The sequence below is a fragment of the Aestuariibaculum suncheonense genome, from assembly GCF_014596935.1.
GTDB classification, from domain to species: Bacteria; Bacteroidota; Bacteroidia; order Flavobacteriales; family Flavobacteriaceae; genus Aestuariibaculum; species Aestuariibaculum suncheonense.
The window spans coordinates 158627-273969 of record NZ_JACVXC010000002.1 but is presented as its reverse complement, the minus strand read 5'-3'; the positions used below and the strand labels follow the sequence as shown (position 1 = coordinate 273969).

Below are 115343 nucleotides of genomic sequence, written 5' to 3'. Positions count from 1 at the left end.
CAAGTCAGGAGATTTGGCTATTATTTTTGGGAAGAATAAAAATAAGGTGATTGGTTTGGGATTGTATGATGCTAATTCGCCTATAAGAATCAAGATGTTGCATCATGGTTTTGAAAAAGAAGAAATTAACCAAGCATTTTTTCATAATAAAATTGAAGGAGCTTTCGCTAAGCGTTATAAGTTACTTCAAACCAATACTAATAGCTACCGTTTGCTATTTGGTGAAAACGATGGTTTCCCCGGTTTAATTGCCGATGTTTATGATACTGTTTTAGTCGTTAAAATCTATTCTGAAATCTGGTTGCCTTATCTCGAGAGTATTGTGCCGAGTTTACAGCAAGTGTCAGAAGCTAAAACTGTAGTGGTACGATTAAGTCGTAGTTTGGAACAGTCCAATATGCATAATCTGATGAATGGCGAAGTGGTTTTTGGAACACTGGAAAATGAAGTTGTGGAGTTTGTGGAGCACCACGTTAAGTTTTCAGCAAACGTTATTAAAGGTCACAAAACCGGTTATTTTTTAGATCATCGTGCCAATAGAAAGCAGGTAGGTGAGTGGAGTAAGGGCAAAACCGTACTGGATGTTTTTAGTTATGCTGGTGGATTTTCGGTGCATGCTTTGTATAATGGCGCGAAGTCTGTGACGAGTTTGGATATTAGTAAACAGGCTTTGGAAATTGCAGTTGAAAACGGGAAATTAAACGACTATTCAGGAGAACACAACATCATTGCCGGTGATGCTTTTGAAGAGTTACAGAGACTTATTGATAATAAAGTCACTTTTGATGTGGTAGTTATCGATCCTCCTAGTTTTGCTAAACAAGCATCAGAAATTGAATTAGCAAAGAAAAAATATGCGCAGTTAGCAGAATTAGGTGAGAAACTAACGGCTAAAAAAGGATTATTGGTATTGGCATCTTGTTCATCACGAGTTACTGCCCAAGCCTTTTTTGATATCAATCAACAGGTATTAAGTTCGGTAAAGCGTTCGTATACTATAAAGCTAAAAACCTATCACGATATCGATCATCCCGTTGCTTTTGAAGAAGGTGCTTATCTAAAATGTGGGTATTATCAATTTTAATATTCAGAATCTTTTAAGTGTTATGCATGCATAATATTTGGTATATTTGTTGAAATTCGTTTTAAGATGTCAACTAAACTTACCGAACTTCTCGATATAAAACACCCCATTATTCAGGCACCTATGTTTCTGGTGTCCAATACAGCAATGGTTAAGGCTGCCATGGCTGAAGGTATAGCAGGGTGTATTCCAGCATTAAATTATAGAACACTGGAGGAATTAAAATTAGCTATTCAGGAGTTGAAAGCAGCCAAACCAAAAGGAGGTTCTTTCGGTTTTAATTTAATCGTTAATAAATCGAATATCAAATTTAAAGAACAATTACGAATTCTTTGTGAAGAGGGATGTGATTTTATTATTACCTCTTTGGGCAGCCCAGAAGAAACCATTAACGAAGCGCACAAAGCAGGAATAAAAGTGTTCTGTGATGTGGTAGATTTAAAATATGCAAAAAAAGTAGAAGCTTTGGGTGCCGATGCTGTTATTGCTGTTAATAATGAAGCGGGAGGACATCGTGGCGATTTATCACCTGAAGAACTTATAAATTTGTTAACAGCCCAATGTAAAATCCCTGTGATTTCAGCTGGAGGGGTAGGATGTAAAGCTGATGTGGATAAGATACTGAATTATGGTGCAGCAGGCGTGTCGGTTGGAAGCCCGTTTATTGCTTCAGTAGAAGCTAATGTCACTTATGAATATAAACAGGCATGTGTAGATTATGGTGCCGATGATATTGTCATGACTGAACGTATTTCCGGAACACCATGTACGGTAATTAATACGCCTTATGTTAAAAAAATAGGAACGAAGACGACCTGGTTAGAATCGGTTTTAAATCGACATAAAAGACTGAAAAAGTGGGTGAAAATGATTCGTTTTTCCATAGGAATGAATGCTACTAAAAATGCAGCTACCAAAGCCACGTATAAAACAGTTTGGGTTGCAGGCCCAAGTATAAAACATACCACCGAAATTTTGCCAGTTTCTTCAATTGTCAAGCGATTAATCGAGTAGCCTTCTTATTTCCTAATGAATTATTTTAACTATGTTTGTTTAAACGATGAAAGAAAATAAAATGAAACATAGAAATTTAGGACGAAACGGTTTTCAGGTTAGTGAAGTCGGACTGGGATGTTGGCAATTGGGAGCCGATTGGGGACAAGATTTGTCAAAAGAAAAGGCATTTGAAATTTTAGAAGAAGCAGTAAACAATGGTATTACCTTTTTCGATACTGCGGATGTATACGGTAACGGAAAGAGCGAAGCTTTAATTGGGGAGTTTTTAAAAACTTGTGAAACTCCTGTTCGAGTTGCTACTAAATTTGGACGTGCCGGGAATGCTTATCCTGACAAATATACCAAAGATATTTTACGTCAAACGGTAGAAGGTTCGTTAGATCGATTAGGTGTTGATAGTTTAGATCTTTTACAATTACACTGTATACCAACTCAGTATTTGAAAGATGGAGAAGTTTTTGGCTGGTTGCGAGATTTACAGCAGGAAGGATTAATTAAACATTTTGGTGCCAGCGTAGAAACGGTTGAAGAAGGCTTAATCTGTTTAGAGCAGGATGGTTTGTTATCGCTTCAGGTGATTTTCAATATTTTCCGTCAGAAATTAGTGAACGAATTATTACCACAAGCTCAGGATAAAGGTGTTGGCATTATTGTTCGATTACCTTTGGCAAGTGGTTTGCTTACGGGTAAATTTAGTACAACTACCAATTTTGCTGAAGATGATCACAGAAATTTTAACCGTGACGGACAAGCATTTAACGTTGGTGAAACCTTTGCTGGCTTGCCTTTTGAGAAAGGACTGGAGTTTATTGACGCTATTAAAAACAATATCCTACCAGATGATTTAACTATGGTGCAATTAGCCTTACGTTGGATTTTAGATCACGAGGCTGTTAGTACCATTATACCTGGGGCAAGTTCTAAACAGCAGGTTTTTGGTAATGCAGCGGTTTCAGATATTAAAGCATTACCTCCAGAAGTGCATCAGGCCTTAACGCAATTGTATAAGGAAAAAGTACATGAACATATTCGTGGTGGGTATTAAAATTTCAGAAGTTATATTTTAAAAATTTCGGTGCATTTGAATAGCTTTTCGGATGCACCGTATTTTTTTGTAAAAAGGCTCCGAGATACGTTAAAGCGTTTGATTTTCAGATTTTAATATATTAACTTCGTAAGGAACGTACTTAAAATAACTTCTCATGAAACACCTTTCACTTTGTTTTGCTTGTCTTTTATTCATGTTTTCTTGCAAAACCACACAGTCAACGTCTGAGGCTTTGTTCAACACCCAATGGGAATTGGAATACGTTACCGGACCTCGAATAGCTTTTGAAGCCCTTTATCCAAATAAAAAACCGCACATAACATTTAACAAAGATGAAGGAAAGGTTTTTGGGAACAATGGTTGTAACGGGTATTCGGCAGGGTATACTTTAGAAGGTCTTAAAATGTCGTTTGGAGAACCAGGGCCAACCACTTTAATGTTTTGTGAGGGTGGAGGTGAAGCTGTATTTTTAAAAACGATGAAAAAAATTGATGCCTATAGTTTCGATGCCGATGGAAAATTGAACTTAATGATGGGTAATCTTTCTATGATGCGTTTTAAAAAAGTAACACCATAAGTTATGCGTGGGCTAATATTTTCCATAGCGTTGATTAGTGTATTTTTTATTGCTTGTAAAAATCAGAATGCTAAAACTTCAGAAGTTGTAGAAGCTGAATCTGGTGAAAATTTGGATATAGAGACTGCAGAAATACCGTCTTCAGAAGTATTGCTAGGAACATATTTTAAAGCCTCAGGAACCGAACCATTTTGGGGAATGGATATCGCAGACAACAAAATAGAATTAAAAACGATGAGCGATACCATCATTACGCCTCATGTGGAGCCGGTTCGTGCCATGGATGCTAATCTAAAGCGTTATCGGGTAGTCACAGAAGCCGTGGTTTTAACAGTTCAGATTTCTAAAAATAACTGTACAAATGCCATGTCTGGAGAGGTATTTCCTTATTCGGTAACAATAGATTATAAGTACACAGGAGAAGAAAATATGCATAAACTTGAGGGCTGTGGTTACTACACGACACATTTAGAAACAGGTTGCTATGCTTATAACAATAATGGTAATGCTTTGTTGTTTCAGGTAACCGATGTGAGTCATGAGGTTTATGGGCGTTTAAAGTATAGTTACCATGAAAAAGATGAAAACATAGGAAACTTTAGAGGACGGTTATATCGCGATAAACTATTGGGAACTTTTTCATTTATTTCTGAAGGCATAGAAAGTGTTCGTGAGGTTGCTTTTTTAGTCAAGCAAGACACTTTAATTGAAGGTTTTGGTGCTTTAGATGAAACAGGAACAGCTTTTAAATTTAGAGATAGTATTGAATTTACTTCTAAAACCCCAATGGTAAAAACAGATTGTAAATAACATTTATTTTTAATCTATTATGAAAACACGGTTGGCTTGCAGTATTGCTATATTAGCCTGGTTTGCAGTAATCATGCAATTTGTTTTGATGCTGATGAACAAGACAATGTCTTCAGCTGAAACTATTGTTCGGTTTTTTAGTTATTTTACTATTTTAACAAACACTATGGTTGCACTTTTTTTTACAGCGAAGACCTTAAAAGTAGAAAAAGTAGATTATCACACGTGGTTAACGCCGATTGCTGTGTATATAACTGTAGTTTGTGTCGTATATCAGGTGTTATTACGACCGGTTTGGTCTCCAGAAGGCTTCCAGATTGTTATTGATGAGTTATTGCATAGTATCATACCTGTTTTAACTGTATTGTATTGGTTATTGTATGATGGCGCCAAGCATGTAATGTGGCTATTAATTCCTAAGTGGTTAATTTATCCTTTGGTGTATTTAGTTTATATTTTAATACGAGGAACTTTTTCAGGATTTTACCCGTATCCATTCATCAATGTTTTGGAAATTGGTTGGCAACAAACCTTAATTAACAGTTTTTTAATGTGTTTGCTGTTTTTAATGTTGTTCTCTATGTTTATTGGTTTAGGGCAGCGTTTAAAGTTGGGCCATTATAGCTGATTTATTTCAGGCCATTCTTCTTTTAAAATACCGTAATAGTAAGAACTGCGTTTAAACCCGTCGAGCATTAAAACATCTTTTCGTAAAATACCTGCTAATGTCGCTCCTAATTTTTCTACAGCTTTTCTGGATTTTATGTTGCGTTCATCAATTGTAAAACAGACCTTATCAAAATTCAAAGTTTCAAAAGCATATTCCAGCATTAAAAATTTCATATGTGTATTGAGTCCGCTTCCTTGAAATTCATTTCCAATCCACGTTCAGCCAATGTGTAACAGTTTATTTTGCCAGTTTATTAGTCCGAAACGGGTACTTCCTGCATAAGAGTTGTCTTGTTTGTCGAAAATAATAAATGGTAATGCGGTTTTATGGTAATAGGCATCTACAGCTGTTTTTACATAGTCTTTTAAATCTTCAGGGGTGTCAATTTTACTAGGAGAATATTTAACAAGGTTAGGTTGCTGCGCAATTTCAATAAGGTGTTTGTAATTACTTAAATCGAGTAAACTAAGCTTTACCCGGTGGTTTTCCAAAGTAGGTGCTTTCATAATTCTTCTTAGCCTTGAATTTTTTAATTAAAGGTTAATTTTTAATAGCTTTCCTTAGGCATTTTGTATTTTTACCTGCGCTAATAAAAATACAATATAAATGCCATTATCTAAAGAAAAAGTGCTGGCTCAAGCCAATGCCATGTGTAAAAATACTTTAATGGAAACTCTGGAAATCGAAGTGATTGATTATGGCGATGATTTTTTAGTAGCACGTATGCCAGTAAACTCCAGAGTACATCAGCCAGATGGCGTGTTGCATGGTGGAGCAACAGCAGCTTTAGCTGAAAGCGTAGGGAGTTTTGCATCGCATATTTTTATAGATACCGAACAGTTTTTTGTTCGAGGTATAGAAATTTCGGCAAATCATGTTAAGAGTATTCGAGAAGGCTTTGTTTATGCAAAAGCAACATTTGTTCATAAAGGAAGAACCACACAGCTTTTAGATATCAAGGTAACCGATGAAGCGAATAACCTGATTTCGGTTTGTAAATTGTCTACCATTTCGTTACCAAAACAACGATAGTTAATGACCTTATTTGATTTTTTTACCTGTATTGAAACCCAATACAAGAATACGTTACCTTTTGTAGTTTACAGGAAACCGGGTGAATCGTCTATTTCTGCACTTTTACAAGAGGATGACTGCTTACATATTACTAAAGAATTTACCGAAAAGGGCTTTGTTTTTGCGCCTTTTGATGATGCTCAGGATGCTGTTTTGTTACCTTCAGAACAAGCTTCAAGAATTGTATGTTCAGATTACGAAGTGATTCCTGTTCAGTTACATGGAAAACCCTTATCGGTTGTAAATAATGAACAAAAAGCGTTTCATATAAATCTGGTTAATAAAGGTGTTAAAGCCATTCAAGCGTCGGAATTTCAAAAAGTGGTATTGTCGAGACAGGAAGAAGTTGAAGTCAAAGGGAGCAATCCGATCGAGATTTTTAAAAACCTTCTGAATCATTATTCGTTAGCTTTTGTGTATTGCTTGTATCATCCTAAAGTCGGATTATGGTTAGGTGCAACTCCGGAAACTTTAATAAAAATTGAAGGTCCGCAGTTTTCTATCATGTCTTTAGCAGGAACGCAGGAATACAATGGAACACTTGATGTAACCTGGCAAGAAAAGGAAAAAGAAGAACAGCAGTTTGTAACCGATTTTATAATAGATAGTATTAAACCTTCGGTCGATTACTTAAGAGTTTCAGAAACCGAAACGGTAAAGGCTGGAAACCTGGTGCATTTACGCACTTTAATATCCGCACGATTGGTAGCTAATTCATCTTTGAAAGAGGTTATTTCCATAATACATCCCACACCAGCGGTATGCGGGTTGCCCAAGCAGGCTTCAAAAGATTTCATTTTAGAACATGAAAACTATAATCGAGAATTTTACACCGGTTTTTTAGGAGAGTTAAATATGGAAACGGTTGCAAAACCGCGATCTGGGGCGAGAAATATAGAAAACAGAGCCTATGCCATGCCTAAAAAAAGTACACAATTGTATGTGAATTTACGTTGCATGCAAATTAAGAATCATACAGCAATCATCTATGTTGGTGGCGGAATAACAGCACATTCTCATTCCGAAAGCGAATGGGAGGAAACCGTATCGAAATCGAAGGTGATGAAAAATGTACTCTAATTAGGGTATTTGCTTCGCTATTATTACTTTTACACATTCATTAAAAAGCTATGATGTACCCAAATATCCCTCTTGCTCAAACTGTTATAGAGCTGTGTAAGGCTAAAGGCATTCAACATATTATAATATCTCCGGGCAGTAGAAATGCACCATTAACACTTGGTTTTTCGAACAATCCGTATTTTACATGTTATAGTATTGTTGATGAGCGTTGTGCGGCATTTTTTGCATTAGGTATTGCGCAACAAGTTAAAGCTCCTACAGCAGTAGTTTGTACTTCGGGGAGTGCTTTGCTGAATTATTATCCGGCTGTAGCGGAAGCGTTTTATAGCGATATTCCTTTAGTGGTTTTATCTGCAGACCGACCAAAGCATTTAATAGGTATTGGGGATGGGCAAACGATTAATCAGAAAAATGTTTTTGATAATCATATTCTGTACTCTGCGAATTTGAAGTTAGATTTAAAGGATGAAAACAACCTTCCGGGAAATGAAGATTTACCGATTTTTAAAAATATTGAAGATCGATTAGAACGTTTTTTAGGGCTTCAAAAGGATATTCAGTCTTATAACGAAGAGGAAATTCAAACCGCAATACATCATTCCATCATAAAACAAGGTCCAGTTCATATTAATATTCCATTTGATGAACCCTTATACCAAACGGTAGATAAATTAAGCATATCACCTAAAGTTACGGAGTTTTCTGTTAAGCAAAAAACAATTGAAACCTATACCTTGCAGGAGTGTTTGGAAGATTGGAATGCAGCCACGAAAAAGATGGTGTTGGTAGGGGTTAATCAGCCGAATGCAATAGAAAGAAAATGGCTTGATGAGTTGGCTGAAGATGATAGCGTTATTGTTTTTACAGAAACGACGTCGAATTTAAACCACGATAGTTTTTTTCCAAGTATCGATCAAATGATTGCACCGTTAACAGAGGAAGAAGAAAAGGATTTGCAACCTGATATTCTGGTAACGTTTGGCGGACTCATTGTCTCTAAAAAAATTAAAGCCTTTTTACGGAAATACCAGCCCAGAGAGCATTGGCACATAGGAAAAAAAGATGCAAACGACACCTTTTTTTGTTTGAGTAATCATCTGGAAGTCACGCCAAATCAATTTTTTGAAACCTTTTTACCTAAACTTACGCATTATGTAAAGAGTCATTATCATTCAGATTGGATGAAGGTGAGAAAGCATCGATTAGAAAAGCATCAGCAGTATATAGAACAGATTCCGTTTAGCGATTTTAAGGTGTTTGACTTTTTATTTCAAGCCATTCCTAACCATACAGTATTGCAAATAGGAAACAGTTCGGCTATCCGCTATGCTCAGTTGTTTACTTTAAATAAAACACTGGAAGTGTATTGCAATCGAGGCACCAGTGGTATAGATGGCAGCACATCTACCGCGATTGGCTGTGCCGTTGCAAACGAAAAGCAAACGACATTTATTACTGGTGATTTAAGTTTCTTCTACGATAGTAACGCACTTTGGAATAACTATATCCCTGCTAATTTTAGAATTATTGTAGTCAATAATACAGGAGGTGGTATTTTTAGAATTCTTCCAGGACATAAGGATACAGAAAACTTCGATACCTATTTTGAAACCAATCATAATTTAACAGCTAAACACTTAAGTGAGATGTATGGCTTCGAATATATAACGGCTAAGGAAGAGACCTCTTTAGAATATGCTTTAGAAGGCTTTTACGAAAAAAGTGAAAGACCAAAATTGTTGGAAGTTTTTACGCCTAAGCAGGTGAACGACAAAATTCTTTTAAACTATTTCGAATTTTTAAAGTAACGGTATTTTATAGATTTCCTCGCGTTTTGTTAATTGACGTATGTGAAATCTGTGTTATATGTGACTATTTCACTTTTACAGTGTCATAAAATTAAGTATATTTAAAACTACTAATTTTATTAATTTATAAAAGACATTATTATGAGTAAAAGAGATGAGCTTATTGCGAAATATGCTGCCGATTTAAAAGAAAAATGTGGTGTTGACGCAGATATGGATTTATTAACTAAAGTAACTATTGGTTGTGGCCCTTCAATATACAATGCCGATTCAGCAACAGTTTCAGGTTCTGATCAATCAGAATTAGACACCGTTAAAAATAATTTTTTAATAAAGAAGTTAGGTTTGGCAGACGGCCCTGCTTTAGATGCTGGTATTGAAGCGGTAATGGAGCAATACGGTAAGTCTAACCGCAATAAATACAGAGCTGTAGTTTATTATTTGTTAACTAAGCACTTCGGTAAAGAGTCCGCTTATTAGAATACACTTAATTATATAGAAAAGCGTTGTTTTTTTGTACAGCAACGCTTTTTTTATGCCTTGTATTTATTGTGATAACAATTAAAAAACTCGTGCTAATATTATTACCTTTGCAGTATGATAAATATAGGGCAAGTTAATACATTAGAAATTCTACGCGAAACCGATCATGGTGTTTATTTAGTAGATGAAGAAAATAACGAGGTTTTACTACCAAATAGATATGTTCCAGAAACCTTTAAAATTTGGGATAAGCTAGATGTTTTTGTGTATTTAGACAACGAAGAACGTGCGGTAGCTACTACCGATATGCCTTATATTAAATTAGGTGAATTCGCATTGTTGCGATGCAGTCAGGTAAACGATTTTGGAGCTTTTTTAGACTGGGGCTTGGTTAAAGAATTGTTTTGTCCGTTTAAAGAACAAGCCTTTAAAATGAAGCCGAAAGGGTGGTATTTGGTACATTGTTATATGGACGAAAAAACAGAGCGCTTAGTAGCTTCAAGTAAAACCAACCGTTTTTTAAGTAATAAAGATCTAACCGTTAAACAGTTTGATGAAGTCGATTTGATTGTATCACATCCTTCTGAAATTGGTATGAATGTCATCGTAAATAAAAAGCATACAGGTTTAATTTATAACGATCAAATTTTTACTGAATTAAGTGTAGGCGATAAGTTAAAGGGTATAGTTAAGAAGATTCGTCCTGGTAATAAATTAGATATCGCATTAGGGCAAATTGGCTATAGAAATATTGAGCCGAATGCCGAACGTATTTTAAAGGAGTTAGAAGATAATGGTGGTTATTTAGACTTAACCGATAAATCGAATCCTGAAGATATTAAAGACCTGCTTCAAATGAGTAAAAAGAACTTTAAAAAAGCAGTAGGTGCTTTATATAAAGACAAGAAAATTGAGATTAAACCAGACGGCATTTATTTAGTTTAAAATATTTTCCAATATCATAAACTCATTGATTAATTAGTTGAAAATAGGTTAGAATAAATAATTTTTAAGCTTTTACGTTCTTTTAATGAACTCATAGTTTTGGAACCCTTTAAACCAATGCTAAGGTAATCGTTGGAATTACTTGGTATTTATAACCCAAGTTCGCATTATAGTTAATAGGGGTTTCAATGCTATCTTTTTTATCCTTTATTAAACGATAAAAAGAGAAAAAATAGTTAGACAGGTATTAAGTAGTTTGGTTTGAACTATTTAATCCAGGTGATACTTTACAAAAATAATGGCATCTGTTAAATTTGTAAAAAAGGTTCTTTTAATATTAAAAAAATGATTTTCTAATTCAGCTATTTTCCTTGTTGTTCCATTATAAGTTACAGTAGCAAACACTTTTAAATTTTTAAAAGTTTCATTAAAAATTCTAGCATCTGTAACTTCAATAGCGTATGAATTAATTCTGTTTGTAATAAAGCCAAATTGACGATTTCCAAAGTATTTTTTAATTAATTCTTGCGCCTCCCAAAAATCAGGGTAACCAATGCATATTCCTTCTTTAAATTCTACTATTACGAAATTTTTAAAAATAAACAATTCACAAATGTCTAATTTTAAATGGTGCCTAACCATTTTATAGTATGGACTTTTACTTGTGGTCATATGGTTTGGTTGTTAGGTTAAAATAGTTGGTAAATATAATATAATGACATGCAAGTGTTTATGGTTTTATGATAAAAAATCAATTATTTGTAATTGTGTGAAAATGAAGATATGATTATTACATTAAGGATTATTAATTTTTGTAATAAAATACGAGGAGTTAATTGGTACTTAAAGCGTAAAATTAATACATATGCTATTTTATTCACAGAGTTTAATTATGGAGACTAAGGTATTTTCATAGTTTAAAATCCTTATTTTTGCAACATGATTAATCAAGATACTATTGTAGCTTTAGCCACTCCTTCGGGAGCAGGAGCAATTGCTGTTATTCGTTTGTCTGGTAATGATGCTATTACGATTGCCGATAGTTGTTTTAAGTCGGTAGTGAATAATAAATCACTTACCAAACAGAAAACGCACACCATTCATTTAGGTCATATTGTTGATGGACCAAAAACCATTGATGAAGTTTTGGTTTCGGTATTTAAAAACCCGAATTCCTACACAGGAGAAGATGTTGTAGAGGTATCTTGTCATGGTTCTAATTATATTCAACAGGAAATTATTCAGTTGTTTCTAAGAAAAGGATGTAGAACTGCAAAGCCGGGTGAATTTACGCTTCGTGCGTTTTTAAATGGAAAATTAGATTTAAGTCAGGCGGAAGCCGTAGCCGATTTAATTGCCAGCGATAATGAAGCATCACATCAAATCGCGATGCAACAAATGCGTGGTGGGTTTTCATCTGAAATAGCTAAACTACGTGAAGAATTATTAAACTTCGCATCCTTAATAGAATTAGAACTAGATTTTGCTGAAGAAGATGTCGAGTTTGCCGATAGATCTCAGTTTAAAGATTTAGTCAATCGCATAAGTGTGGTGTTAAAACGCTTGATCGATTCATTTGCGGTGGGTAACGTGATTAAAAATGGAATTCCTGTAGCTATTGTTGGAGAGCCAAATGTTGGTAAATCGACTTTATTAAATGCGCTTTTAAATGAAGAGCGCGCTATTGTTTCAGATATAGCAGGAACAACTCGCGATACCATTGAAGACGAAATTTCAATAGGAGGAATAGGCTTCAGGTTTATTGATACCGCTGGTATTCGTGAAACGAAAGATGTGGTGGAGAGTATTGGTATAAAAAAAACATTCGAGAAGATTGAGCAAGCTCAGGTTGTGGTGTTCTTGGCAGATAGTACCAATTTGAAAGAGGAGAGCTTTATTAAGTCTTTCAAAATTGAAATTGAAAAAATTAAAAATAAATACCCTCAAAAACCTATTGTCATTATTGCAAATAAGATTGACAAACTATCTGAAATCGAAATAGAAAATATTCAAACTCAGATTTTAGATCTACATTTATTATCGGCAAAAACAGGGTTAGGGGTAGAAGATTTAAAAGATAAATTACTGAGTTTTGTAAATACAGGTGCACTTCGTAATAATGACACTATTGTAACAAATACAAGACATTACGATTCGTTATTAAAAGCCTTGGAAGAGATTGAAAAAGTACGCTACGGTTTAGATTCTGGATTGTCGGGCGATTTATTAGCTATAGATATTCGTCAGGCTTTATATTATTTTGGCGAAATTACAGGTCAAGTTACAAACGATGAATTGCTTGGTAATATCTTTACTAATTTCTGTATCGGTAAGTAATAATATAGATAAGTCTTTGTATTGTAAGTTTTTTTTACTTTTAAATTAAACATGATAAAGAGTTTTATATCAAAGCTACTTTATTTATAAAGGCTTATTACTCAGTTTCAAGTTAGGAGTACAGCCTTTAAATTTCATAACATCACTTTACGAGATATGTCAAAATGTTAACAAAAAGGTTTTCGTAAAGTTAGTTTTTCGAACTGTCAGGTCAAGTTTAGACTAACTCACATAATGTTTTTAAAAGCTAAATTCTATATTTTTATTATATTAAGAAAAGAGGGACTTTAGTCCCTCGTGTAAAAAATATATGGCCTTTTAGTCCATAGAGGTTTAGTAAAAGGTTTCCTGAGTAGATACAACTAACATTTTATCTCTTTTCTCATAAAGAAATAATAGGCCAAGGCAAAACAAGCAATTGTTACAGATATTAAGCCACTAACTTGAGGCCAAACAATTAAAAGACTGTCTCGAATTGGTAATGAATTAGGAATTGCTCCAGCCATTTGCTCCATGCTCATAGGGCCAAGACTTCTAACTTTGGGCATTAAAAGCGTGGTTGTTGCATCGGTATATAATTGATTCGGTGCCATATGAAACAACATTTCAATCCAAGAATATGGACCAGACGAAAATATATTTGATTTTGGAACTATCACTTTAGCAATCACATTAATGATCATATTGTAGAATATCGTAAAAAATAACCAAAGACCTATTGCTGCTATTGCTGCTGTAGCGGCTTGTTTAAATCTAATTGAAAATATAATAGATAGACTAAACCAGAATTCAACATAAAAAACACATATAATAATGTAACTAAGTATTCTTACTACTTCTTCAAATTCTATGGGTACACCTGTTATAAGTAAACCTCCACCAATCATGAGAAGAGATAGGGTTAAAAACATAGTACTTATAAGAATAGTGACACTAATAAACTTGGATAGTAATAGGTTGTCTCTGTATATGGGTTGAGCCATTACTCTAATTAGTGTTCCGTTTTGTTGTTCTGAATTGATAGCATTAAATCCGAGGCTTATGCCTAATAATGGCCCTAAAAAACTAATAAATACATGGAAGGGAGGCAAGCTACCATCGGTTATGGTTAATAGTTTAAGATATATCAATAAATGATCGGGGTCTTTAGTATTAGAAATGGCCGAATTTAAATTGCTTATTGCGACATACATAGACGCAAAGAATGTAAAAACAATAATCATTAGTAAAATAATGAACTGCCAACTTCTAATGTGATCAGAAATCTCCTTTCTAACCATGGCCCAAATTGGAACACTCTTGTTTAAAGATTTACTAAATGAGAAATCAGTATAAGATATTGCCATAATTGTTGTTATACGTTTAAGTGTTGGTTTTCAAAATATTTTTGATAGATATCTTCCAATCCATAGGTTTTTTGATGAACGCCAATAATGTTATAATTCCTCTCAACCAAAAACCTTACAATGCTTGGAGTTAAAGTCTTATTACAGTTAATATAAATTTGACTATTTTCTTTGTAGATATGTTCAACTTTTGCTAGTTCCTGTAATGCCAGTTCTTCCTCCTGGGTTAATTTTACAGGTTCGCTAAGAGTAATGCTAACTTGATTTGAGGTTTGTGAAAATAGTTGTTCAGATAATTGTTCTATGTTTCCTTGTGCTAATAATTTTCCTTTTACAAAAATCCCTACACGATCGCATATTTTTTGAACCTGATTTAAATGGTGAGATGACAGTAAAACAGTAAGTCCATGCTGACGACTTAGTGTTTTAATTAGTTTTAGGAAGTCTTTAACGCCACTAGGGTCTATTCCAAGTGTGGGTTCATCCATAATGATTACTTCAGGTCCTTTAATTAAAACATCTGCCAGACCTAAGCGCTGTTTCATACCTCTTGAATATGCAGCCGTTTTGGTATTAAGAGCATTTTCCAAGCCTACAGTTTTCATAATGCTTATGGCAGATTTCTCGGCTTCTAATCTGGAAAGTCCATTTAATTGTCCTATATAAACTAAATTTTCAAGTCCGGTCATGTGATCATAAAAACCGACGTTGTCCGGCATATAACCTACTTTACTTTTTACATTTATAGGATTGGATATTGAGTTGTGTCCACAAACTTTAGCAATTCCTGATGTAGGTTCAATTAGCCCTAGCATCATAAGAATAGTCGTTGTTTTTCCGGCTCCATTAGGTCCGAGTAAACCAAAAATTTCCCCTTTATGAATATCAAGGTCTAAATGATCTACTACATTAATAGAACCATAGCGTTTTTTGAGCCCTTTGAGTTCTATAATTGATGTTTTCATGACGTATTATCTTCTTCCGTATTTGCGAATCAAAATATAAACAACAAGAATAGCTACTAATATGATTGTAGCTCCAAGTAATCCAGAAGCCAAGGAAGTCACAACTGATATTCTGAATACAGCTTCATCTTTTGTATTAGTATTTTTTGCCGTAAACGTGGTCATGTAATCGCCAGCAATAGTTTTGTCTGGTACGGTTAAGATAGCGGTTACGTTTTCTGTTTCGCCAGGAGAAAGTCTATCAATCTTTGAAGGTTTAAAAACAGCACTCCATTTTGGAGGTGTTTTACTATTCAGTTCAATATCGGTTAAACTTAAAGATCCCGTATTTTTAACGGTTAACTGGATTTCTTTTTTTTCTCCTTCAGTAATTTTATCACTTAATCTACCTGTTGCAGTGCTTATTTTCAATTCATAGGCTCCGCTTATAACAGCTTCTAAATTTAAATTTAAAGATTCCTGTGTTGATTTTGCAATTACAGGAACTTCATATTTCTTAGGTTTCGCCTCATACGATGGGTAGAATTCTAAGTTAATTATTTCCTTTTTACCACGATCGACCTGAATGGAAGTGACTTGTTTCCCTTTGGCTTTAAAAATCGCTTTCCAACCTTCAGGAACCTTAGCCGTTAGTTGGTAAATTTGATCTTCAGTTGCGTTATTTTCGAGTGTTGTGGTATAGCGAAATACCTGATCGACCGAAGTTTCAATATTAATTAAATCCGAAGAGAAAGTAGATTTTAAACCATCATTCTTTAATGGTTGTCTTTGGGCATTTAAGCTTGAAAAGATTCCAGAAACAATAAAAAAAAGAAATGTGATTGATGCGTAGTAACACTTCGAGGTGTTTAGTCTAGATAAATAATTGAATAACATAACAAAACAAAATAATTATTATTAAAAAATGAAATTGATTAATCTATTAATTATAAAATGCTTTATATACAGGCTATTTTTATTTAGTGCATGAAATTAATATTTGCGAAAAAAATATAAAAAACAGAAAATAATTTTGTGAAAATTTTAACAATCCTATTTCTTTTATTTTAATTTTGAAACACCTTTTAAGGCAAGGTTTCTAGCGGTTTGGTCGTATTTTGTACATAATTGTAAATTGAGTTTGTTTTTTCTTCAATGGATAATTTGCTGTAAGCAGTATCTTTTTTAAACTTAGATTTTTAAAAATTTATAGCTACCTTCCTCGATAATTATAAATCTAGGTTTAATGAGAATTTTAGGTATTTCGGCCTACTATCACGATTCAGCTGCTGCTATAATTGAAAATGGAAAAGTTTTATTTGCAGCTCAAGAAGAACGGTTTTCGAGAATAAAAAATGATGCTTCGTTTCCTGAAAAAGCATTACAATTTTGTTTGAATGAATCTGGATTGACTTTCGAAGATATTGATTTAATAGCTTTCTATGACAAACCTTTTTTAAAGTTTGAAAGGCTTTTAGAAACCTATTACGCTTTTGCACCTAAAGGATTTAAATCATTTACCAAGGCTATGCCTGTTTGGTTAAAGGAAAAACTCTTTATCAAGCAATTTATTAGAAAAAAAATAAAGGAGTTAGGAGCTACTAATTATAAAAGGATACCAATTAATTTTCCTGAACATCATTTATCGCATATAGCTAGTAGCTTTTATACATCTCCATTTAAAACTTCTGCTTTTTTAACTGTTGATGGCGTAGGTGAGTGGACAACTATGTCTTACGGAATTGCTTCGGGAGAAAAGGGAATTCAAGTTTTGGGTGAGTTACATTTTCCAGATTCTTTAGGACTTCTTTATTCTGCATTTACCTATTTTATAGGTTTTAAGGTTAATTCTGGAGAATATAAAATGATGGGGTTAGCGCCATATGGAGATTCTAAATCACAAAATGTGATTAATTTTAAAAGTCTTATAAGAGAGCATCTTTTGGATATAAAGGCAGATGGCTCGATTAAACTAAATATGAAGTATTTTGAGTATTCTGTGGGACTGCAGATGGTTAATTCTGTGAAATGGGAAAAGCTTTTTGGAGTAAAAAAGCGCCAACCGGATGACCAATTGCAACAGAATCATGCCGATTTGGCAATGGCGGCTCAAAACATATTAGAAGAAATACTTATCAAGCAAATAGCTTTTATAAAAGAGGAAACAGGAGAAAATAATCTTTGTCTTTCAGGAGGGGTTGCTCTTAATTGCGTAGCCAATTCAGTTTTACACAATCAAAATATATTTGATGATATTTATGTGCAACCGGCAGCAGGCGATGCGGGAGGTGCTTTGGGGGCCGCCTTGGCTTGTGCTCACATGAAAGAAAAATTACATTTTAATGGATTAAAAACACCTTTTAATGTTTATTTAGGACCTCAATTTTCAAATTTACATATTGAGAGGCTTTTGCGTAGAACGAAATGTAAGTATCAATATTTTGAGAGCAAAGAAGATTTAATTAAAACAGTATGTCAATATATAGCAGAAAAGAAGGTTATAGGATGGTTTCACGGTAGAACTGAATTTGGACCAAGAGCTTTAGGAAACCGTAGTATTTTGGCAGATGCTTCAGATCCGGAGATGCAGTATAACTTGAATATGAAAATTAAATTTAGAGAAGGATTTAGGCCATTTGCTCCTGTAGTTTGCGAAGAAGATTACGACGATTATTTCGAAGAAGGTAAACAGTCGTATTATATGTTATTTACAAGCATGGTAAAAAAATCACTTAGAAAAGACTTGCCAGAAGATTTTCAATATTTTAATTTAGAAGAGAAAAGAAAATTTGTAAAATCAGAATTACCGGCAATTACTCATATTGATTTTTCGGCGAGAGTACAGGTCGTGAAAAAAGAACTAAACCCTTTGCTCTGGCATTTAATCCAATCTTATAAAGAACGGACCGGTGTAGGTGTTTTAATTAATACAAGTTTTAATGTTAAAGATGAGCCCATTGTTAATTCTCCAGAAGATGCATATAATTGTTTTATGAATTCTGGTATGGATGTGTTAGTTTTAGAAAATTATGTAATTGTAAAATAAATGGAGTTTGTTCAAGAATTCTTTCAGTTTTTAAAAGAAAGAAAAAAGTGGTGGCTTGTGCCTTTAATAATAATATTTGTCGTTTTTGGCTTGCTAATATTTTTAACGAGTAGTTCTGCATTAGCACCATTTATTTATTCAATTTTTTAAAATATGTCTAAAGAAAAAGGCCTAGAAAGTATTATCGTTTTAATTTTAGTATCACTTGCTGTGTATATTAAATTTAATATTACTTGGTTTCTTTATATCGCTATATGTCTTGGTGTTGTAGCTTTAATTTCTAAGAAATTAACGGTAATTATAGGAGAAGCCTGGTTTTCCTTTTCGCACTATTTCGGCCTTGTAATGAATTACATTATCATGTCTTTTATTTTTTATCTCATTTTAACGCCTTTATCTTTTTTTCAACGTCTATTTGGAGGGAATCAAATATTGAAAAAAAGTAGTGATAGTAGCTATTTTTATAAACGAAATCACAGATTTGTTGAAAAAGACATAGATAAACCCTGGTGATGTGTATTGAATATGTTTTTATTCTAGATTAAGTTCATTTATGGGTTTCTTCACCTTTAAGGCATTTTTATGAGCTTCTAAAAGTGTTTGTTTCGCCAAATCTATCTTATTTAATTTAACGTAGGTTGATGATAATTGTTCTGCAGATATAATACTTTTATCTAAATAGTTGAATATAGAAAAGTAGTAAGCTGCTTTTTCAAAGTCCTGCATTTTAAAACACATTTCTCCGGCCATTTGGTAAACCTTACTTTGTTCAGGATATTCAAAAATTAAAGATTGAGCAATTCGAAGTGCCTTTTCATATTTTTTATCGTTTTCATAACTTCTATAGGCGTACGCCATAATCTGATCCCAGTTTGATATTTTCTTGTGTATATTTTGAGCCATTTGTATCTCAAATGAAGTGCTTTCGATATAGTTTAAAGGAGGGCGTTTTCCCGACATATTTAGGTTGTATGGCCATGAACTTTTTAAATCGGTGATTGTTAGTTCACCTACGATAGAATCAATTTCAGATACAGGTATGTTTGCAATGGCTTCATCATATTTTATTTCATCGTTCCAATTTTTCAAAAGTTTTAACTCTTTAATCTTGTTGTAAAATCCGTCGGCCATTAAAAATTGCCCCATAACGTTAGGATGCACATGTTCAGTTAATAATTCGTTTCCAATACTGTTGAAAGGCGAATGGGATTCAAAGATGCTTTTCATGTCAATTAATGTTGCATGGTATTTTTTTGATAGAGATTTTATAATCGTATTAATTTTTTCTGGAGCTCGAAATCTCAGCAAATCAAGTTCTTTTGCCACATGTAAATACTTTTTTGCAGAATCTTGATTTTTTTCAAGATAATGTTGCCCTAATGTATAAGCCGCCAAAGCATTTTGTTCAGCAATTTTATTTGATTTCATGTTGTCTTTAGATAATGCTTCTAAGAACGCTTGTTTGTTTGGAATGCTGTCACTTATAAAAGGTTTAATGTCTTTTTCGTTACTGACTAGGGTAGAAATGATTACCGGGATGTTATGATTTTGGTAAGTAGATAAAATACTATTTAAATTACTTTCGTATTGTTTTAGTCCCTCTTGATAAATTTTAGAGTTGAATGGAATACGTTGTTCTTTAGCCATTACCTCCATTAATGTGGTTTCTCTTTCGGAAGGTTTAGGATTATGGGATGATGATATTTTGTAATAGGTGTTTTCCAAAAATTGAAAAAAACGAAATTGTTTCAGATAAAGATAGGTTCTAATCAAATTAGGGTGCGATCCGTAAGTTATTGATGATCCCACACCCAAAGCGCCGTAATATTCATTATGACCTGCATAAATTATAACTAAATCGGGTTCTTGTTCGATTATGGCATTTGTGAAATCCCAAAGCGTATAAGAATTAACGGCGGTTATACCGGTATTAATTACCTCAATATTTTTGTTAGGAAAAGTTTGAGAAAGTCTATGTTTAAGCATACGAGGAAAAGAACCACCGCGATAATATGGAAAACCTACAACGGTAGAAGCGCCTTGAACAAAAATTCTAAATGTGCTATCGGTTTTAGTCTTTAAAAACAAATCGGATTGGTTGTCGGCTTGTAGTTCATTATCTTTAAAATATTTTTTAGCAATATGCTTGTTCATTACGAGATAATCAGTTTCGCTTTGTGTTGAAACTTTGTGAAAAAGCTTATAATCTTCACCATATCCACCAATTCTTAGTATAATTTCAAAGAGTAAAATAAAAACAAGAGGAAGTAAAATGGATATTACTTTGAATAAGGTTTGTTTTTTCATGATGAAGAATTGTACTTTTCTATATAACGATTGATTATTAGTGACATATAGTTTTGGTTAATGTAAAACTATTATTTCAAAATAAATATACACAATTTATAACAACCGGTTGTTTTTTAAAAGTGTGTTTGTTACATTTGTTAAAATAAGATATAACAAGGTTAAAATACTACATGTGATTTTAACTGTTAATTATTTGATAATCGAAAGTTTTATGGCTGCTGTTTATAAATTTTGTTAGCAGATTTATTTGTGTTAATTTTAAAAAGTGTTGTTTTAACACTTTTGATTGAGTGTTAAAACTACGTCAAAGCTCGCATGGATCTTAAAAAATGATAAAATATAGAATTCTTTTTGTTTGTGTTTTCTTTTGTGTTCGACTTTTTTCCCAAAATACCGAAGCATTAAAGCTATGGTATAATACACCTTCAGGTAATATTTGGGAAAATGCGTTACCAATAGGAAATGGCTTTCAGGCAGCCATGGTTTATGGAAATGTTGAGAAAGACATTTTTCAATTAAATGAACATAGCGTTTGGAGTGGAAGCCCGAACCGTAATGATAATCCTAATGCCTTACAAGCGCTTTCAAAAGTTAGAGAACATATTTTTAATGGTGAATATAAAGTTGCTGAAGACATCGCAAATGCTGAAATAATTACTAAAAAATCTCACGGTCAAATATTTCAACCTGTTGGTAATCTGGAATTGATATTTAATAATCATGGTAAATATTCTAATTATTACAGGGAGCTAGATCTTCAAAGGGCTGTTGCGAAAACGAGCTATAATGTTGACGGCATAACCTATGTTAGAGAAGCGTTTACGTCCTTTTCAGATAGAGTTATGGTCATTAGGCTTTCGGCAGACCAAGCTGGTAAAATTTCTTTTCTTGCGTCGTTAACGTCACCTCATGAGATAAAAGACATTGAAATTAAAGACAATAACGACATATCACTTTGGGGTACAACAAGTGATCATGAGGGGGTAAAAGGTTTGGTGAAATTTAATGCCTTAGCCAGAATAAAAACAGATGGAGGTTCGGTAAGTAAAGATGGGGATTTCCTTGCGGTAAAGAATGCCAACAGCGTTACCATAATGGTTTCCATCGCAACTAATTTTAATACTTATAATGATATAAGTGGTGATGAGATTGCTCGGGCTAAAGCGTATCTGGATAAAGTCTTCAATAAAAATTATGAAGAAATTAAGGCCAATCACATAAAGTTATATCAGAATTATTTTAATCGAGTAAAGCTGGATTTAGGTATAACAGAATCAAGTAAATACCCTACCGATGAACGCTTAAAAAACTTTAGAAGTGTTGACGATCCATCTTTTGTTACTTTATATTATCAGTACGGAAGATATCTTTTAATTTCTTCATCCCAACCAGGCGGGCAACCTGCCAATCTTCAAGGTATTTGGAATGGGGCTTTAAAACCAGCTTGGGATAGTAAGTATACCATTAATATTAATACTGAAATGAACTATTGGCCGGCTGAAAAAACAAACCTTTCAGAGATGCATGAACCTTTATTAAAAATGATTCAGGAACTTGCAGAAACTGGTAAGCAAACCGCAAAAGACATGTATGGTGCAGATGGTTGGGTTGCTCATCATAATACCGATATTTGGAGGATTACAGGACCTGTAGATGGCTCTTTTTGGGGGATATGGAATGGCGGTGGCGCCTGGTTAACGCAACATTTGTGGGAACATTATTTGTATTCTGGTGATGTGAATTTTTTAGAATCTGTGTATCCAGTTATAAAAGGAGCAGCATCGTTTTATAAAGACTTTTTAGTAGAACATCCCAAATATAAATGGTTAGTTGTCGCTCCAGGGAACTCACCTGAAAATGCACCTAAAGAACATCAAGGGGCTTCTATAACAGCCGGATCTACTATGGATAATCAATTGGTGTTTGATGTATTTAGTGTTGTTATTCAAGCTTCAGAAATATTAAAAAAGGATGAAGAATTTGCATATAAAATTGAGGAGCTTAAAAAGCGATTGCCACCCATGCAAATTGGTAAACACAATCAATTGCAAGAGTGGTTAGATGATGTAGATAGTCCAGATGATAAACATCGTCATATTTCACATTTGTATGGCTTGTATCCTTCAAATCAAATTTCGCCTTATAGAAACCCAATGCTTTTTGCCGCAGCAAGAAATACCCTTTTGCAAAGAGGAGATGTCTCTACAGGCTGGAGTATGGGATGGAAAGTGAATTGGTGGGCTAAAATGCAGGATGGAAACCATGCTTTTAAACTCATTCAAAATCAATTAACTCCAATGGGTACTGTTGATGGAGGAGGAGGTACATATAATAATCTTTTTGATGCGCATCCTCCATTTCAAATTGATGGAAATTTTGGTTGTACTTCTGGGATTACTGAAATGTTAATGCAGAGTTCTGATGGGGCTGTACACTTGTTGCCAGCCTTACCCGATAATTTTAAAAAGGGTTATGTAAGTGGCTTAAAAACAAGAGGAGGCTTTGAGATTTTGGATATGAAATGGGAAAATGGAGAACTGGTTTCAGTCAAAATTAAATCGTATTTAGGCGGTAACCTTCGTTTAAGAGTACCAAATGAATTATCATTAGATAAACATATAAAAAAGGCCTCAGGAGATAATACAAATCATTTTTTCAAGACAAATCCGATTAAAGCGCCCGTAATCTCAGATGGCTCAAAATTAACTCCATTAACATTAAAACCAACGTATTTATATGATGTTTCTACGAAAAAAGGGAATTCATATAGTTTTAAAATGAAATAATTCAGTGAAAAAGCTCTTAACGCATTTTATTCTAAGTCTAATTATTGTCACCTCAGTTATGGGACAAAATAAAGCACATAACCCAATTATTTTTGCAGATGTGCCAGATCCTTCAATAATTCGAGTCGGTGATACATATTATATGAGTAGCACTACCATGCATATGAATCCGGGGGTGCCCATTATGAAGTCTGATGATTTAGTGAACTGGAAACTTATAAGTTATGCTTATGACACCTTGGAAGCTAAAGATGAACTCAATTTAGAGGGAGGAAAAAACATGTATGGAAGAGGATCCTGGGCTAGTAGTATGCGTTACCATAATGATACGTTTTATGTGAGCACATTTTCGAGTACAACAGGTAAAACGTATATTTTTTCAACTAAAAATCCAGAGAAGAATTCTTGGAAGCGAATAGAATTTCAACCTTCATATCATGATCATTCCATATTTTTTGATGATGATGGGAAAATTTATATGATATGGGCCGCAGGTCGACTCAATATAGCAGAATTAAAATCTGATTTTTCAGGAGTGAAAGAAGGTACAGAGCGAGTACTTATTGAAAATGCCAGTGCCCCAGCAGGTGATAATATCATGTTAAATGCAGAAGGCTCACAGCTTTTTAAAGTTAACGGGAAATATTATTTATTTAACATCACCTGGCCTCATGGAGGGATGCGAACTGTAATAATTCACCGAGCTGATAGTATTTATGGACCTTGGGAAGGTCGAATAGGTTTGCAGGATTTAGGAGTAGCTCAGGGCGGCCTAATAAATACTCCAGACGGGAAATGGTTCTCTTATTTATTTAGAGATTATGGAGGTGTTGGTCGTATTCCGTATTTGGTTCCTGTTAAATGGGAAGATGGCTGGCCTGTTTTAGGCGAAAATGGAAAAGTGCCTGAATATTTAGATTTACCAGGGAACAAGAGTTTGATTCCTAATATTGTTGCTTCCGATGATTTTAAAAGAAAAAAGCATGAAGCTGATTTGCCTCTCGTTTGGCAATGGAATCATAATCCTAATAATACTTTATGGTCTGTTCGAGAACGAAAAGGCTATTTACGATTGAAAACGGGTCGAGTAGATACCAGTTTTGTAGAAGCTAGAAATACGTTAACGCAGCGCACATTTGGACCTGAGAGTGCAGGAACAATTCTTTTAGATGTATCTCATATGAAAGAAGGCGATTTTGCAGGCTTATGTTTATTGCAAAAACAATTCGGTTTGGTTGGGGTTAAATACGAGAACAACTCTAAAAAAATTGTAATGGTTAGTGCGGCAAATCATGTTAAAGAATTGCAAAGTGTGCCTTTAAATCAAGGTCAAGTCTATTTAAAAGCTGAATGTAATTATCGAGATAGAATGGATGAGGGAAAATTCTATTATAGTTTAGATGGTAAATCATGGAATCCTATTGGAGAACCAGTAAAGCTTCCATATACGCTGCCCCACTTTATGGGCTACAGGTTTGGGTTATTCAATTACGCAACAAAGAACATTGGAGGATATGTTGATTTTGATTATTTCCATATAACAGATTGAATTTCTAAAAATAAACAGTCCAATTAACCATGATATTTTTACCAACTAAACCATTAGCAAAGCACCTATATGCTTTAATTTTTTGCTTTTTAGAAATATGTGTTCTTAAGGCTCAGAATTACCCTTTTCAGAATCCAGAATTGAGTTCGGAAGCCCGTGCAAAAGATTTAATTTCACGTTTAACACTTGAAGAGAAGGCTGCTTTGATGTGTGATCAATCTGATGCGATCCCAAGATTAGGAATTAAAAAATTTAATTGGTGGAGTGAAGCCCTACATGGTTATGCTAATAATGATAATGTAACGGTTTTCCCGGAACCTATTGGAATGGCAGCCTCTTTCGATCCTGATTTGGTTTATCATGTGTTTAATGCTGTTTCAGACGAAGCCCGTGCAAAATATAATCAATGGATTAAGGATGGAAATGAAAATAAACGTTTTTTAAGTTTGTCAGTTTGGACACCAAATGTCAATATTTTTCGTGATCCCAGATGGGGAAGGGGGCAAGAAACTTATGGTGAAGACCCTTATTTAACATCGTGTATGGGAATTTCGGTTGTAAAAGGTTTGCAAGGGCCTGAAGACGCCAAATACCGTAAGCTTTTGGCGTGTGCAAAACATTATGCCGTTCATTCTGGTCCGGAATGGAGCAGACATGAACTTAACTTGAATAATGTAAATCCTCGCGAATTATACGAAACATATTTACCGGCATTCAAAGCCTTAGTGCAGGAAGCCGATGTAAGACAAGTGATGTGTGCTTATCAAAGACTAGATGACGACCCTTGTTGTGGTAATACCAGATTGCTACAACGTATTTTGCGCGATGAGTGGGGGTATGATTACATGGTGGTTTCCGATTGTGGCGCTGTAACCGATTTTTTCACAACACATAATGTGTCTTCAGATGCCAAACATGCTGCGGCCAAGGCGGTTTTAGCAGGTACCGACGTAGAGTGTGTTTGGGAAAATTACCCTTACAAAACCCTACCTGAAGCTGTAAAGAGTGATTTGATTAAAGAGGAAGATGTTAATAAAAGTTTGGAGCGCGTCTTAATAGGTCGTTTTGATTTAGGTGAAATGGATGACGATGCCATTGTACCTTGGGCACAAATTCCTGAGTCGGTTTTAAATAACGAGCAACACAGACAACTGGCTTTAGAAATGGCTCAAAAGTCCATGGTGCTTTTGCATAACAAGAATGATATTTTACCATTAAAGAAAACAATAAATAAACTGGCTGTTATAGGTCCAAATGCAGACGACGAGCCAATGCTTTGGGGAAATTATAACGGAACACCAGTGCGAACCATTACGATTCTTGACGGGATAACTTCCAAAATATCTAAATCAAAAATTAGCTACGATAAGGCTTGTGATTTGGTTGAAGATAAAGTGACTACCAGTTATATATATCAAACATCCATTAATGGAGAAGAAGGGTTTAAAGCAACTTATTGGAACACACCAGACAGAAGTGGGGAAATTATAGCAACCACCCAAATTAAGAACCCGTTAAAACTAACCACTGCAGGACAGCATGAATTTGCACCAGGAGTAAGGTTGGAAGGATTTTCAGCTAAATATGAAACAAAATTTATTGCCAAAGAAACCGATACCTTAGTTTTTAAAACAGGCGCAACAGGTGCATTCGAATTGCTAGTTAATGGGAAATCTATAAGTAAATATACTAACTGGCGCACCATACCAGGAAGAATTCCTTTTCTTGTAGAAGCGGGTAAAACGTATGATATCGAAATTCATTATGCCCAATCTAACAATTGGCAAGCAAACTTAGAATTTGATTTTGGAAAAGAATATGATATTGATTTTAGTGGATTAATTAAAAAATTGAATGGCATTGATACGGTGGTGTTTGTAGGAGGACTTTCAACCTTACTTGAAGGCGAAGAAATGCCGGTGTCTTATCCTGGATTTAAAGGAGGCGATAGAACGAATATAGAACTCCCATCTGTTCAAAAGAGATGTTTACAAGCCTTGAAGGATGCTGGAAAGAAAGTCATTTTTATTAATTGTTCAGGATCTGCTATGGCGCTATTAGATGAAACTAAAACATGTGATGTTATAATCCAGGCTTGGTATGGCGGAGAGTCTGGAGGGCAGGCAGTGGCGGATGTGTTGTTTGGCGATTATAATCCATCAGGTAAACTACCTATTTCTTTTTACAAAAGTTCTGAAAATCTGGGAGATTTCGAAGACTATTCTATGAAAGGCCGTACTTATCGTTACACAGATGATACCTTGTTCCCATTTGGATTTGGTTTGAGTTATTCTACATTTAAATTTGGTTCTGCAAGTCTAAATAAATCTATCATCAATTCAGATGAGTCACTTCAAATTACAATACCAGTAACTAATTCTGGTAAACAAGAAGGAACTGAAATTGTTCAGGTATATATACATAAAGTAAACGATTTCGACGGGCCTTTAAAAACCTTGCGAGGTTTTAAACGAGCCAATATTAAAGCTGGTGAAACCGAAAACATTACAATAGAGTTACCTCCATCGTCTTTTGAATTTTACGACTGGAATACCATGAGTATGAATATAACTCCAGGAGGGTATGAAGTGTATTACGGAAGCAGTTCAAATATCAAGGATCTAAAGATGACTAAAATTTTAATCAAGTAACTAAAAAAGCCATGACAGCATATAGAATAATTGTGATTCTCTTTATGGGAATTTTGTTAAACTCGTATAAGGTACAATCTCAGGAAAAGCTTTATCCTAACGAATTTCCTTTAGAAGATGTTACATTACTTGATGAACTATTCAAAGATGCTCGGGATCTTAATATCGAAGTTCTTTTAAAATATGATATAGATCGGTTTTTGGCTCCATATAGAAAGGAAGCTGGTTTAAAACCTAAAGCAAACCCTTACCCTAACTGGGAAGGGCTCGACGGTCATGTTGGTGGACATTATTTATCGGCGATGGCTATTAATTATGCAGCTACTGCAGACAAAGATTGTAAAGAGCGCATGGATTATATGATTGTTGAAATTAAAGCATGTCAGGAAGCCAATGCCATTAATAATAAAGAATGGGGAGTTGGGTACGCAGGTGGTTTCCCTAATAGTAATTCATTATGGTCGGCATTTAAAAGAGGAGATTTTAGTGTTTACAATTCTTCTTGGGCTCCATTCTATAATTTGCATAAAATGTATGCAGGATTAAGAGACGCCTGGTTGTATGGTGATAGTGAGGAAGCCAAAACGCTTTTTCTAAAGTTTTGCGATTGGGGCATTGACATTTCTTCCGGTTTAACCGATGAACAAATGGAAACGATGTTGCATATGGAACATGGAGGGATGCCTGAAGTTTTTGCCGATGCATATCAAATTACAGGGGATGAAAAATACCTAATTGCTGCGAAGCGATATGCCCATAAAGCTTTTCTTGAACCCTTGTCAGAAGGTATTGATATTTTAGATAATACACATGCCAATACACAAATACCAAAGTTCGTAGGGTTTGAAAGAATAGCAGAGCTTAGTAACGATGATAAATACCATAGAGCAGGTGGCTTTTTCTGGGAAACCGTAACCAATAATCGTTCGCTGGCGTTTGGGGGGAACAGTAGAAAGGAACATTTTCCAAGTAAAGCGGCAAGTATCGACTATATTAATGAAGATGACGGGCCGGAATCTTGTAACTCTTATAATATGTTAAAGTTAACAGAAGATTTATTTAGAGGACAACCTGATGCTAAATATGCTGATTATTACGAGAGAACATTATACAATCATATTTTATCTACTCAACACCCTGAACATGGAGGGTATGTGTATTTTACTTCAGCTCGTCCTAGACACTATAGAGTGTATTCTGCGCCAAATGAAGCCATGTGGTGCTGTGTTGGTACAGGCATGGAAAATCATGGAAAATACAATCAATTTATTTATACACATGCTAAGAATAGTTTATACCTGAATCTATTTATTGCTTCAGAGCTTAATTGGAAAGAAAAGGGGATAAAACTTAAACAGGAAACAAATTTCCCAGAAGAAGGACAAACAAAATTGATTATAACCGAGGGGAAATCGAATTTTAATTTATTGGTGCGATATCCAAACTGGGTTAAGGATGGTGCATTAAAAATATTGGTTAATGGAGAACATTTTAACCACACCAATAAACCATCATCCTATATAAGTGTCGATAGAACTTGGGAAAAGGGAGATGAGGTGCAAATAATCTTACCCATGCATAACACCATTGAACAAGTGCCTAACGTACCTCAGTACATCGCTTTTTTACACGGGCCTATTTTATTAGGAGCAGAAACGGGAGTAGAAGACTTAAAAGGCATAATAGCAGACGATAGTCGATTCGGGCAATATCCAGGAGGGCAACGATTACCTTTAAATGAAGCCCCTATTTTGGTTGAAGATGACTTGTTAAATATAGCTGATAAATTGGAGCCAATAAAAGACAAACCTCTACACTTTAAGCTTAATGTAGACATGGAAAATCATATAGAGAATCATTTAAAACCCTTTTATAAAATTCATGATTCCAGATATATGATGTACTGGTTATCCTTAACCAAATCAGGATATCAAAGCTACACAGATTCTCTTGGAACTCTTGAAAAACAAAAGTTAGAGCTTGAAAAGCGTACAGTTGATTTCGTAGGTACAGGAGAACAACAACCAGAAAGCGATCATTATATGAAGCATTTTAAATCTACCACAGGTAATTCGCAAGACGATTTTTGGAGAGCTGCTGGAGATGGAGGCTATTTTAGTTATTTGATGTCTACCCAAAACGCTACAAATTTAGAACTTATGGTACGTTATTGGGCGTTTTATTGGGGAACAAAGAAGTTCGATATTTTTATTGATGATGAAAAATTAGTTTCGGTAGATACTTCTAATCACAGTAATATTAGTCAATTCATTGAAACTTCTTATAAAATACCTGAATATATGGTAAAAGGAAAGGAAAAAGTCAGGGTGCGGTTTCAGGCACAGCCAAATGCCAGTACTAGTGAAGTTTATAATATACGATTAATAAAAACAGCAAATTAAGATGTATGAAACTTAAAATCTGGTGTATTTCAGTCCTAATTACAATAATATTTATTTCTTGTAAAAATACATTGCAAAGTTACTCTCTATTAAAAGATAGAATTACAATCCCTGTGAAAGAAGGTGTTTTAAATATTATTCCTTTAACAGATAACGCCATTAGAATTCAAACAAATCATAAGGATATTCGTGAGGAAGAAGAACTAATCTTAGTCAATAAATTAGAGGTGCCTGATTTTCAGGTTTATGAAAATAAAGAAGAAATATTATTAAAAACAAAGAAAATTACTGTTTCTTTCAATAAGCAAACAAGCTCCTTGAATTATGAAGATAATCAGGGTAAATTGTTTTTGTCAGAAAAACCAGAGGGTAAAAAAGTATTATTAGATTCCATTCAAGGTTATCCTTGCCTAAATGTTACTCAAAGTTTTAATAGCTTAGAAAATGAATATCTTTTTGGTTTGGGGCAATTTCAGGATGGGCATTATAATTTGAAGAATATTAGTAGAAAACTAACTCAGGTAAATTCTCAAATAGCAATACCTTTTTTGTATTCAAGTGAAGGTTATGGAATTCTTTGGCATCAGTATGGTTTAACAGAATTTAATCCTAATGATAAATTTATTCCTTTAACCGAAAGTATCAATAATTCAGATACTAATACCGAGGTAGATGTTACAACAACTTCAGGAACTCAAAAAGTTTCACAGAGCGAAGTATTGTTCACCGGGCTATTTACAGTTCAAGAGGAAGGCCAATATTCACTAATGTTAGATTTAGGAGATATGGATAGCAGGTATTTTGTTGTTGTAGATGGTACAACGGTAATTAACCAATCAAATTTATGGTTACCGCCTACAGTGAGTAAATTGGTTTATTTAAATTCTGGCAAGCATACCGTTCAAGTTGTTTGTAGTTCAAAAAACAAACCAAAATTATCATTTAGAAAAACGGATAACACAACAACATTTCGCTCACCAAATGCTAAAGCTTTAGACTATGTTGTTTTTAAAGGAATAAATTCCGATGAGGTAATTGGTACTTATAGAAAGGTTTCTGGTCATGCCCCAATGTTGCCTTTATGGGCATACGGATTTTGGCAATGCAGAGAGCGTTACACATCAAGCGAACATTTAATTAATACGGTTAAAGCATTTCGCGGAAAAGACTTGCCGGTAGATGTAATTGTTCAAGATTGGCAATATTGGGGAAATAATGGTTGGGGAGTACCTCAATTTGACAGTTTACGTTATCCTAATCCTTCAGGATTTATAAAAGAATTACATGATTTAAATGCACATTTTGCTATTTCAATATGGTCTAATCCTGATAAAAATTCTACAATAGGTAAAGCGTATGAGCAAAACAAGATGTATATCCCAAAGACAAAATGGTTAGATTATTTTAATTCTGAAACAGGTAAAAATTATTGGAAGACATTAAATGATAATTTGTTTGTACATGGCGTTGATGCTTGGTGGATGGATGCAACCGAACCAGAGAATGACGCGCTAACTGGTACTCTAACATATCAGGGGCCCGGCGACTTTTATCGTTTAACTTATCCGCTTTATGTAAGTAAATCGGTTTATAATGGCCAACAAGAAATAACGAGAGATAAACGCGTTACTATTTTAACACGTTCTGCATTTGCAGGACAACAACGTTACGGTACAATTAATTGGTCTGGAGATATTGCAGGTACTTGGGATGGATTTAAAAGACAAATCATTTCAGGGATGAATTTTACGCTTACCGGAATGCCTTATTGGACTACAGATATAGGTGGTTTTTTTCGACCAGGTGGCAGCCAGTATATTGATGAAAATTATCATGAATTATTAACCAGGTGGTTTCAGTGGGGAGCATTTAGTACTATATTCAGAATGCATGGGTATCAATCGGAAACCGAACCCTGGAAATATGGGAGTAGAGTAGAACAGAACATGAGAAAGATGTTGAATTTACGTTATTCCTTAATGCCATATATATATTCCCACGCGTGGAAAATGAATCAAGGATCTACAATGATGCGCCCAATGGTAATGGATTTCCAAGATGATGATGAAGCTTTAAAAAATCCATACCAATACATGTTTGGACAATCACTATTGGTAGCACCAGTGGTGGAACCTGGAGTTAAAAAGGGGGAGGTGTACTTACCAAAGGATATTACATGGTATAATTTCTGGACAGGAGATAGTTTTCTTGGTGGTAAAACAACAACTGTAGAAACACCCTTAAATCAAATACCTCTATTTGTAAAAGCTGGAGCCATTATACCTTTTGGCCCGAAAGTTCAGTATGCCAATGAAAAACCATGGGACAGTATTGAAATAGTAGTTTATGAGGGCGCACATGGTGAATTTAATCTTTATGAAGATGAAGGAGATAATTATAATTATGAAACAGGAAAGAAGTCAATTATTAAGTTTAGTTGGGATGATACTAATAAAATGTTAACAATTAATCAAAGGGAAGGAAGTTTTAAAGGGATGCTTGAAAAACGTCATTTTAAGATTTCAAAAGTATCAAAAGAAGAAAAAATTAATCCGTTATCAAGCAAGAAAAACTTTAAGTTGGTTTCTTATGATGGTAAGGAAATTAAGTTAAAATTATAAAAATTCACGATAAAAAAACTGACTGTTTTAAATCAAATCAAAATAATGTAAAAGTGTAAAATATTTTATTTAGAGGGTGATAACGAAAAGGTTAGGTGATTAAAATTTAATAAAGTAAGGTAAATATGATTTTCAAAACAATATTAAGATTAGGGTTGAGTGTATTAGCTTTTAAAAGCTTTGGTCAAAACCCTATTGTACAAACAAATTATACAGCAGATCCCGCACCCATGGTTTATAATGGAAAGGTTTATCTGTATACATCTCACGACGAAGATAATTCGACATGGTTTACCATGAACGATTGGCGCTTATACACCACTGAAGATATGGTCAACTGGACAGATCATGGAGCCGTATTATCTTATAAAGATTTTAGTTGGGCTAAAATGAATGCCTGGGCCGCACAATGTATTGAACGTGATGGGAAATTTTATATGTATGTCCCAATTACAGATCATCAAGGTAAAAATGGTATTGGAGTGGCGGTATCCAATAGTCCTTATGGGCCTTTTATAGATCCGTTGGGCAAACCCCTAATTCAAAATAGTAATGCCGATATCGACCCAACAGTTTTTATTGATGATGACGGACAAGCATATCTTTTATGGGGAAATCCGGAATGCTATTATGTGAAATTAAATGAAGATATGATTTCATTTAATGACGAAATCAAAACCTTTCCAAATACAATTGAATCTTTTGGTAAACGATTAGGAGAGGATAATTCCAAAAGACCAACGACTTACGAAGAAGGACCTTGGCTATATAAAAGAAATGGTTTGTACTATTTGTTTTTTGCTGCTGGACCAATTTCAGAACATTTAGGATATTCAACAAGTAATAGCCCTATTGGACCTTGGAAATACCAAGGTGTGGTTATGCCTACAGAAGGGAAAAGTTTTACAAACCACCCGGGTGTTATCGATTTTAAGGGAAAAACATATTTGTTTTATCATAACGGCGCATTGCCTGGCGGAAATGGTTTTAACAGATCGGTTTGTGTTGATGAGTTAAAATTCAATTCAGATGGCACTGTTATACCAATGAATATGGGACAAGGGGTTGGAGATGCTTTAGTTTCAATAAATCCATATATCAAAAATGAAGCTGAAATGATAGCCTGGTCTCAAGATGTAAAATCAATGAAAAATGATGAGGTAGGTGTTTTCATTACAGCAAAGAAAAATGAAGCTTATACCTTAGTGAAGAATGTTGATTTTAGAAAAGATGGTGCATCAAAATTCACTGCTCGTTTAGGGACAACCCACAACTCTTCAATTACTTTAGAAATCCGAATAGATAGTGTGGACGGAGAATTATTAGGAACAGTAAAAGTACCAATGACTGGAGGAAACGATCGATGGGCATTAGTATCTTCAAATATTGAAAAAGTTACCGGAACTCATGATTTGTATTTTGTTTTTAAAGGCAATGTACCTAACAACATTATGTATTTTGATTATTGGAAATTTTCTAACTGAACATATTTAATTAACTAACATTCTATATATGAATATCAAATGTATTTTATTTTTCATGTTATCTGCATTTCTTGTGGGTAATGCACAATCAATAGTTGAAAGCCCAGACGGTAAATTAAAAGTTTCCGTAACTGTTGATTACGGCAAACCAAAGTATTCTGTCACTTACAACAATGAAATCATGCTTGAAAAATCACCATTAGGTTTAATAACTAACGAAGGTGATTTTAGTAAGAACATGAAGTTTCTAGAAACGACAACAGGTAAAGTCGATCAAAGTTATCATCAGGATAAAATAAAACAATCCGATGTTCTTTATCAGGCTAATACATTAAAATATACCATTGAAAATGAAGATAAAAAGCAATTGTCTATTGTATTTCAGGTAAGCAATAACGATATCGCCTTTCGATATGAAATACCAACTTGGGGTGAAACTTTTGTTTGTGTAATAGAAAAAGAGTTAACCGGGTTTGCATTTCCTACTTCTACCAAAGCATTTCTATCCTATATGATGGAGTCAATGGGAGGTTTTGCTCGTACAGCACCAAGTTACGAAAGTGGTTATGCGTACAATGCACCATTAGAGAACAACACAGCCAAAGGGGGGTATGTATTCCCGGGTCTTTTTAATGTAGAAAATAAAGGCTGGGTATTAGTCTCAGAAACAGGTGTTTCAAGTCAATATTGTGCTTCGCATTTAAGCAAGTATAATAACGGCGTTTTTAATGTGGAATATCCAGATATTAAAAACAATAACGGATTTGGAAGCACTGGAGCACAAATGGGATTACCAGGGGTAACACCTTGGCGTACAATTACAGTTGGTAAAACACTAAAACCTATAGTAGAAACAACGATTCCTTTTAGTGTTGTAGAACCACTTTATGAAGCTTCACAGAATTATGAATATGGACGCGGAAGCTGGAGTTGGATTATTTGGCAGGATAACAGTATGAACTATGAAGATCAAGTAAAGTACATCGACCTAGCTGCCGAAATGAATTTTGAATACATTTTAATCGATGCGTGGTGGGATAAAAACATTGGTTATGAAAAAATGAAAACACTTATTAAATATGCCGAATCAAAAGGTGTGGGCGTTTTTCTTTGGTATAATTCTAACGGAAACGCTAATGATGCATTTATGACACCACTAAATAAAATGCATACCTCTATTGTTAGAAAAAAGGAAATGAAATGGTTAAAAGAAGCAGGTGTTAAAGGCCTAAAAGTTGATTTTTTTGGTGGCGATAAACAAGAAACTATGAAGTTGTATGAAGATATACTTTCCGATGCCAATGAATATGGTTTAATGGTTATTTTTCATGGAGCAACCTTACCACGAGGATGGGAGCGTATGTATCCTAATTTTGTTGGAAGCGAAGCTGTTTTAGCGTCTGAAATGCTCGTCTTTTCTCAGGATGTACGCAATAAAGAAGCTTTTTACGCATCTCTACATCCATTTATGCGAAATACGGTAGGGAGTATGGAGTTTGGCGGTGTGGTGTTAAATAAATTCCTTAACAAAGGAAATGAAGCAGGACAGAAGCGTTTAACCAGTAATGTATTTCAATTGGCAACCAGTGTACTTTTTCAAAATCCGGTACAAATGTTTGCATTAACTCCAAATAACCTCCAGGATACGCCTAAATACCAATTAGATTTTTTGAAAACAGTCCCAACTACCTGGGATGAAACTGTTTTTGTTGATGGTTATCCAGGTAAGTACATCGTTATGGCGCGTCGTCATGAAAACACTTGGTATATCGCTGGAGTAAATGCTCAGGATACAGATCTTAATCTTAAAGTTAAATTACCAATGCTCAATGCAGGAGAGGTTCTTAAAATATACCGAGACGGCGAAAAATCTAAAAATGATGTAGAGTTATTAAAGTTAAAAAAGAATCAGGAGATCGAATTACATATGCCTGTGAATGGAGGTGTTCTAATTGTGAAATAAATAGAGTGATGTATAGAAGTAATAATCCATTTTCAGTTTTTATATGGTCTGTGTTTTTGCTTTCAAGTCATGCATTTGCTCAAAATCCAATAATTAGAAATCAGTTTACGGCAGATCCTTCGGCAAGAGTTTTTGGAGACAGAATTTACATCTTTCCTTCTCATGATATTTTGGCAGAAGAAGGAAAAGGACGCATAGGATGGTTTTGCATGGAGGATTATCATGTGTTTTCTTCAGAGAACCTTACCGATTGGATGGATCATGGTACTATTATACAGCAAACCAAAGTAGATTGGGTAAACCCAGATAGCTACAGTATGTGGGCGCCAGACTGTATTGAGAAAAATGGCAAATATTACTTTTACTTTCCGTCTACACCAAATAAAACGATAACAGAAGATAAAGGTTTTTGTATAGGTGTTGCCATTTCAGATAAACCAGAGGGACCTTATGTTCCTGAATCTAAGCCTATAAAAGGGGTTAGAGGTATTGATCCAAATGTGTTTATTGATCATGACGGGCAGGCTTATTTATATTGGTCTCAAGGGCATATTTATGCAGCAAGATTAAAAGATAATATGCTCGAACTTGATTCCGAAGTTAAAATTTTAGAGGATTTGCCAACTAAAGGATTAAAAGAAGGACCTTTTGTTTTTGAAAGGCATGGTATATATTATTTAACCTATCCGCATGTAGCCGAAAAGACCGAACGTTTGGAGTATGCAATTTCCGATAATCCGTTAGGGCCATTTAAATTTAAAGGTGTTATCATGGATGAGTCTCCAACGGGTTGCTGGACAAATCATCATTCTATTATTCAATTTAAAAATCAATGGTACCTATTTTATCACCATAATGATTATTCACCAGACTTTGATAAAGCTCGATCTGTAAGAGCTGATACATTACATTTTAACGCAGATGGGACAATACAAAAGGTGAAACCTACCTTAAGAGGAATTGGTATTTCAGATGCAACCAAAGAAATTCAAATAGATAGATACAGTAGGTTAGATTCTTTTGGAGCTTCAACCGCCTTTTTAGATTCGTTAAATACTTTTAAAGGTTGGAGATTAAAGTTGAATAAACCTGAGGCCTGGGTACAATACAATACAGTTGATTTTGGTAGTAAACTGTTGAAATCAGTTGTTCTAAAAGTTAAATCTTCAACAGGCGGTACTTTAGAAGTAAGAAGTAAAGGTATAAACGGTATGCTTTTATCGAGGGTAATCGTACCTGAAAGCGATAATTGGAAAGAAATAAAAGCACCTCTGGTGAAGTCTGAATCTAATATTGAAAATCTTTTTATTCAATTAAAAAGTAATAGTGAAATAGAAATCGATTGGGTAAGATTTGAATAAAATTTAAAAAAATAAAAAAGAGATTATGAGTTATTTGTTTAAGGTTGGTTTTTTATCATTGTTTCTCGTGTCATGCAGTACAAAATTGTACAATAAAACAGATTCAGGTTTAAAAATGATTGTTGATTCCATCGAATTAGAAATCCAGTTTCTATCACCTAAAATTGTTAGGGTTTTGAAATACCCGAAAGATTCTATTGTTGAAAAGGAAAGTTTGTCTGTTATTAAAAAGCCAGAGAAAGTAAAACTAGATATTTCAGAAAGTGAATTATTTTTTATTATAAAAAGTTCAAGTTTAGTTGTCAAGGTTAATAAAAATTCCGGAAATGTTGATTTTTTTAATGTTGATGATGAGTCATTGATTAAAGAAGTAAAAGACGGAAATAAATTTACTCCAGCTACCGATGCAGGCGAATTTACATTTCAAGTAAGCCAATCATTCAAATTGGATCCTGATGAGGCAATTTATGGATTAGGTATTCTTCAAAGTGATGAAATATCCCAACGAGGAAAGGAGGTTTATATGGTTCAGAATAATACTCAAGATTTTGTTCCTTTTTTTCAATCGATAAAGGGATATGGTATTTTTTGGGATAATTATTCACCTACTATTTTTAAAGATAATTCAGATGGTACGAAGTTTACCTCTGAAGTGGGCGAGTGTATAGATTACTATTTTATGTTTGGGGGTAATGCAGACGGGGTTATTGCACAAATGCGTGATCTCACAGGACAGGTTCCTAAATTTCCCTTATGGACATTTGGCTATTGGCAAAGTAAGGAGCGTTATAAAAGTCAGGAGGAAACAGTTGATGTTGTAAAGCAATACCGAAAACTAGGTGTGCCTTTAGATGGAATTATTCAAGATTGGCAATATTGGGGAGATAATTATCATTGGAATGCTATGGAGTTTTTAAATTCGAATTTTCCAATGCCTCAAAAATTTGTGGATGAAATACATAATCAAAAAGCAAAAATTATTATTTCTGTTTGGTCTTCTTTTGGACCTGAAACCAAACCTTACAAAGAAATGAAAGAAAGAGATATGCTTATGGATTTTGCAACATGGCCACTTTCCGGAATAGATTCATGGCCTCCAGATATGAAGTACCCTTCCGGAGTTGTTGTTTACGATCCCTACAATCCTGAAGCTAGAGATATTTACTGGAAATATCTTGAAAAAGGATTATTCTCATTAGGTATTGATGGTTGGTGGATGGATTCTACAGAGCCCGACCATTTAAATATTAAACCTGAAGATTTAGATAATAAAACATATTTAGGTTCTTTTAGAAAGGTTAGAAATGCCTTTCCATTAATGACGGTTGGAGGGGTATATAATCATCAACGAGGAAAAACGTCAGATAAGCGTGTTTTCATTTTAACACGTTCTGCATTTGCAGGCCAACAACGATATGCATCAAATACTTGGACGGGAGATGTAGTGGCCTCATGGGAGGCATTAAAGAATCAAGTAACTTCTGGTTTGAATTTTTCAATGACAGGAATTCCTTACTGGAATACAGATATAGGTGGTTTCTTTTTATGGGATTTTCCTAATAATATAAATGATCCAGAATATCAGGAACTTTATACGCGTTGGCTTCAATTTGGAGCTTTTACTCCTATGATGCGATCGCATGGAACAGATGCACCAAGAGAAATTTATCAATTTGGAAAAAAGGGAGAACCTATTTTTGATATAATCGAGAAATATATAAATCTTAGATATCAATTACTGCCATACATTTATAGTATTTCTCATATGGTTACTGCAAATCAATCTAGCATGACTCGTCCTTTGATCATGGATTTTGCATCAGATATAAATACTCATAATATTGGTAATGAGTATATGTTTGGCAGTTCCATTCTGGTCACACCCGTAACAGATGCCATGTATACCAGATTTGTTACTAACAAAGGAGATACTACTAAAATTAGAGATTTTTCTCTAATAAAATCTACAGATGTTTACTTGCCTGCTAATACCTTATGGTATGATTTCTGGACAAATGAAAAGCATATTGGAGGGCAAACAGTAAAAAAAGACACCCCCTTAGATATTTTACCAATTTATATTAAGGCAGGAAGTATTATACCCTTTGGACCAAAGGTACAATATGCAGAGGAAAAATTATGGAATGAATTAGAACTTAAAGTTTACGAAGGAGAAAGCGGCACCTTTACTCTATATGAAGATGAAAATGATAACTATAATTATGAAAAAGGAGCATTTTCAGAGATAAAGATAACATGGAATAACTCTTCTCGGATACTAAGTATAGGAGAGAGGAAAGGTGGGTTCAATGGAATGCTAATTGAAAGGAAATTTTTAATCACTCTTCGTGATGGAACACAGAAAGAGATTAATTATAAAGGAGATAAAATAGATGTTAGGTTTTAAATAATAGCTTATGAATGACTTCAAAACAAAACTGAGTTTAATAATAGTTTTGATATTTTCCTTTTTTGTACAAGGACAAAACAAAGGAGAGGATTTTGAAAATATTAAATACAAAAATCTTTTTTTAGAAGCCGGCTTTACTCAAAAAAGTATAAACCAAAAATTGTCAAAGGCCTATTACGACCTTTTTGAGGGGCCGAATCGGGTCTATTTTGAGGTTGGCGATTCAATGGCTTACGTAAGTGATGTGAAGAATAAAGATGTTAGGACCGAAGGGATGTCGTACGGAATGATGGTTGCTGTTCAATTTGATAAAAAGGAAGTTTTTGATCGTATTTGGAGATTTTCAAAAACATATTTGCAGCATCAAAGTGGCCCTAGACAAGGGTATTTTGCGTGGAGTTTTAACCCGAGTACAATGCAACCAAATGCTTTAGGTTCTGCTTCCGATGGAGAGTTTTATTACATAACCAGTCTATTGTTTGCTTCTAATAAGTGGGGAAATACTACCGGAATAGATTATTATAAGGAAGCTCGAATAATTTTAGATGCGATGTGGGGTAAAGACGGTACAGAAAACATTTATAATATTATTAATACAGAGTACAAACAAATATCTTTTGTGCCCGAGGGAAGTGGATACAATTGGACAGATCCTTCTTACCATGTTCCTGCGTTTTATGAAGTCTGGGCAGCATATGCTGAGGATGGACATAAAGAGTTTTATAAAGCTTGTGCAGATACTTCAAGAGTATTTTTTCATAGAGCAACGCATCCCGTTACATCATTAAATTCTGATTATACCGAGTTTAATGGAGAACCATACCCCACAAGATGGATGCCACCTGGATTTCGTTATGATTCTTGGAGGGTACCTATGAATATTTCCATGGATTATGTGTGGTTTGGAAAAGACAAAGCTTGGCAGGAAGGTTATGCTAAACGTTTTCAGAATTTTTTAAGATCACAGGGAATGGAAACTTACAATGATCAGTTTAATCTTGATGGAACGGTACCGGAATTTATACTGCAAGCAGGTCCGACTAAAAAACTGAGACACTCTATAGGATTGGTCTCTACTGCGGCTACAACAGCGCTTATAACTATAGACAACCGAGGTCAGGACTTTATTCATGCAATATGGAATGCAACGTTAGAACCTTATGAAGATGGTTACTTCGATCCATATTATGATGGATTCATGTACCTTTTTAGTTTAATGCATTTAAGTGGAAATTATAGAATTATTACACCAACAAAATTTAAATAATCATTATGAAAACATCTTTTTTAAGGTTCATTTTTAAAGCAGGAATTATAGTCTTTTTTTTTAATACCACATCCTATGGTCAAAATATATTGAAAGAAGCTCCCAAGGGCTTCGATGAATTTAATTCCAATATAAAGGCCGGGAAAATAGAAACGGTTAGTTATAAATCGAAAACGGTTGGAACAATTCGTAAAGCTAATGTTTATACCCCTCCAGGATATAATAAAAATGTAAAATATCCGGTTTTATATTTATTACATGGTATAGGTGGAGATGAAAATGAATGGATACGGGGTGGTAACCCACAAGTTATTTTAGATAATTTATACGCTGAAGGAAAAATAGAGCCTATGATTGTTGTTTTACCTAACGGCAGAGCCATGAAGGATGATAGGGCTACAGGTGATATTATGGCTAAAGACAAAGTGGAGGCCTTCTCAACATTTGAAATCGATTTATTGAATGATTTAATACCTTTTATAGAAAAACGCTATCCGGTGCTAAAAGATAGAGAGCATAGAGCAATTGCTGGTTTGTCTATGGGTGGCGGACAATCTTTAAATTTCGGATTAGGAAATTTAGATCAGTTTGCATGGGTTGGAGGTTTTTCATCTGCACCAAACACAAAAGAGCCTCAAGAGTTAGTACCCAATCCTGAAGAGGCAAAGAACAAATTGAAATTACTATGGATCTCATGCGGAGATAAAGATTGGTTGTTACCGTTTAGTAAACGTACTCACGATTATTTATTTGAAAACAACGTTCCTCATATTTACTATTTAGAATCAGGTGATCATGATTTTAAAGTATGGAAAAATGGTTTATATATGTTTTCTCAGTTTTTATTTAAACCAGTAGATCCAACTGTTTTAACAGAATACAGTGTATTAGGAACGCCATCAAGAACAAATATTAACAAAGCACAATATCCACAAGTACTACCTAATAACAAAGTCATTTTTAAAGTCAAAGCACCTGAAGCCAATCAGGTAAGTGTGAAGTTTGGGAAAACCTATGGTATGGTTAAAGATGATGAAGGGTTTTGGAGCGTAACAACAGATGCTTTAGATCCTGGATTTCATTATTATGTTCTAAATATTGATGGAGCAGAAGTTGTAGATCCTTCTACAGAAACATATTATGGTATGGAACGCATCGCTAGTGGCGTGGAAGTACCAGCAATAGATCAGGATTTTTATGCGTTGAAAGATGTGCCTCATGGTAATACACAAGAAATTTTATTCCCATCAAAAAGTACAAGAACATCTCGTAGAGCGTTTGTATATACACCACCAGGATACAATAATTCAAATAAGCAATATCCTGTACTGTATCTTCAACATGGTTGGGGAGAAAATGAGACTTCATGGAGTAAGCAGGGGCATGCCAATTTAATTATGGATAATTTAATTGCTGAAGGAAAAATAGAGCCTTTTATTGTTGTAATGACTTACGGGATGACTAATGAAGTTAAATGGGGTAAGTTAAATGAATTTGACATTAGTCGTTTTCAAACAGTTATGGTTGATGAGTTAATACCTTATATAGATTCTAATTTCCGTACGAAATCAAATCAAGCTAATCGTGCTATGGCAGGTTTGTCTATGGGAGGCTTTGAAACCCGATTAATCACATTAAATAAACCTGAGCTTTTTTCTTATTATGGTGTTTTAAGTGGAGGAACTTATAAACCGGAAGATTTAGCCAATCACTCAAACTTAAAATTGGTCTATTTAAGTTGTGGTAGTAAGGAAAATCCAGAAGGCGTAAAAAAAGCAACCGAAGTTCTTAAAAAAGCTGGAATTCATGCAGTTTCTCATATTTCGGAGGGTACAGGCCATGAGTTTTTAACCTGGAGGAGAGGGTTATATAATTTAGCGCCATTACTATTCAAGGAATAAAAGAAAACAAAAAACATCGAGAGTTTAAATTCTCGATGTTTTCCTTATAATTTAATGGAGCAGAGGATAACTGATGCTTATTTGTTTATATTTAATTGGTGTATAGCTTCCGCAAATTTTTTACCTAAATCGATATATCCTTCACTGTCATAATGCCATTTATCTGAATATTTATAATACCTTGTGTTTCTAATTATTTTAGCATTTTTATCGGTTTTAACATACTTTTCTTGAGCGTATTGTACCAACTCGCCGTAATCCCAAACCTTTCCGTCTTGATCATTCCAGGAATCCGAAATTTTTCCAATAACAACGGGTAAATCATCGGCTCGCAAAGAAGCTCTAAATAAGTCCATCATGCGTTTTAAATGATTATAATAGTTGGTAGCAATGGCTTCGGTGTATGCGGCATCACTTTCACCTTGCATCCAAATAACACCACATGGAATAAGAACATCTTCTTTGCCATCAGCATTGATATCTTTTGTATTTAAAGCTTCTTTAAGTGTTGTTAAAAAATGGTCATATTGATTTATCCCATTCAGTCCCTTATAATCCGGCTCCCAAGATCCAAATTCGCCGGCGGCAAGACTATCAATAGAAGTGCCACCTCTTGCGTATTTTATTATTGCAATTTTTTCGTTGGGATAATACTCCTGTAGTTTTTTTGCGAATGATAGCTCGACACCAAATCGATTTGAAAGGTTATTGTTTTGTGAATCAGAAGAGAACCCCACACCATGCCCTGGTTGTAATATTTCCCATTTTCCAAAGCCTCCTTTGGCATCACCATCCGGAACAGAATTGCCATGGAAAATATAGACATTTTTGAACGGTTGCTTAAGAGATTTTGGTAAATCTGAATTATAACCGTAACCCTCCATATTAGATTGTCCGGCTAGATAAAAGACTTTTATAGTATCTTTTTTAATTTGTTGGCAATAGCCTAATACGGGAAATAAAAATGAAATAATAAGCGTAATTAATGTTTGTCTCATCATTTATCGTTTTAGTAAGTAAGAAAAATAAGGAATTTAGATATATACACTGAAAGTTATGAAATATAAAAAGACTGCTTAAAGCTTTTTTAACTTTTAAGCAGTCTTTTAATAATAAAAAACTAAACTAACTCAAAAATATATTAATAACCAGGATTTTGATAAGCCTCTTTTTCAGACTCCGAAGCCTCCATGGCATCAAGTTGCCCCTGTGGAATAGGACGTAAATAATGATAATCTTCTATAGTCCTAGTAAAGGTTTGTGGTGTATGATCACCATAATTAGGCCCAGAAATTCTATAGCTGCTAGCCAGCTCTTGCCACTTTTGGGTTCTTACTAAATCATACCAGCGATAGCCTTCTCCAAAATACTCTCTTGAGCGTTCGGCTAAAATAAAATCAATATCTATTACATCTGGTGTTGCATTTGTCATAGCATCACTATTGTCTTCCATTCTTTCTGTTTGTTCTCCGTTATCAAAACGCCATTTTCCTGCCCGTGCACGAATAACATTTATCAAATCTTTAGCCGTTTTACCGCCTTGAGTAGCAGCGCCTTTTACAGCTGCTTCAGCAGCAATAAAGTAGAATTCAGAGAATTTAGCAATTGGGAACGGGCGTGTTAAACCTGCATTAGGAGAACCAAGGCCTCCATCGTTATCGGTACGATAGGTTCCTAGTTTCCATAAACCTGGATAAACGATTCTACTAATAGCACCAGGTTCAATTACAAAATCTGCTCTACCAGCTAAAACACCAGCACCAATGTTACTAGCTCCCTGGCCACTAGGGTATACAACATCAGAATTATCTTCATCTAAAAAGGATACAATGGCATCTCCGGGAGAAACAGGCAAATTATTAGCATTTGGATACGAAGGAGTCGTATCACCTGCTTTATCCCAATTGCCTCGATAACTAGTTACAAAAGTTCCGTCGTAACGAGAATCCAAATCTTTTTCTTTAAAGGTTTCTTCAAAAACGTTTAGGGTTGGAGCCATTCGAGTCCAGGGTCTACCATAGCTTTGTGCTGCTTCACGTTTTACTGTTTCTACACCATTACTTCTAATAACAGTATAGTTCCAGGTCACCATCCAAACCGATGCATTGTCTTGTTGGCCAGAAATCCCCCAGCCTAAATCTGCTCCATTGTATTTAGCACTTTCTTCAGTATGATCTGCATACAGCATCATTTCAGCATGACGATCGTTAGGGGCCAAATGTACATCATAAAAATAATCGAGTAAAGTGTACGGACCGGGGTTATCAATGGCAGTTGTTGCCACATTATAGGCCTGTTGAAAGTACCATGCGGCATCATGACCATCAGGGTCTGTTCTTGGTGCATCTGGATATGTTGGGATATTATTAGGGTTCTCCAACCACCATCCATATGTTAAATAGGCTTTCGATAAATATAAACGGGCAACATTTTTAGTTAGAGATCCTGTTAATCTAGGGCTGTCAGGTAAATCGTTAACCGCTTTAACTAAGTCAGGAAAGATGGCTTTGGTATAAACTTCAGGAACTGTATTACGCACAGATCCTCTATTGGTTGAGGTATTGAATTTTAATTCACCAGCTCCTAAATCTAAAGGAACACCTCCATATGTTTGAGTCAGTAAGAAGTAATCAAAAGCACGGAAGAAACGTGCTTCAGCAATTAAAGCATCTGATAGACCAACAGTTGTTGCGTTTTCTATGATACCGCTAGCAGTGTTAATAGCACTAAAACAAGTAAACCACGGGCCGGCAGAAGGAGCGCTTGTTGAAATAATCGAACCTACGCCAGATAAATCCATGTCTTTAAAATTTCCATCGGCACTTTGCGCCCAGGTGTATTCATCTGTACCAGTTTCTGTTGAATTGTAATAGTTCCAGGCACCATATAAAAATCTTAAATGTGCGTATAATGCTGTTATACCACCTTCAACCCCTTGCTCAGTAAGAAAGTAATCTGGAGTAAACACACTTCTAGGATTTTCTTCAAGAATGTCATTAGTACATGAGCCAATTGTCAATGCTACTGAAAGCATTGATACTATAGTTATTTTATTTTTTAGTCTTTTCATAATAATCTTTTTAGAAAGTTAAATTCAAGCCAACCATGAAATTACGTGTTGTTGGAACGTTGGTTCCAATGGTAGGAATACCTCTGGAAATGAAACCGGAAGTTCCTGTAGCTGAGTTTTGAGCGTTACCATTATCATCGGCCCCTGAGTTTGTTTCCGGATCCATTCCTGATTCTTTATGAAAAGGAGAAAATAAGACAAATGGATTTTGTACAGTGGCATACAAACGTAAGTTTTGAATACCTATATTTTCAATTAGTTTCTGATTAAAGTTGTATCCTAGTGTAATGGCTCTTACTTTTAGATAAGAACCGTCGAAGTACCCCATAGTGGTTCCGTATTTTGGGCCATCACCAGCTTGAATTCCTCCGGGAGCAGGATATTTTGCATCGGTATTGGTCGGTGTCCAGTAATCAACATTAATGTTATTTCGTCTACCAGTTAGTAAGTTAAGATATCCATTAGAAGAGTAAAGTGTACTAACAGCGACACCACCGCTTTTAAAAACACCAACCATGCTTAAATCAAAATTCTTATAAGCCAAACGTGTATTAAAGCCACCTTGAAAATCTGGTGTTGGGTCAATAATCTGTCTGTCATCAGCATTAATTTGTCTTACAGGAGAACCATCAGCATTGTAATCGCCAGTATATTGTACTTTAATCATACCGGCATTACCTCCAGGCTCAAGAGTCTGTAAATATTGATAATCGGCATCGGTTTCATTCCAAAGGCCTATTTTTTTGTAATCATAAATCACGTTAATAGGCGAGCCTACAAACCACAATTGCCCAACGTTTTGATCTTCACCGCTTGCCAGAGACGTAATTTCGTTTTTATTGGTGTATAGGTTAACCCCTAAATCCCATGTAAAACCGTCTGGGTTATCAATAATGGTTGCATTTAAGGCGACTTCTAATCCTTTGTTGGATGTTGATCCAATATTACCAACGAAAGAACCAACTCCTGAAGTTGCAGGTAATCCTACGCGATAAAGAATGTCGTTTGTTTTAGTGGTATAATATTCTACAGTTCCAGATAAGCGATTATTAAATAAAGCAAAATCTAGACCGTAATTATAAGTTTCTGAAAATTCCCATCCTAAATTTGGATTAGGTAATTCATTAACAAAATATCCTGTTGTAAAGGTATTGCCAAAATTATAATCTCTAGTTCCTAAGTTTCCTAAAGTGGCATATGGATTAACAGCTTGATTAGATGTTTCACCGTAACCTGCACGTATTTTTAAAGAACTTACCCAGTTTACGTTATCCATAAAGTTTTCATTTCCAATATTCCAACCAACAGAAACGGCAGGGTAGGTAACCCATTGCTTCCCTGGTGCTAACCTTGAAGAAGCATCAGAACGTACTGTAGCCGTAATTAAATAACGACTATCATATTGATACATTGCTCGACCCATATAAGATAATAAGCCAGCTTCTCCATAGTATCCGCCATAACCAGTAACATCTTCAAGAAGCGCAGATCCTAAATTGTAGAATAGAAATTGTTCGTTTGGCAGATTTCTTGCACTAAAATTTGTACCATCCCATTTACCATTTTGAGCCGAAAATAGTCCAACAATATTAACTTGATGCTTATCAGCAAAGGTTCTGTCATAAGTTAGTAAATTTTCAATAACATAATCTGTTGTTAAACTACTACTAACACCACCGCCATTTGGAGCTTGTGGGTTTACATTGGCAACCCCTTGACCTGTAAAGTTACCATCTCTGCTCATACGTAAATTTAAACCAAGATTTAAACGGTATTTTAAACCTTCAACTCCAGGAATTTTAACTTCACCAAATAAGTTGTTGTAAGTTCCAAAATCTTTTTGAAGATTAACTCGACCTTCACCAATGGCATTTAACGTACTTTTGGTAGTTACCCAAAATTCATCTAAAGGCATGCTAACTACGCGTTTTAGAGAGCCATCATCGTTATAAGGATTTAAAATTGGAGTAGCACTAAGGCTTCCATAAAGCCCTGTACCCGCAGCATTTGTTAGACTATAATTCATAATGGAGTTTAACCCGAATTTGAATGCACCAATTTCCTGCTCAACTTGAGCCCGTAGTGAGTATCTTTGAAAAGATTCAACCGGTAACACTGATGTTTCTTTAAAGTACCCCATGCCAATACTATAATTACCGTTTTCTCCTCCACCTGTAACTCCTATATCATGACTCGTTTGCAGTCCTGTGCCATAAATTAAATCTTGCCAATCAGTATTTACACTAGTATCTTCATCTGCTCCAGTAGTATACAGGGGATCCCCCTCATTAAAAAGACCAGTAGCTTCACGTAATGCATTAAATTGATCGCGATTCATCATAGGAAACTTAGCAAAGACTTCTTTTGCTGCATAATACGTATTGTAGGTAAATTTAGCGGCTTGGCCCTTTTTACCTGATTTAGTGGTAATCAAAATAACTCCGTTAGCACCTCTTGATCCATAAATGGCTGTTGCAGAGGCATCCTTCAAAATATCTAAGCTTTCAATATCATTTAAATTGATATCATTCAATCCTCCAAAAAAAGGAATGCCATTTAATACAATCAAAGGATCATTACTACCCGAGAGAGACCTTACTCCACGTATTCTAATGGAAGTACTATTAGAGCCAGGTCTGGTGTTAGTTGTAGAAATATCAACTCCAGGGGCACGACCTTGAAGTGCTTCTTGGAAATTTGCAGCTTGTACTTCGGAAAGTTCGCCGCCTTTGATAGATACTACAGATCCCGTAACAGATTCTCTGTTTTGCGTACCGTAACCAATAACAACAACTTCATCAAGAGCTGCTAAATCGGCTTCAAGGGTAACATTAATTTCAGTTTGATTGTTTATTTGGATTTCTTTAGCTTGATATCCTATATAACTGAAAATTAATACGCCATTGCCAGGTACATTGCTGATCGTGAATTCGCCATCAAAATCGGTTGCGGTTCCATTTGAACTGCCTTTTAAAATTACATTTACTCCGGGAATTGGTCCATTGTCATCAGAAACCTTACCAGAGACAGTCATTTGAGCAGACATACTCGAACAAATAAGTAGGAGTATGAATAAAAAACCTGTCTGTTTGGTTTTAAAATTAAAATAGTTTGTCATAAAATTTAAGTTTAGTTGTAGTTAATCGCTATAAATACATAAATAAGCAATCGGTTGTGTTTGGTTTAAAAAAAATATAGTTTAAATCAGTAATTTGTATTTTTCAATATACTCTCTCAAGCTTAATGTTTTGTTTCGCTTTTTATTTTGAAATTATAAATAGCTTTTAAGTTTTTTTAGTGTTAAACAATATTTCATTTTTTAATTCTGGATAGATTCTACTAAAGAATAGCGACTTCTTAAGGTTATTTACTTCTTGTTAGAGTGATTATTTCATAAAATTTAGTGTTAGTTATTGCGAAGATAATAAAAAAGTTATAATTTGCAACCGATTGTGTATAAATTTATACGCTTAATTATGTTAAAATAATAATGCTGTTATATATTAAATCAGTTTCAGTATTTAAAAACAAAGTACTAGATATGAGTAGATTATTAATTAAAGTGTTTGTTGCGGTAATCTTTATGTTCTTGATGTTACGTTGTACAAACCGGTCAGAGAATAAAGTAGGTAATGATGATAAATCAAGCTCAACGAAAACTTATGAATTTCCGTTCCAAGATCCATCCTTGACCTTAGACAAAAGAATAGATGATTTAATTTCTAGATTAACTTTAGAAGAGAAAGTAGATCAGATGATGAATGGAACATCTGCAATTGAACGTTTGAGTATTCCTCCATATGATTATTGGAATGAAGCGCTTCACGGTGTTGGTCGGGCTTCGGCAGCAACTGTTTATCCTCAGGCGATTGGTCTTGGGGCTACTTTTGACAAAGACTTGGTTTACAGAGTATCATCTGCTATTTCAGATGAAGCTCGGGCGTTGTACAATGCTACCAGTGAAAAAGGAAATTATAATCGCTATAACGGTTTGACATTTTGGACACCAAATATTAATATTTTTCGAGATCCGAGATGGGGTAGAGGTCAAGAGACCTATGGAGAAGATCCGTATTTAACGTCTGCTTTAGGAGCTTCATTTGTAAATGGTTTACAGGGAGATCATCCTGATTATTTAAAAACAGCTGCTTGTGCGAAACATTTTGCGGTTCATAGTGGACCTGAACAGGTAAGACATGAATTTAATGCTGAAGTAAGCCAGAAAGATTTATGGGAAACGTATCTACCGGCATTTAAAGTTTTAGTCGATGCAAATGTCGAGGCTGTTATGTGTGCTTACAATAGTACAAATGGAGAGCCTTGTTGTGCCAATAATTATTTAATAACAGAAGTATTGAGAGACTCATGGGGGTTTAAGGGTCATGTGTTGAGTGATTGTTGGGCTATTGTTGATTTTTTTACACCTAAAGGACAAGGCGGTCATGGTGCAAGTTCTACTATGGCGGAAGCTGCGGCTTTGGCAGTAAAGAGTGGTGTGAGTCTTAATTGTGGGGATTCCTATGAGGCTTTACCTGAAGCCATACAGCAAGGGTTAATTACGGAAAAGGAACTTGATGAGCAATTGTCTATTTTATTAAGAACACGTTTTAAATTAGGAATGTTTGACCCTAAAGGAAGTAGTCCTTATGATGATATTTCAATGAATGTGGTGAATAGTGAGGCTCACAGAAATCTGGCCAAAGAAGCGGCACAGAAAAGTATTGTTCTTCTAAAAAATAATGGCATATTACCATTAAAAAATAACTTGTCTAAGTATTTTATAACCGGACCCAATGCTACAAGTATAGAAGCTTTATTAGGTAATTATTATGGGGTTAATTCTAATTTAGTGACTATAATGGAGGGTATTAGTGCAGCAATTCATCCGGCTAGTCAGCTCCAATATCGTTTAGGTGCTATGCTAAATAAAAAATCTTTAAACCCAATAAATTATGCTACAGGAAATGCCGCAAATAGTGATGTAACCATTGCTGTTTTGGGATTAACAAGTACTTTAGAGGGAGAGGAAGGTGATTCGATAGATTCATCTACAGCAGGAGACAGACTAGATTATAATTTACCAGAGAATCAAATAGAATATTTAAAAGATCTAAGAGAAACAGCAGATAAGAATCCAGAGGACAAAAAGCCAATTGTAGCCATTATAACAGGAGGAAGTCCAGTAAACTTAAAAGAGGTTTATGAGTTGGCAGATGCTGTTTTATTTGTATGGTACCCGGGAGAAGAAGGAGGAACCGCTGTTGCAGATGTGATTTTTGGAAACGTATCACCCTCAGGGAGATTGCCAATCACTTTTCCAGAATCCTTAAATCAATTACCTCCATATGAAGATTATTCTATGAAAGGAAGGACCTATAGATACATGAATTCAGAACCTATGTTTCCGTTCGGTTTTGGATTGAGTTATACTCATTTTACTTACAGTGAGATAAAAGCGAGTAAAATGAACATAAGTAGTAATGAGAAGTTGAATGTGGAAGTGACGCTTACTAATTCAGGCGAAGTGAAATCTGATGAAGTGGTTCAAATGTATATTTCAGACCTAGAAGCGTCTGTGGCTGTTCCTTATTTTCAATTAATAAATACTAAAAGAATTACTTTAGAGCCAGGAGCATCTCAAAGTGTTAAATTTGAATTATCTCCTAAAGATTTTGAAATTGTAAAGGAAGATGGCAGTAGAACAATTGAACCTGGTAAATTTAAAATTTATATAGGAGGTTCCAGTCCAATGAAACGAAGTGTTGAGCTTGGAGCTTCAAAAATGTCAGAATTAGAAATTTCGGTACACTAAAAGAAAATAATGAACAATTTAAAATTCACCTTATCTACATTACTTATAGGTTTAATTTCCTCAACGCTATTAGCACAAATTAGGCTCCCTAAACTAATTAGTGATGGCATGGTTTTACAGCGGGATGTAAAAGTACCGGTGTGGGGGTGGTCTAGTCCTAATGAGCGCATTTCTGTTGAGTTTAATGGAAAAAAGTATAAAGCTAAAACTACAGAAGCTGGTAAATGGAGCTTAGAATTACCTAAAATGAAATCAGGAGGACCCTATACCATGGTTATTAAAGGTAATGATACTTTGCAGGTTAAAGATATTTTAGTTGGGGATGTTTGGTTGTGTTCAGGGCAATCGAATATGGTACATCAATTAGACATTCACGATGTTCTTTATGAAAAGGAAATTGAAACTGCCAATGATTCAGAAATACGTCATTATAAAATACCTACAACCACTAGTATTACAGGCCCTAAAGACGATTTTATAGGAGGAAGTTGGCAGAAAGCAGTAGGTGACGAAGTACGTGATTTTTCGGCAGTAGCTTATTTTTTTGCGAAAAAGATTTATGATAAATATCAAATCCCCATAGGTTTAATTAATGCCAGTGTTGGGGGAACCCCAATTGAAGCCTGGATCCCTGAAGAAGGTTATAAAGATTTCCCTGAAATTCTAAATATTATCGCGGAAAATAAAGACACAACATTTGTAAATGCCTCAAAACGTAATCAACCAGATTTTGATAGAGATTTTTCTAGTACTGAAGATAAAGGTTTAACAGGTGAAATTCCTTGGTATGCTGTTAATTTTAAACCGAAAAACTGGAGACGAATAAACATTCCAGGATATTGGGAAGATCAAGGAGTAAAGGATTTAAATGGTGTAGTATGGTACAGAAGGGATGTTGAAATACCAGAATCCATGATTGGAAAAAAAGCGCGTGTATTTCTCGGAAGAATAGTGGATGCTGATGAGCTTTATATTAACGGAGTTAAAGTTGGCGGTAAAACCTATCAATATCCACAAAGGCGATACATGGTGCCTGAAAATGTATTAAAGGCAGGTAAAAATACTTTTGTTGTTCGTGTCACAAATCATTCCGGCAAAGGAGGTTTTGTTCCAGATAAACCATATTACATATTTTCAGAAAAGGATACGGTAGATTTAAAAGGATATTGGGAGTATAAAGTAGGACAGGTTTTTAAATCTTTTGATTATTCTGCTTATTCAATTAATAATTCAGAAGGACCAAAATTGAGGAGAATAAATCCACAAAACGAACCAACTTCACTTTTTAACGGTATGATAGCTCCTTTCAAACAATATCCTGTAAAGGGAATTCTGTGGTATCAAGGAGAAAGCAATACGGGAAATCCAGGAGATTATAAGGATTATATGAAGGCTTTAGTTTCAGGGTTAAGAGAGGTTTTTAATAATGCAAGCATTCCATTTATTTATGCCCAACTGCCAAACTTTATGGATGTCTCTTATGTTCCGACAGAAAGTAATTGGGCGGTTTTAAGAGAGTCACAATTAGAGTCGCTTTCCATCCCTAATACAGCAATGACTGTTAATATTGAATTAGGCGAGTGGAATGATATTCACCCAGACAATAAAAAGGATGTAGGGGAGAGAATGGCTCTTGCAGCACTAAAAGTAGCCTACAATGAAGATATTGTGTACTCAGGGCCTTTATTGGAAAGTTATGAAATTAAAAAGAGCAAGGTGGTCATTTCATTTAGTCATACAGGAAGTGGTTTAACAACAAATGATGGAGAGCCATTAGGTGAATTTGCAATTGCAGGAGAAGACAAAAAGTTTGTTTGGGCGAATGCAAAAATAGATGGCGATAAAGTTATTGTTTGGAGTGATCAAATAGACAATCCCAAATTCGTAAGATATGCTTGGGCGGATAACCCAGATAACCCCAATTTATTTAATAAGGAAGGTTTACCTGCATCACCATTTCGAATTGAATAGAAGAACTGATAAAGCGTTTGAAGTAAATTAGGTTTTAGTTCAATAGAATAAGTAAATTGCTAAGCTTTAGTAAGATTATTCCATAATTACTCAATAATTAAGCAACCGGTTGTTTAATTAGCTCTTTATTTATATATTTGTTAATATATGATATGATTGAGATAAAATAGAACAGGTGTTTAGAGTTAATATTTCAAGACATCAGCATGTTTTAGGAGAAATCAGGACAAACATATTGTTAATTAGTTTAGTTTTTAAAGAAAAGGCTACAGCGTTTGAGGTAGCCTTTTTATTAGTAATAACATATGTATTCAAACGATTTGAACAGATTAAATTGTTAAAATCTAACTAAACGAGACGTAAAAAGCATGTCGTGTCTTAAAGAAATTTGTAGAAAACTAAAATTTAAATATTAAGATAAACTATAATGAAATAATGAAAAAAAGTAAATTCAAACTGTTTAGAAAACGACAAACGGTACTGTTATCTTTAGGTGTACTTACAATGCTATCTTTTACCCATAAACATAATGAGGATCTTCCGGTAAAACCACCAAAAAACTCACCGATATTCTCAAATTTTAAATATCAGGGAAATGATCAGGTTTATAAAGATTATGTATTAAAATCAGATGAGTTTTATACACCTATTCTACAGGGGTGTTATCCAGACCCTGCCATAACCAGAAAAGGAGATGATTACTATATGGTTTGCTCTTCATTTGCTATGTTTCCAGGTGTGCCTATTTTCCATTCAAAAGATCTTGTGAATTGGACGGATTTAGGCGGGGTGTTAAATAACGTTTCTGAATTTAATCCTCATGACACAGGAATTAGTGCAGGAGTTTATGCTCCTGGGATAACTTACAATCCTCATAATGATACATTCTATATGATTGTAACAGCATTTTCTAACGGATTGGGAAATATTATTGTTAAAACTAAAGATCCTAAAAAGGGATGGGGTAGCCCAATAAAATTAGATTTTGGAGGTATTGACCCATCTATTTTCTTTGATGATAATGGAAAAGGATATATTGTTCATAATGATGCGCCAGATCCGGGAAAAGAACTCTACAACGGACATCGCGTGATTAAGATATGGGAATACGATTTAGAGAATGATGCAGTTATTCCGGGTTCTGATAAGATAATAGTAGATGGAGGTACAGATATTAATAAAAAACCTATTTGGATTGAAGCCCCTCATTTATACAAGAAAGACGGTAGTTATTATTTAATGTGTGCAGAAGGCGGTACTGGAGGTTGGCATAGTGAGGTTATTTTTAAAAGTGATAACCCAAAGGGGCCATTTATTCCTGCTCCTAATAATCCAATACTTACCCAGAGATATTTTGGGAGAGACAGAAAAAATAAAGTAGACTGGGCAGGACATGCCGATTTAGTTGAAGGGCCAAATGGAAAATACTATGGTGTGTTTTTAGCGGTTAGACCAAATGAAAAGCATCGCGTAAATACTGGTCGTGAAACATTTATTTTACCTGTAGATTGGTCAGGAGAGTTCCCTGTTTTTGAGAACGGATTGGTGCCATTAGAACCTAAATTGAAAATGCCAGAAGGCGTTGAAAATATGACTGGGAAGAATGGATTTTTTCCTAATGGAAACTTTACATTTTCAGACGATTTCACTTCCGAAAAATTAAATAACCGATGGATCGGATTAAGAGGCCCGAGAGAACATTTTGCATCCATAACTAAAAAAGGATTAGAAATAGAGCCTTTCAATACGAACATTAAAGAAGTTAAACCAACATCAACTTTATTTTTAAGACAGCAGCACAATAGTTTTTCATTTGAAACAGTGATGGAGTATAAACCGAAATCAGAAAAGGATTTGGCGGGTGTTGTTGCTCTACAAAATGAAAATTCTAATTATGTGTTTGGCGTAACAAAAAAAGATAATGATTTCTATATTGTATTACAACGAAATGAAAAAATGGACAGAACAAGTAATGCTTCATCTAAAGTGATAGCAAGTACTAAGATAGATTTAAAATCTTCTGTAAAATTAAAAATTGAAGCAAATGGCGATGACTATCAGTTTAGTTATTCCTTAAAAGAAGAAGATTTTATAAATCTGGGAGGTACAGTGTCAGGAGATATTCTTTCTACAGATGTCGCAGGTGGATTTACAGGTTGTCTACTCGGGTTATATGCAACTTCAACTAATGATGCTTATCCTGAATAATTATTTAGTTTAAAAAAGGTTGTTTATTCGATTAGACAACCTTTTTCAATAAGTTATTATTTCTTTGTGACCAAGTAACATTTTAAAATTCACATTTGAAGATAAAAACGATTACAACCAACTCCAATTAAACAAAGGCTATTATTTAGTCTGACTAAAAACGACATATTCATGAAGACATTTTTTAAACTTACTTATTTATTTGTTCTTTTTTTGGTGGGCCAGGTTATGTCGGCCCAAGACCCTAATTTTCATATTTATTTGAGTTTCGGGCAATCAAACATGGAAGGCGCGGCTAAGATTGAAGTTCAGGATACTCTTAATTTAAGCGACAGATTTATGGTATTAGCAGCTGTAGACTGTCCAGAAATTAAAAGAGAAAAGGGGCAATGGTATATAGCTAAACCTCCTTTATGCCGCTGTAATACAGGATTGACACCAGTAGATTATTTTGGTAGAACGCTTGTAGAAGAATTACCAGATAATGTTAAAATAGGAGTTATTAATGTTGCGGTAGGCGGCTGTAAAATTGAACTATTCGATAAAGATAATTATGAAGCCTATGTTTCTACAGCTCCAGATTGGTTGAAGAATACAGTAAAAGCTTATGAAGGTAATCCTTATGGAAGATTAGTGGAAATGGCTAAAATAGCTCAAGAGAAAGGTGTGATTAAAGGTATTTTAATGCATCAGGGAGAGTCAAACACAGGTGATACACTATGGCCTGAAAAGGTAAAGGTCGTTCACAATAATTTAATGAAAGATCTAAACTTAAATCCTGATGATGTGCCATTACTGGCAGGAGAAACGGTAAATGCCGATACGGATGGCGTATGTGCCAGTATGAATAAAATTATAGCAACATTGCCAGAAACCATTCCTAATGCTTATATAATATCATCTGCTGGATGTACAGATGGGGAAGATAATCTGCATTTTGATGCTGCTGGGTATAGAGAATTAGGTAAGCGCTATGCGTTAAAAATGCTCGAAATTTTAAAGAATTAAGAATTTAGCATTTGGAAGTAATGCCCTTTATTTAATTAGATTCTATTGTTGTAATAGCTTTAATTTTAGGCCTAAAACAATCGATTGTTGGTATGGATGGTTTTAATACACGTTGGAAAGGATGATGCGTCTATGGTATTTTGCACCTTGAACTTAGATTATAGCCTTGAAATTGTTAAAAAAACTTATATTTGACTTTTCTAACAAATTTTAGATGAAAGAAAATAGCGAGGTTACTATCTACGATATAGCCAAGAAGTTAAATTTGGCAACTTCTACAATTTCCCGAGGCTTAAAGGATCATCATACCATTAGTAAAAAGACTATTGAAATGATCAAAAAAACTGCTGCTGAAATGGGCTATAGACCTAATAATTTAGCGGCTAGTTTACGTGGAAATAAAATGAGAACTATAGGTGTTTTACTTCCTACAGTAACCCAGCCTTTCCTTTCTTCGCTTATTAGTGGCATTGAAATAGCAGCCCAGAAGGCTGGTTATACAGTAATTATTATGCAATCTCATGATTCTTATGAGGAGGAAGTTAATTTAACTCAATCCCTTTACGATAATCGGGTAAGTGGGGTTATATGTTCTTTAGCTATGGGAACAAAAGACACCTCTCATTTTAATGTTTTTATTGAAAACAATACACCTTTGGTTTTTGTTGATAGGGTACCACAAAGTTTTGAAACTTTTCATGTAATTATTGATAATTTTAGTGCGGGTTATAAAGCTACAAAACATTTGATAGACCAAGGTTGTAAACGAATTGCGCATATAACGGCTGGATCAGAGTTTAGTATTTATCATGAAAGAAAGAAAGGCTATCTCGCCGCATTGGAGGAGCATAATATTCCATTTGATGAAAATCTATGTGTTAAGATAAACTCCGTTACCTATGATGATGCAGCAAAAGCAAGTGAGAAATTATTAAGCTTAAAGAGTCGACCTGACGGTATATTTGCTCCCGGTGATATTCTAGGGGTAAGTGCAATTCAATGTGCAAAAAGAATGGGAATTAAAGTACCTGAAGAACTGGCTGTAATAGGATTTAATAATGATCCAATATCTTACATAATAGATCCTAATTTATCAACAATAACTCATCCAGCTTCTAAAATGGGGCAAACTTCAGCTGAGATCATTCTTAAGAATTTGAAACAATCAAGAAAGAAAGATCAAATTGTTAAACAAATTACCTTTTTAAATACTGAAGTTCTGGTACGTGAATCTTCAAAAAGAATTTAAGTATTTAAACACTTAAAGTATTGTATTTTTAATATAGTTTAACTGTGCGCCTCAGAGCATAATTTTAGTTTTAATATTTGAGTGTTATTGACTACTAAGGTCTATTTTAGATTAACGTTTTAAGTTTTCTAATAAACAACCATGACTTCTAATCTGTTGTAATTCAATAGGCTTGTGTTGTGTCTTTGTTTTTTTTACGTCGTGTATTTACTGATTTTACAACTCTTTTTACACAACCGGTTGCAAATTATAAATAATTTACTATCTTCGTAATTATTCTTATGAAATTTTACCAATAATACATTTTAGGATGAAAAGATTCATTTTAAATGGAAATGTATTCTAAGTAACGATAAGACCTAACAATGAAATTTATGTTTAGAAAAATTAGCCTGATTTTGTTAATGTTAACTTTTGCTATAAGCGAGGCTGATAACGGATATAATTTATGGTTACAATATGTTCAAATTGAAGATGTTAATGTAAGGCAGGCCTATATTGAAAAATTAAATCAGATTGTTTATTTGAATGATAATGAAACGATTAATGTAGCCCTTGATGAATTGAATATAGGTCTTTCAGGTATGTTAGGTTTGTCTGATGTTTCAGCTTTAGTAAACTCCGAAAAGATTAATAACGAAAGTGGATTAATGCTTGCAACTTACAGTACTTTAAGTGATGGTTTAAAACGGGAGTTCAAATCTGATTTCAACAAAATTAATGAAGAAGGATTTATTATAAAATCTGTTATAATAAATAATGTTTCGCAAATCATTATTACTGGCAAAACAGAGGTTGCTGTATTGTATGGTACTTTTAGATTTTTAAAACTGTTACAAAGCCATCAATCGTTAAACAATTTAAATATTATCGATGCTCCTAAAATTCAAAAAAGAGTTTTAAATCATTGGGATAATTTAGATCGAACCGTAGAAAGAGGCTATTCCGGCTTTTCCATTTGGGATTGGCATCGTTTACCAGATTATTTAGATTTTCGGTATACTGATTATGCAAGAGCTAATGCCTCTGTAGGGATCAATGGTACCGTATTAAACAATGTTAATGCCAATGCTAATATATTAACGCCTCAATATTTAGAAAAGGTGGCTGCTTTAGCAAAAGTATTTAGACCTTATGGGATAAAAGTTTATTTAACGGCGCGTTTTTCGGCCCCCATGGAAATAGGCGGTTTAAAAACATCCGATCCGTTGGATGAAGATGTTATTTCATGGTGGAAGCAAAAAGTGAAAGAGGTTTACCAATTTATACCTGATTTTGGAGGATTTTTAGTTAAAGCAAATTCAGAAGGACAACCTGGTCCTCAAAATTATGGACGTAATCATGTTGATGGCGCTAATATGCTGGCAGAAGCTCTTAATCCTTTTGGTGGTATAGTTATGTGGCGAGCGTTTGTGTATTCAGAACATGATACTACAGATCGGGCTAAACAAGCGTATTCAGAGTTTGTGCCTTTTGATGGCAAGTTCAAAGACAACGTACTTATTCAGGTGAAAAATGGAGCTATAGATTTCCAACCTAGAGAACCATTTCATCCCATGTTTGGTGCCATGCCAAAAACACCTTTAATGATGGAGTTTCAAATCACTCAGGAATATCTCGGGCAGAGTACGCATACTGTTTTTTTACCAAAATTTTATGAAGAAGTTTTAAAAACCGATACTTATAGAGAGGGCAAGGGGTCTACGGTTGCTAAAGTGATAGATGGCTCACTAAATAATCAAAAACTAACAGGTATAGCTGGAGTAAGTAATGTTGGAACAGATATAAACTGGACCGGAAATGTCATGTTGCAGGCTAATTGGTATGGTTACGGTAGATTGGCCTGGAATCCTGATTTAAAAGCAGAAAATATAGCGAATGAATGGATTAGAATGACGTTTTCTAATGATATCGCTGTTGTTAAAACAATCGAAGATATATTGTTAATGTCGCATGAAGCTGTTGTGAATTATATGACACCTTTTGGTTTGCATCATATTATGGCGACCGGACACCATTATGGACCAGGCCCTTGGGTTGCGAATCTTTCACGACCAGAATGGAATCCAGTATATTATCATAAAGCTGATGCCAATGGTATTGGTTTTGATCGAACAGAAAAGGGGAGTGGGGCAACAGATCAATATGCAAAAGAAGTAAGTAAAGAGTTCAGTAATTTGAATTCTTGTCCTGAGGAATATCTTCTATGGTTTCATCATTTGTCTTGGGAGTATAAGTTAAAAAGTGGAGTAACGCTTTGGGATGGATTGGCTCTTAAGTATCAGGAGGGTGTAAATCAGGTAAAACAGATGGTTGATTACTGGAAATCGCTTGAAGGTAAGATTGATCAACAGAGATTTAAAGAAGTTGAAATGTTATTGAACATTCAGCTTAAAGAGGCAAAATGGTGGAGAGATGCTTGTCTGTTATATTTTCAGCAATTTTCAAAAAAACAATTACCTCAAGGGGTTGAAAAATCTACAAAATCTTTAGAAGAATTTAAAAACATGACCTTTCCTTTTGCACCTGGAAACTAAAAAAATAACTATCAGTGAAACTAAATAAAAAAGAAATCCATCAAAGATTAATAAGCTTTGGAGTAGTGTTTAAAAGAAAAATTTTAAATGTTACTGTATTACTTTTTTGTGTCATGAGTTTTAATGCTTTTAGTAATACTAAGTATGTTGTTTCAAAAGCATCAAAGGGTACTTTCCCATTAGCATCCTCAGGAAGGGTAGCTTCTCTAGTTGTCAGTTCAAACGAATTTAAAGGCGTTTTAAAAGTTGTTGGGCATCTTCAAAACGATATATTTAAGGTAACAAGTTTAAAGCCTAATATCTTAAGTACAAATTATGATAATACCGACATTCTTTTAATAATAGGAACTTTAGGGAATAGCACTATTATTGATGAGTTGGTAGAAGCCGGTAAAATTGACAAAGCGCAACTATCAGGCGCCAGAGAAAAGTTTATAACTCAGGTTATAGATAATCCTGTAAAGGGAGTCAAAAAGGCTTTAGTAATCGCAGGCTCTGATAAACGTGGAACCATTTATGGGATTTACGATCTTTCAAAACAAATAGGGGTTTCTCCGTGGTATTATTGGGCAGATGTGCCGGTAAAAAAACAATCGGAACTTCATGTGCTTCCGGGACAACATACTTTAGGAGAGCCTAAAGTAAAGTATCGGGGTATTTTTATTAATGATGAATGGCCTGCCTTAGGCGGCTGGGCTTCTAAAACCTTTGGAGGATTTAATCATCAGTTCTATGATAAAGTTTTCGAATTAATATTAAGACTAAAAGGAAATTACCTGTGGCCAGCCATGTGGGGGAGTTCTTTTTATGCTGATGATCCCTTGAATGGTGTATTAGCAGACGAATATGGTGTTGTTATGGGAACATCACATCATGAGCCTTTAGCCAGGGCTCATAAAGAATGGCAGAGTTTTGGAGGTAAAGCCTGGAATTTTAATACCAACCCAGACCAGTTAAAAGATTTCTGGAAAGGGGGAATGGAACGAGTAAAGAATAGGGAGTCTTTAATAACTATTGGAATGAGAGGTGATGGCGATGAACCCATGACGGAAGGCACAGCCATAGAATTATTGGAGAATATTGTAACTACTCAACGTGATATTATCGAAGAGGTCACAGGTAAGTCTGCCGATAAAACACCGCAAGTATGGGCTTTATACAAGGAGGTGCAGGAATATTACGATCAAGGTATGAAGGTCCCAGATGATGTAACGCTATTATTATGTGATGACAACTGGGGGAACTTAAGGAAATTACCGGAATTAAATGCAAAACCAAGAAAAGGCGGTTATGGTATTTATTATCATTTTGATTATGTTGGAGGTCCAAGAAGTTATAAGTGGATAAATACGAATCAAATAGAACGTGTTTGGGAACAAATGAATCTAGCCTATCAGCATGATGTAAAAGAATTATGGATAGTAAACGTTGGAGATATAAAACCTGTGGAGTTTCCAACAGATTTTTTCTTAGAATATGCTTGGAATCCTGAACAATGGAATCCCGAAAATTTACATGAATTTTATACAGATTGGGCAGAAGCTACGTTTGATGGGCAATTTACTAACGAAATAGCCGGCATTTTGAAGTTATATACGAAATATAATGCCAGAATAAAGCCAGAGCTTATCGATTCATCAACCTACAGTTTAATGTTCTTTAATGAAGCCGATAAAATTGTTGAAGATTACAACAAATTAGTAGCTCATGCGGAAGAGATTAATGAAAAACTAAAACCAGAATATAAAGATGCTTTTTATCAACTAGTACTTTATCCGGTAAAGGCAAGTGCTAATTTGAATGAACTTTATACAAGTGTGGCTAAAAATCGTTTATATGCATCACAAGGCAGGGTAATAGCAAACGATTATGCCAACAAGGTTCAGGAATTATTCGATAAAGATGCAGAACTAACTCATTTTTATCACACAGATATTGCTAATGGTAAATGGGTCGATATGATGTCACAAACACATATAGGCTATACCAGTTGGAGTGACCCAAAGGAAAATATCATGCCTAAAACCGAAAGTGTTATACCTGAAAAAAAATTGTCGATAGGTGTTTCGGTAGAAGGCTCAACAAAATGGTGGCCAAAAGCAAAAGAGGAAGCTGTTTTACCGATTTTTATCTCATACGAGAATACATCACATTTCGTAGACATTTTTAACAGAGGTAAAAAGGTATTTAATTATAAAATTACTTCAGAATCAGAGTGGATTACTCTATCAAAAACAACTGGAACAGTTGATAAACAAGAGCGTATTCAAGTACAAATAAATTGGAGTAAAATTCCCGAGGGCATCAACAGGTCGTCATTTGTTATCAAAGCTGAAAACCTGGAAATTCCTATTTACGTTGAATTTTCAAATCCAAATTTATCACAAGCAAGAGGTTTTGTAGAGAGCGACGGTTATATATCAATTAACGCAGAAAACTATTCAAGTAAATTTGAGCCTAAAGCTTTTACATGGGAAGTTGTCGATAATTTAGGTAGAGAAGCTTCTTCCGTTATTTCTTTGCCGGTAAAATATGGAAGATTACCACTTAGCGAAAGTTCTCCAAAGCTTACCTATGACGTTTATCTAAAAAGCAAAGGAAATGTAAAGGTACATACGTTGTTTTCACCAACTATAAATTATTCAATAAGAGAAGGTATGCTTTTCGCATTAGGTTTTGATAATGATAAGCCAGAGGTTGTAAATTATGATGCCGATGCGACTATATTTAATTACAATGGAAAGGTTCCTGCACATTGGCATGAAAATGTATCCAACAGCATTAAGGTTATTACAACGGAGTTAAATGTAGAGTCTATTGGTAACCATACATTAAATTATTATAGAATAGACGAGGGGTTAGTACTTCAAAAAATTATTATAGAAACACAACACAGTTATTTAAAAGAAACCTACTTAGGTCCTCCGGAAAGTTATAAAGCAAATTAAAAAATATATGAAAATTTTAAAATCAACTTTAATCGCAACGACCCTTTTAATGGGAATTAGTTGTAAAACTTCAAATAACCATAAAGCGCAAGAAACAGGTCTTCGAGATGCATATAAGAACAGTTTTCATGTAGGGACTGCATTGAATAGGGATGATATTTTACAAACAGATTCTTTGCGTAGCGCACTAATAGGAAAGGAATTTAGCAGTATTACAGCAGAAAATATTATGAAATCCATGTTTATGCATCCTGAAAAGGATGTGTATCAGTTTGATATGTCTGATAAATACGTTGAATTTGGGGAAAAAAATAACATGTTTATTCATGGGCATACACTTATTTGGCACAGCCAGCTGGCGCCTTGGATGAGAAGTATTTCAGACAGTACAGAAATGGCTCAAGCCATGGAAAGTCATATAAAAACTATTGTTGAAAAATACAAGGGAAGAATAAATTCTTGGGATGTTGTTAACGAAGCTTTAAATGAAGATGGAACTTTGAGAAACTCGGCTTTTTATAAGACTATAGGTAGTGAATATTTAGCTATGGCTTTTAAATGGGCGGCAGAAACAGATCCAAATACAGATTTATATTACAATGATTATAACCTAACCAATAAAGCTAAAAGAGCTGGAGCAGTAAAATTAGTAAAGGATATTCAAAGCAAAGGAATTAAAATTGATGGCGTAGGAATGCAGGGGCACTGGCATATAGATAGTCCTTCTATTGAAGAAATAGAAGAAAGTATTTTAGATTACGCAAATTTAGGTGTTAAAGTGGCTATTACAGAGTTAGATGTGAGTGTATTGCCAAATCCATGGAATTTGGTTGGAGCAGAAATCAGCCAAAATTTTGAAAATAATAAAAAATTAAACCCATACCCAGAAGCGTTACCTGATTCTATGCAGGTGAAATTGGCTAAACGTTATAGCGATATTTTTAAAGTATTCTTAAAGCATCAAGACAAAATAAGTCGAGTTACTTTTTGGGGAACTAGCGATAAAGAATCATGGCTTAACGATTTTCCTGTGCGAGGCAGAACGAATTATCCATTACTTTTTGATCGAGAATTAAAGCCTAAAGCCGCCTACGATAGTATTCTGGCTTTAAAGAAATAATTTATACAACCAACTAAACAAACATGAATAATACCACACAAACCTTATCTGTTAAAGAGAAGATAGGATATAGTTTAGGAGATTTAGCAGCAAATCTTGTTTTTCAAACCATACTGACATATTTAGCTTATTTCTACACCGATATCTATGGGCTTGAAGCAAACCATGCTTCAGCAATTATGTTAACGGTTGGTTTAATTGCTGCTTTTGGATTTAACCCAATAATAGGAGCAATTGCCGATCGAACAACCTCACGATGGGGGAAATTTAGACCATGGATTTTATGGACAAGTATTCCTTTAGGGGTAGTTGCTTTATTAGCATTTACTACGCCTGATTTTGAATATAAAGGAAAAGTAATTTATGCTGCAGTAACCTATACATTATTATTGTTATTGTATGCCGCAAATAATTTACCATATTCCGCTTTAAGTGGCGTAATAACGGGTGATATGGGAGATAGAAATAGTTTATCTGCCTATAGATTCGTTGCGGTAATGTTTGCTCAGTTTTTTGTTCAGGTATTTATGTTACCCATAATAGAAACAGCCGGAGGAGGAGATAAGGCTTTAGGGATTGAAATTGTAATGACCTGGTTAGCAGTTATAGGAACCGTTATGTTATTAATTACATTTTTAACTACTAGAGAACGCATTATTCCTAAACCAGAACAAAAATCTAGTTTAATTGAAGATTTAGGTGATCTTTTTAAAAATAAGCCATGGGTGATTATTTTAGTTGTAACCACATTGGTGTTTATTACCTTGGCTATGAAAGGTGGTTCTTATGTTTATTATTTTGAGAATTATATAGATAAGGAAGCGCTTACTGAATTTATTCAGCCGTTGCTTGAAAGTTTGTCTGGAATAGGGATAAATTTTTTCGGTGAAAATCCGGTTTCAGCCGGCTTTGGATTATTCAATGCTGGAGGGATTATTTTTATGATTTTGGGAATATCATTATCTAAAAAATTTGCCGATAAATATGGAAAACGCGACGTTTTTAAAATAGCTCTATTCATTTCGACGCTATTCATATTAATTTTCTATTTCTTTTCACCAACCTCTGTCGTTTTAATTTTTACCGCTCAAGTTTGTCACGGGTTCTTTTATGGATTAACCATACCTCTCCTATGGGCTATGATAGCCGACGTAGCTGATTATTCAGAGTGGAAAAATAATCGCAGAGCAACCGCCATTATTTTTTCAGCAATGATGGTAGGTCTAAAAGGGGGCTTAAGTATAGGTAGTGCTTTGGTAACTTATTTTTTAGGTGTCTATGGTTATGTAACTAAAGAAAACACATTGGCAGCAGACTTTATAAGTCAGCCAGAAACAGCTATAGAAGGAACTAAATTACTAGTAAGTATTTATCCTTCCATTCCATTCTTTTTATGTGTAGCGTTATTGATGTTTTATGAAATTAATAAGAAAATGGAAGTTGAGATAGAAACCGAATTAAAGGAAAGAAGAACAGATAATAAATAATAAAATAAAGTATAATGCCAGAAAAGAGTATTGAACAAATTGATTTAAATCAATTGATAGAAAAGGCGATTTCCAAACCTTTGGTATCGCACATTTATACGGCAGATCCATCGGCGCATGTATTTAACGATAAAATTTATATTTATCCATCTCATGATATCGATGCAGGAATTCCATTTAACGATAATGGAGACCATTTTGGAATGGAAGATTATCATGTAATTTCCATGGATTCCATAGAAAGTGAAGCCGTAGATAATGGACTAGCGTTGCATGTCAATGATGTGCCGTGGGCTAAAAAACAAATGTGGGCACCCGATGCAGCGCATAAAGATGGTAAATATTACTTGTTTTTTCCAGCAAAAAATAAGGAAGATATTTTCCAAATAGGTGTTGCTGTAGGGCATTCTCCAATTGGCCCATTTATACCACAACCTAAACCAATAAATGGTAGTTATAGTATCGATCCTGCCATATTTGAAGATGAGGATGGTAGTTACTATTTGTATTTTGGAGGAATTTGGGGAGGTCAACTTCAAAATTATCGGGATAATATTTATAGCTGTAATAATGACTTACCCAAAAAGGAAGAACCTGCTTTAGGACCTATTGTTGCAAAAATGACAGATGATATGTTGGAATTTTGTGAGACACCAAAAGAGATTCTTATTTTAGATGAAAGCGGAAGCCCTTTATTGGAAGGAGACAACGATAGAAGATTTTTTGAAGCTTCATGGGTTCACAAGTATAACAATAAGTATTACTTTTCATATTCAACTGGTGATACGCACTTTATTTGTTATGCCATTGGAGATAGTCCTTATGGGCCTTTTACCTATAAGGGAAGAATATTAGAGCCTGTAATCGGTTGGACCTCCCATCACTCAATTTGTCAAGTAGAAGGGAAGTGGTACCTGTTTTATCATGACTCAAGTTTATCAAACGGGGTGACCCATTTGAGATCTATAAAAGTTAATGAGATTATTCATGACGAGAACGGTTTGATACAAACTCTAAGTCCTTATGGGAAGTAATTTGAAAGAATCCGGGAACATTTTTAGAGTCACAAAACTAATAAGTAATCCCATTTTTTCAATTAAAAAAACAACCGATTGTTTTTTTTGTAAAATAATTTCGCAATCGGTTGTTATTAAGGTTCTTCTTTCATATATTTGTTTGTGTTACACCTTTTTAATTACTCTTAGTATCATCTAATAAATAAAACCAATTAAACCAACTAATTCAATTAAACTTATGAGAACAAAACTTTTTAAAAACACTTTTACTGGTTAGCGCTAAGTTAAACAGGAAACATTACATTGTGTAATTGTTGATTGTAAAACAAGGTCTATTGAGCTAGCTAGTTTTTTTTCTGTATATTTTTATTATAGTCATTCAATATTATCAGAATTAACTCTGATGATAAATCTATTTTACTTTTTATTCACCGTTTGGTCATTTCATTGAGTGTATAGACTTGATTTAATGAGGCTATATTTAGTATTTATTAAGCACTAAAACAGAAGATGTATCTAGATAAAGTTCTAAATCAAAAAAAAATTAATAATGTCAAAATAATAACATGAAAATACAATTATTAAAAATTCCACGACAGTATATATGTGTGGTATTAGGTGTTTTATTTCAGTCTTTATTATCGATGCCATCATACGCCAGTATAGTACCAACTGGTTTTGATGAGATTGATCTTCCTTCACAGGGAATAACCATTAAAGGAACCGTGGTTTCAGCAGAAGACAATATTCCTATACCGGGTGTTAATGTCTTGGTCAAGGGCGCGAAAATTGGGGCTGTTACTGACTTTGACGGGGAATATAGTATTGATGTTCCTTCTGAAGAATCCATTCTCGTTTTCAGTTTTATGGGATATAAAACCATAGAAATGAAAGTAGGAGATAAAAAAGAAATTGATATCAATTTAGTGGCCGACCAAACTGCTTTAGAAGAAGTTGTGGTTGTAGGGTACGGAAAGCAAAAAAAAGTTAGTGTAATTGCCGCTATAGCAGAAGTCTCTGGAGAGACTTTAGAACGTGCGGGTGGAGTTTCCAATATTGGAGCCGCTTTAACCGGTAATACTCCTGGGGTTATAACAACGGCCAGTACAGGTATGCCAGGAGAGGAAGATCCGCAAATATTTATTCGTGGCCGAAGTACATGGAATAATACCTCTCCGCTTATATTAGTAGACGGAGTAGAACGTTCAATGAATAGTGTTGAAATTAGTTCTGTAGAATCAATTTCTGTATTAAAAGATGCATCAGCCACAGCGGTTTACGGGGTTAGAGGAGCTAATGGGGTAATACTGATAACCACCAAGCGAGGACGTGTAGGTAAAGCTTTAATTAGAGCAAGGGTGAATTCAACCATGAAAGTACCATCTCAACTTCCCGGTAAGTACGATGCCTATGATGCTTTGTTAGTAAAAAATGATGCTATCGAGAATGAACTATCATTAAAACCAGAAGCTTGGAATGATTATTTGCCTTTGGGCATCATAGATAAATACCGAAATCCGGCTAATTTAGAAGAAGCTGAGCGTTATCCAAACGTAGATTGGGCAGATATTTTATTTAAAGACTTCACCATGTCTTACAATGCCAGTCTGAATGTAAGCGGAGGAACTGAGAAGGTAGCTTATTTTGCCGGTGCAGATTTTCTTCGGGAAGGAGATTTGTTTAAGGACTACGATAACGGTCGTGGCTATGATCCTGGTTATGGATTTAATCGTTTAAATGTGCGATCTAATTTAGACTTTACGATTACGCCTACAACCAAATTTAGAGTGAATTTATCGGGTTCTCATGGTGTAATGAAAAATCCATGGGGAGCTAGTGGATCAGAATACACTATGTGGGATGCTGCATATTCAACAGCGGCAGATGTATTTTTACCTAGATATTCTGATGGTTCATGGGGGTATTATGCTCCTAACGAAGGAAAAGCTTCAAATTCCGTTAGAAATTTAGCTATAAGCGGAATTCAATATAGAACAACAACAAAGCTAACGACAGATTTTACCTTGGATCAAGATTTAAACATGATCTTAAAAGGGTTAAATTTTAAAGGAACCATAGCTTTAGATAATACGTTTTCAGAAGGTGATCGTGGAGTGAACGATTTGTATAATGATATTCTACAAAAATGGATTGATCCGGTAACAGGTTTAGCGACTTATAAACAGACTTTTGATTCTAACAACAGATTTGATTTTCAAGAAGGGGTTAAATGGTCTGCGACCGGTGGAAATGTGCAGGACTGGGCTTCGTACAGACGACTTTTCTATCAAATGCAATTAAACTATAATGTTAATATAGATAAGCACGCTATAACGGCAATGGGACTTTTTAATAGAAATGAATATGCCACCGGTAGTCAAATACCTAATTATCGTGAAGATTGGGCCTTTCGTGCGACTTATGGTTATGCCAATAAATACTTATTAGAATATAATGGTGCTTATAATGGTTCGGAAAAATTTAGTAAAGAGAACCGTTTTGCCTTCTTCTCCTCAGGAGGAATTGGATGGGTGATATCTAATGAGAAATTCATGGAGTCTTTAAATTTTGTAGACTTATTTAAGTTAAGAGCTAATTATGGAGAAATAGGAGATGATAATATTTGGGGGCGTTTCTTGTATTTAACACAATGGGGCTATGGTGGAAATTCTACGCTTGGTGTTACAGGAGAAACCGCTGAGTCAAGTCCTTATACTTGGTATACCGAAAATGCAGTTGGGAACCCTGACGTGCACTGGGAAGTAGTACAAAAAACAAACTTTGGATTAGATTTTGGATTTTTTGACGGACTTGTAAGTGGAAAGGTAGATTATTTTAAAGACAGAAGAAGTGATATTTTAATTTCGGGAGATCGTAGAGCTATACCAAGCTATTATGGAACGCAAGCTCCAGTAGCCAATCTAGGTAAAGTTGAAAATAAAGGTTACGAAATAGAAATTAATTTAAATCATAGGTTTCAAAATGGATTGACTTTATGGTCTAATATTAATTTCACTCACTCAAAAGACAAGGTGCTCTTTGCAGACGATCCTAGTTTATTACCGGAATATCAGAAGCAAGAAGGAAAACAAATAGGACAGGCTTATTCGTATGTGTCACACGGGTATTATAATACCTGGGATGAAGTTTATGCCAGTACTATTCATAATACTAATGATGATCAAAAACTACCAGGGAATTATAACCTTTTAGATTTTAATGCTGATGGTATTATAGATACTTACGATAATATACCATATGGCTTCTCTGGAAACCCTCAGAACACATTTAATGCCACATTAGGATTCAATTGGAAAGGCTTTAGCGGATTTGTTCAGTTTTACGGTGTTAACAATGTGTCAAGACAAGTGGTATTAAACAGTTTAACCTCTCAAAATCACGTGGTTTATGAGGTGGATAGTTACTGGTCTAAAGATAATTTTAACGGAGCAGTTCCAATACCTAGATGGCTTTCAACTCCGGCAGGGTATAATACAGCCAATCGTTTCTTTTATGACGGATCGTATACGAGACTAAAAAATGCAGAAATAGCCTATACGTTTAATAGCGATACAGGATTAGCAAAGTCAATAGGAGTAAAAGATATCAAGTTCTATTTGAACGGAAATAACCTGTATTTATGGTCAAAAATGCCTGATGATCGCGAATCTAATTTTGCTGGTACAGGTTGGGCATCTCAAGGAGCTTATCCAACAGCAAAGCGTTTCAATTTAGGAATTAATGTAACATTTTAAATGCGAAGTATAATGAAAACTTATATCAATAAAATTTTAAGATACAGTTTAATATTGAGCCTTTCAATGTATGCTGTGTCATGTGAAGATTACCTTGATAAATCAGAAGAAACTAACATTTCAGAGGAAGAAGCGTTTAAAAATTTCATAAACTTTCAAGGTTTTACAGAGGAATTATACCAATGTATTCCTGATTTCACCAACAGATATTGGACCAATTCATGGAATTGGGGAGAAGATGAAATACAATCCACAGCAAGAGATTTTCATTTTGGAGTGAAAATAGATAACGGAGACTTTTGGGGATGGCAGGATGAACATGATGGTTGGGGTGCTGGCTGGATGAATGCGTCAAATGCCAATAGAAGCAATGATCGTTTTGCTAAGGATTTATGGAAGAATGGTTGGTATGGAATAAGAAAGGCCAATATTGGTTTAGCCAATATTGATAAAATGATTGAAGGAACCCAAGAAGAAAAAGATTTGGTAAAAGGACAATTATTGTTTTTCAGAGCGTGGTTTCATTTTCAGTTCATTCAATATTTTGGAGGTTTACCTTATATCGATGAAGTATTACCTAGTGATCAGGTGTTAACTAATCCAAGGTTAAGTTATCATGAATGTGCAGAGAAAATTGGTAAAGATTTAAGAGAAGCGGCCAATTTATTACCAATAGACTGGGACGATACAGCACCTGGAAAAAATACTTTAGGTAAAAATGGTTTACGTATCAATAAGGTTATGGCTTTAGGATATTTGGGAAAAAATTACTTATGGGCAGGAAGTCCTCTGATGAATAAAGAATCTACAGGAAGTACAACCTATAATACAGATTTTTGTAAAAGAGCTGCTGATGCTTTTGGAGAGTTGTTAAGTATTACAGAAGGAGGGCAATCAAAATACGCATTATTACCTTTTGAAAAATACAGTGATAATTTTTATACTACAGGTCAAAACTGGCAAATTCCAGGTGGCACAGAAGCTATTTTTAGAGGGCCTTATTGGGGGGCTCACGGTTCTAGTTGGGGTACAGCTAAACAGTATCAACCTGCTCCGGTAATAGCAGATGGAGATGTTAAGTTTCTCCCGACAGCAAACTATGTTGATAATTACGGAATGGCTAATGGATTGCCAATAGAAGATATAACAATGCCTGATGCGGAGTCTGGTTATAATCCTGAATATCCTTGGAGAGATCGTGATCCCCGTTTTTATAATGACATTGTTTATGATGGTGTAAAGTGTGTGCAAGGATCAATGCCTGCAGAGGTAGTTCAGGATAGATATGCAAACCTGTTTTCGGGAGGAAGTTATAGAAATATTAGTACAGGAAGTAGAACAGGATATTTATTATACAAGTTTATTCCTATTAATGCTAATAAATATGATTTAGGATATGATTGGGGGTATAATTTGAATATCCATGTGCCTTGGATGCGTTTGTCAGATGTTTACTTAATGTACGCCGAAGCTGCGGCAGTCGCTTATGGAGGTGCCAATGGAAGTTCTGCTAATTATGGAAAAACAGCAGTTGATGCTGTTAATGTAGTTCGCGATCGAGCAGGCGTAGGGCATGTAGCTGCCAAGTTCTTAACTTCAGTAGACACATTTATGGAAGAATTAAGACGAGAAAGAGCAGTAGAATTGGCTTTTGAAAGACATAGGTTTAATGATCTTCGTCGATGGTTATTACTAATAGAAAAGCCTTATACTTTGAAAAAATCTATCGAGTTTGACAGAGCAGGAAGTTTTGATACCGAAGATCCAACGAATAATAGAGTCCTTAACATTAGAGAGGAAGTGATTCTTGAACGCAATTTTAGTGAAAAACACTATTGGTTACCTCTTAAAAATGCGGATGTGAATATGTATTTGGAATTCCCTCAGAATCCAGGTTGGTAGTTAATTCCTTAATGTTAAAATTATAATACAAACTAAAAATGAGATATATACAACTAAAAATAGTATTATGTTTTGTACTTATGGCTTTCTGTTCGCCTAGATTGTTTGCTCAAAGCTTACAGAAAACCAATCTGCAAGGAATAGTTACAGGACAAGACGGTCGTCCGCTTTTTGGAGCAAGCTTAATAAGTTTGCAAGATGCTGGTATAGGAACTTCTACCGACATAGAAGGGAATTTTTCAATAGAAGTTGAAGAGAATTCAAACATACTCGTTTCAGCTCTAGGCTACAAAACTCAAACCATAATGACAACTTCTCAAGAAGTTATAAAAATTAATTTGGAGGTTGACCAAAGTGAAGACGAGGTTCAGGTAGCATTTCGTAAGGTAAAAAGTAAAGATTTATTGGGAGGTATTTCCTATGTTAATATGCCTGAATTGGTAGAGCAAAACTATACAACCTATAGTTTAGATGGTCTAAGAGCCTTTGTGGGAGGTTATAACGGAAGTATTTGGGGAAATGGAGGCGCTTTAGTTCTTGTTGATGGTGTTCCTAGGAATGCAGGTACAGTATTACCTATAGAAATCGATCAAGTTACTTTTCTTAAAGGGGCTTCTGCTGTTGCACTTTATGGAAGTCGAGCGGCTAAAGGTGTCATTTACATTACAACCAAAAAAGGACAGGTACAAAAACAGGAAATTAAAGTTCGTGTAGACGGAGGAATGTTTACACCTAAAAGATATCCTAAGTATCTGGGATCTGCCGAATATATGTATTATTACAATCAGGCACGACAAAATGATGGTTTAGATGATTTATATAGTTACGAGACCATGTACAATTATGCATCAGGCAACAGTCCTTACAGGTATGCTGATGTTGATTATTTCTCTTCAGATTATATAAAGGACTATTTTACTAGATATGATGCGAATTTAGAAATTACAGGAGGTAATGAAATAGCAAAATATTACACAGCCGTAAATTTTGAACACACTAATGATTTGTTAGATTTCGGAGAAGGTAAAAAGAATAAAACAGAGCGTTTTAATGTAAGAGGAAATATAGATTTAAGAATTAATGAGATTATTTCTGCTAATGTTGGTGTTAATGCCATTTATTACAACGGAAGAGGAGTTAATACAAATTATTGGGGAAGTGCAGCAACCTTAAGACCTTATAGATTTACTCCTTTATTACCAATTGACTTGATTGAGCAGGGAGATATTGCTTCAGAAACTTATGTAAATAATAGTAACTATGTTATTGATGGGAAGTTTTTATTGGGAGGAACTCAATTAGATCAAACAAATCCTTTTGCAGCTATTTATGCAGGAGGTTATAACACCTATACAAACAGACAGTTTCAGTTTAATACAGGGGTTAATGCAGATTTAAAAAGTATTTTAGAAGGTCTGGAGTTTAAAGCCATTTTTGCAGTAGATTATGAGACTTCTTATAATCAGTCGTATAATAATAATTATGCAGTATATGAGCCAAGTTGGAATACCTATGCCGGCTTCGATCAAATAACTAGTCTTACTAAATATGGTGAAGATTCTAAATCAGGAATTCAAAATATTAGTAATAGTGCCTACAATCAAACGGTAACCTTTTCTGGCCAGTTTGACTATAACAAGACATTCAATAATGAAAGCAAATTGTCAGCAATGCTGATAGCTACTGGATTTCAACAATCTCAATCCGAGGTTTATCATCGAATTAGCAATGCTAACTTAGCATTACAGGTGGGTTATAATTATAAAGATAAGTTATATTTCGATTTTAAAGAAGCTGTTGTACACTCGGCTAGGTTTGCTGAAGGAGAACGTACGGCTACGTCGCCAACATTGTCTATGGCTTGGCGATTAAGTGAAGAAAATTTTATGAAGGATAGTTCAGTATTTGATGATTTAAAACTATCTGTTTCAGGAGGTATTTTGCATACAGATCTTGATGTTAATGGTTACTATTTATATGAGAGTATATATTCTCAAACAGATGGGGCCTGGTTTAGTTGGAGAGATGGTGCTTTAACCAGAACAACAGATTCAAGAAGAGGAGAAAATTTAGATCTTACATTTATTAAAAAGAAAGAATTCAATGTAGGATTAGATGCTTCTTTATTCAAAAAGTCAATTAATTTTAAAGGTTCATTCTTTATAAATAAAATGGAAGGGAATGTTATTCAGGCCTCAGTTTTATATCCAAACTACTTTACTACAGGTTGGCCAAATTCGTCATTTATTCCTTATGTAAATTATAACGATGATAAACGTGTAGGTTTTGATTTCGATTTAAAATTTAATAAAAAGATAGGATCGATGGATTGGACTTTAGGGGTCGCTGGTTTATACTATGATACTAAAGCGACTAAAAGAGCAGAAATGTTTGAAGACGATTATCAATTCAGACAAGATAAACCTTTAGATGCTATTTGGGGACTTCAAAATGATGGATTCTTTCAAGATGCTTCAGATATAGCAAACTCACCGGCTCAAAGTTTTGGACAAGTTCAGCCTGGAGATATAAAATATAAAGATCAAAATGGTGATGGTATTATAAATGCACAGGATGAAGTGTTTTTAGGAAAAGCAGGATGGAGTGGATCACCATTTACCTTCGGAATTAATTTAACAGCCAAATGGAAAAACTTAACATTCTTTGCTTTGGCTACCGGACAAACCGGAGCATATGCTATGAAGAACAACTCTTACTTCTGGGTAGATGCTGAAGATAAATATTCAGAAGTTGTTAGAAATAGCTGGACTGAAGAAACAGCAGCTACTGCCACTTATCCAAGATTAACCACAGGAGTGAGCAATAACAATTTTAGATCGTCTGATTTCTGGATGTATAAAACCGATCGTATCGATTTAGCTAAAGTTCAGGTATCTTATAATTTTCCAAAGAAAATGTTTGAAACCTCTTTTATACGTGAACTAGGCGTGTATGCAAGTGGAGCCAATCTAGTAACGTTCTCACGCCATAGAGATATTATGGAATTAAACGTAGGAAGTGCTCCTCAAACCAGATTTTATAATTTAGGTATTAAGGCATTATTTTAAATTAAAGCATTAAGTGATATGAACAAAAAATTATTAATTCTTTTATCAATAGTAATTATTTTTAGTAGTTGCGACGACCTTATAGAACCAGCTATAGAAAATAATAGAGGATTAGAAGAAATGTATGCCGAAGCTGAATTTGCACAAGGAATTCTGTTAAATGGCTATACCAGGTTACCAAACAGCAATTGGTCCTTTAATGATGTAGCGACCGATGATGCAGTTACAAACGATGATAATAGTGGCTATTTAAGAATAGCTACAGGAGAATGGACATCGATCTTTAATCCAATGGATCAATGGACCAATTGTAAATCAGCAATACAATACCTTAATATTTTTCTAGAAGAAGTAGATAAGGTTACCTGGGCTAGAGATGAAAATGCCAGTGAACTTTTTAGACAACGATTAAAAGGAGAAGCTTATGGATTACGTGCTTTGTTTATGTATTATTTGTTACAGGCACATTCAGGAGTGTCGGTAGACGGACAAATGCTGGGAGTACCATTAGTTTTAGAATCAGAGGGAGCAAGTTCAGATTTTAATATCCCTAGAAATACTTTCGAGCAATGTATGCAACAGCTGTATAACGATGTGGATAATGCGGTACAATTATTACCATTGGATTTTGAAGAAGCAACTTCTTTACCGTCAGGATATGAGGATTATACTTTAGATGATTACAATAGAGTTTTTGGGTTTTACGCCAAACAACGTATGACAGCCAGAATAGCTCAAGTTGTAAAGGCACAGGCGGCTTTGTTAGCGGCAAGTCCAGCCTATAGTAGTGCAAATACAACGACATGGGAAGATGCGGCAATGTATGCAGGAAATGTATTGGTTTTAAATGGAGGGGTGTCTGGTTTAGCCTCTAACGGATTAACATGGTATACCAATGTTGCTGAGATGAATGATTTAGGATCTGGAAATAATCCTGCTGAAATTATTTGGAGAACAGATATAGGCGATAGTAACAATTTAGAGGCCGATAATTTCCCTCCTACTATTTACGGTCGTGGTCGTATAAACCCTACACAAAATTTGGTTGATGCCTTTCCAATGGCAAATGGGTATCCAATATCACATCCAGGAAGTGGATATGATGCGTCGAACCCTTATCAAAATAGAGATCCTCGTTTGAAACTTTATATTTTGGTAAATGGAGATGCCGCGGGAGTAAACAATACACAAATTAACACCGCTGCCGATGGTAATACCAATGATGGGTTAAACAAAGTTGAAACTTCAACACGTACTGGGTATTATTTAAAGAAGTTACTGAGACAAGATGTTAACTTAAATCCAACTTCTCAAACGTCTCAAAGACATTACAAACCAAGAATGAGATATACCGAATTATATCTAAATTATGCCGAAGCAGCTAATGAAGCTTGGGGGCCAACTGGAACAGGTTCTTTCGGTTTCTCTGCCTATGATGTTATAGCAGCAATAAGAAAGAGAGCAGGGATTTCTCATCCAGAGATGGATTCTGATGTCTATCTGGAATCCGTTAAAAATGATAAGGCATTAATGCGAGAATTAATTAGAAACGAACGTCGTTTAGAGTTGTGCTTTGAAGGCTATCGTTTTTGGGACTTACGCAGATGGAAATCTAATTTAAACGAAACCGCAAAAGGGGTTAAAATAGAATCAGGAACATATGAAACTATAAATGTTGAAAATCGAGTTTATAGCGATTATATGAATTATGGCCCTATTCCGTATAGTGAAATTTTAAAGTTTAATGCTTTAAAACAAAACCAGGGTTGGTAGAATGTTGATTGTTAAGTCATTTAAAATTTTAATTTAAACTAAAAAAATATGAAGAATAATATATACATCATGTTCATGATTCTATTTGTTTCTCTAACGTCTTGTGAAAATCAAGAGTGGGAATTCGATAATTTTGAATATCAATCCGTGTATTTTGCTTATCAGTATCCGGTAAGAACATTAACCTTAGGAGAGGATGTTTTTGATACGACTCTTGATAATGAATACAAAAGTAGGATATTGGCTACTTTGGGAGGTGTTTATGATAATAGTAAAGAAGTTTCAATAGATTTTTCGGTAGATAATACTTTAGTTTCAGGACTTTTATTTGAACAAGGGGGTACTTTAATTGAACCAATGCCTGAAAATTATTACACATTGGCTTCAAACAAAATGATTATTCCTAAGGGAGAGATTGTAGGAGGGGTTGAAGTTCAGTTTACTGAAGCTTTTTTTCAAGATCCATTGGCTATTCAAAAGAAGTATGTAATCCCTATTCGTATGAATAGTGTTGTAAATGCAGATTCTATTTTATCAGGAGAAGCTTTGGTTTCTAATCCGAGAAGAGGTGTTAGTGAAGACTGGAGTGTTCAACCTAAAGACTTTGTGTTTTATGCCGTTAACTATGTCAACCCGTGGCACGGATTTTATTTAAGAAGAGGTGAGGATATTATTGTTGGTAAAAATGGAAATACAGCCTTAGACCAAACTATTGTAAGACATGAGCAGTATGTTGAATACGATGAGGTTTTCGGTGTAAATACCAAATCGCTATCGAAGTGTGATTTTCAAGTAGTATTTAAAGATGCCCAAGGGGTTAATGTTTATTGCGATCTAATCTTAACTTTTGATGAGGAAGGTAACTGTTCAGTTTCTACAGAATCAACTGATTTCACGGCTTCTGGAAACGGTAAGTTTATTAAAGATGGAGAAAAGAATAGTTGGGGTAATAAAGATCGTGATGCTCTTTATTTAAACTATGAAATAGATTTAAGTGAAATGCATGTTACAACTTCTGATACGTTGGTGATGAGAAATAGAGGTGTTAATCTTGAAACATTTTCGCCAGTTGCTCAGTAATTCGAGACCAAACTAAATTTAAGATATTATGAAAAACATATTTAAAATAGGGTTATGCACCATAAGCGCATGTATTGCCTTTTCTTGTGCCGATACAGATAGGCTGGAATTTGAAGTTGAAAAACCGGAAAGCATAGCCAATCAAGAACTATTAAATAGTTATTTAGATTTAAAGGATTATGTAAATAGAGAAACTAACCCTAATTTTAAATTAGGTGCAGGTATTTCTTTATCAGATTATATAAATAGAAATGTAATTTACCGATTATCAAATAGAAATTTTGATGAATTAACGGCTGGTTATGCAATGAAGCACGGGGCTGTTGTTCAATCAGATGGAAGTTTAAATTTAGATAATGTAAATGAATTTCTAACCAGTGCTTCAGAATCTGAAGTTTCTGTTTTTGGCCATACATTAGCTTGGCATGCAAACCAAAAAGCAACTTATTTAAATAAATTAATAGCCCCGGATACTTTGTCATCAACAGGTCCAGGTTGGGATACTATAACAGCCGCTGATTTTGAATCAGATAACACATCAAATTATGAGGCTAACGCAGCTGTAACAGTTTCGTTTACGGCAGATGGAGAAGGGGCAAATGGTTCAGGTAGAGCTTTAAAAGTAACAAATGCTGAAGTTCGCGCCAATGATTGGAATGCTCAGTTTTTCTTAAAATTTTCACCAGTAGTACAGGTCGGTGAAAAATACACATTAACCATGGATGTGCGTTCAGATGTTAATGCAACTTATTCTACACAAGCACATGTTACACCTGGAGCTTACAAACATTGGGATTTTTTTGGGCAAATTCCTTCAACCCCAACATGGTCAACTTATACTAGGGAAATTGTTGTTTCTGAATCACAGGCTACTTGCGGTGCTATTGCTTTTAATTTAGGGTTGACTGCAACGACCTATTATTTTGATAATATAAGATTAACAAAATATAATGAGACTGGAAGTGTACAATTAGAAGATAAAACACCTGAGAAAAAACAGGAAATAATTGGAGCAGCTCTTGAAGATTGGATATCTCAAATGGTAACCAACTGTGCACCGTATGTGAAAGCATGGGATGTGGTCAATGAACCCATGGATGATGGTAATCCTTATGAATTAAAAACAGGGGTAGGCAAAACAAATCTGGCATCCGATGAATTTTATTGGCAAGACTATTTAGGTAAAGATTATGCTGTTGAAGCTTTTAAATTAGCCAGACAATATGGGAATCCAGATGATAAACTGTTTATAAATGACTATAATTTAGAATATAGTATTGATAAATGTAAAGGAATCATAGAATACGTTAAGTACATAGAATCTCAGGGACAACAGGTAGATGGAATTGGTACTCAAATGCACATTAGTATTAATTCTAATAAAGAAAATATAGCTACCATGTTTCAACTATTGGCAGAGACTGGTAAGTTGATAAAAGTATCTGAGTTAGATGTAAGAGTGTTTGTAGAAGAACCTACCGAAGAAATACTGCAGCAACAGGCAGATATGTATAAATATGTTGTAGAAATGTATGAGCAGTATATTCCGGTTAATCAACGTTATGGTATTACCGTTTGGGGTTTAATTGATAGCCCTGAAAATGCGAGTTGGTTACCAGGAGAACATCAAGGTTTATGGACTTTAGATTATACTCGTAAGCCGGCATACACCGGATTTGCAGATGGCTTGGAACAATTATAATTTATTAAAGGAATTTGATGAATAAATTATATCTGTTTGCATTTTTTATTATGATGTTTAACTGCTCCAATGATGAAGCAGAGAAAGTTACAATCCAAGAACCAAAACCGGAAGAAGAAATAGTTGATGAGGTTATTGTTAGACCGCTATCAACACCAAAGTTAACCGTTGATGGACGTTATTTAAAAGACCCATGCAATAATAATGTGTTATTGCATGGAGTCGCTATAACTCCAAGTCCATGGTTTAATGGAGGAGCCGTTGGTGAGTGGAGATGGAATAACTATGATGTTGATGCTTGTTTGGCATATAATAAAGGAGTTATAAATAAACTCACCAATACAGATGAAGGTTGGTATCTTAATTATATCCGGCTTCATATAGATCCGTATTGGACCAATAATATTGGGGTTTCTACGGAAGGAGAACACGATATCTCACAGTTTAATTATGAACGTTTTAAAACAGCTATCGATAACGTAATTGTACCTCTCATAAAACATGCCAAATCAAGGGGAATGTATGTGATTTTAAGACCTCCGGGTGTTTGTCCTAGAGATTTAGCGGTTGGAGATGCGTATTATGAATATTTAATCAAAATTTGGGATTATTTATCCTTGCATTCTGATTTGAAAAATGTTGATAATGTCATGTTTGAATTGGCTAATGAGCCAATTACCATAAAGGGAACTAATGGAGAATTCGGAAGCAATACACAAGCTCATTTTGATGCATTAAAGTTGTTCTTTCAACCCATGGTTAATTTAATTCGAGAAAACGGATCAAATAATATCATTTGGGTTCCCGGCTCTGGTTATCAATCACATTATAAAGGATATGTTAATAATCCTATAGAAGGTAACAATATAGGTTACGCTGTTCATATTTATCCAGGGTATTGGGGGCGGGATAACAACAACCCGGAAATTTTTAAAGCAAATTGGAATGAAAACATTAAACCAGTTGCAGACATGGCTCCGATAGCGATTACTGAAATTGACTGGGGACCTGAGCAATATGCTGTTTGGGGTAAAGGAGGAGTCACTGGAGTTGCCGGTGGCTGGGGCTTTGGAGTAAATTTTAAAGCTTTAGCCGATGAGTCAGGAAATGTGAGTTGGAATTTATTAGCACCTGAAAACTTAATAGATAAAGGAGCGCTTAATGGCGGAATAGCATATGATAGCGACCCTGAAGCATGTGCCTTCCCAGTATTTACTTGGTTTAAGGAATATGCAAGAGCATTTAAAATATGCGAAAATTAAAATAACAAATTAATATATCACATATAGAAAATACCTTTCTATATGTGATATATTCTTATTAAATTCCTATCCTTTTTTAATCTTGTTGTAAATTATTTTTTTAGCATTGTATATAGCTTCTGCATACTAAAAAATGATAAAAACGTATTAATTATTAAAATAATTAAATGAAAACAAAAATTATAATTATTGGCCTTTTATTTTCAATGAATGTTTTTGGCCAAAATGTTTTAAAATTAAAGTCAGATACTACCAAAATAAAGATTAGTAAGGAAATTTATGGTCATTTTTCAGAGCATTTGGGCACTTGTATTTATGAGGGGATTTATGTAGGAGAGGATTCAGAAATCCCGAATATTAAAGGCTATAGAAAAGATGTTGTAGAAGCTATTAAAGAATTAAAAGTTCCGGTATTGCGATGGCCGGGAGGGTGTTTTGCAGATACTTATCATTGGAAAGATGGTATTGGCCCAAAGGAGAATAGACCCTCTATTGTAAACGTGTTTTGGGGAGGTGTAACAGAAGATAATAGTTTTGGAACACATGAATTTTTAGATTTTTGCGAATTAGTAGGTATTGAACCTTATTTAAGTATAAATGTGGGTACAGGTACTGTAAAGGAAGCTGTTGAGTGGGTAGAATATGTTACTTCTAGTAATAAAAGCCCAATGACAGATTTGCGAAAAAAGAATGGAAGAGATAAACCTTGGAATGTTAAGTTTTGGGGTATAGGAAATGAAAATTGGGGCTGCGGAGGAGAAATGGCACCAGATTATTATGCTAATCTGTACAGAAACTATTCGGCCTATATAAAAGGAGAAGATTTTCAAAAGGTCATATGTGGACCATCTGGTGATGATACCCAATGGACAGAAACAATACTAAAAGGTTTAGATGGTAAAAATCACCTTGCTCAAGGTATGTCGATGCATTATTATACACTTCCTACCAATGATTGGGAGGGGAGTAAAGGTTCATCAATTGATTTTGGTGAAGAGATGTGGTTTTCAACAATCTTTAATACTATGAAGATTGAGGATATCATCAAAGAACACCTCACCGTTATGGATAAATATGATCCTAGAGGCGATATTAAACTTATAGTTGATGAATGGGGGACATGGTACGATAAATTACCAGGAACCAAGGAAGGGTTTCTGCAACAGCAGAATACTGTTAGAGATGCTTTGGTAGCAGGTATTAATCTTAATATTTTCAATAATTATGCAGATCGTATAAGTATGGCAAACATTGCACAGATTGTTAATGTTTTACAGTCTGTTATTCTAACTAAAGAATCTGAAATGGTTAAAACGCCAACCTATCATGTGTTTAAAATGTATAACGTACATCAAGATGCTAATCTTGTTCCAATTAGCCTTGAAACCGAAGGTTATATTTATAAAGATAAATCCATCCCTGCTTTAACAGCATCAGCGTCAGAAAAAGAGGGAATAACTAGCATAACAATAACAAATGCAAATCCAAATAAGGCACTAGAAATAGATTGTGTCTTTGGAGCAAATTCCAAACTTCTAGGAAGTAAAATAGTTACCGGTGAGGAAATTACCGACTATAATGATTTTGGAAAAAATGAAAAGGTAACGACTTCTGAATTTTCAGTAGGTAATATTAAAAAAGGAATTTTAAAACTAGAAATACCAGCACATTCGGTAGTTTTAATCCAACTACAAGAAAAATAATTAAATATATAGGTGATTAAAGTGGTTTTATCAAATTCGATAAGGATTAATCATTTCCTTTAATTCAAAGGTTAATAGTGTAAGTAGTTTAGTTTGTTTAATTAAATTTCTTATAACAACAAGTGTCTAATTTTAAACTAGGTTTGGAAAACCTCCATTAATCTCTTCTTTAAAAAAATAAACTCCATCATTTAATTTTTTAAAGAAGAGAATTTTAATTTATGAAAGAAGAATGTAAATGAGGATTGTTAAAAGAATAAGCATTGCTCCTGATACTTTTACATATTCCCATGATTCTTCTTCCTTTATTTCTTGCTCCTGAATGTTTTTATTTTCTTCTGAAGAATATAAAATAGAGATTGTAAACATAATTATGAAATTTAATACAAACTCAATACCCCACAGGTGGACAAAATGAATGTCAATTTTTAGTATGAATGTGGTTAAAATGTAAAATATAAATCCAAAGAAAAGACCAACTTTAGCGGCTAATGTATTTATTTTTTTAAAAAATATCCCGGCAATAATTATTGAGGAAATGGGAATAAAAAAGATGCCGTTTAATTGTTGTAATAATTGATATAATCCTTCTGGAGCATAGGCTACAAGTGGAGCTACAGTGATAGCAATAAGAGCTAAAATAACAGACGATAGCTTCCCGTACTGAACTAACTTCTGGTCATTTGCATTTTTATTGATCAACTTTTTGTAAATGTCAAGACAAAAAATTGTACTAGCAGAGTTTAGTACACTATTAAAGGTGCTCAATACCGCTCCTAAAATAACTGCTGCAAAAAAGCCATAAAGATATGAGGGTAAAACCTTTTTTACTAGAAGTGGATAAATTAAATCTGGCTTGTCATAATACTCATCCTGAAAATAGTAGTAGCAGATTAAACCCGGTAATACAATAATAGCTGGTACAAATAATTTTAATACACCTGTGTATATAAGACCTTTTTGAGCCTCCACTAAGTTTTTGGCACCGAAAGCTCTTTGGATAATAGCCTGATTCATTCCCCAAAAATATAACTGATTAATCATTAACCCTGTGAATAATACTGAGAATGGGAGGGTAGAATCAGGTTTTCCAATAATATCAAATTTTTCTGGAGCGAAATGATATACTTTACTAATTCCATTGAAAATATGTCCATCCCCAATTTGATATAGGGCAATTAACGGAATTAACATCCCTCCCAATAACAGTCCTATTCCATTTAAGGAGTCTGAATATGCGACAGCTTTCAATCCACCAAATATGGCATATAAAGACCCTATTATCCCTATAACTAAAACGGTATAGATTAACGAGGTTTCTTTAGGGATTTGAAACATATTTGAAAAATCAAAAACACTTTCAATATTAATGGCACCAGAATATAAAACTATTGGTAACAGGGTTATTACAAAGGAAGACATCAATAAAAATGCGACTATTGATCGAATAGAACCATCAAACCTTTTTTCTAAAAACTCAGGAATAGTTGATAGTCCCATTTTGATAAACTTTGGAATAAAATAAATAGCGGCAATTACCAAAGCTATAGCAGAGGTAACTTCCCAGGCTATGACTATGATGCCGTTTTTATAGGAGTTTCCATTCATGCCTATCAAATGTTCTGTTGATATGTTGGTGAGAATCATGGATCCTGCTATTATAGGACCTGTTAAACTTTTACCTGCTAAAAAATACCCTTTCGCGGTTGTTAATTTTTGTTTTCTTAACTTGTATGTAGTATAAAAAATCACGAATAGGGTGAAGCCAAAAAAGCCCAGGTAAGTGTAAAACATAATAAGGGAGTTTAGTTAGTTTGTTGTAAAGTGTAATTAAAATTTGATTATTTCTGGAAGGTATTTTTTAACTAATTCCTCATAATAAGGTTTTAATTTCTTTACATCTGGTTTAATAGGTGCTTTGGTATATAAATCGTAAGGGTTGAATGTTTTCACCCATTCAAACATTTCAATATCTTTTTTATTCATTAAATGGGCATAAGCATTTTCGCGATGCTGCGCATAAAATGAATGATAGCGGATAATGTAAAGAGCAGGTTCTGGCAAGTAATCCTTCATAATTTGATATAGGTATTCATCGTGTCCCCAACTCATTTTCACATGCTCTAACCCACAGTTAGGTTGATAAATACCATACTTTGTATTGTATTTTTCGTTTGATGAATCCGGATTGGCCTCAAAAAAATCAGGATAAACAATTTTATCGGAAAACTTGCATCCTACAGGAAAAGTGTCTCCCACAACAGCCCATTGTGGCTCATCGAATAGGCATAAAACCTTGCCAACATCATGAAGAAATCCGGTAAGTACGAACCAATCGGGATGACCATCTGCTCGAATGGCCTCCGATGTTTGTAAGAGATGTTGTAATTGGTCTAAGTCAATATCTGGATCACTGTCATCGACCAAGGTATTCAGGAAATCTACGGCATCCCAAAGAGACATTTCTTTTCTGTTAAATTGAAGGAATTCATCTTCTTTTTTACAAACAAAATCATAAGTTTGGAATTGGTGATTTAATCTGTAAAACTCCCTAACGGTGTCTTGTCTTTCTGAATCTACATAGTTTCTAAATTCACTTTTTTCCTTTTTAGGAAGTTCAGGATCAGGATAGCGTTCCATTAAATTATCTTCCCAATCATCTATATTCTGCATTGGGTTTGTCTTGTTTTTGTTAGTTGAATTTTCCATATTAATGTATTAATCTAGGTTTAATGATTTTTTAATCCCAAGCTCTAATTCTCTTAGTTCGGCCAGACCTCTCAATCTTCCAATAGCAGAGTATCCTGGATTTGTTTTTTTGTTTAAATCGTCAAGCATTTGGTGTCCATGGTCTGGACGCATTGGTATAATAGCATCAGAATAATTGCTTTTAAATCGTCTTCTTTCTTCCAAAATAATTTCTTTTATCACAGAAAACATATTTACATCACCCTCTAAATGATTGGCTTCATGAAAATTTCCTTCTTTATCACGTTCGGTGCTTCGTAAGTGTATGAAGTGGATTCTATTAGCGAATCTTTTTACCATTTTTATTAGATGATTTTGTTCAATAACACCTAGTGATCCAGTGCAAAATGTTAAGCCATTGTTTCGGCTGGGAACTTGATTAAAAATAAAGTCCAAATCTTTTTCTGTACTTACAATTCGAGGTAGTCCTAAAATAGAATAAGGTGGATCATCGGGATGAATACACATGAGCACGTTGTTCTTTTCTGCAACGGGAATAATGTCTTTTAAAAAAGAAACCAAATTAGATTTTAGTTTTTTAGAATCTATGTTTTTGTAGCTTTTTAAGGTTTCTTTAAACTGTTCTAATGTATATCCTCCTTCAGCGCCAGGTAAACCAGCTATAATGTTTTTTGTTAGATTTTCTTTTTCGGTATTAGTAAGTGAATTAAAATAAAGTTGAGCTTTATTTACTTGATTTTTACTATAATGTTTGTGAGCCTCAGGTCGCTTTAATAAGAATAGTTCAAAAGCGGCAAAAGCAGTAAACTCAAAGCGAAGTGCTTTAGAACCATCTTTTAAAATGAATCCCAAATCTGTTCTTGTCCAGTCTAAAATTGGCATAAAATTGTAGCATACAATATGAATTCCGCAACTTGCTAAATTTTCGATACTGGTTTTGTAATTGTCTATATACTTCAGGAAATTTCCTGAACGTGTTTTTATGTCTTCATGTACAGGAATACTTTCTACAACACTCCATATTAACGCTGCATTTTCAATGAGTTTTTTTCGATTATTTATTTCATTAATCGTCCAAACTTCGCCATTTGGGATATGATGCAGAGCAGAAACAATTCCTGTTGCTCCAGCTTGTTTTATATCTGATAAAGATACCGGGTCTTGAGGGCCGTACCAACGCCATGTTTGTTCCATATTAATATTTATTATTGGCCATTAAAACTTAAAGCAATACTTTCCCTTTTGTTGATAGAGTATGCAACTTTAATAATAGTTTTTAATAGCTACTTAATGCCTTATTTTACTCATGTCTAAAATTATTTAGTTCAAGCGCAGTCTTTCAAAATTATATATAGATAAATAGGTTTTAATGGACTAATAATTCAAATACATGGATGAAATATTCAATAAGATTTTGTGGTTATTTACTGTCTTTTAGGAGTTTGGCTTGTGATTGGTATGGAAGGGAAATATTTAGTTCTCCATGTTTTTGAATAAAATATCCATTTGTTAAAACTACAACCCTGCTAATTTTACCAAGAATTAGTCAGATAAATTCTGAAATAATAATATTAACCAAACTAATTAATATGAAAAAACTTAGATTATTAGTAATAGCAATTTTGCTATGTTTTTCATCAATTTCATGGGCTCAAGATACCGTTTCGGGTGTTGTTAAGGATCCTAATGAGGTTCCTATACCAGGAGCTAACATTATTATAAAGGGAACACGAAGCGGAGGTTCCACTGATTTTGATGGTAATTATTCCATTAATGCAAATGTTGGAGATGTCCTTGTGTTCTCTTATGTAGGTTACCAAACTTTAGAAGTAGCTTACAAAGGAGGGGGAACATTGGATGTTGTTATGCAAGAAGATTTAGCAAAACTAGACGAGGTAGTGGTTGTTGGTTACGGAACTACTAAAAGGAGTGACCTAACAGGATCGGTAGCTTCTATGGATGCAAAACAATTAGAGCAAACCAATAAAGTAGATGCTGTTTCTGCTTTACAAGGCCAGGCTGCTGGTGTTGTTATACAACGTACAGATAATAAGCCGGGTTCGGGTGGATTTAATATTCGTATTCGTGGCGCTAGTACAATTAACAATAATCAAACTGCAGATCAAGGTGGTTTTACACCAGGGCAAAACCCATTGTTCATAGTTGATGGTATTTTTGTGGACGATATTTCCTTTTTGAACCCAGCAGATATAGAGCGTATGGATGTTCTTAAAGATGCTTCTGCTACAGCTATTTATGGTTCTAGAGGTAGTAATGGTGTTGTAATAGTTGAAACAAAAAGAGGTAAAAAGGGAAAACTTAGAGTAAATTACTCTAATTATGTTGGTTTCAAAGAAGCTTATAATTTACCTTCAATACAAGATGGTTCTGGATATGTTGAGTATTTAAAGGATGTTGTTGTTGGTAATCAATTTGCTTCTGGAAATTTAAATTACAGAAGAGATGATGTGGTGTTATCTGATTATTTAGATGGACAAGAGTTACAAAATGTAGCTGATGGTGTAAGTACCGATTGGGTAGATTTAATGTTGGTAAAGGGATTTCAAACTAATCATTCACTTAATTTAAGTGGAGGTAATGATAATACTAAGTATTCAACTGGTATGGCCTATACCGAAGATAATGGAACTTTAGAGGGTGAAGATTATACGAGATTTAACATAAGAGGTAGTGTTAGTAGCGATCTTACAGATTGGTTAAACTTAAGTGTTAATAATTATGTGACTCACGCTATCCAAAACACAGGAAGTTGGGAAGGTTTTAGAAGTGCCTACAGGCTTAAACCAATAGGAAGACCTTATAATGATGATGGTACTCTAAGGTTCTTTCCTACAGATAAAGAAACTCAAATAACAAATCCACTGTTTGAAGCTGACAATGAGTTTAAAGAAACTAAGTTTCTTCAATATATTGGTGATATAGCATTGCAAATTCAACCAGCAAAAGGTTTGATGTTAACTACTAAGTTTTCTCCTAATTTAAAATATACAAGATATGGTGAATACCGAGGGTTGTATTCTAAGAGTGTAACTGGGAATCCATCAAACAGAAGAGCACAGGTAAATAATTTTAATTATTTCTCATATTCATGGGATAATATCATCAACTATAAATTTACTAAAGATGTCCATAATTTGGAATTTACGGGTGTGATTTCAAGATTTATGGAACGTTCAGAGGGCTACTATAATCAAGTTAGAAACTTTACAACAGATGAGTTTAAATTCTATAACCTAGGAGCAGGTTTAGATATTAGAGAAGTAAACAGTTCTTTTTCTAAACAACAGTTAGAATCTTACACAGCTAGAGTAAATTATGCATTGATGAATAAATACTTGTTTACGTTTACAGGTAGATATGATGGAGCTTCTATTTTGGCTAAAGGAAATAAATGGGCATTTTTTCCATCTGCAGCCTTTGCCTGGAAAGTAATTGATGAAGATTTTATGAAATCCCAAGATTTCATTTCTAACGCTAAGATTCGTTTAAGTTATGGTAAGACGGGTAACAATGGTCAAGGTGGAGGATTAGGCCCATTGCAATCGCAATCGTTTTTAGGAAGTAGTGCTACAAATTGGGGAGACACACCAATGTCAACTTTATACATAACAAACTTAACAAATCCTGATTTAAAGTGGGAAAAAACTAGTGAGGTGAATGTTGGTTTAGATTATGGATTCTTAAACAATAGAATAAATGGTTCTATTGATGTTTACAACAGACAAAACACAGATATTATCTTTTATAAATCATTGCCAAATGTTACAGGTTTCCCTGGAATTTATGATAACATTGGAGCTTCAACGAATAAAGGTGTTGAAGTTGCTTTGAATACTGTGAATGTTGATAATGGCAGTTTTAAATGGACTACCAATTTTAACTTTGCATCAAACAAAAATACCATTGATGAATTAAACGGTAGTGACATCTATTACAATATTTCTGGTACAAATTACATCCATAGAGTAGGAGAGCCTGTTGGAGCTATTTACGATTATGTATTTGATGGTGTATGGCAATTAGATGAAGCTACGGAAGCTGATGGTTATGGACAAACACCAGGTCAAGTAAGAGTTAAGGACTTAAATGGGGATGGACAAATAACACCAGACGCAGATAGAAAAGTTATTGGTCAAGCTGCTCCAAAATGGACAGGAGGTGTCACGAGTACCATGAATTATAAAAATTTCGATTTCACATTCTTCATCAGTACTAGTCAAGGTAATACAGTAAGTAGTAATTTCCATAACAACTTATCGTTCCCTTATGATGGTGATCCATCAAGACTGTTCAATGGTTATAAAATTGGATATTGGACACCTGAAAATGCAACTAATGAATGGTATCAACCAGGCAATGGAGGGCAATACCAACACACCATGAAATATAAAGATGTGTCATTTACAAAAGTAGGTTTTGTAACATTAGGTTACAGTCTGCCTTCTTCATTACTAGATAAGTTAAAAATTGAAGGATTAAGAATTTACACAACGGTTCAAAATCCATTCATATTTACAAAATATGATGGTTGGGATCCAGAGAGTGCGGGTAGAAACTCATGGGGAGCTTCTTATTTATCTCGTACTTATATGGCAGGTATTAGTTTAAACTTTTAATTGTTAGAAAATAAAAAATAGAAAATATGAAATATTTTAATCATAAAATAACAATAGGATTACTTGCAGCAGGCTCATTGTTTACTAGTTGTGATAGCTATTTAGAAGAGGAGAATAACTCTTCGATTTCTATCGAGACTGCGAGTTCAGACCCTCAAACTTTTACTCAGTTAGTTGCTACAGTATATGAAAGGTCTAGGGAAACGACTACACGTTATACTCCTGATATGTATTATCTTCTTGAAGATTTAGGAACAGATATTATTACTCGTGGAGGAGCTGTTCAAGGAACAGATGACCTTAATGACTACGTAAACTTAAACTCATTCAATTGGCCAATTAGTGTTTATTGGAGCAACCAATACAGTATTATATCGGCAGCCAACACAGCGATAGATAATGCAGATGTTATTCTTGGAGTTACAGATGCAGAAAAAGTACTAGGTGTTGGGGAGGCTAAGTTTTTTAGAGCTTGGGCTTATTTTAAATTAGTTGAAAATTACGGAGGTGTACCCCTAGTACTTAATCAGGTTACTACCGCAGAGACGAACTATACTCGTGATACAGAGGAAGCAGTTTACCAACAAATTGTTTCCGATTTACAAGATGCTCTAACGGCCGTTCCACAAAGTCCATCAAAGTATGGCCGAGTGTCTAAGGATGCGGTTAGACATTTGTTATCTAAAGTACTTTTAACAAGAGGTTATAAGTCTTTTGGTGCGCAACAAGATTTTACTGAAGCTGCCTCTTTAGCTGACGCTGTTATTTCGAACCATGCATTAGTATCATCTTTTTCGCAGTTAGTGAGTATTGATAATCAGAGGAACTCTGAAGTAATATTCTCTTATTTGTTTGGAACAAATCCTGTAAGCAGAGGGTGGGGTAACTCAAGGCATATGAAATACAAATTCAGTTTTTACGATTACCCGGGAATGTTAAAAACAGTTCAGCAATTAGGGCCAATGCCTACACCTTTTTATTATTCACTTTTTGCTGAGAATGATGAAAGAGCGGAATCTACTTTTACTCGAGTTATTTATGCAGACGAAGATTATACAGCAACAGTAAACGGAAGCACTGTTAATGTTGTTGCAGGTGATACGGCTATCTACTTTCCTAAAGTAGTATGGTCACAGACAGAGATTAGCTCTAAGCCATATAAGGTAATTAACCCAGGAACCTATTTCCAAAGTGATGGGGTTACTGCAGTACATTATCCAATGTTCACAAAATTTGATGATACAGACGCTCCTTATGCCCAGCCAGATACTCCTTCGCAAGGTGTAAGAGACATGGTAATGATGAGAAGTGGTGAAGCTTATTTAATTGCTGCTGAAGCGTATTTAGGTTCGAATGACGCAATTACTGCTGCAGCTCGTTTAACGACATTGCGTTCAAGAGCAGGTTTATTAGTTCCTGTTTTAGCAGCCGATGTTAATATTGATTTTATTTTAGATGAGAGAGCTAGAGAATTAACAGGAGAAGTTAATAGATGGATGGATTTGAAGAGAACTGGTAAGTTGGTTGAAAGAACATTATTGCATAACCCTCATGCGGCTTTAAATAATGCGCTTACCACTAAACACCTTTTAAGACCAATACCTCAAGGAGAAATTGATGTTACAGGAGGAAGTATTACTCAAAATCCTAATTATCAGTAGGATCAATGTTTAGTTTTTTTAGTTGTTAATGAAAATAGGCAGGTATTGAATAGCCTGCCTATTTTTAAAATATATTGTATGTAATAGAAGGTAAAAGCACTATATCTACTACGAATTTCCAAGTAAGCAATTTGAACATGAACTTAAATTTTATAAGAACTGATAATGTTAAAGACTATTTCTTTAATTTTTTGGTCTTGGTAATTTTTCTTCTTTTAATATGTTGTAATAGAAACATTGAAACAGACTTAAAAGAAGAACAATTTACTGATAAGGTATATCCTTTATTAGATTCAGAAAATTCAAGATGGTTCTTTTTCTCATCGGCGAGCAGACCATTCGGAATGGTAAATTTAAGTCCAGATACAGAGGTTAATGGAGCTTGGGGTAGTGGATACTGCTATAAAACAGATACAATAAAAGGATTTAGTCACATACACGCATGGCAGTTATCAGGACTTTCTTTAATGCCTGTTACAGTAGATTTAAAGAATAAAAACAACATATTTAGAGATTATTATTCAGGCTTTTCTCATGTTAAAGAGCAAATAACTCCAGGATATCATTCTGTAGAATTGGATAGATATAAAATAAAGGTAGAGTTGACAAGTACCAAACGAGTTGGTTTTCATAGGTATTGTGTTCCACAAAAAGAAGATGTGGGAGTTCTTCTTAATTTGAATACATTTTTAGGACCTTGTGAGAATACAGATGGAATATTACAGCAAGTTGGAAAAAATGAGTTGAAAGGTAAATTAGTTGCTGTCCAGACACATAGACGACCAAAACCATTACATGTGTATTTTAATATTCGTTTAAATACTCCAATATTAGAAATAAATAAAGATTATAAAACAGGTAATTATCTGATTTTATTAGAAAAAGGACATGAAGAAATCCTTTTAAAAGCTGGAATTTCATATACCTCGCATCAAAATGCAAGGAATAATATTGAGAGAGAATTACCGCATTGGAATTTTAATCAAATAATTGACGATTCTAAAAAAGAATGGAATGACTTATTAGGACGCATTGAGGTTGAAGGTGGATCAGAAAAAGACCAGCAAAGATTTTATACAGATTTATGGCATGCATTACAAGGTAGAAGAATTATTAGTGATGCTAATGGAGCCTATCCAGATAATACAAAAGAGCAGTTTAGAATTGGTCAATTACCTGTCAATGATGAGGGAGTTCCTTTGTTTAATCATTATAATTCGGATTCTTTCTGGGGAGCTCAATGGACTATAAATACACTTTGGGGGTTAGTTTACCCAGAAATAATGCATGAATTCACGGGGTCTTTAATGCAATATTATAAGGATGGCGGTATGATTCCAAGAGGACCTTCAGGAGGAAATTATACTTATGTTATGACAGGAGCATCTTCAACCCCTTTTATCGTTAGTGCAATTCAGAAAGGCATAGTTAAAGAACATATAGATTCAATTTACTTAGCATTGAAGCGTAATCATATGCCAGGTGGTATTATGGAAAAGGCCGGTTACGAGCATTTAACAAGTTTAGGTGGTGGTTTTAACTATTATTTAAAGGAAGGTTTTGTTCCATATCCTCTACCAGAAGGAGAGTTTGGGGGGCATCAAGAAGGAGCGAGTTTAACTCTAGAGTATGCCTATCAAGATTGGACTTTAGCTCAATTGGCAAAAAAAGTGGGACAAGAAGATGAATACAATTATTTTTTGAAGAGATCAAAGAACTATAAAATTTTATACGATAAACATTCAGGATGGATACGTCCAAAAAGTATAGATGGATATTGGCTGCATAATTTCGATCCATACCAGTATCAAAATGGTTTTATAGAATCTAACGGTGCACAATTTACTTGGTTTGTTCCTCATGATATGAAAGGATTAGCACGATTAATGGGAGGAAATCAAAGGGCAGTAGATAAGTTAAATACTCAGTTTATTGAAGCAGAAAAATTAGGCTTTACTTCTGGTAATTCCCATGCCGCTGAAAAACATCCAGAATACAGCAGAATTCCAGTTAATTATGGCAATCAACCCTCAATACAAACAACCTTTATTTTTCAGCAGTTGGATAGACCGGATTTAACGCAGTATTGGTCAAGAAAAGTTGTCGATCAAGTATTTTCAGGATTAGAGACCAGTACAGGATATAACGGTGATGAAGATCAGGGACTTATGGGGAGTTTGGCTGTATTAATGAAGATGGGCTTGTTTCAGATGAATGGAGGAACAGAAGAAAACCCAAGTTATCAAATAGGAAGTCCGATTTTTGATAAAGTAACCATTCACCTGAATAGTAATTATTATCCAGGAGAAACTTTTCAAATAAAAGCAAGCAACAACAGTGAAGAAAATATATATGTAAAGAAAGCATATTTGAATTCTAAGCCTTTAAGTACTTACGAAATATCTCATTCCGATATTATAAATGGAGGGGAGTTAAAACTTGAAATGTTTAATGACTAGTGTTGAAAGAAAATTTCTATAAATATCATAATACTATGCTTATGTATTCTCTAATATTTACTTGAATAGCAAAAGCAAGCCTACTATAGTTTATTCGGCAGCATAGAAGATAAAATAACCACAAGGGTATTGAAGTATAAACTATAAGATTTTCCTTTTGAAAACAAAGAATAAGTTATTTAAAAAATTAAACCCCATAAAAGAAATAAAGAGCTAGTATCATTTATAGCTTATTATTAAAAACAGATTATTTATGATTCATAAAAGTTTCAAAGTCATATTTTTTATTTACCCTGTAATACTGTTAGGTCAAACATTATCGTGGGAAGATCCATCTGTGAATCAAATAAACCGTTTGCCTACAAGAGCTACATTTTATAGCTATGAAAATGAAAGTTTAGCGATTGAAAATAATAGAGATCATTCTAAGTTTTATAAAAGTTTAAATGGCAACTGGCAGTTTTTTTGGTCAGCTACACCGGAAACCTCTATAATCGATTTTCAAGAACTTAATTTCGAAACTTCGGCTTGGGAAGAGATTGATGTGCCTTCAAATTGGGAGATGCGAGGGTATGGAAAAGCGATTTATACTAATACAACATATCCTTTTTATAACAATTATCCATACATAAATCATAATGATAATCCCGTTGGGCATTATGTAAAAACATTTGAAATAGATAAATCCTGGAATTCAAAAGATATCATTTTGCATTTTGGAGGTGTTTCTTCAGCATTTTATGTTTGGATTAACGGAAATTTAGTAGGGTATAGTGAAGACACAAGATTGCCATCTGAATTTGATATCACACCATTTATAAAAATAGGAAGTAATAAAATTGCAGTAAAGGTATACAGATGGAGTGATGGAAGCTATTTGGAAGATCAAGATACCTGGCGTTTAAGTGGAATCGAGCGAGAAGTATATCTTCAGGCGGTTCCCAAAGTACGAATTTCAGACTTTTCAATTAGAACACAGCTAGATGCCGATTATCAAGATGCTGTTTTACAGATCCGTCCAAATTTTACAGTTAATATTGAAGATAAGTTTAAGGAAAGGGTGGGGTATTTTAGTAATACACCACTAACAACTGTTGTAGATGATTGGAGTTTTACTGTTCGTTTATTGGATGCTCAGCATAATCCGGTTGTAAGTTCTAAAAGCATGCCATTAGGAACTTTTTTAGGTGAAAAACATCCGGCTAGAGATCAGGTGTATTTTGGAATAATGGAAATGGAGGTTGAAAATCCTAAAAAGTGGTCGGCGGATGAGCCCTATTTATACACTTTGATTTTATCCTTAAAAGATAATCAAGGAAATTTAATCGAAGCTACAAGTACCAAAATAGGGTTTAGAGATTTGAAAATTGATGAAGAAGGACGGTTTTTGGTTAACGGAAATCCGGTAAAACTAGTAGGGGTTAACCGTCATGATCATAATATGATTAATGGTAAGACAGTTAGCCGATCAGATATGGAACAGGATGTTCAGATTATTAAGAAATTTAATTTTAATGCCGTAAGAACTTCGCATTACCCAAACGATTCTTATTTCTATGATTTATGCGATAAGTATGGTCTTTACGTCATGGATGAAGCTAATTTGGAAACCCATGGTCTCGGCGGAAAATTATCTCATGATCCTGCATGGGCTAATGCATTTCTTGAGCGAGGTATCAGGATGGTACAGCGTGATAAAAATCATCCGAGTATTATTATTTGGTCGTTAGGAAATGAGTCAGGAATGGGACCAAATCATGCAGCCATGTCGGGATGGATTAAAGCTATAGATCCTACTCGTTTTGTTCATTACGAAGGTGCTCAAGGGGTGCCTTCAGACCCTAGATATAAAAAGAAATATTGGCCATCAGATAGAGGGAATCCAACCGATCCAAGTTGGGTAGATATGTTGAGTAGAATGTATCCGCAACCTCAAGAATTAGACGACTTAATATACGATACAAGATTTGATAAGCGCCCGGTATTGATGTGTGAATATGCACATGCTATGGGGAATTCATTAGGCAATTACCAAGAATATTGGAATGTAATCTATAACCATGATAGAGCTATGGGTGGTTTTATTTGGGATTTTATAGATCAGGGAATTTTACAAAAAACAAATGATGGCAACACGTATTTTGCCTATGGAGGGGATTTTGGAGATGTGCCTAATGATGGAAGTTTTTGTCTCAATGGAATTATTGCATCAGATAGAACACCTAAACCTGAAATTTATGAGGCAAAAAAAGTTAATCAACCTGTAGTTATTTCATCTGTTGATATTAGTAAAGGGGAGTTTAAAATCAAAAGCCGTCATCATGCAGTAAGCCTGTCAAGATATGATTTGATTTGGGAGTTAATAGAAGATGGTAACATAGTTCAATCAGGGAAACTACCTGTAATGAACATAAAACCAGGAGAAATGCAGACTATAAATGTCCCTTATAAACTAATTAAAAATAAAAAGGGAAGAGAGTACTTTATAAATATTAAAGGACTTTTACGTGAGGATAGTTTATGGGCGCAAAAGGGTTATGTTGTTTTTCAGGAGCAATTTCAATTAAACTTAGGTTTGGGAGAAACCTTACCATCAACCGAAAGTAAGTTATCCCTAAGCATTTCAGAAACAGATGCGAGTCTTATTATAAAAAATAAAACAGTCACAGTTGAAATAGATAAGGAAACAGGGTTAATAAGCACCTTTAATTCAGAAGACATTGATGTATTATCTAGTCCGCTACAATTGAACTTTTGGCGTGCTCAAACTGAAAATGATAAGGCTTATCGAGAATCATCAGGGAAAATGGATGAATTGGATTGGAGAAATGCAGGTAAAAGATTTAAACCTGAATCATTACGTATTGATGATACCGATAACACCAAAATTGTTGTGTATGTAACAGGAGAAATTGAACACCCCAAAACGAAAGTTGATTTAAGATACACCATTTTAGGAGATGGGTTTTTAAAAGTAGATTTTGAAGTAAATATAGATAAAGACAGCCCAGATGTGCCCAAAATAGGAATGCAGTTCGATATTTCTAATGTATTTGAAAATATAGAATATTACGGTAAAGGTCCACAAGCTAATTATCAAGACAGAAATACAGGAGCTTTTCTAGGTGTTTATAAAGGTCATGTAAATACAATGAGTTATGGTTATGTCTTGCCTCAGGAATATGGTAACCACATGGATACTCGATGGTTTACCCTAAAGAATAATAACGATAAAGGAGTGATGGTAAAAGGGGAGTTACCTTTAAATTTTAGTGTTTCACCTTATAGTCTAGAGAACCTAGATGAAGCAAAACATACTTATGAGCTTGAGAATAGAAATGTATTAACGGTAGATGTTGATTTAATTCAAATGGGAATAGGAGGAGATAATACTTGGTCTTTTAAGGCGGAACCACATACAGAATACAAGTTAAAGGGTAGTTCATATAAGTATTCCTTTTATCTAATGCCCATAAATAAAAAAAGTTTTGATAAACTCAATTACACCAAGTTTTAATAAAAATACTATAGATAAACGGATATAAATCTATCAAAAATAGTAATGCAAATTCCAGAAGGCATTGTTAGTGAAAATCGGAATTTAATTAGGAATGCTCCGGTTAGGGTAGATGAAAGTATTGATGAAAAGGAATTAAAAATAGTTGAAGATATTACGGCATGGATGTACACTAATAGTGAATGGATTTACGCAATAAGCCATGGTTTGTTTATGGGGGAAGGGCATAAAGTAGAAAAAGCAAACCCATTAAAGGAGCAATAGCTTAATGAAGGTAATGGCGATGCCTATACATCAGAAGACGTTCGATTTATTAAAAGAAGGAGATACGTTTTATGCTGTTATTATGTAATGCACCAAAGATGCAGATTAGATATTAATTAAATTATTAGCAACCAAAAGCCAATATAAGGAAAAACATTATAGACATGTAGAACTGTTAGAAGGTACAATAGATTCTTATCATTTTACGAAAAAAGGATTAAGAATATTATTACCAAAAGACAACAGTTTAATTGGGCTCTTAGTCATTAAAGTATATTAAAAAAAATAAAAGAATGAAAGGATTTAAATTACTACCTCTTGTATGCTTAACTCTCTTAAGTTTTGAATACGCAAGTGGGCAAAATTTTAAATATGTAGACCCACGAATAGGATCAGAGGGTTTAGGTAATGTATTTATAGGACCATCGTGTCCCTATGGTATGATAAAACCCGGACCTGATAATGATTTACATGCCAACAGTGGCTATACTGCCGATTTAGATGAACCTATTTACGGCTTTAGTCAAACTCATGTTAGTGGGACCGGAGGAGGTGCAAAATATGGTAATGTATCTGTCATGCCTTTTTCTGGGGAGTTTAATTCAATCAAGCAGGAATCTTTAAGAGATAATGAAAAAATCGCGATTGGATACTACGGAGCTCGTTTAAGCAAATATGATATTCAAACAGAAATAACAACTTCAGATAGGGCTGCTTTTTATCGGTTTAAATTTAATTCAGAATCTAAAAATGCTGTAAAAATAGATCTGGGCCGCTATTTAGATGAATCTAATTTGCCTGATGGGCGTGAAACCCAGCAATTTGTAGGTTCTCAGGTAGAAGTTGTCTCTAATACAGAGGTTAGAGGCTATACTAAAATTAGAGGAGGATGGAATAATGGAGGTGCGTATACGGTATATTTTTCAGCGGTTTTTGATAAGCCGTTTTCAAATTTTTCAACATGGAAAGATAGTGTCTTTTATCCCAATGAAGCTGTGCAAGTAGATGAAGGCGAGAAAACCGGAGCAATGCTGTTTTTCGATGATTTGAGTGGGAAGATTGTTAATATGAAAATAGGTATATCCTTTATAAGCAGTTTAAAAGCTAAACAAAATATTGATAAAGAAATTCCACACTGGGATTTTGAAAAGGAACTGGTCGAGACACAACTTAAATGGGAAGATTTGTTGAGCAGAGTGGAAGTAGATAGCGAGGCTACAACAGACCAAAAAACAATGTTGTATACTGGGTTGTACCATACCATGTTGATGCCAGTAGATAGAACGGGAGAAAATCCTCTATGGGAAAACAATGGACCGTATTATGACGATTTTTATGCGATTTGGGATACCTATCGCTCTTCTAGTCCTTTAATAACATTGCTTAATCCTTCTCGAGAAGTCGATATTGTAAATGCCATGTTACAAATTTATAAAAGAGATGGCTACTTGCCAGATGCACGTAGCGGAAATTCTAATGGACGAACCCAGGGCGGCTCTAATGCAGAAGTTGTTATAGCCGATGCCTTTGTGAAAGGGTTAAAAGGGATTAATTACAAACTAGGCTTAGAAGCCATGATGAAAGATGCCATGTATCCTCCTGGCGGAAATGAAGAAAAAGAAGGTAGAGGAGGTTTAGTCGATTATAATCGTTTAGGGTATGTTTCTACAGATTACGTTCGTTCTGGTAACCGTACAGTGGAGTATGCTTACAACGATTATTGTCTGGCAATTGTAGCTAAAGGAATTAAAAGAAAGGGCGAATACTGGCGTTTCATTAAACAATCAGATAATTGGCAAAACCTATGGAGAGATATTGAGGATAATGGCTCTAGGGGCTTTATTATGCCTAAAAATGCCAGAGGTAAATGGGTAGATAGCATTCAATGTGCCGCTACTAATGGAAAGATAAATTATGTGCCTTATACACCGTTAGCTCAGGATTGGCCTAATTGTGTATGCTGGTGGTGTGGAGTGTTTTATGAAGCAAGTTCATGGGAGTATTCTTTGTCCATTCCTCATGATGTTGCAATGCTAATTCAAAAATCAGGAGGTAATGAAGCTTTTGAAAAAAGATTAAATACGTTTTTTAGAGAAGGTTTTTATAATGTAGCCAACGAACCTTCTTTTTTAACCCCTAATCTTTACCATTGGTTAGGAAGACCAGATTTGAGCTCTGATAGAATCCATAAAATCATTGATGAAAATTACAATGCAGGAGCTGCAGGAATTCCTGGGAATGACGACTCTGGAGCCATGTCGTCGTGGTTGGCATTTCACATGATGGGACTTTATCCTAATGCAGGTCAATCGTACTATTTAATTAATACACCATATTTCAAAGAAACTATCATTCATCAAGAAAACGGAAAGGATTTTATCATTAAGGCCAAGAATTTATCGTCAAAGAATAAATATATAAAGTCCGCTTTATTAAATCAAAAGCCATTTAATACAGCGTTTATAGAGCACGAAGATATAATTAATGGGGGAGTGTTAGAGCTAATAATGTCTGACAAACCCTCTAATAAATGGGGGAAAACTATTGTGCCACCATCCAAATCAGATTATTAATCATGAAAAATTATTTAAAGCATATAGCAGCAGTGTTCACACTCTGCTTTATTATGATAAGTTGCCAGAAATCAGTAAATGGAATAAAGGAAAGTTCGCCAGAAGAACAATTAATTGCACGAATTGTCCCTAACCATGCAGAGAGTTTTCAAGTAGAACTAGATACACTTTTAAATGAAGATTGGTTTGAAATTATATCTAATGATGACAAAATTGTGTTAAGGGGAAATAATGGGGTATCAATTGCGTCAGCTCTATATTATTACTTAAAAGAATATACAAATTGTCAGATTACTTGGAATGGAACAAATCTTAATCTTCCTGAAATATTACCTAAGGTTGAAAAATTGATACATAAAAAGTCGCCTTATGAATACAGGTATTATTTGAATTACTGTACGTTTAATTATACCATGAGTTGGTGGGACTGGGAACGTTGGGAAAAAGAAATCGATTGGATGGCATTACATGGGATAAACATGCCATTAGCAATTACTGGAGAAGAATATGTTTGGGATGAGGTATATAAATCTTATGGTTTCACTGATGAGGATTTACATGACTTTTTTAGTGGTCCGGCATATTTCTCTTGGTTTTGGATGGGGAACTTAGATGGTTGGGGAGGACCGTTAACAAAGCATTGGAAGGAAAGTCATCGAGATTTACAATTAAAAATCTTAAAGCGAGAAAGGGAACTTGGAATGAAGACTGTTTTACCAGCATTCACAGGTCATGTACCTGCTTCATTCAAAAAGTTTTTTCCAAACGCAAAACTTAAGAAAACGAATTGGGGAAATGATTTTGATGATACATATATTTTAGATGCAGATGATCCTTTGTTTGCAGAAATAGGTAAAAAATTCCTAGAAACACAAGAACGTATTTATGGTACAGACCACTTGTATTCTGCCGATACGTTTAATGAAAATACACCACCATCTGATGACCCTGAATATTTGTCAAATTTAAGCAGTAAGGTTTATGAGGGGATGAAGTCTGCCGATTCAGAATCAGTTTGGGTCATGCAAGGATGGTTATTTTACAGTCATAGAGAATTTTGGAAAGCACCTCAAATAAAAGGTTTGTTAGACCCTGTTCCAGATGATAAGATGATTATTCTGGATTTAGCTTCTGAAATTGAACCTGTTTGGAAACGTACAGAAGCTTTTTACGGTAAACAGTGGATATGGAATATGCTTCATAGTTTTGGAGGCAATATCAGCATGTTTGGAAGGATGGAAACTGTGGCAAGTGAACCCGCTAAGGCTTTGAATTCTCCAGATTCGGGCAAGTTAAAGGGTATTGGGTTAACAATGGAATCCATAGAACAAAATCCGGTTTTATACGAGTTAATGACCGATAATACCTGGACTGATGTTCCAATAAATTTAAATGAATGGTTGCCTAAATATACTTTAGATCGTTATGGGCAAACTAATAAAGATTTAATTCAGGCGTGGAATATTTTGGTGGAGACTGCTTATAATGGAAAGGAAATAAGAGATGGAGCAGAATCGATTATCGTAGCTAGACCTACATTTGAAGGTTATAGACGATGGGCGCGAACGAAGTTAAATTACGCACCACAGGATTTGTTACCGGCTTGGGATTTGTTTGTAAAAGCTATCGATACGATTGAACATTCTGATGGTTTTGAATATGACTTGGTAGATCTTACCCGTCAGGTATTAGCAAACTATGCTTTACCATTACAACAACAAATAGCTTATGCATATCAAGCTAATAATAAAGAAGCTTTTAATACCTATAGTGCTCAATTTATAATATTAATTGAAGATTTAGATAGGGTATTAGCGACTCGTAAAGATTTTTTACTGGGACCATGGATTTCTGATGCTCGTCATTGGGGTGAGACAGATGAAGAAAAAGCATTATATGAGCAAAACGCAAGAAACTTAATAACACTTTGGGGGAATAAAGATAATAGGTTGCATGAATATAGTAACAGACAATGGAGTGGTTTGTTGAACGATTTTTATAAGCCAAGATGGGAACAGTTTTTTAGTTCCGTTAAAATGAATTGGGAAAGTTTTAATCAGACAGATTTTGATAACCAAATAAAACAATGGGAATGGGATTGGGTCATTTCACAGAAGTCATTTCCAATTCAAGCTTCAGGGGATGCTAGAACTATTGTTAAGGAATTATATGAAAAGTACAGGAAGCAAATAGTACCTCTTACAGAAATCATGAAACCAATCGAATATAATTATTAAAATGAAAAATATGACTTTAAATAATTCTAATAGATTCTTGTCTCTTGATGTTTTTAGAGGTTTAACAATCTGTTTGATGATTTTAGTTAATACACCAGGAACTGGAGCTAAACTTTATCCATATTTAGTGCATGCTGATTGGTTAGGATTTACATTAGCAGATTTGGTGTTTCCGTCTTTTTTATTTGCGATGGGAAACGCAATGAGTTTTTCAATGAACAAATTGAAAGACGCTCCAACATCCTTGTTTTGGCGAAAAGTTATTAAACGAACTGTTATAATTTTTTTGTTAGGCTACCTAATGTATTGGTTTCCATTTTTTAGTATGGATACCAATGGAGGTCTGGAATTAAAACCAATTTCAGAAACAAGAATATTAGGCGTTTTACAGCGTATAGCTATTTGTTATTTTATAACATCAGTTTTGTTCTACTATCTAAAAGAGAAAATCGTTTTTATAGTTGCTTTAATTGTATTAATGGCTTATTGGCAAATTCTATATTTGTTTGGGCAAACTGGAAGCGAATTAGAGATGGCTACTAATGCCATTACACGTTTGGATTTATTTATCCTAGGAGAGGGACATATTTACAAAAAAGATAGTATTCCATTTGATCCAGAAGGAATTTTAAGCACATTACCTTCTATAGTTAATGTTGTGGGAGGATATATAGCAGGTAAATTTATTCAGCAAAAAGGAAAATCGTTTCAAGGAATATCACAATTATTAATTATTGGATTTTTGTTATCAGCCTTAGGACTTTGGTGGGATTTAGTTTTTCCAATGAGTAAAAAATTATGGACAAGCTCTTTCGTGTTGTATACTGTAGGCATCGATATATCAATATTGGCTGTTTTAATTTATTTTATAGAAATGAAAAATATAAAAACAGGAACCGAATTTTTTAATGTGTTTGGTAAGAATCCTTTATTCATTTATTTGTTTTCAGAATTGTTTTATATCATTTTACGCATGATTCCAACAAGTTCAGGATTAGATGCTTTTGAGTGGGTTAGTGAAAGAGTCTTTCAAGAAGTATTTCCAGGAAGTTTTGGAGCGTTACTCACAGCAATTGCCTTTATGATGCTTTGTTGGTCATTAGGGTGGTATTTAGATAAAAAACGAATTTACATAAAAATTTAAGCTCAATAGGATTTTAAATGTCAACAAATTGTTTAATAAAATATGTTTCTAAGGAAACTATCATTAAAAAAGTAAGAATAATTACATGCATAAGGTAAGATATTTTATATTCCTCTTGTTATTGGGAATCTTAACGAATACTGATTTATATGCTCAAGCTGATTTCACGATAGTTTCAAAAGATAACCAAGTAGGCATATTTTATGATTCTAATGAACCAAAGGTTGTTGAGATAGCAGCAAAATTAGTAGTAAATGATATAAAGAATATTTCAGGAAAGGAAATCGCTATTAATGATGGCGTTCATAAACATGCCATTATTGCAGGGACAATTAATAACAGTAATTTAATAAATCGATTGGTTGTTAGTAATAAAATTTTCATTGATGATATTCGTGGAAAATGGGAAACTTATAAAATAGTACTGGTAGATAATCCTATAAAAGGGATTGAAAGAGCTATTGTTATAGTAGGTTCTGACAGAAGAGCTACAGCTTATGGATTGTTGGAGATTTCCAGAATGATGGGAGTTTCGCCGTGGGAATGGTGGGCAGATGTTACTCCACACATTCAAAGTACTATTTCCATTTCATTTGAACCAAAAACGTACGGAACACCGTCTGTCAAGTATAGAGGCATTTTTATAAATGACGAAGATTGGGGACTGCAACGTTGGGCAGCTTTAAATTATGAAACTGAAACTGGAGATATTGGTCCAAAAACTTATGCTAAGATATTTGAGTTAATGCTGAGGTTACGGGCAAATACCATTTGGCCTGCTATGCATAAATCTACGAAAGCTTTTTATCATTATCCAAAAAGTAAAGAAGTAGCAGATGATTATGCTATTGTAATTGGTAGTTCTCATGCAGAGCCCATGCTGAGTAATATTAACGCAGAGTGGGATCACCAAACTATGGGAGAGTACCGGTATGATACCAATTCAAAATCTATTAAAACATTCTTTGAAAAGCGAGTAAAAGAGACAGCAAAATATGATGGAATTTATACTGTAGGAATGCGAGGAGAGCACGATTCACCAATGATAGTAGGTGAAAATGATACAGAGTCTCAAGTGTTACTATTGGAAAATGTTATTACAGACCAAAGAGAAATTTTAAAAAAGTATTCGAAAAAAGGAGAAAATAAACCACGGGTGTTTGTTCCTTATAAAGAGGTACTGCATTACTATCAAAGTGGACTTAACTTGCCAAATGATATTACACTCATGTGGACCGATGATAATTATGGATATATTAGACAGTTAAGTAGCCCAAACGAGCAAAAACGAGAAGGCGGGGCGGGAGTTTATTATCATACGTCCTACTGGGGCAGGCCTCATGACTATTTGTGGTTAAACTCCACAAATCCGGTTTTAATGTGGGAGGAAATGTCTAAAGCCTATGAATGTCAATCTCGAGACATCTGGATTTTAAATTGTGGAGATATAAAACCTCATGAATACAACATAGAACTATTTTTAGATATGGCTTGGGATATCAGTTCATTTAAAAATAGTCAATCGGTTCTTGACCATAGAAAACAATGGTTGGCAAAGGCTTTTGGGAAAACCAATTCAGATAAAATTTCAAGTGTATTACAGAAATATGATGAACTATCCTTTAAAAGAAGACCTGAGTTTATGGCTTGGAGTGAGGTAGAGCCTGTAACGAAATCAAAAGAAACAGAGTTAACTCAATTTCATTATGGGGATGAGGTTATGACGAGAATTGAAGATTATCAGCAGTTAATAAATGCGGTAGATAGTATTCAAAAGGATATGCTTCCAAATAGGTTTGAAGCCTTCTTTCAATTAGTTTATTATCCAGTAATAGCTACAGCAAATATGAACCATAAGTGGTTGTATACGTTTAAAAATAAATTTGTAGCAAAACAAGGTAGAAGCAGTTCATTGTTTTATAAAGAGAAAGTATTATCAGCATATAACAGAATTTCTCAGGAAACCTCTCGTTATAACAGTCTGAAAAACGGAAAATGGAATCATATTATGAATATGGCACCAAGAAATTTGCCGGTATTTGAAAAGCCTTCAGTTTCTACTTTTTTTTCAGAGAATGATCCTTCTTTAGGATTAGCTTTGGAAGGATATGAAATGGAAATGAATGATAAAATAATAAATTCCTATGCCAATGTTTTACCAATTTTTAACGCATATACAAAAAATAGCTATTACATAGATTTATTTTTAAAAGGACAAGGGAGTATAAAATGGGAAGCGAAGCCTAAAGCAAGCTGGATAAAAGTTTCAAATACGTCAGGAGAACTAAATGAAAATAAGCCAGAAGTGCGGTTAATCGTTACAATTGACTGGGATAAAGTACCAAGAGGAGATAATAAGAAAGAGGCACCTTTAGGACATGATTATCAATTAATCCCTCCAAGTTTTAAAGTAAATTCAGCAATTGATTTTGTGTCTAATGATAACATCAATACAGTTGGAGTTTCCGTTTTTAATCCACAATTGAAAGAATTAAATGATTATTCAGAATTTATTGAAGACAAGGGTTTTGTATCAATTAATGCTGAAAATTATAGCAGAAAGCAGAATGGAAAGGAAGCTTCTTGGCAAACTTATAAAGGCTTAGGGTATTCTGGTCATGTTACTTTAGCCTTACCGCGAAGTGCTATATCTCAAACCGAAACTCAAGATATATTAAGTAAGAGTCCTGTTTTAGAATACGATTTTTATACCTTTAATTTCGGCGAAGCAGATATAAATGTTCAGGCTATTCCTACACATGCATTACATCAAGGAAACGGAGTGAGATGTGCTGTTGCTGTTGATGATAATAAACCTGTTATTGTAGATTTTCAAACCCAAGGAAGAAGTGAGACTTGGAAAAGAAATGTATTAAAAAATGCAGCTTGCCAATCTGTAAAACAAATAGTTAATAAGGCTGGAAAGCATACTTTAAGAATATGGATGGTAGATCCGGGAGTTATGATAGATAAGATTTTAATAGATTTAGGTGGTTGGAAAAAATCTTATGAATTTCCTAAGGAAACAAAGCGTAAATAATTTAGTTTTGATTATCAAATGAAGAGATTAGTATTAGTTATTCTGTGTATTTTATTCTGTGCTTGTAAAGAGGTAAATAAAGAAGAGAGACAAAAAGAATCGATACAAATTGCTTTTTTATCAGATGTGCATTTGTTGGATATTTATCCGGAATTTTCAGATACTAATTATAAAGGAATTTTAAATCCTTCTACAGGAAAATACACGCTAGCAAGAACCATGGAATCACAATTAAATTCCACGCGCCTGTTTAATGAAAATTATTTTGCTTTTAAAGCAGCTTTAAACGATGTTGTTAAACGAGGTATAAAGTATGTGGTTTTACCCGGTGATTTTAGTGACGATGGGCAGATGGTAAATGTTAGAGGTATGAAGAATATTTTGAACGAATATTCTAATAAATACGAAATTAATTTTGTTTTAACCACAGGCAACCATGATCCTGTAAAACCATTTTATCAAGATGCAGGTAAGCCAGATTTTATAGGGCAAGGAGGAAAACCTCAGGCAATTTTCAGTAAAAAAGATTTGTTTAATAGTGAAGCTGAAAATCCCTTGCCAGTAATTGTAACCAAAGATATAGCAAAGCTGGGATACCGGGAGATTTTAAAAGAATTGGGAAGTTTTGGCTTTCAAGTGCAACCAGAGACAATGTATTGGGAAACACCATTTACTAATTATACTTATGCGGATTATAATTACAAAGAAGCGCGTTTGTATTCTGATATTAAATTTAGAACATATAAATCTCAAACAAATGGAGCCGAAATTCCAGATTTAAGTTACTTGATCGAGCATAAAGATAATTTGTGGTTTTTAGCTATTGATGCCAATGTTTATGTTCCCACAAGTAAAGGCATGTCAAGCAATCCTGAAGATTTTAAAGGTGCTAGTATTGGATATAATAACCTTCTGTCTCATAAATCATATTTAATAGATTGGATAAAGACCGTTACAGAAAGAGCTCAGGTTCTTGGTAAACATCTTGTTGTTTTTAGTCATTACCCAACAGTCGATTTTAATGATGATGCTTCATTAGAAATGAGACAACTATTTGGTAAAGAAAAAATGCAATTGCATAGAGTTCCAGAAGAACAAGTAGCTAAAGCATTCGTACAAGCTGGTATTAAAGTGCATTTTGGGGGACATATGCATATTAACGACACAGGAGTAAGAAAATATAATGATCACAAAAGTTTGGTGAATATTCAAGTGCCCTCACTAGCAGCATATATTCCAGCTTATAAGTTACTAACAATAAAGGATAACTATACCTGGGAAGTAGAAACAATTAGGTTAGATTCAGTTCCAGATTTCAAAACATTATTTCCTTTGTATGAGCAGGAATACGAGTTTATAAAAAAGCATGATAGTAAAAATATTTGGAACAAAGATATTTTAAGTGTAGCTACTTATAAAGATTTTACAGAATGGCATTTACACGAATTAGTGCGATTAAGATTTATAAATAACGATTGGCCTGAAAATTTTAAAGATCAACTAATAAAAGCTTCGGGAAGCAAATTAATTGATTTAGCGAAGCGGGAAGGAGGAGATTTTGAAAAATTCACAAAGAATTTAAATTTAAAAGAAATACCTATAAGTGTTTTTGAGGAATGGACAGGTCTTGATATGATTCATGATTTTTATAAACTGAAGAATGCCGATAAATTAGCCATTTCAGATGTTGGTGAATACAGATTAAAACAATATCTTATTTTATCTGCTTTTTTTAAAAGCACATCAAATGAACAGTTAAAATTATGGGGAACGATATTTATCAAGATATGCAGCGGTTATCCTGCCAATCATTTTGAAATAGATATCAAATCAGGAGAAATAAAAGCCGTAAATCCTTTATATTGGTAAACTTTATCGTTTTATTTACAGATAAAATTTAAATTAATATGAATTATAAGGTTTTTCTTGTTTTTTTATTTGCTGCCTTGGTCTCATCTGCCCAGCGAATCAAGTTTGAGCATTATAATGATAAAGATGGGTTGACACATAACTCTGTGAGACATATAGTTCAGGATGGGCAGGGTTTTTTATGGTTAGGAACTTTTTCTGGATTGAATAGGTTTGATGGTTACCAGTTTAAATCTTTTTTGAGCTCATCAAATGTTGCAAGTGGTATTCATAATGATGATATAACTGATTTGTATTTTGATAAAACAACTAATAATTTATGGATAGGAACCAGAAAAGGATTAACTTTTTTAAATACAAAAACCCAGGAGTTTAGAACCTATTTAAAAGATAGTCTTGATTCAAATAGTCTACCAGATGAAGAAATTAGAGCAGTTCATGTAGACCAATTTCAAAGGGTTTGGGTTGGAACAAAAACATCAGGACTTTATATTTTGCATCCGGAGGAGAAAAGGTTTAAAAAAGTGGACTTAATTGGATTTGAGTATATTAAAGAAATTTACCAGGATAAAAAAGGTAACCTATGGATAGGGAGTTTTAGTACGGCAGGAGTAGCAAAAATATCTTTAGATAATGCCGGAGAATTTTCAAAGATTAAATATTATACCTTACCTATACCAGATTCTAATAAAGTAAATCCTTATTTGAATTTTATTTTTGAAGATTTAAAATCAGACATTTTTGTGGGAACTAGGGAAGGATTATATAAATTAGATAAAGTATCCAATAGTTTCCAAAATCTTTATATCGAGGATAAACTTATAAGAGAAAAGATTGGTCCCCATTTTCAATCTATTGCATTAGATTCGTATGGTAAGTATTGGGTAGGAACTTTAGGCGGACTAATAGTTTGTAATCAATTAGAAGATATTCCAAATGGGAATTATGATTTGCATTATTCAATTTTGTCTGATGATACTTCATTGGTCGATAATTTAATATACGCTTTATATTTTGATACTTCAGGAGTATTATGGATAGGTACAGAGGATGGTCTAGATAAGTATGACCCCTTTGAAAATCAATTTAATTTTAATAAAGATATTTCTAATTATATTGGAAATCAAGCGCCAAGAATAAGGGGTTTTTCAAAAACCCATGATGGAAAGATAATTATAGCTACCTGGCATAATGGTCTTTATATAACCCAAGGGAATAGAATAAAACCTCTTTTTGATAGTAAAAATAATATTTCTAGTATTTACAGTGTAGATGGTAGGAATTTTTATTGTGGACTATGGGACGGAAGAGTTTTAGTCTATAACTATGAAAAAAAGCTGTCAAAAATAATAGATGTTGGTTTTATTAATGCGCCCATTTTCTCATTTGTAAGTTATGATAACGATACTTTAATTGTTTGTTCTTTTGGAGAAGGCGCTATAGTTTTAGATTTAAAAACGCTAAAACCTAAAGATTCGTATGGGAAAATACTTCCTGATTTTGATATAAATAAAGTTAAAAAAAGTGGTAACGATTTATGGTTTGCAACAGAAACTGGTCTGGTAAAGTATAGTCTAAAAGCAAAAACAACAAAAACTTATGCTTATCATATAAATGATAAATATGGATTGCCACATGACAATGTGAGTGATGTGCTTATAGACAAAGAAAGGAATATTTGGGCGGCAACACGAAAAGGATTATCTAAGTACGATTCAATTAATGACAATTTTAAGCTAGTAACAGAACATAATGAGCTAAGGGGTAAATGGATAACAGATTTAACCGCAGACGATGAAGGTATATTATGGTTAAATATGAATAATAATAAAATTGGTAAATATGATTTTAAGCGTCATCTTTTCAATATCTATCAGATAAATAGTGGTAATAGACTTGATGTTTTTAGTTCTAGTGGCTTTTTTAATTTGAATAATGAAACTATTTATGTAGCAGGTAAAGAAGGGGTAATTGATTTTTCAATTAAGAATATTAAAGAGAATAATTATTCCCCTAGTCCTATAATCACAGAATTTAAAATTGAGAATAAAGAAATAGTTCCAGGCACAATTATTAATAACCAAATACCATTTAAAGAAGATTTTAATTTTAGTAAAAGTGTAACATTAGATTACAAAAATAGAAGTTTTTCTATTCAGTTTACCGCTCCCTCATTTACTAATGAAAGGCAAAATAAATTTCAATATAAATTAGAAGGTTTCGATAAAGATTGGATAACAACCTCTAGTGAATCCAGAACTGTTCAGTATACAAATTTATATTCTAAAGATTATGTGTTCAAAATAAAAGCGTCGAATAATGATGGGGTGTGGAGTGATGTAAGTAGTTATAAAATTACAGTGCTGCCCACGTTCTGGTTAACATACAAAGGAATCACACTTATTTTGTTTTTAATTTCAATACCAGTTTATTTCTCCAGAAAACAAATTAAATTAAGATTAAAACTGAAACAGGAGTTGTTGTTAGAAAAAGTTAAACGGGAGAGAGATGAAAGACTAAACAATGAAAAGTTGCGATTTTTTACGAACATTTCTCATGAACTGCGAACGCCTTTAACATTAATTCTAGGGCCCGTAAAACAATTGTTAGAACAAGAAAATTCGACTTCTTATGAAAGGAGTAGGTTAGACTTAATTTATCAAAATGCAAATAGATTACTAAGACTTGTAAATCAAATTTTAGATTTTAGACGAGCAGAAACCGGTACTTTAAAATTAAAAGTTTCGGAAATAGATATTGTTATAATTACCAAAAACATATTTAATTCCTTCATCGAATTATCTCAAACTAAAAATATTAACTTCAACTTAACTGTAGAAAATGAATCTTTGCTATGTTGGATAGATGTAGATAAGTATAACAAAATCTTATATAATCTACTATCAAACGCTATGAAATTTACTAATTCTTACGGAAATGTAGATTTGTTTATAGGATTAACTGGTAGTCATGGAGAACTTTTAAAAGTTGAAGTGTCTGATGACGGAATTGGAATTCCTGAAGAGAGTCAAGATAAGATATTTTCAAGATTTTATCAGGCTCAAAATAGTAAATCAAGTACAACGGGTACAGGGATTGGGTTATCTTTAGTTAAGTCTTTAGTTGAAATTCACAAAGGAGAAATTAATGTTAAAAGTTCTCCTGATGAAGGAAGTGTTTTTACTGTAGAATTACCAATTAGAAAAGAAGATTATTCTGATGAAGAGCTAACTGAATTTACACCTGACGATATTAAGGAAGAATTATCTTCTTTCAACCTTAAAGGATCTTCGTTTAAGAATGTAGATGTTAAAAAGATAAAAACAAATACAGACGTTAAACATAAAATTTTAGTTTTAGATGATAATTCAGAATTAAGAAATTATGTAGTAGAATACCTTTCTAATTACTACAAAGTGTTTCAGGCAGAGAATGGAAAGGAGGGATTAGAAATATGTAAAAAAGAAAAACCAGTTCTTTGTGTAGCAGATGTCATGATGCCCGTGATGGATGGTTTCCAGTTTGTGGAAGAACTAAAATCAGATGAGAATTTAAGCCATATAGCAGTGGTGCTATTAACAGCTTTAGCCGAAAGCGAAAATAGAATTAAAGGCTACACTATAGGAGTTGATGGCTATCTAGTTAAACCATTTGATCCTGCTTTATTAAAATCGAGAATAGATAATATAATAAAAATACATTTTGATTTAAAGCAAAAATTTTCTGGTGAAGCAGAAAGTGATGTTTTAACTCTTGCTCACTCACAAATTGATGTAGAGTTAATTTCAAACATTAAAAAAATTATTGAAGACCATATTAGCAACCCGAGTTTAACCCCTGGCTTTTTAAGTGAGGAACTGGCAATGAGCTCGTCAAAATTATATAGGAAAATTACACAGCTTACAGATTTGTCTCCGAATGAATTTATAAGGACGATTCGTTTAAAAAGGGCTTCACAATTATTAAAAACCAAAAATTATAATGTTTCCGAGGTGGCCAATATGGTAGGATTTAATGATCCTCTGTATTTTAGTAGATGCTTTAAAAAACAATTTGGTCATTCGCCTAGTACTTTATTGAAATAGAAATATTCCTTAACTAGTGTATTTAGTCTTGGTTTTATGATATTGTCCATAATCTTGATTAGTATGTTATGGTGGTTTTTAAAATTAAGGCTAATATTTGACTCTTAAATATTACACATCTAAAGATTATAAATTATGTTTAAAAATCAAATTCTTTTAGTTTCAAGTTTAGTTAGCTTGTTTATCGTAAGCTGTAAAAATAATCACCAAGCATATATGCAAAATCCGGTTGTTAAAGGAGACTTTGCCGATCCATCCATTGTTAAATACGAAGGTAAATATTACATGTATGCAACTCGAGATCCCTGGGGAGGAGAGTACCTTGCGGTAATGGAGTCAAAAGATTTTAAGAACTGGGAACAAAAGGAAATTAATTGGCCAACTAAAACATTGTGTACAAGTTCAACTTCTAATGATAGTAGAGTTTGGGCACCATCTGTAATTCAGGGAAAAAATGGAATGTTTTATATGTATGTATCGGTTGGGAGTGAAGTTTGGGTTGGAATTAGTCAGCACCCTCTTGGCCCATGGAAAAATGGTAAGTTAGATAATACACCTCTAATAAGAGGTAATATGATTAAAGATTATCATATGATTGATGCCGAGGCATTTATTGATGATGATGGACAAGCCTATTTGTATTGGGGCTCAGGTTTAAATTGGGTAAATGGCCACTGCTTTGTAGTGAAACTAAATGAGGATATGGTTAGTTTCAATGAAGAGAAAATAAAAGATGTTACACCTCCAAACTATTTTGAAGCACCGTTTATGTTAAAGTACAATAATAAATATTATTTGATGTATTCAGATGGGAAATGTACAACAGAAACTTATAAAGTAAGATATGCTATAGGAGACAATCCGTATGGTCCTTGGAAAGAAGGAGGTAATAGTCCCATATTAACTACATCTGTAGACAAAAGTACGTTGGGCCCCGGTCATCATACTATTATAAAGGAGGGAGCTCAGCATTATATTGTTTATCATAGAATAACAGACAATAGTAAGGAACTTTACCGTGAAATAGCTGTAGATAGCCTGAATTTTAATATTGAAGGTAATATAGAAAAAGTAAGAACCAACTCAGGAGTATTCTTTTAGAATCTAGGTAAGATAAAAGCGTTTAGTTATTATACTAACGGATTAATAGTAATAATTTAACCAATAGGGAGGACATAATTTTATTTGAAATTACAAAAAAATATTTAAACAGAAAACGTGATAACTGTCTGGAATACAGGTGTGTGTGATTCATTCGGTGTCAGTAAAATTGAAGAAAAAGTGACACCGAATTAGCCCCGTTTTATTTAGTTTTAAATGAATTCATTTGGAAATAAATAAAATTAAAAAAGCCCGAAACCATAATGTTTTCGGGCTTTTTGGTAGAATTTTATATCTTCCTAGCGGAGAAAGAGGGATTCGAACCCCCGGAGGTGTGACCCTCAACAGTTTTCAAGACTGCCGCATTCGACCACTCTGCCATTTCTCCTTGAGTGTCTC

At 34.2% G+C, this 115343-nt stretch carries 69 protein-coding genes and 1 tRNA gene (1 of these 70 cut by a window edge); 56 read left to right on the top strand and 14 right to left on the bottom strand.

Annotation, left to right across the window (positions count from 1 at the left end; all coding sequences use genetic code 11):
- From ICJ84_RS06810 to ICJ84_RS06785, 6 genes are all read left to right on the top strand, one after another.
- Nucleotides 1–1084 carry the 3' portion of a class I SAM-dependent rRNA methyltransferase gene (locus ICJ84_RS06810; protein WP_188215624.1) on the top strand. 140 nt of this gene lie to the left of the window's left edge, so only the last 1084 of its 1224 coding nucleotides appear in the window; its start codon lies off the left edge, out of view; its stop codon occupies nucleotides 1082–1084.
- 66 nt (nucleotides 1085–1150) lie between these two features.
- Nucleotides 1151–2098 (top strand): NAD(P)H-dependent flavin oxidoreductase, encoded by a 948-nt coding sequence (locus tag ICJ84_RS06805; RefSeq protein ID WP_188215623.1) that lies wholly within the window; start codon nucleotides 1151–1153, stop codon nucleotides 2096–2098.
- A 46-nt stretch (nucleotides 2099–2144) separates the two neighbouring features.
- Nucleotides 2145–3146, top strand: a complete 1002-nt coding sequence (locus ICJ84_RS06800; protein WP_241748716.1) for an aldo/keto reductase — start codon at nucleotides 2145–2147, stop codon at nucleotides 3144–3146.
- Between the two features lie 157 nt (nucleotides 3147–3303).
- Nucleotides 3304–3726 (top strand): META domain-containing protein, encoded by a 423-nt coding sequence (locus ICJ84_RS06795; protein WP_188215622.1) that lies wholly within the window; start codon nucleotides 3304–3306, stop codon nucleotides 3724–3726.
- 3 nt (nucleotides 3727–3729) lie between these two features.
- Nucleotides 3730–4536 (top strand): COG3650 family protein, encoded by an 807-nt coding sequence (locus tag ICJ84_RS06790; RefSeq protein ID WP_188215621.1) that lies wholly within the window; start codon nucleotides 3730–3732, stop codon nucleotides 4534–4536.
- A 19-nt stretch (nucleotides 4537–4555) separates the two neighbouring features.
- Nucleotides 4556–5164: a Pr6Pr family membrane protein gene (locus ICJ84_RS06785; RefSeq protein WP_188215620.1), complete on the top strand. Its 609-nt coding sequence runs from the start codon at nucleotides 4556–4558 to the stop codon at nucleotides 5162–5164.
- Here the strand turns inward: ICJ84_RS06785 and ICJ84_RS17095 are convergent.
- The gene (locus ICJ84_RS17095) at nucleotides 5155–5418 is read right to left on the bottom strand and encodes a GNAT family N-acetyltransferase (RefSeq protein WP_317173662.1); all 264 of its coding nucleotides are present in this window, start codon (nucleotides 5416–5418) and stop codon (nucleotides 5155–5157) included. The two genes, ICJ84_RS06785 and ICJ84_RS17095, sit on opposite strands and share 10 nt — an antisense overlap.
- Nucleotides 5419–5424: 6 nt before the next feature.
- Complete coding sequence (locus tag ICJ84_RS17090; RefSeq protein ID WP_317173660.1) at nucleotides 5425–5712, bottom strand: GNAT family N-acetyltransferase; 288 nt, start codon at nucleotides 5710–5712, stop codon at nucleotides 5425–5427.
- 100 nt (nucleotides 5713–5812) lie between these two features.
- Here ICJ84_RS17090 and ICJ84_RS06775 point away from each other — a divergent pair, with 100 nt between their 5' ends.
- From ICJ84_RS06775 to ICJ84_RS06755, 5 genes are all read left to right on the top strand, one after another.
- Nucleotides 5813–6238, top strand: coding sequence for a PaaI family thioesterase (locus ICJ84_RS06775; protein ID WP_188215619.1), 426 nt, complete (start codon nucleotides 5813–5815; stop codon nucleotides 6236–6238).
- 3 nt (nucleotides 6239–6241) lie between these two features.
- Nucleotides 6242–7360 (top strand): chorismate-binding protein, encoded by a 1119-nt coding sequence (locus ICJ84_RS06770; RefSeq protein WP_188215618.1) that lies wholly within the window; start codon nucleotides 6242–6244, stop codon nucleotides 7358–7360.
- A gap of 50 nt (nucleotides 7361–7410) precedes the next feature.
- The gene (gene menD, locus ICJ84_RS06765) at nucleotides 7411–9171 is read left to right on the top strand and encodes a 2-succinyl-5-enolpyruvyl-6-hydroxy-3-cyclohexene-1-carboxylate synthase (protein WP_188215617.1); all 1761 of its coding nucleotides are present in this window, start codon (nucleotides 7411–7413) and stop codon (nucleotides 9169–9171) included.
- A 141-nt stretch (nucleotides 9172–9312) separates the two neighbouring features.
- The gene (locus ICJ84_RS06760; protein ID WP_188215616.1) at nucleotides 9313–9651 is read left to right on the top strand and encodes a DUF2853 family protein; all 339 of its coding nucleotides are present in this window, start codon (nucleotides 9313–9315) and stop codon (nucleotides 9649–9651) included.
- A gap of 117 nt (nucleotides 9652–9768) precedes the next feature.
- Nucleotides 9769–10599, top strand: coding sequence for a CvfB family protein (locus ICJ84_RS06755; protein WP_188215615.1), 831 nt, complete (start codon nucleotides 9769–9771; stop codon nucleotides 10597–10599).
- Nucleotides 10600–10869: 270 nt separating this feature from the next.
- Here the strand turns inward: ICJ84_RS06755 and ICJ84_RS06750 are convergent, their stop codons facing one another.
- The gene (locus tag ICJ84_RS06750) at nucleotides 10870–11271 is read right to left on the bottom strand and encodes a hypothetical protein (protein ID WP_188215614.1); all 402 of its coding nucleotides are present in this window, start codon (nucleotides 11269–11271) and stop codon (nucleotides 10870–10872) included.
- A 267-nt stretch (nucleotides 11272–11538) separates the two neighbouring features.
- Here ICJ84_RS06750 and mnmE point away from each other — a divergent pair, with 267 nt between their 5' ends.
- A complete protein-coding gene (gene mnmE, locus ICJ84_RS06745) occupies nucleotides 11539–12936 on the top strand; it encodes a tRNA uridine-5-carboxymethylaminomethyl(34) synthesis GTPase MnmE (RefSeq protein ID WP_188215613.1) in 1398 nt (465 codons plus the stop codon).
- A 362-nt stretch (nucleotides 12937–13298) separates the two neighbouring features.
- Here mnmE and ICJ84_RS06740 read toward each other — a convergent pair whose 3' ends face one another.
- Genes ICJ84_RS06740 through ICJ84_RS06730 form a run of 3 tightly spaced genes read right to left on the bottom strand, consistent with a single transcriptional unit; the run spans nucleotide 13299 to nucleotide 16123 of the window.
- Nucleotides 13299–14282 (bottom strand): ABC transporter permease, encoded by a 984-nt coding sequence (locus ICJ84_RS06740; protein ID WP_206688685.1) that lies wholly within the window; start codon nucleotides 14280–14282, stop codon nucleotides 13299–13301.
- Nucleotides 14283–14290: 8 nt separating this feature from the next.
- On the bottom strand, nucleotides 14291–15247 hold the full coding sequence (locus tag ICJ84_RS06735) for an ABC transporter ATP-binding protein (RefSeq protein ID WP_188215612.1): 957 nt from the start codon (nucleotides 15245–15247) through the stop codon (nucleotides 14291–14293).
- A gap of 6 nt (nucleotides 15248–15253) precedes the next feature.
- Entirely contained in the window at nucleotides 15254–16123 is an 870-nt protein-coding gene (locus ICJ84_RS06730) for a COG1470 family protein (protein WP_188215611.1), read from the bottom strand.
- Nucleotides 16124–16472: 349 nt separating this feature from the next.
- On the opposite strand from ICJ84_RS06730, the gene ICJ84_RS06725 reads away from it, so the two are divergent.
- From ICJ84_RS06725 to ICJ84_RS06720, 3 genes are read left to right on the top strand one after another with little or no spacing between them, the layout of a single operon-like run.
- Nucleotides 16473–18272, top strand: a complete 1800-nt coding sequence (locus ICJ84_RS06725; protein ID WP_188215610.1) for a carbamoyltransferase family protein — start codon at nucleotides 16473–16475, stop codon at nucleotides 18270–18272.
- Nucleotides 18273–18422, top strand: a complete 150-nt coding sequence (locus ICJ84_RS16985) for a DUF5989 family protein (protein ID WP_241748715.1) — start codon at nucleotides 18273–18275, stop codon at nucleotides 18420–18422.
- 3 nt (nucleotides 18423–18425) lie between these two features.
- The gene (locus tag ICJ84_RS06720; RefSeq protein WP_188215609.1) at nucleotides 18426–18785 is read left to right on the top strand and encodes an SxtJ family membrane protein; all 360 of its coding nucleotides are present in this window, start codon (nucleotides 18426–18428) and stop codon (nucleotides 18783–18785) included.
- 18 nt (nucleotides 18786–18803) lie between these two features.
- On the opposite strand, the gene ICJ84_RS06715 is transcribed toward ICJ84_RS06720, so the two are convergent.
- The gene (locus ICJ84_RS06715; protein ID WP_188215608.1) at nucleotides 18804–20579 is read right to left on the bottom strand and encodes a hypothetical protein; all 1776 of its coding nucleotides are present in this window, start codon (nucleotides 20577–20579) and stop codon (nucleotides 18804–18806) included.
- A gap of 332 nt (nucleotides 20580–20911) precedes the next feature.
- Between ICJ84_RS06715 and ICJ84_RS06710 the strand changes: the two genes are divergently transcribed.
- The 11 genes from ICJ84_RS06710 (at nucleotide 20912) to ICJ84_RS16980 (ending at nucleotide 42977) form a co-directional block, all read left to right on the top strand.
- Nucleotides 20912–23368, top strand: coding sequence for a glycoside hydrolase family 95 protein (locus tag ICJ84_RS06710; protein ID WP_188215607.1), 2457 nt, complete (start codon nucleotides 20912–20914; stop codon nucleotides 23366–23368).
- 4 nt (nucleotides 23369–23372) lie between these two features.
- Entirely contained in the window at nucleotides 23373–24917 is a 1545-nt protein-coding gene (locus tag ICJ84_RS06705) for a glycoside hydrolase family 43 protein (RefSeq protein ID WP_317173659.1), read from the top strand.
- Between the two features lie 29 nt (nucleotides 24918–24946).
- Complete coding sequence (xyl3A, locus tag ICJ84_RS06700) at nucleotides 24947–27568, top strand: xylan 1,4-beta-xylosidase (protein ID WP_188215606.1); 2622 nt, start codon at nucleotides 24947–24949, stop codon at nucleotides 27566–27568.
- An 11-nt stretch (nucleotides 27569–27579) separates the two neighbouring features.
- Nucleotides 27580–29970: a glycoside hydrolase family 127 protein gene (locus ICJ84_RS06695; protein ID WP_206688684.1), complete on the top strand. Its 2391-nt coding sequence runs from the start codon at nucleotides 27580–27582 to the stop codon at nucleotides 29968–29970.
- A 5-nt stretch (nucleotides 29971–29975) separates the two neighbouring features.
- The gene (locus ICJ84_RS06690) at nucleotides 29976–32591 is read left to right on the top strand and encodes a glycoside hydrolase family 31 protein (RefSeq protein WP_188215605.1); all 2616 of its coding nucleotides are present in this window, start codon (nucleotides 29976–29978) and stop codon (nucleotides 32589–32591) included.
- A gap of 125 nt (nucleotides 32592–32716) precedes the next feature.
- The gene (locus ICJ84_RS06685; protein ID WP_188215604.1) at nucleotides 32717–34075 is read left to right on the top strand and encodes a glycoside hydrolase family 43 protein; all 1359 of its coding nucleotides are present in this window, start codon (nucleotides 32717–32719) and stop codon (nucleotides 34073–34075) included.
- 28 nt (nucleotides 34076–34103) lie between these two features.
- Nucleotides 34104–36038 (top strand): glycoside hydrolase family 97 protein, encoded by a 1935-nt coding sequence (locus tag ICJ84_RS06680; RefSeq protein WP_206688683.1) that lies wholly within the window; start codon nucleotides 34104–34106, stop codon nucleotides 36036–36038.
- 8 nt (nucleotides 36039–36046) lie between these two features.
- Entirely contained in the window at nucleotides 36047–37399 is a 1353-nt protein-coding gene (locus ICJ84_RS06675; protein WP_188215603.1) for a family 43 glycosylhydrolase, read from the top strand.
- Between the two features lie 25 nt (nucleotides 37400–37424).
- Entirely contained in the window at nucleotides 37425–39806 is a 2382-nt protein-coding gene (locus ICJ84_RS06670) for a glycoside hydrolase family 31 protein (protein ID WP_188215602.1), read from the top strand.
- 10 nt (nucleotides 39807–39816) lie between these two features.
- Complete coding sequence (locus tag ICJ84_RS06665; RefSeq protein ID WP_188215601.1) at nucleotides 39817–41076, top strand: glycosyl hydrolase family 8; 1260 nt, start codon at nucleotides 39817–39819, stop codon at nucleotides 41074–41076.
- Between the two features lie 5 nt (nucleotides 41077–41081).
- Nucleotides 41082–42977, top strand: coding sequence for an alpha/beta hydrolase-fold protein (locus ICJ84_RS16980; protein ID WP_188215600.1), 1896 nt, complete (start codon nucleotides 41082–41084; stop codon nucleotides 42975–42977).
- 77 nt (nucleotides 42978–43054) lie between these two features.
- On the opposite strand, the gene ICJ84_RS06655 is transcribed toward ICJ84_RS16980, so the two are convergent.
- The 3 genes from ICJ84_RS06655 to ICJ84_RS06645 form a co-directional block, all read right to left on the bottom strand.
- On the bottom strand, nucleotides 43055–43975 hold the full coding sequence (locus ICJ84_RS06655; RefSeq protein WP_188215599.1) for a sialate O-acetylesterase: 921 nt from the start codon (nucleotides 43973–43975) through the stop codon (nucleotides 43055–43057).
- Nucleotides 43976–44118: 143 nt separating this feature from the next.
- Nucleotides 44119–46047, bottom strand: a complete 1929-nt coding sequence (locus tag ICJ84_RS06650; protein WP_188215598.1) for a RagB/SusD family nutrient uptake outer membrane protein — start codon at nucleotides 46045–46047, stop codon at nucleotides 44119–44121.
- 10 nt (nucleotides 46048–46057) lie between these two features.
- The gene (locus tag ICJ84_RS06645) at nucleotides 46058–49165 is read right to left on the bottom strand and encodes a SusC/RagA family TonB-linked outer membrane protein (protein ID WP_188215597.1); all 3108 of its coding nucleotides are present in this window, start codon (nucleotides 49163–49165) and stop codon (nucleotides 46058–46060) included.
- A 423-nt stretch (nucleotides 49166–49588) separates the two neighbouring features.
- Here ICJ84_RS06645 and ICJ84_RS06640 point away from each other — a divergent pair, with 423 nt between their 5' ends.
- The 18 genes from ICJ84_RS06640 to ICJ84_RS06555 all read left to right on the top strand — a co-directional run bounded on the left by ICJ84_RS06640 (nucleotide 49589) and on the right by ICJ84_RS06555 (nucleotide 83648).
- Complete coding sequence (locus ICJ84_RS06640) at nucleotides 49589–51859, top strand: glycoside hydrolase family 3 C-terminal domain-containing protein (RefSeq protein ID WP_241748714.1); 2271 nt, start codon at nucleotides 49589–49591, stop codon at nucleotides 51857–51859.
- Nucleotides 51860–51868: 9 nt separating this feature from the next.
- Nucleotides 51869–53830, top strand: coding sequence for a sialate O-acetylesterase (locus ICJ84_RS06635; RefSeq protein WP_188215596.1), 1962 nt, complete (start codon nucleotides 51869–51871; stop codon nucleotides 53828–53830).
- 504 nt (nucleotides 53831–54334) lie between these two features.
- Nucleotides 54335–56038, top strand: a complete 1704-nt coding sequence (locus ICJ84_RS06630; protein WP_206688690.1) for a glycoside hydrolase family 43 protein — start codon at nucleotides 54335–54337, stop codon at nucleotides 56036–56038.
- 171 nt (nucleotides 56039–56209) lie between these two features.
- A complete protein-coding gene (locus ICJ84_RS06625) occupies nucleotides 56210–57046 on the top strand; it encodes a sialate O-acetylesterase (protein WP_188215594.1) in 837 nt (278 codons plus the stop codon).
- 214 nt (nucleotides 57047–57260) lie between these two features.
- On the top strand, nucleotides 57261–58295 hold the full coding sequence (locus ICJ84_RS06620; RefSeq protein ID WP_188215593.1) for a LacI family DNA-binding transcriptional regulator: 1035 nt from the start codon (nucleotides 57261–57263) through the stop codon (nucleotides 58293–58295).
- 374 nt (nucleotides 58296–58669) lie between these two features.
- Nucleotides 58670–60832: an alpha-glucuronidase family glycosyl hydrolase gene (locus tag ICJ84_RS06615; RefSeq protein ID WP_188215592.1), complete on the top strand. Its 2163-nt coding sequence runs from the start codon at nucleotides 58670–58672 to the stop codon at nucleotides 60830–60832.
- 113 nt (nucleotides 60833–60945) lie between these two features.
- A complete protein-coding gene (locus tag ICJ84_RS06610) occupies nucleotides 60946–63780 on the top strand; it encodes a glycosyl hydrolase 115 family protein (RefSeq protein WP_188215591.1) in 2835 nt (944 codons plus the stop codon).
- 7 nt (nucleotides 63781–63787) lie between these two features.
- A complete protein-coding gene (locus ICJ84_RS06605; RefSeq protein WP_188215590.1) occupies nucleotides 63788–64900 on the top strand; it encodes an endo-1,4-beta-xylanase in 1113 nt (370 codons plus the stop codon).
- A gap of 23 nt (nucleotides 64901–64923) precedes the next feature.
- Entirely contained in the window at nucleotides 64924–66387 is a 1464-nt protein-coding gene (locus ICJ84_RS06600; protein ID WP_188215589.1) for an MFS transporter, read from the top strand.
- Nucleotides 66388–66401: 14 nt separating this feature from the next.
- Entirely contained in the window at nucleotides 66402–67421 is a 1020-nt protein-coding gene (locus tag ICJ84_RS06595; RefSeq protein WP_188215588.1) for a glycoside hydrolase family 43 protein, read from the top strand.
- Between the two features lie 548 nt (nucleotides 67422–67969).
- Nucleotides 67970–71158 (top strand): SusC/RagA family TonB-linked outer membrane protein, encoded by a 3189-nt coding sequence (locus ICJ84_RS06590; protein WP_188215587.1) that lies wholly within the window; start codon nucleotides 67970–67972, stop codon nucleotides 71156–71158.
- Between the two features lie 12 nt (nucleotides 71159–71170).
- Nucleotides 71171–73060 carry a RagB/SusD family nutrient uptake outer membrane protein gene (locus tag ICJ84_RS06585; protein ID WP_188215586.1) on the top strand — a complete coding sequence of 630 codons (1890 nt, stop codon included), beginning with the start codon at nucleotides 71171–71173 and terminating at the stop codon, nucleotides 73058–73060.
- A 38-nt stretch (nucleotides 73061–73098) separates the two neighbouring features.
- On the top strand, nucleotides 73099–76128 hold the full coding sequence (locus tag ICJ84_RS06580) for a SusC/RagA family TonB-linked outer membrane protein (protein WP_188215585.1): 3030 nt from the start codon (nucleotides 73099–73101) through the stop codon (nucleotides 76126–76128).
- A gap of 18 nt (nucleotides 76129–76146) precedes the next feature.
- Nucleotides 76147–77901, top strand: a complete 1755-nt coding sequence (locus tag ICJ84_RS06575; RefSeq protein ID WP_188215584.1) for a RagB/SusD family nutrient uptake outer membrane protein — start codon at nucleotides 76147–76149, stop codon at nucleotides 77899–77901.
- A gap of 48 nt (nucleotides 77902–77949) precedes the next feature.
- A complete protein-coding gene (locus tag ICJ84_RS06570; RefSeq protein ID WP_188215583.1) occupies nucleotides 77950–78981 on the top strand; it encodes a DUF5627 domain-containing protein in 1032 nt (343 codons plus the stop codon).
- A gap of 28 nt (nucleotides 78982–79009) precedes the next feature.
- A complete protein-coding gene (locus ICJ84_RS06565) occupies nucleotides 79010–80683 on the top strand; it encodes an endo-1,4-beta-xylanase (RefSeq protein WP_188215582.1) in 1674 nt (557 codons plus the stop codon).
- 17 nt (nucleotides 80684–80700) lie between these two features.
- Nucleotides 80701–81945 (top strand): cellulase family glycosylhydrolase, encoded by a 1245-nt coding sequence (locus tag ICJ84_RS06560; protein ID WP_241748713.1) that lies wholly within the window; start codon nucleotides 80701–80703, stop codon nucleotides 81943–81945.
- 167 nt (nucleotides 81946–82112) lie between these two features.
- On the top strand, nucleotides 82113–83648 hold the full coding sequence (locus tag ICJ84_RS06555; protein ID WP_188215581.1) for an alpha-N-arabinofuranosidase: 1536 nt from the start codon (nucleotides 82113–82115) through the stop codon (nucleotides 83646–83648).
- A 219-nt stretch (nucleotides 83649–83867) separates the two neighbouring features.
- Here the strand turns inward: ICJ84_RS06555 and ICJ84_RS06550 are convergent, their stop codons facing one another.
- Genes ICJ84_RS06550 through uxuA form a run of 3 tightly spaced genes read right to left on the bottom strand, consistent with a single transcriptional unit; the run spans nucleotide 83868 to nucleotide 87551 of the window.
- Nucleotides 83868–85442, bottom strand: coding sequence for a solute:sodium symporter family transporter (locus ICJ84_RS06550; RefSeq protein WP_188215580.1), 1575 nt, complete (start codon nucleotides 85440–85442; stop codon nucleotides 83868–83870).
- 36 nt (nucleotides 85443–85478) lie between these two features.
- A complete protein-coding gene (locus tag ICJ84_RS06545) occupies nucleotides 85479–86357 on the bottom strand; it encodes an inositol oxygenase family protein (RefSeq protein WP_188215579.1) in 879 nt (292 codons plus the stop codon).
- A 9-nt stretch (nucleotides 86358–86366) separates the two neighbouring features.
- Complete coding sequence (gene uxuA / locus ICJ84_RS06540; RefSeq protein ID WP_188215578.1) at nucleotides 86367–87551, bottom strand: mannonate dehydratase; 1185 nt, start codon at nucleotides 87549–87551, stop codon at nucleotides 86367–86369.
- A 395-nt stretch (nucleotides 87552–87946) separates the two neighbouring features.
- Here uxuA and ICJ84_RS06535 point away from each other — a divergent pair, with 395 nt between their 5' ends.
- The 12 genes from ICJ84_RS06535 to ICJ84_RS06480 all read left to right on the top strand — a co-directional run bounded on the left by ICJ84_RS06535 (nucleotide 87947) and on the right by ICJ84_RS06480 (nucleotide 114944).
- Entirely contained in the window at nucleotides 87947–90994 is a 3048-nt protein-coding gene (locus tag ICJ84_RS06535) for a SusC/RagA family TonB-linked outer membrane protein (RefSeq protein WP_188215577.1), read from the top strand.
- A gap of 26 nt (nucleotides 90995–91020) precedes the next feature.
- A complete protein-coding gene (locus tag ICJ84_RS06530) occupies nucleotides 91021–92655 on the top strand; it encodes a RagB/SusD family nutrient uptake outer membrane protein (protein ID WP_188215576.1) in 1635 nt (544 codons plus the stop codon).
- A 137-nt stretch (nucleotides 92656–92792) separates the two neighbouring features.
- Nucleotides 92793–95114, top strand: a complete 2322-nt coding sequence (locus tag ICJ84_RS06525; RefSeq protein WP_188215575.1) for a GH92 family glycosyl hydrolase — start codon at nucleotides 92793–92795, stop codon at nucleotides 95112–95114.
- 253 nt (nucleotides 95115–95367) lie between these two features.
- The gene (locus tag ICJ84_RS06520; RefSeq protein ID WP_188215574.1) at nucleotides 95368–98631 is read left to right on the top strand and encodes a glycoside hydrolase family 2 TIM barrel-domain containing protein; all 3264 of its coding nucleotides are present in this window, start codon (nucleotides 95368–95370) and stop codon (nucleotides 98629–98631) included.
- Nucleotides 98632–98676: 45 nt separating this feature from the next.
- On the top strand, nucleotides 98677–98895 hold the full coding sequence (locus tag ICJ84_RS06515) for a hypothetical protein (protein WP_188215573.1): 219 nt from the start codon (nucleotides 98677–98679) through the stop codon (nucleotides 98893–98895).
- A gap of 293 nt (nucleotides 98896–99188) precedes the next feature.
- Complete coding sequence (locus ICJ84_RS06510; RefSeq protein ID WP_188215572.1) at nucleotides 99189–101468, top strand: GH92 family glycosyl hydrolase; 2280 nt, start codon at nucleotides 99189–99191, stop codon at nucleotides 101466–101468.
- A 2-nt stretch (nucleotides 101469–101470) separates the two neighbouring features.
- The gene (locus ICJ84_RS06505) at nucleotides 101471–103705 is read left to right on the top strand and encodes an alpha-N-acetylglucosaminidase (protein ID WP_188215571.1); all 2235 of its coding nucleotides are present in this window, start codon (nucleotides 101471–101473) and stop codon (nucleotides 103703–103705) included.
- A 76-nt stretch (nucleotides 103706–103781) separates the two neighbouring features.
- On the top strand, nucleotides 103782–104849 hold the full coding sequence (locus ICJ84_RS06500; protein WP_241748712.1) for an acyltransferase family protein: 1068 nt from the start codon (nucleotides 103782–103784) through the stop codon (nucleotides 104847–104849).
- An 85-nt stretch (nucleotides 104850–104934) separates the two neighbouring features.
- The gene (locus ICJ84_RS06495) at nucleotides 104935–107889 is read left to right on the top strand and encodes a glycosyl hydrolase 115 family protein (RefSeq protein ID WP_188215569.1); all 2955 of its coding nucleotides are present in this window, start codon (nucleotides 104935–104937) and stop codon (nucleotides 107887–107889) included.
- 18 nt (nucleotides 107890–107907) lie between these two features.
- Entirely contained in the window at nucleotides 107908–109758 is a 1851-nt protein-coding gene (locus ICJ84_RS06490; protein ID WP_188215568.1) for a metallophosphoesterase, read from the top strand.
- Nucleotides 109759–109796: 38 nt separating this feature from the next.
- Nucleotides 109797–113843 carry a hybrid sensor histidine kinase/response regulator gene (locus ICJ84_RS06485; RefSeq protein WP_188215567.1) on the top strand — a complete coding sequence of 1349 codons (4047 nt, stop codon included), beginning with the start codon at nucleotides 109797–109799 and terminating at the stop codon, nucleotides 113841–113843.
- Nucleotides 113844–113978: 135 nt separating this feature from the next.
- Nucleotides 113979–114944 carry a family 43 glycosylhydrolase gene (locus tag ICJ84_RS06480; protein ID WP_206688681.1) on the top strand — a complete coding sequence of 322 codons (966 nt, stop codon included), beginning with the start codon at nucleotides 113979–113981 and terminating at the stop codon, nucleotides 114942–114944.
- 303 nt (nucleotides 114945–115247) lie between these two features.
- On the opposite strand, the gene ICJ84_RS06475 is transcribed toward ICJ84_RS06480, so the two are convergent.
- Nucleotides 115248–115332 (bottom strand) — tRNA-Ser (locus ICJ84_RS06475).
- Nucleotides 115333–115343 lie beyond the last annotated feature (11 nt).

Bases quoted from the DNA above. Each gene is read 5' to 3' on its own strand.
- ICJ84_RS06555 (WP_188215581.1), top strand. From the start codon at position 82,113: ATGAAAACAAAAATTATAATTATTGGCCTTTTATTTTCAATGAATGTT.
- ICJ84_RS06770 (WP_188215618.1), top strand. From the start codon at position 6,242: ATGACCTTATTTGATTTTTTTACCTGTATTGAAACCCAATACAAGAAT.
- ICJ84_RS06515 (WP_188215573.1), top strand. From the start codon at position 98,677: ATGCAAATTCCAGAAGGCATTGTTAGTGAAAATCGGAATTTAATTAGG.
- ICJ84_RS06740 (WP_206688685.1), bottom strand. From the start codon at position 14,282: ATGGCAATATCTTATACTGATTTCTCATTTAGTAAATCTTTAAACAAG.
- ICJ84_RS06575 (WP_188215584.1), top strand. From the start codon at position 76,147: ATGAACAAAAAATTATTAATTCTTTTATCAATAGTAATTATTTTTAGT.
- ICJ84_RS06725 (WP_188215610.1), top strand. From the start codon at position 16,473: ATGAGAATTTTAGGTATTTCGGCCTACTATCACGATTCAGCTGCTGCT.
- ICJ84_RS06565 (WP_188215582.1), top strand. From the start codon at position 79,010: ATGAAAAACATATTTAAAATAGGGTTATGCACCATAAGCGCATGTATT.
- ICJ84_RS06640 (WP_241748714.1), top strand. From the start codon at position 49,589: ATGAGTAGATTATTAATTAAAGTGTTTGTTGCGGTAATCTTTATGTTC.
- ICJ84_RS06730 (WP_188215611.1), bottom strand. From the start codon at position 16,123: ATGTTATTCAATTATTTATCTAGACTAAACACCTCGAAGTGTTACTAC.
- ICJ84_RS06775 (WP_188215619.1), top strand. From the start codon at position 5,813: ATGCCATTATCTAAAGAAAAAGTGCTGGCTCAAGCCAATGCCATGTGT.
- ICJ84_RS06580 (WP_188215585.1), top strand. From the start codon at position 73,099: ATGAGATATATACAACTAAAAATAGTATTATGTTTTGTACTTATGGCT.
- ICJ84_RS06710 (WP_188215607.1), top strand. From the start codon at position 20,912: ATGATAAAATATAGAATTCTTTTTGTTTGTGTTTTCTTTTGTGTTCGA.
- ICJ84_RS06685 (WP_188215604.1), top strand. From the start codon at position 32,717: ATGATTTTCAAAACAATATTAAGATTAGGGTTGAGTGTATTAGCTTTT.
- ICJ84_RS06620 (WP_188215593.1), top strand. From the start codon at position 57,261: ATGAAAGAAAATAGCGAGGTTACTATCTACGATATAGCCAAGAAGTTA.
- ICJ84_RS06665 (WP_188215601.1), top strand. From the start codon at position 39,817: ATGAATGACTTCAAAACAAAACTGAGTTTAATAATAGTTTTGATATTT.
- ICJ84_RS06690 (WP_188215605.1), top strand. From the start codon at position 29,976: ATGAAACTTAAAATCTGGTGTATTTCAGTCCTAATTACAATAATATTT.
- ICJ84_RS06595 (WP_188215588.1), top strand. From the start codon at position 66,402: ATGCCAGAAAAGAGTATTGAACAAATTGATTTAAATCAATTGATAGAA.
- ICJ84_RS16985 (WP_241748715.1), top strand. From the start codon at position 18,273: ATGGAGTTTGTTCAAGAATTCTTTCAGTTTTTAAAAGAAAGAAAAAAG.
- ICJ84_RS06505 (WP_188215571.1), top strand. From the start codon at position 101,471: ATGAAAAATTATTTAAAGCATATAGCAGCAGTGTTCACACTCTGCTTT.
- menD (WP_188215617.1), top strand. From the start codon at position 7,411: ATGATGTACCCAAATATCCCTCTTGCTCAAACTGTTATAGAGCTGTGT.
- ICJ84_RS06500 (WP_241748712.1), top strand. From the start codon at position 103,782: ATGATTTTAGTTAATACACCAGGAACTGGAGCTAAACTTTATCCATAT.
- ICJ84_RS06720 (WP_188215609.1), top strand. From the start codon at position 18,426: ATGTCTAAAGAAAAAGGCCTAGAAAGTATTATCGTTTTAATTTTAGTA.
- ICJ84_RS06610 (WP_188215591.1), top strand. From the start codon at position 60,946: ATGAGTTTTAATGCTTTTAGTAATACTAAGTATGTTGTTTCAAAAGCA.
- ICJ84_RS06490 (WP_188215568.1), top strand. From the start codon at position 107,908: ATGAAGAGATTAGTATTAGTTATTCTGTGTATTTTATTCTGTGCTTGT.
- ICJ84_RS06755 (WP_188215615.1), top strand. From the start codon at position 9,769: ATGATAAATATAGGGCAAGTTAATACATTAGAAATTCTACGCGAAACC.
- ICJ84_RS06605 (WP_188215590.1), top strand. From the start codon at position 63,788: ATGAAAATTTTAAAATCAACTTTAATCGCAACGACCCTTTTAATGGGA.
- ICJ84_RS06615 (WP_188215592.1), top strand. From the start codon at position 58,670: ATGTTTAGAAAAATTAGCCTGATTTTGTTAATGTTAACTTTTGCTATA.
- ICJ84_RS06600 (WP_188215589.1), top strand. From the start codon at position 64,924: ATGAATAATACCACACAAACCTTATCTGTTAAAGAGAAGATAGGATAT.
- ICJ84_RS06525 (WP_188215575.1), top strand. From the start codon at position 92,793: ATGAACTTAAATTTTATAAGAACTGATAATGTTAAAGACTATTTCTTT.
- ICJ84_RS06485 (WP_188215567.1), top strand. From the start codon at position 109,797: ATGAATTATAAGGTTTTTCTTGTTTTTTTATTTGCTGCCTTGGTCTCA.
- ICJ84_RS06750 (WP_188215614.1), bottom strand. From the start codon at position 11,271: ATGACCACAAGTAAAAGTCCATACTATAAAATGGTTAGGCACCATTTA.
- ICJ84_RS06680 (WP_206688683.1), top strand. From the start codon at position 34,104: ATGAATATCAAATGTATTTTATTTTTCATGTTATCTGCATTTCTTGTG.
- ICJ84_RS06545 (WP_188215579.1), bottom strand. From the start codon at position 86,357: ATGGAAAATTCAACTAACAAAAACAAGACAAACCCAATGCAGAATATA.
- ICJ84_RS06675 (WP_188215603.1), top strand. From the start codon at position 36,047: ATGTATAGAAGTAATAATCCATTTTCAGTTTTTATATGGTCTGTGTTT.
- ICJ84_RS06495 (WP_188215569.1), top strand. From the start codon at position 104,935: ATGCATAAGGTAAGATATTTTATATTCCTCTTGTTATTGGGAATCTTA.
- ICJ84_RS06645 (WP_188215597.1), bottom strand. From the start codon at position 49,165: ATGACAAACTATTTTAATTTTAAAACCAAACAGACAGGTTTTTTATTC.
- ICJ84_RS06520 (WP_188215574.1), top strand. From the start codon at position 95,368: ATGATTCATAAAAGTTTCAAAGTCATATTTTTTATTTACCCTGTAATA.
- ICJ84_RS06630 (WP_206688690.1), top strand. From the start codon at position 54,335: ATGCTATCTTTTACCCATAAACATAATGAGGATCTTCCGGTAAAACCA.
- ICJ84_RS06530 (WP_188215576.1), top strand. From the start codon at position 91,021: ATGAAATATTTTAATCATAAAATAACAATAGGATTACTTGCAGCAGGC.
- ICJ84_RS06785 (WP_188215620.1), top strand. From the start codon at position 4,556: ATGAAAACACGGTTGGCTTGCAGTATTGCTATATTAGCCTGGTTTGCA.
- ICJ84_RS06795 (WP_188215622.1), top strand. From the start codon at position 3,304: ATGAAACACCTTTCACTTTGTTTTGCTTGTCTTTTATTCATGTTTTCT.
- ICJ84_RS06715 (WP_188215608.1), bottom strand. From the start codon at position 20,579: ATGAAAAAACAAACCTTATTCAAAGTAATATCCATTTTACTTCCTCTT.
- ICJ84_RS06560 (WP_241748713.1), top strand. From the start codon at position 80,701: ATGAATAAATTATATCTGTTTGCATTTTTTATTATGATGTTTAACTGC.
- ICJ84_RS06670 (WP_188215602.1), top strand. From the start codon at position 37,425: ATGAGTTATTTGTTTAAGGTTGGTTTTTTATCATTGTTTCTCGTGTCA.
- ICJ84_RS17090 (WP_317173660.1), bottom strand. From the start codon at position 5,712: ATGAAAGCACCTACTTTGGAAAACCACCGGGTAAAGCTTAGTTTACTC.
- ICJ84_RS16980 (WP_188215600.1), top strand. From the start codon at position 41,082: ATGAAAACATCTTTTTTAAGGTTCATTTTTAAAGCAGGAATTATAGTC.
- uxuA (WP_188215578.1), bottom strand. From the start codon at position 87,551: ATGGAACAAACATGGCGTTGGTACGGCCCTCAAGACCCGGTATCTTTA.
- ICJ84_RS06585 (WP_188215586.1), top strand. From the start codon at position 71,171: ATGAAAACTTATATCAATAAAATTTTAAGATACAGTTTAATATTGAGC.
- ICJ84_RS06735 (WP_188215612.1), bottom strand. From the start codon at position 15,247: ATGAAAACATCAATTATAGAACTCAAAGGGCTCAAAAAACGCTATGGT.
- ICJ84_RS06635 (WP_188215596.1), top strand. From the start codon at position 51,869: ATGAACAATTTAAAATTCACCTTATCTACATTACTTATAGGTTTAATT.
- ICJ84_RS06625 (WP_188215594.1), top strand. From the start codon at position 56,210: ATGAAGACATTTTTTAAACTTACTTATTTATTTGTTCTTTTTTTGGTG.
- mnmE (WP_188215613.1), top strand. From the start codon at position 11,539: ATGATTAATCAAGATACTATTGTAGCTTTAGCCACTCCTTCGGGAGCA.
- ICJ84_RS06590 (WP_188215587.1), top strand. From the start codon at position 67,970: ATGAAAATACAATTATTAAAAATTCCACGACAGTATATATGTGTGGTA.
- ICJ84_RS06790 (WP_188215621.1), top strand. From the start codon at position 3,730: ATGCGTGGGCTAATATTTTCCATAGCGTTGATTAGTGTATTTTTTATT.
- ICJ84_RS06510 (WP_188215572.1), top strand. From the start codon at position 99,189: ATGAAAGGATTTAAATTACTACCTCTTGTATGCTTAACTCTCTTAAGT.
- ICJ84_RS06805 (WP_188215623.1), top strand. From the start codon at position 1,151: ATGTCAACTAAACTTACCGAACTTCTCGATATAAAACACCCCATTATT.
- ICJ84_RS06480 (WP_206688681.1), top strand. From the start codon at position 113,979: ATGTTTAAAAATCAAATTCTTTTAGTTTCAAGTTTAGTTAGCTTGTTT.
- ICJ84_RS06695 (WP_206688684.1), top strand. From the start codon at position 27,580: ATGACAGCATATAGAATAATTGTGATTCTCTTTATGGGAATTTTGTTA.
- ICJ84_RS06535 (WP_188215577.1), top strand. From the start codon at position 87,947: ATGAAAAAACTTAGATTATTAGTAATAGCAATTTTGCTATGTTTTTCA.
- ICJ84_RS06650 (WP_188215598.1), bottom strand. From the start codon at position 46,047: ATGAAAAGACTAAAAAATAAAATAACTATAGTATCAATGCTTTCAGTA.
- ICJ84_RS06800 (WP_241748716.1), top strand. From the start codon at position 2,145: ATGAAAGAAAATAAAATGAAACATAGAAATTTAGGACGAAACGGTTTT.
- xyl3A (WP_188215606.1), top strand. From the start codon at position 24,947: ATGATATTTTTACCAACTAAACCATTAGCAAAGCACCTATATGCTTTA.
- ICJ84_RS06570 (WP_188215583.1), top strand. From the start codon at position 77,950: ATGAAGAATAATATATACATCATGTTCATGATTCTATTTGTTTCTCTA.
- ICJ84_RS06760 (WP_188215616.1), top strand. From the start codon at position 9,313: ATGAGTAAAAGAGATGAGCTTATTGCGAAATATGCTGCCGATTTAAAA.
- ICJ84_RS06550 (WP_188215580.1), bottom strand. From the start codon at position 85,442: ATGTTTTACACTTACCTGGGCTTTTTTGGCTTCACCCTATTCGTGATT.
- ICJ84_RS06655 (WP_188215599.1), bottom strand. From the start codon at position 43,975: ATGAGACAAACATTAATTACGCTTATTATTTCATTTTTATTTCCCGTA.